This is a genomic window from Ideonella paludis (assembly GCF_018069865.1).
Lineage (GTDB): Bacteria > Pseudomonadota > Gammaproteobacteria > Burkholderiales > Burkholderiaceae_C > Ideonella > Ideonella paludis.
On sequence record NZ_JAGQDG010000004.1, the window covers coordinates 57,672 to 172,270 of the forward strand.

97 protein-coding genes, 6 tRNA genes and 1 pseudogene (2 of these 104 cut by a window edge) are annotated in these 114,599 nt (G+C 64.0%); 46 read left to right on the top strand and 58 right to left on the bottom strand.

Annotated features, from left to right (window positions below):
* Positions 1–922, bottom strand: partial view of a helix-turn-helix transcriptional regulator gene (locus KAK11_RS10665; protein WP_210809088.1) — the 5' portion only. Its footprint begins 68 nt before the window's first position; the window shows 922 of its 990 coding nt (coding positions 1–922); the start codon lies at positions 920–922; the stop codon falls past the left edge of the window.
* Between the two features lie 172 nt (positions 923–1,094).
* On the opposite strand from KAK11_RS10665, the gene KAK11_RS10670 reads away from it, so the two are divergent.
* Positions 1,095–2,303: a hypothetical protein gene (locus KAK11_RS10670; RefSeq protein WP_210809090.1), complete on the top strand. Its 1,209-nt coding sequence runs from the start codon at positions 1,095–1,097 to the stop codon at positions 2,301–2,303.
* On the opposite strand, the gene KAK11_RS10675 is transcribed toward KAK11_RS10670, so the two are convergent.
* From KAK11_RS10675 to dacB, 4 genes are all read right to left on the bottom strand, one after another.
* Positions 2,294–2,965, bottom strand: coding sequence for a histidine phosphatase family protein (locus KAK11_RS10675; RefSeq protein ID WP_210809092.1), 672 nt, complete (start codon positions 2,963–2,965; stop codon positions 2,294–2,296). The genes KAK11_RS10670 and KAK11_RS10675 overlap by 10 nt on opposite strands.
* A gap of 267 nt (positions 2,966–3,232) precedes the next feature.
* A tRNA-Gly gene (locus KAK11_RS10680) sits at positions 3,233–3,306 on the bottom strand.
* Positions 3,307–3,363: 57 nt separating this feature from the next.
* Entirely contained in the window at positions 3,364–5,373 is a 2,010-nt protein-coding gene (locus KAK11_RS10685) for a putative bifunctional diguanylate cyclase/phosphodiesterase (protein WP_210809093.1), read from the bottom strand.
* Positions 5,366–6,823: a D-alanyl-D-alanine carboxypeptidase/D-alanyl-D-alanine endopeptidase gene (gene dacB, locus KAK11_RS10690; protein WP_210809094.1), complete on the bottom strand. Its 1,458-nt coding sequence runs from the start codon at positions 6,821–6,823 to the stop codon at positions 5,366–5,368. Before dacB ends, KAK11_RS10685 begins: the two co-directional genes overlap by 8 nt.
* A 198-nt stretch (positions 6,824–7,021) precedes the next feature.
* Between dacB and trmB the strand changes: the two genes are divergently transcribed.
* Positions 7,022–7,645, top strand: coding sequence for a tRNA (guanosine(46)-N7)-methyltransferase TrmB (gene trmB, locus KAK11_RS10695; protein ID WP_246498876.1), 624 nt, complete (start codon positions 7,022–7,024; stop codon positions 7,643–7,645).
* Positions 7,646–7,660: 15 nt separating this feature from the next.
* Here trmB and KAK11_RS10700 read toward each other — a convergent pair whose 3' ends face one another.
* Positions 7,661–8,518 carry an undecaprenyl-diphosphate phosphatase gene (locus tag KAK11_RS10700; RefSeq protein WP_210809097.1) on the bottom strand — a complete coding sequence of 286 codons (858 nt, stop codon included), beginning with the start codon at positions 8,516–8,518 and terminating at the stop codon, positions 7,661–7,663.
* Positions 8,519–8,572: 54 nt separating this feature from the next.
* Complete coding sequence (locus tag KAK11_RS10705; RefSeq protein WP_210809099.1) at positions 8,573–9,148, bottom strand: YceB family lipoprotein; 576 nt, start codon at positions 9,146–9,148, stop codon at positions 8,573–8,575.
* Between the two features lie 129 nt (positions 9,149–9,277).
* Between KAK11_RS10705 and KAK11_RS10710 the strand changes: the two genes are divergently transcribed.
* Genes KAK11_RS10710 through KAK11_RS10735 form a run of 6 tightly spaced genes read left to right on the top strand, consistent with a single transcriptional unit; the run spans position 9,278 to position 16,801 of the window.
* The gene (locus KAK11_RS10710) at positions 9,278–9,955 is read left to right on the top strand and encodes a TetR/AcrR family transcriptional regulator (RefSeq protein ID WP_210809100.1); all 678 of its coding nucleotides are present in this window, start codon (positions 9,278–9,280) and stop codon (positions 9,953–9,955) included.
* A 2-nt stretch (positions 9,956–9,957) separates the two neighbouring features.
* Positions 9,958–11,109, top strand: a complete 1,152-nt coding sequence (locus KAK11_RS10715) for an efflux RND transporter periplasmic adaptor subunit (RefSeq protein ID WP_246498816.1) — start codon at positions 9,958–9,960, stop codon at positions 11,107–11,109.
* Between the two features lie 12 nt (positions 11,110–11,121).
* Entirely contained in the window at positions 11,122–14,274 is a 3,153-nt protein-coding gene (locus tag KAK11_RS10720) for an efflux RND transporter permease subunit (RefSeq protein ID WP_210809102.1), read from the top strand.
* A gap of 50 nt (positions 14,275–14,324) precedes the next feature.
* Positions 14,325–14,978, top strand: a complete 654-nt coding sequence (locus KAK11_RS10725; protein WP_210809103.1) for a protein-L-isoaspartate O-methyltransferase family protein — start codon at positions 14,325–14,327, stop codon at positions 14,976–14,978.
* The gene (locus KAK11_RS10730) at positions 14,978–15,313 is read left to right on the top strand and encodes a rhodanese-like domain-containing protein (RefSeq protein ID WP_210809104.1); all 336 of its coding nucleotides are present in this window, start codon (positions 14,978–14,980) and stop codon (positions 15,311–15,313) included. The genes KAK11_RS10725 and KAK11_RS10730 overlap by 1 nt, the downstream gene beginning before the upstream one ends.
* A gap of 48 nt (positions 15,314–15,361) precedes the next feature.
* On the top strand, positions 15,362–16,801 hold the full coding sequence (locus tag KAK11_RS10735) for a TolC family outer membrane protein (protein WP_246498818.1): 1,440 nt from the start codon (positions 15,362–15,364) through the stop codon (positions 16,799–16,801).
* On the opposite strand, the gene KAK11_RS10740 is transcribed toward KAK11_RS10735, so the two are convergent.
* Complete coding sequence (locus KAK11_RS10740) at positions 16,779–18,110, bottom strand: 3-deoxy-D-manno-octulosonic acid transferase (protein WP_210809106.1); 1,332 nt, start codon at positions 18,108–18,110, stop codon at positions 16,779–16,781. The two genes, KAK11_RS10735 and KAK11_RS10740, sit on opposite strands and share 23 nt — an antisense overlap.
* A gap of 24 nt (positions 18,111–18,134) precedes the next feature.
* Positions 18,135–19,523, bottom strand: coding sequence for a phosphomannomutase/phosphoglucomutase (locus KAK11_RS10745; RefSeq protein WP_210809108.1), 1,389 nt, complete (start codon positions 19,521–19,523; stop codon positions 18,135–18,137).
* Positions 19,524–19,735: 212 nt separating this feature from the next.
* Between KAK11_RS10745 and KAK11_RS10750 the strand changes: the two genes are divergently transcribed.
* The 5 genes from KAK11_RS10750 (at position 19,736) to KAK11_RS10770 (ending at position 24,701) form a co-directional block, all read left to right on the top strand.
* Positions 19,736–20,842 (top strand): sensor histidine kinase, encoded by a 1,107-nt coding sequence (locus tag KAK11_RS10750; protein ID WP_210809110.1) that lies wholly within the window; start codon positions 19,736–19,738, stop codon positions 20,840–20,842.
* Positions 20,842–21,603 carry a LytR/AlgR family response regulator transcription factor gene (locus tag KAK11_RS10755; RefSeq protein WP_210809112.1) on the top strand — a complete coding sequence of 254 codons (762 nt, stop codon included), beginning with the start codon at positions 20,842–20,844 and terminating at the stop codon, positions 21,601–21,603. Before KAK11_RS10750 ends, KAK11_RS10755 begins: the two co-directional genes overlap by 1 nt.
* 154 nt (positions 21,604–21,757) lie before the next feature.
* Entirely contained in the window at positions 21,758–23,278 is a 1,521-nt protein-coding gene (locus KAK11_RS10760; protein ID WP_210809114.1) for an Ada metal-binding domain-containing protein, read from the top strand.
* The gene (locus KAK11_RS10765; RefSeq protein WP_210809116.1) at positions 23,275–23,814 is read left to right on the top strand and encodes a methylated-DNA--[protein]-cysteine S-methyltransferase; all 540 of its coding nucleotides are present in this window, start codon (positions 23,275–23,277) and stop codon (positions 23,812–23,814) included. Before KAK11_RS10760 ends, KAK11_RS10765 begins: the two co-directional genes overlap by 4 nt.
* The gene (locus KAK11_RS10770; RefSeq protein WP_210809117.1) at positions 23,811–24,701 is read left to right on the top strand and encodes a DMT family transporter; all 891 of its coding nucleotides are present in this window, start codon (positions 23,811–23,813) and stop codon (positions 24,699–24,701) included. The genes KAK11_RS10765 and KAK11_RS10770 overlap by 4 nt, the downstream gene beginning before the upstream one ends.
* Here KAK11_RS10770 and KAK11_RS10775 read toward each other — a convergent pair whose 3' ends face one another.
* The 32 genes from KAK11_RS10775 to scpA form a co-directional block, all read right to left on the bottom strand.
* Positions 24,702–25,517 (bottom strand): HDOD domain-containing protein, encoded by an 816-nt coding sequence (locus KAK11_RS10775; RefSeq protein ID WP_210809119.1) that lies wholly within the window; start codon positions 25,515–25,517, stop codon positions 24,702–24,704.
* A gap of 158 nt (positions 25,518–25,675) precedes the next feature.
* Positions 25,676–25,752: transfer RNA gene (locus tag KAK11_RS10780), tRNA-Asp, on the bottom strand.
* A 4-nt stretch (positions 25,753–25,756) separates the two neighbouring features.
* Positions 25,757–25,832: transfer RNA gene (locus KAK11_RS10785), tRNA-Glu, on the bottom strand.
* 91 nt (positions 25,833–25,923) lie between these two features.
* Positions 25,924–26,000 (bottom strand) — tRNA-Asp (locus KAK11_RS10790).
* Between the two features lie 88 nt (positions 26,001–26,088).
* Positions 26,089–26,164 (bottom strand) — tRNA-Glu (locus KAK11_RS10795).
* A gap of 37 nt (positions 26,165–26,201) precedes the next feature.
* Positions 26,202–26,277 (bottom strand) — tRNA-Ala (locus KAK11_RS10800).
* Between the two features lie 89 nt (positions 26,278–26,366).
* Positions 26,367–27,767 (bottom strand): glutamate--tRNA ligase, encoded by a 1,401-nt coding sequence (gene gltX, locus KAK11_RS10805; protein WP_210809120.1) that lies wholly within the window; start codon positions 27,765–27,767, stop codon positions 26,367–26,369.
* The gene (locus KAK11_RS10810) at positions 27,764–29,008 is read right to left on the bottom strand and encodes an O-succinylhomoserine sulfhydrylase (protein ID WP_210809122.1); all 1,245 of its coding nucleotides are present in this window, start codon (positions 29,006–29,008) and stop codon (positions 27,764–27,766) included. Before KAK11_RS10810 ends, gltX begins: the two co-directional genes overlap by 4 nt.
* Before the next feature lies 1 nt (position 29,009).
* The gene (gene purF, locus KAK11_RS10815) at positions 29,010–30,527 is read right to left on the bottom strand and encodes an amidophosphoribosyltransferase (RefSeq protein WP_210809123.1); all 1,518 of its coding nucleotides are present in this window, start codon (positions 30,525–30,527) and stop codon (positions 29,010–29,012) included.
* Between the two features lie 34 nt (positions 30,528–30,561).
* Positions 30,562–31,089 carry a CvpA family protein gene (locus tag KAK11_RS10820; RefSeq protein WP_246498820.1) on the bottom strand — a complete coding sequence of 176 codons (528 nt, stop codon included), beginning with the start codon at positions 31,087–31,089 and terminating at the stop codon, positions 30,562–30,564.
* 32 nt (positions 31,090–31,121) lie between these two features.
* Positions 31,122–31,955: an SPOR domain-containing protein gene (locus tag KAK11_RS10825; protein WP_210809126.1), complete on the bottom strand. Its 834-nt coding sequence runs from the start codon at positions 31,953–31,955 to the stop codon at positions 31,122–31,124.
* A gap of 154 nt (positions 31,956–32,109) precedes the next feature.
* Positions 32,110–33,417: a bifunctional tetrahydrofolate synthase/dihydrofolate synthase gene (folC, locus tag KAK11_RS10830; RefSeq protein WP_210809128.1), complete on the bottom strand. Its 1,308-nt coding sequence runs from the start codon at positions 33,415–33,417 to the stop codon at positions 32,110–32,112.
* Positions 33,418–33,509: 92 nt separating this feature from the next.
* Entirely contained in the window at positions 33,510–34,382 is an 873-nt protein-coding gene (gene accD / locus KAK11_RS10835) for an acetyl-CoA carboxylase, carboxyltransferase subunit beta (protein ID WP_210809129.1), read from the bottom strand.
* Positions 34,383–34,424: 42 nt separating this feature from the next.
* Positions 34,425–35,237, bottom strand: a complete 813-nt coding sequence (gene trpA / locus KAK11_RS10840; RefSeq protein ID WP_210809131.1) for a tryptophan synthase subunit alpha — start codon at positions 35,235–35,237, stop codon at positions 34,425–34,427.
* The gene (trpB, locus tag KAK11_RS10845) at positions 35,234–36,520 is read right to left on the bottom strand and encodes a tryptophan synthase subunit beta (RefSeq protein WP_210809132.1); all 1,287 of its coding nucleotides are present in this window, start codon (positions 36,518–36,520) and stop codon (positions 35,234–35,236) included. The genes trpA and trpB overlap by 4 nt, the downstream gene beginning before the upstream one ends.
* Before the next feature lie 12 nt (positions 36,521–36,532).
* On the bottom strand, positions 36,533–37,177 hold the full coding sequence (locus KAK11_RS10850; RefSeq protein ID WP_210809134.1) for a phosphoribosylanthranilate isomerase: 645 nt from the start codon (positions 37,175–37,177) through the stop codon (positions 36,533–36,535).
* Positions 37,174–37,950, bottom strand: coding sequence for a tRNA pseudouridine(38-40) synthase TruA (truA, locus tag KAK11_RS10855; protein ID WP_310737802.1), 777 nt, complete (start codon positions 37,948–37,950; stop codon positions 37,174–37,176). Before truA ends, KAK11_RS10850 begins: the two co-directional genes overlap by 4 nt.
* 112 nt (positions 37,951–38,062) lie before the next feature.
* A complete protein-coding gene (locus KAK11_RS10860) occupies positions 38,063–40,759 on the bottom strand; it encodes a motility hub landmark protein FimV (RefSeq protein WP_246498822.1) in 2,697 nt (898 codons plus the stop codon).
* Positions 40,760–41,071: 312 nt separating this feature from the next.
* Positions 41,072–42,199, bottom strand: coding sequence for an aspartate-semialdehyde dehydrogenase (asd, locus tag KAK11_RS10865; protein ID WP_210809136.1), 1,128 nt, complete (start codon positions 42,197–42,199; stop codon positions 41,072–41,074).
* 87 nt (positions 42,200–42,286) lie between these two features.
* Positions 42,287–43,390 carry a 3-isopropylmalate dehydrogenase gene (leuB, locus tag KAK11_RS10870; protein WP_210809610.1) on the bottom strand — a complete coding sequence of 368 codons (1,104 nt, stop codon included), beginning with the start codon at positions 43,388–43,390 and terminating at the stop codon, positions 42,287–42,289.
* 29 nt (positions 43,391–43,419) lie between these two features.
* A complete protein-coding gene (gene leuD / locus KAK11_RS10875; RefSeq protein ID WP_210809138.1) occupies positions 43,420–44,070 on the bottom strand; it encodes a 3-isopropylmalate dehydratase small subunit in 651 nt (216 codons plus the stop codon).
* Between the two features lie 4 nt (positions 44,071–44,074).
* A complete protein-coding gene (locus tag KAK11_RS10880) occupies positions 44,075–44,206 on the bottom strand; it encodes an entericidin A/B family lipoprotein (protein WP_210809139.1) in 132 nt (43 codons plus the stop codon).
* A 35-nt stretch (positions 44,207–44,241) separates the two neighbouring features.
* Positions 44,242–45,654 (bottom strand): 3-isopropylmalate dehydratase large subunit, encoded by a 1,413-nt coding sequence (leuC, locus tag KAK11_RS10885; protein ID WP_210809141.1) that lies wholly within the window; start codon positions 45,652–45,654, stop codon positions 44,242–44,244.
* Positions 45,655–45,975: 321 nt separating this feature from the next.
* A complete protein-coding gene (locus KAK11_RS10890; RefSeq protein WP_210809142.1) occupies positions 45,976–46,944 on the bottom strand; it encodes a LysR family transcriptional regulator in 969 nt (322 codons plus the stop codon).
* A 52-nt stretch (positions 46,945–46,996) separates the two neighbouring features.
* A complete protein-coding gene (locus tag KAK11_RS10895; protein WP_210809144.1) occupies positions 46,997–49,231 on the bottom strand; it encodes an NADP-dependent isocitrate dehydrogenase in 2,235 nt (744 codons plus the stop codon).
* Between the two features lie 214 nt (positions 49,232–49,445).
* Complete coding sequence (locus tag KAK11_RS10900; protein ID WP_210809145.1) at positions 49,446–51,341, bottom strand: propionate--CoA ligase; 1,896 nt, start codon at positions 51,339–51,341, stop codon at positions 49,446–49,448.
* A 111-nt stretch (positions 51,342–51,452) separates the two neighbouring features.
* Positions 51,453–51,914: a VOC family protein gene (locus tag KAK11_RS10905; protein ID WP_210809147.1), complete on the bottom strand. Its 462-nt coding sequence runs from the start codon at positions 51,912–51,914 to the stop codon at positions 51,453–51,455.
* Positions 51,915–52,038: 124 nt separating this feature from the next.
* Positions 52,039–54,114: an acetyl-CoA carboxylase biotin carboxylase subunit gene (locus KAK11_RS10910; protein ID WP_210809149.1), complete on the bottom strand. Its 2,076-nt coding sequence runs from the start codon at positions 54,112–54,114 to the stop codon at positions 52,039–52,041.
* Between the two features lie 520 nt (positions 54,115–54,634).
* Entirely contained in the window at positions 54,635–56,167 is a 1,533-nt protein-coding gene (locus KAK11_RS10915) for an acyl-CoA carboxylase subunit beta (RefSeq protein WP_210809151.1), read from the bottom strand.
* Between the two features lie 45 nt (positions 56,168–56,212).
* Entirely contained in the window at positions 56,213–57,208 is a 996-nt protein-coding gene (gene meaB, locus KAK11_RS10920) for a methylmalonyl Co-A mutase-associated GTPase MeaB (RefSeq protein WP_210809611.1), read from the bottom strand.
* A gap of 92 nt (positions 57,209–57,300) precedes the next feature.
* Positions 57,301–57,786, bottom strand: coding sequence for a GNAT family N-acetyltransferase (locus KAK11_RS10925; RefSeq protein WP_210809152.1), 486 nt, complete (start codon positions 57,784–57,786; stop codon positions 57,301–57,303).
* Between the two features lie 15 nt (positions 57,787–57,801).
* Positions 57,802–59,961, bottom strand: a complete 2,160-nt coding sequence (scpA, locus tag KAK11_RS10930; protein WP_210809154.1) for a methylmalonyl-CoA mutase — start codon at positions 59,959–59,961, stop codon at positions 57,802–57,804.
* Positions 59,962–60,095: 134 nt separating this feature from the next.
* Between scpA and KAK11_RS10935 the strand changes: the two genes are divergently transcribed.
* From KAK11_RS10935 to KAK11_RS11055, 24 genes and pseudogenes are all read left to right on the top strand, one after another.
* On the top strand, positions 60,096–60,740 hold the full coding sequence (locus tag KAK11_RS10935; RefSeq protein ID WP_210809156.1) for a GntR family transcriptional regulator: 645 nt from the start codon (positions 60,096–60,098) through the stop codon (positions 60,738–60,740).
* Between the two features lie 237 nt (positions 60,741–60,977).
* Entirely contained in the window at positions 60,978–61,538 is a 561-nt protein-coding gene (locus tag KAK11_RS10940) for a GspH/FimT family pseudopilin (protein WP_310737787.1), read from the top strand.
* A complete protein-coding gene (pilV, locus tag KAK11_RS10945; protein ID WP_210809158.1) occupies positions 61,535–62,113 on the top strand; it encodes a type IV pilus modification protein PilV in 579 nt (192 codons plus the stop codon). Before KAK11_RS10940 ends, pilV begins: the two co-directional genes overlap by 4 nt.
* Positions 62,110–63,114, top strand: a complete 1,005-nt coding sequence (locus tag KAK11_RS10950; RefSeq protein ID WP_210809159.1) for a PilW family protein — start codon at positions 62,110–62,112, stop codon at positions 63,112–63,114. Before pilV ends, KAK11_RS10950 begins: the two co-directional genes overlap by 4 nt.
* A gap of 80 nt (positions 63,115–63,194) precedes the next feature.
* Positions 63,195–63,749: a pilus assembly protein gene (locus KAK11_RS10955; protein WP_210809161.1), complete on the top strand. Its 555-nt coding sequence runs from the start codon at positions 63,195–63,197 to the stop codon at positions 63,747–63,749.
* Positions 63,750–63,760: 11 nt separating this feature from the next.
* On the top strand, positions 63,761–68,035 hold the full coding sequence (locus KAK11_RS10960) for a pilus assembly protein (RefSeq protein WP_210809163.1): 4,275 nt from the start codon (positions 63,761–63,763) through the stop codon (positions 68,033–68,035).
* 1 nt (position 68,036) lies between these two features.
* The gene (locus tag KAK11_RS10965) at positions 68,037–68,528 is read left to right on the top strand and encodes a type IV pilin protein (RefSeq protein WP_210809165.1); all 492 of its coding nucleotides are present in this window, start codon (positions 68,037–68,039) and stop codon (positions 68,526–68,528) included.
* A gap of 119 nt (positions 68,529–68,647) precedes the next feature.
* Complete coding sequence (locus KAK11_RS10970; RefSeq protein ID WP_210809167.1) at positions 68,648–69,847, top strand: acyl-CoA dehydrogenase family protein; 1,200 nt, start codon at positions 68,648–68,650, stop codon at positions 69,845–69,847.
* 18 nt (positions 69,848–69,865) lie between these two features.
* Complete coding sequence (locus tag KAK11_RS10975) at positions 69,866–70,999, top strand: acyl-CoA dehydrogenase family protein (protein WP_210809168.1); 1,134 nt, start codon at positions 69,866–69,868, stop codon at positions 70,997–70,999.
* Positions 70,999–71,955 carry a P1 family peptidase gene (locus KAK11_RS10980; RefSeq protein WP_210809170.1) on the top strand — a complete coding sequence of 319 codons (957 nt, stop codon included), beginning with the start codon at positions 70,999–71,001 and terminating at the stop codon, positions 71,953–71,955. Before KAK11_RS10975 ends, KAK11_RS10980 begins: the two co-directional genes overlap by 1 nt.
* A gap of 18 nt (positions 71,956–71,973) precedes the next feature.
* Positions 71,974–72,660, top strand: a complete 687-nt coding sequence (locus KAK11_RS10985) for a pseudouridine synthase (protein WP_210809172.1) — start codon at positions 71,974–71,976, stop codon at positions 72,658–72,660.
* A gap of 465 nt (positions 72,661–73,125) precedes the next feature.
* Positions 73,126–74,547: pseudogene (locus KAK11_RS10990) on the top strand (response regulator).
* 9 nt (positions 74,548–74,556) lie between these two features.
* Positions 74,557–75,519, top strand: a complete 963-nt coding sequence (locus tag KAK11_RS11000) for a bifunctional riboflavin kinase/FAD synthetase (RefSeq protein WP_210809178.1) — start codon at positions 74,557–74,559, stop codon at positions 75,517–75,519.
* A 238-nt stretch (positions 75,520–75,757) separates the two neighbouring features.
* Positions 75,758–78,652 carry an isoleucine--tRNA ligase gene (gene ileS / locus KAK11_RS11005; protein WP_210809179.1) on the top strand — a complete coding sequence of 965 codons (2,895 nt, stop codon included), beginning with the start codon at positions 75,758–75,760 and terminating at the stop codon, positions 78,650–78,652.
* An 8-nt stretch (positions 78,653–78,660) separates the two neighbouring features.
* Positions 78,661–79,188 (top strand): signal peptidase II, encoded by a 528-nt coding sequence (gene lspA / locus KAK11_RS11010; RefSeq protein WP_210809180.1) that lies wholly within the window; start codon positions 78,661–78,663, stop codon positions 79,186–79,188.
* 157 nt (positions 79,189–79,345) lie between these two features.
* Positions 79,346–80,740, top strand: a complete 1,395-nt coding sequence (locus KAK11_RS11015) for a hypothetical protein (protein WP_210809181.1) — start codon at positions 79,346–79,348, stop codon at positions 80,738–80,740.
* A gap of 82 nt (positions 80,741–80,822) precedes the next feature.
* Entirely contained in the window at positions 80,823–81,656 is an 834-nt protein-coding gene (locus KAK11_RS11020; protein WP_210809182.1) for a DUF2189 domain-containing protein, read from the top strand.
* A 150-nt stretch (positions 81,657–81,806) separates the two neighbouring features.
* Positions 81,807–82,109 carry a hypothetical protein gene (locus tag KAK11_RS11025; RefSeq protein WP_210809183.1) on the top strand — a complete coding sequence of 101 codons (303 nt, stop codon included), beginning with the start codon at positions 81,807–81,809 and terminating at the stop codon, positions 82,107–82,109.
* A gap of 51 nt (positions 82,110–82,160) precedes the next feature.
* A complete protein-coding gene (locus KAK11_RS11030; protein ID WP_210809184.1) occupies positions 82,161–82,379 on the top strand; it encodes a TOBE domain-containing protein in 219 nt (72 codons plus the stop codon).
* Between the two features lie 27 nt (positions 82,380–82,406).
* Complete coding sequence (locus tag KAK11_RS11035; RefSeq protein ID WP_210809185.1) at positions 82,407–83,081, top strand: RBBP9/YdeN family alpha/beta hydrolase; 675 nt, start codon at positions 82,407–82,409, stop codon at positions 83,079–83,081.
* Between the two features lie 124 nt (positions 83,082–83,205).
* Entirely contained in the window at positions 83,206–84,225 is a 1,020-nt protein-coding gene (locus tag KAK11_RS11040; RefSeq protein WP_210809186.1) for a sulfate ABC transporter substrate-binding protein, read from the top strand.
* 134 nt (positions 84,226–84,359) lie between these two features.
* Positions 84,360–85,193, top strand: a complete 834-nt coding sequence (gene cysT / locus KAK11_RS11045; protein WP_210809187.1) for a sulfate ABC transporter permease subunit CysT — start codon at positions 84,360–84,362, stop codon at positions 85,191–85,193.
* A 1-nt stretch (position 85,194) separates the two neighbouring features.
* Positions 85,195–86,139, top strand: a complete 945-nt coding sequence (gene cysW, locus KAK11_RS11050) for a sulfate ABC transporter permease subunit CysW (RefSeq protein ID WP_210809188.1) — start codon at positions 85,195–85,197, stop codon at positions 86,137–86,139.
* A gap of 7 nt (positions 86,140–86,146) precedes the next feature.
* A complete protein-coding gene (locus tag KAK11_RS11055) occupies positions 86,147–87,154 on the top strand; it encodes a sulfate/molybdate ABC transporter ATP-binding protein (RefSeq protein ID WP_210809189.1) in 1,008 nt (335 codons plus the stop codon).
* A 107-nt stretch (positions 87,155–87,261) separates the two neighbouring features.
* On the opposite strand, the gene KAK11_RS11060 is transcribed toward KAK11_RS11055, so the two are convergent.
* Together KAK11_RS11060 and KAK11_RS11065 are read right to left on the bottom strand one after the other, a co-directional pair.
* Positions 87,262–88,206: a CysB family HTH-type transcriptional regulator gene (locus KAK11_RS11060; protein WP_210809613.1), complete on the bottom strand. Its 945-nt coding sequence runs from the start codon at positions 88,204–88,206 to the stop codon at positions 87,262–87,264.
* Positions 88,207–88,331: 125 nt separating this feature from the next.
* On the bottom strand, positions 88,332–88,721 hold the full coding sequence (locus KAK11_RS11065) for an ArsR/SmtB family transcription factor (protein WP_210809190.1): 390 nt from the start codon (positions 88,719–88,721) through the stop codon (positions 88,332–88,334).
* 182 nt (positions 88,722–88,903) lie between these two features.
* Here KAK11_RS11065 and KAK11_RS11070 point away from each other — a divergent pair, with 182 nt between their 5' ends.
* Positions 88,904–90,010 carry a YeeE/YedE family protein gene (locus KAK11_RS11070; protein WP_210809191.1) on the top strand — a complete coding sequence of 369 codons (1,107 nt, stop codon included), beginning with the start codon at positions 88,904–88,906 and terminating at the stop codon, positions 90,008–90,010.
* 22 nt (positions 90,011–90,032) lie between these two features.
* On the opposite strand, the gene KAK11_RS11075 is transcribed toward KAK11_RS11070, so the two are convergent.
* Positions 90,033–90,374, bottom strand: a complete 342-nt coding sequence (locus KAK11_RS11075) for an ArsR/SmtB family transcription factor (RefSeq protein WP_210809192.1) — start codon at positions 90,372–90,374, stop codon at positions 90,033–90,035.
* Positions 90,375–90,512: 138 nt separating this feature from the next.
* Between KAK11_RS11075 and KAK11_RS11080 the strand changes: the two genes are divergently transcribed.
* The 4 genes from KAK11_RS11080 to trxC are packed head-to-tail and all read left to right on the top strand — an operon-like array spanning position 90,513 to position 95,543.
* A complete protein-coding gene (locus KAK11_RS11080; protein ID WP_210809193.1) occupies positions 90,513–91,580 on the top strand; it encodes an efflux RND transporter periplasmic adaptor subunit in 1,068 nt (355 codons plus the stop codon).
* A 16-nt stretch (positions 91,581–91,596) separates the two neighbouring features.
* Positions 91,597–94,869 (top strand): efflux RND transporter permease subunit, encoded by a 3,273-nt coding sequence (locus KAK11_RS11085; RefSeq protein WP_210809194.1) that lies wholly within the window; start codon positions 91,597–91,599, stop codon positions 94,867–94,869.
* A 21-nt stretch (positions 94,870–94,890) separates the two neighbouring features.
* Entirely contained in the window at positions 94,891–95,100 is a 210-nt protein-coding gene (locus KAK11_RS11090) for a YgaP family membrane protein (protein ID WP_210809195.1), read from the top strand.
* Between the two features lie 23 nt (positions 95,101–95,123).
* Positions 95,124–95,543, top strand: a complete 420-nt coding sequence (trxC, locus tag KAK11_RS11095) for a thioredoxin TrxC (protein WP_445666944.1) — start codon at positions 95,124–95,126, stop codon at positions 95,541–95,543.
* A 40-nt stretch (positions 95,544–95,583) separates the two neighbouring features.
* On the opposite strand, the gene KAK11_RS11100 is transcribed toward trxC, so the two are convergent.
* Positions 95,584–96,264, bottom strand: a complete 681-nt coding sequence (locus KAK11_RS11100) for a class I SAM-dependent methyltransferase (protein WP_210809197.1) — start codon at positions 96,262–96,264, stop codon at positions 95,584–95,586.
* A 67-nt stretch (positions 96,265–96,331) separates the two neighbouring features.
* On the opposite strand from KAK11_RS11100, the gene KAK11_RS11105 reads away from it, so the two are divergent.
* Positions 96,332–96,775, top strand: coding sequence for a rhodanese-like domain-containing protein (locus KAK11_RS11105; protein ID WP_246498824.1), 444 nt, complete (start codon positions 96,332–96,334; stop codon positions 96,773–96,775).
* Positions 96,772–97,950: an MFS transporter gene (locus KAK11_RS11110; protein ID WP_210809198.1), complete on the top strand. Its 1,179-nt coding sequence runs from the start codon at positions 96,772–96,774 to the stop codon at positions 97,948–97,950. The genes KAK11_RS11105 and KAK11_RS11110 overlap by 4 nt, the downstream gene beginning before the upstream one ends.
* On the opposite strand, the gene KAK11_RS11115 is transcribed toward KAK11_RS11110, so the two are convergent.
* The 5 genes from KAK11_RS11115 to flhB form a co-directional block, all read right to left on the bottom strand.
* Complete coding sequence (locus KAK11_RS11115) at positions 97,931–98,644, bottom strand: RNA polymerase sigma factor FliA (protein ID WP_210809199.1); 714 nt, start codon at positions 98,642–98,644, stop codon at positions 97,931–97,933. The two genes, KAK11_RS11110 and KAK11_RS11115, sit on opposite strands and share 20 nt — an antisense overlap.
* A gap of 18 nt (positions 98,645–98,662) precedes the next feature.
* Entirely contained in the window at positions 98,663–99,448 is a 786-nt protein-coding gene (locus KAK11_RS11120) for a MinD/ParA family ATP-binding protein (protein WP_210809200.1), read from the bottom strand.
* A gap of 10 nt (positions 99,449–99,458) precedes the next feature.
* The gene (gene flhF, locus KAK11_RS11125; protein WP_210809201.1) at positions 99,459–101,024 is read right to left on the bottom strand and encodes a flagellar biosynthesis GTPase FlhF; all 1,566 of its coding nucleotides are present in this window, start codon (positions 101,022–101,024) and stop codon (positions 99,459–99,461) included.
* A gap of 100 nt (positions 101,025–101,124) precedes the next feature.
* Positions 101,125–103,164 (bottom strand): flagellar biosynthesis protein FlhA, encoded by a 2,040-nt coding sequence (flhA, locus tag KAK11_RS11130; RefSeq protein ID WP_375140683.1) that lies wholly within the window; start codon positions 103,162–103,164, stop codon positions 101,125–101,127.
* Positions 103,165–103,222: 58 nt separating this feature from the next.
* Positions 103,223–104,353 carry a flagellar biosynthesis protein FlhB gene (gene flhB, locus KAK11_RS11135; protein ID WP_210809203.1) on the bottom strand — a complete coding sequence of 377 codons (1,131 nt, stop codon included), beginning with the start codon at positions 104,351–104,353 and terminating at the stop codon, positions 103,223–103,225.
* A gap of 226 nt (positions 104,354–104,579) precedes the next feature.
* Here flhB and KAK11_RS11140 point away from each other — a divergent pair, with 226 nt between their 5' ends.
* Together KAK11_RS11140 and KAK11_RS11145 are read left to right on the top strand one after the other, a co-directional pair.
* Complete coding sequence (locus tag KAK11_RS11140) at positions 104,580–105,749, top strand: GGDEF domain-containing protein (protein ID WP_210809204.1); 1,170 nt, start codon at positions 104,580–104,582, stop codon at positions 105,747–105,749.
* Between the two features lie 323 nt (positions 105,750–106,072).
* On the top strand, positions 106,073–110,305 hold the full coding sequence (locus KAK11_RS11145) for a putative bifunctional diguanylate cyclase/phosphodiesterase (protein ID WP_210809205.1): 4,233 nt from the start codon (positions 106,073–106,075) through the stop codon (positions 110,303–110,305).
* A 14-nt stretch (positions 110,306–110,319) separates the two neighbouring features.
* Here KAK11_RS11145 and KAK11_RS11150 read toward each other — a convergent pair whose 3' ends face one another.
* The 8 genes in view from KAK11_RS11150 to KAK11_RS11185 are tightly spaced (at most 40 nt apart) and all read right to left on the bottom strand, a layout consistent with a single transcriptional unit that may run on beyond the window.
* Positions 110,320–110,808, bottom strand: a complete 489-nt coding sequence (locus tag KAK11_RS11150; protein WP_210809206.1) for a prepilin-type N-terminal cleavage/methylation domain-containing protein — start codon at positions 110,806–110,808, stop codon at positions 110,320–110,322.
* Between the two features lie 9 nt (positions 110,809–110,817).
* Complete coding sequence (gene fliR / locus KAK11_RS11155) at positions 110,818–111,579, bottom strand: flagellar biosynthetic protein FliR (RefSeq protein WP_210809207.1); 762 nt, start codon at positions 111,577–111,579, stop codon at positions 110,818–110,820.
* 21 nt (positions 111,580–111,600) lie between these two features.
* Positions 111,601–111,873: a flagellar biosynthesis protein FliQ gene (fliQ, locus tag KAK11_RS11160; RefSeq protein ID WP_210809208.1), complete on the bottom strand. Its 273-nt coding sequence runs from the start codon at positions 111,871–111,873 to the stop codon at positions 111,601–111,603.
* An 11-nt stretch (positions 111,874–111,884) separates the two neighbouring features.
* A complete protein-coding gene (fliP, locus tag KAK11_RS11165; protein WP_246498826.1) occupies positions 111,885–112,664 on the bottom strand; it encodes a flagellar type III secretion system pore protein FliP in 780 nt (259 codons plus the stop codon).
* Positions 112,654–113,013, bottom strand: coding sequence for a FliO/MopB family protein (locus KAK11_RS11170; protein ID WP_210809209.1), 360 nt, complete (start codon positions 113,011–113,013; stop codon positions 112,654–112,656). The genes fliP and KAK11_RS11170 overlap by 11 nt, the downstream gene beginning before the upstream one ends.
* 3 nt (positions 113,014–113,016) lie before the next feature.
* Entirely contained in the window at positions 113,017–113,481 is a 465-nt protein-coding gene (fliN, locus tag KAK11_RS11175; protein WP_210809210.1) for a flagellar motor switch protein FliN, read from the bottom strand.
* The gene (fliM, locus tag KAK11_RS11180; RefSeq protein WP_210809211.1) at positions 113,471–114,475 is read right to left on the bottom strand and encodes a flagellar motor switch protein FliM; all 1,005 of its coding nucleotides are present in this window, start codon (positions 114,473–114,475) and stop codon (positions 113,471–113,473) included. Before fliM ends, fliN begins: the two co-directional genes overlap by 11 nt.
* A gap of 40 nt (positions 114,476–114,515) precedes the next feature.
* Positions 114,516–114,599, bottom strand: partial view of a flagellar basal body-associated FliL family protein gene (locus tag KAK11_RS11185; RefSeq protein WP_210809212.1) — the 3' portion only. 552 nt of this gene lie beyond the right edge of the window; only the last 84 of its 636 coding nucleotides appear in the window; its start codon lies beyond the right edge, outside the window; its stop codon occupies positions 114,516–114,518.

Sequence of the window (114,599 nt, forward strand, 5' to 3'; positions counted from 1 at the left end):
ACACCTGCACCTGTGGGCCGTGGCGCAGCAGGTCCATGGCCAGCTCGGTGGGGTCTGTGAACGGCAGCTTCATCTCCAAATGGCCGTCATCCAGCCAGCGCAGGCTTTGCTGGGGGTGCCATTCTTCGGCCGCCACCCACTGCGCGGCCTCGGGCGTGAAGCGCAGCGTCGCGGTCTGCAGCGCCTTGCCCGAGAAAATGCCGTAGCCGCCATCGAGCTCGGCCTGCACGGTTTTGAGGGCCACATCCTTGGCACGAGCCGGTAGCACGCGAACACTGCGCACGGCGTCCAGCGCAAACCGGCGCAGGCCCTCGCTGCGGTGGCACCAGGCATCCAGGTACCAGGTGTTGCGGTAATAGGTGAGCCGCTGCGGTGAGACCTCGCGCTGCGACTCACTGCGGCGCGCCCGGGTGAAGTAAAGCATTTCCAAGCGCTCGCGCTTGAGCAAGGCTGAGCCTACCCGCTCGAACCACTGGCTGGGCACAGGGCGGCGCGCCGGGCTGATGACGCGCACGCGGCGCAGCAACTCGCGGGACTCGCCCTCGCTGGTGCCCAGCATGCCGTGCAGCTTGTCGAGCAAGGGCTGCAAGTGCCGCCCGAGCACGCCCCCAGCGTCCAGCCCCGCAATGAGCTGGTGCATGGTCAAGAGCGCATGGATCTCGGCCTCGTTGAACCACACGCCGGGCAGCTCATGGGTGGTGGCGGTGGCGCTGCTTCCGGCCCCCGCACCGTCGCCAAAGCGGTAGACATTGTCATAACGGTCGTAGACGATGGGGGCATCCATGCGGTCGCGCAGGTATTGCAGGTCGCGCTTGAGCGTGGCGCGCGAGACCTCCAACTCCGCCTGCAAGGCCTCAAACGACACGCCGCCGCGTGACTTGATGAGCAGCTCGATCCGGTAAAAGCGTTCAGTGCGGTCCATGGCCTAGCTTATCGCAGGCTCACGAGATGAGCCTCAACGGAAAACCCTAGTTTCAGCAGCACAGTTTGGCAGGCTCATCCCATGAGCCTATGGCCTTGCACACTGGCTTCCACGCTGCCCCAGACCGGCAGCCACCGCTGCCTTACGGGCCCCTTCTTCGTTGGAGACAAGCATGACCCAAGCCACGCTGCCCTTTGCTGATGACACCCCCACCACCGTTGCACCTTACGCCGCGGACCGCTGCGGCTTTGGCTTGGGCTGGGACCATGCCCGCCACGGCCTGCTGCCGCCGGCCCAGCATTTGCTGCCGCAAAACCCGCTGCGTCAGGGCTGGGAAGCCGGTCGCGCCGCCTTTGGCACGCGCACCCTGGCCGCCACGCCGGCGGTGCAGGCTTGGCTGGACCTGCGCCTGGAGGCTTGGCAGCACGGCCGCCACTTTGAAGAGATCCAGGTCACGCCGCACTACCTGGCCCAACTTTGGGTAGAGCGCTGCCCGATCAGCCGCCGCCCGCTCCAGGCCTTGCAAGGCCTGGGCACGGCCGAATCTGAACACCTTGAGCCCGCCCGCATGGCCCGTCTGCAAGGCGAAGCCGGCTATGCCGCCGGGCATTTGGCCGTGATCAGCCTGCGGGCCGCCCAAGCCATGCAGGGCCGGCGCTGGGACGATGCGCGGCTGATGGCCGTGCTGGCCGCAGCGCGCGAATCCGCGGCAGGCGGTGCCGCGCCAGGCCCTGCAGGCAACAGCGACGACAGCGACGCCCTCAGCAGCTCCGAGTGGGCCCGCCTGGCCACGCTGATGTCTTTCGTCACCCCGCTGCCGCACGAGGTGGCCGCTGCCGTGCCGCTGCGCGTGCTGCCGCCCAACCGCCTGCGCCTGCTCAACCCCATCCAAGGCCTGCAGGTCATCATCACGCGCCAGATTGCGCGGCCCGGCTTTGCGGCCCGCCTGGGCCAATTGGCTGCGCTGCTGCCCAGCCCCAGCTTGCAGCGAGACTTTCACAAGGTGGTGCACGGGCTGCTGCCCCGTGCCTGGGACGGCGGCCGCCCGCTGACCGAAGGCCAATGGCGCGAGCGCCTGGAAGACGCTTGGGCGGACCCACGCCTGATGCGCTGCTGGCAGCGCTTCGCCCTGCAACTCACGGCCGAGCAGGCCGAAGACTTGGTGACCCAAGCCGCGCGCAAAGGCTTGGTGGGCCACACCCAGCAGGTGCAAATCCATGCGCCAGAGCAGGCGACCGAAGGCTGGGCCTTGGAGTCCGGTGGCTATGTGAGCCGTGCTCATCGCAGCAGCCAGCAGGCACCCGCTCGCAGCGGCTTCAAACGGCTGGGCGCGAAGCTGCCCTACAGCGCCACGACTGCAGCCGCCGCCTCTCAGGCATAGGTTTGCAGGTGGCTGCGGCCCGGCTGGTCCAAGTGGGGCAGGCTGTTGAAGCTGATCACCGCATGGCGGCGCGGGGTGCTGTGCAACTCGGTCACCGCACTGTTGCGCAAGCGCAGGTTCAACTCCACCACGCCCTCGGGCGCGGCCTGCAGCACATGCCCCACCGCGTTGGAGATCGGCCCGCCACTGGAGACCACCAGAATGTGCTCGGCGCAAGGTTGCTGGCGCGCCTCGTCCAAGGCCGCCATCACCCCGTCCAAAAAGTCGGCATGTGAAGGCAGGCCGGCCGGCGCCATTTCCCCCTTGATCCAGCCCAGCAAGCCCTGTCGCAGGTGCAAGAAATGTTGGCGCTGTACCTCGGGGCTGTCGCCCGTCGGCAAGGGGCCCGCATGGGCCGCCCGCACGAGGGCCTCTGGGTCGTACTCATTGAGCCCGCTGCGCACCGTGGCTTCAGGTAAGCCACCCAGGCCGGCCGCGATGGCTTCCATGCTCTGGCGATGGCGCTTCAAGCTGCCCATCCACACCGCGTCAAAGCGCAGGCCCATGGCCCGCCAGTGCTGGCCCAGCAGCTCACACTGCTGCGTGCCCAAGGGGCTCAATTGGTCGTAGTCTGCGGCGCCAAATGAGGCTTGGCCGTGTCGCACAAGGTAGATCTTTGCCATGGGGGGATTCTGCGGCTCGGCCGAGGCTTTGGCTGTCACTGCGGAGACGAGCATGCCAACATGAAGCGAAGTGAGGGGGCGCCGCAAAGTGCACCGAAGGTGATGGGAATGCTCGCAACAGGCTCGGGCCTGTTGCTCGGCCCGCTGCTGCGCAGCGTCCAAGACAGTCCACCGGACTGTCTTGAGCGAACCCAGGTGGGTCTCATCCCAAACGCCCACGCCAAACGGCGACGCCCCCAGACCTTGCGGTCTGGGGGCGTCTTCGTTTGGAGCGGGTGATGGGAATCGAACCCACGTATCGAGCTTGGGAAGCTAGCGTTCTACCATTGAACTACACCCGCTGAGATGCAGGCGCGGATTCTAACCGCAAGCACTGGCCCAAAGTGAGTGGCGCTGCATCAGGCGTCGACCAAGGTGTTTGACACTCGGCGCGCGAAGGCCTCAAAGCCTTTCGCGTCTTGCGGGCGGCTGATGAGATAGCCTTGCAGGATCTCGCAGCCTATGTCGCGCAAAAAGGCTTGTTGAGCCTCTGTCTCCACGCCTTCGGCCACCACTTTGATGCCCAAGGAGTGCGCGAGTTGGACGATGGCGCGGACCAGCACTTGGTCGCCCTCTTCACCGGGCAGGTCTTTGACGAAGCTACGGTCGATCTTGAGCTTGGCGGGGCGCAAGTGTTTCAGGTAGGACAGCGAGGAGTAGCCGGTGCCAAAGTCGTCCACCGACAAGGGCAGGCCCAGGGCATGCAGGCGCTCGATGATCAGTTGCGTGGTCTGAATGTCCGTCATCAGCACGCTCTCAGTCAGCTCGATCTCCAGCTCGCCGGGGCGCACGCCCGAGGCCGCAATGGCGGTGGTCAAGGTGTCCAGCAAGCGGTGGTGGCGGAACTCCAGGGCGGACACGTTGACGGCGACGGTGCCCACCTGCAAGCCAGCCTCCTTCCAGCGCGCAATTTGCTGGCAAGCAGACCGAATGGTCCAGGCGCCCAGCTCACTGATCAGGCCGCATTGCTCGGCCGCCGGGATGAAGTGGAAGGGCGACAACAGGCCACGGATCGGATGCTGCCAACGGATCAAGGCCTCGCAACCCAACAAGGCGCCACTGCGCGCATCCACCAGGGGTTGGTAGTGCAGCACAAACTCATTGCGCTCCAGCGCCTGGCGCATCTCGGCCTCTAGCTGCAGGGCGGCTTGGAGCTGATGGTTGAATTCTTCGCGGAAGAAGCTGGTGCGTGAGCCGCCTAAGTTCTTGGCTGCATACATGGCCGTGTCGGCGTAGCTGACCAAGGTTTCATGGTCGCTCGCATCGGCCGGATAGAAGGCCACGCCAATGCTGGCCGAGACGCTGATATCACCCACCGGCAGATGCACCGGCATCTCCAGCTCTTTGAGCACGCGGTCGGCGGTGGCACTGACCTGGTCCCACTGGCTGGCGTCATGCAGCAGCACGGTGAACTCGTCGCCACTGAGGCGCGCCACCACGTCGGATGAACGCACGACGGCGCGCAGGCGCTTGGCCAAAGTCATCAACAGCGCATCTCCCGCCGCATGGCCGTAGGTGTCGTTGACAGGCTTGAAGCGATCCAGGTCGATGAACAGCAAGGCCAGGCACTTACCGTCGCGGTGGGCGGCGGCCACCGAGGCACGCGCCAGCTCGGTGAACAAGGCCCGGTTAGGCAGGTCGGTGAGCGTGTCTTGCAAGGCCATGCGTTGCAGCTCGGCCTTCTGGCCTTCCAACTGGTCGAACAGCTCGGCCACTTGCGTGTGAACGTCGTTGAGGTGGCTGCCCAGCTCGCCAAGTTCATCGCGGCGGTTCCACTCGGTCGGCACCACGGTGCCGCGGGACGCCATCTGGCTGGCTTGCTGCTTCAAGCGCTGAATCGGGCCCAAGAGGCGGCGGGTCAGAATCACCACCAACACCAGCCCGCTCAGCAAGACCTGTAGGGCGGCAAGCTGGATGGTGCCGGTGCGGCGCTCTGCTAGGGCATGTTCAATCTGCTGCGGGTCGAACCAAATCTCCAGCTCGCCCAGGCGCTCGCCTTCGTGCAGGACCTCGGCCCTGTACAGCACCCCTTGGCCCACCACGGCGCCGGTCTTGCTCAGTTCCACCGGCTTGCTCAAAGGGCGGTTCTCGGTCAGGCGCAGGCTGTTGACCGAGGGCTCCATCAGTCCGCGCTGAAGGCGGTAGAGCATGGCTGATTCGTCCATGGTCCACAGGGGCGTGACCAAATCAGCCGTCATCAAGCCCAACACCGCTTGGCGGTTCTGGGCGACCAGCGGCTCCTGGGCTTGCCGTGTCCAGCGCTCTTCCATCTTCCACAAGGCGACGGTGGGGATGATCACAGCCAGGGCGATACCGATGATCACCGACGCGCGGATGGAGAGCGTGGGCCAGCGGCGAGCTTCAGGCATGGCGCGCCAGCCATTCAATGCAGCCGTCCATCTGCGGGGTGGCACGGTCGGCTTGAGGATGGTTGATCAGGGCCGTCACCACCACCACATGGCCTGAGCGAGTCTTGATGTAGCCGGCCAAGGCACGGGTATCCAGCAGCGTGCCGGTCTTGAGATAGGCCTGGCCCTGGGCCGCCCCGCCGCGCAGGCGATGCTGCATCGTACCGTCCACCCCGGCCAAGGGCAAAGAGCTGAGCAAGGCCATGCCCTGCGGGTGATAGGCAAAGCGCTCCAGCAGGCTGGCCAAGGCACGCGGCTTGGCACGCTCCTGGCGTGAGAGGCCTGAGCCCGAATCGACCTCAATGTCGCCCCGCGCCAAGCCCTGTTGCGCCAGCCATTGCTGCAGGCGGCGCTGGGCACCGGCCAAGGTCGCCGCCTGGCTGGGAAAGCCCGGCGACATGGCCAGCATGAGGTGGCGGGCGGCCAAGTTGTCGCTGGTTTTGTTGATGTCGCGCAGCAGCGCCGGCAGGCGCTCAGACTGGTGCACCGAGAAGAGCTTGGGGGCGCGGGGCGCAGCGGGCTGGTCCAGCACCGAGCCGGTCAGGCGCCCACCGGCCCGGGCCCAGGCGTGTGCGACGGCCATGCGCGCCACTTGGCCGGGCGGCAGCACCGCCTCCACCGTCATGGGCCCACAGGCAGCCGCCCATTCGCCGTGCAGTTGTAGTCGGGGGGCGGCTTCAGGGCGGCTCTCATCGCGCGCCCACTGTGGCACCGGTTGGCAGGCACGCTGGCCCGCGAACGCGGTAGCCACTTTGGACCCCGCCAGGGTGGCCTGCGGGCGTCCATCGGCGTCGGCTTTGAGGCTGACGCGCACCCGGCCTTGGTCGATCATCAGCGCATCGGGCCACAAATGGTGCGGTCGGCTGGCAGAGGGCGTGGGCGTGAAGGCATGGTCCTTGGCCGTCAGCGCAAAAGCACGGCGGTCCAGCACCAGATGGCCTTGGATGCGGTGCAGGCCTTGGGCGCGCCATTGCGCCATCCAGGCTTGGAGGCTGTCGTGGTCCAGCGTGGCATCGCCGCCCCCCACCAGCCACAGGTCGCCCCACAAGGTGCCGTCGCGCAGCTCACCGTCCAAATAGGCGGCGGTGCGCCAGCGGAACTCTGGCCCCAAGACATCGAGGGCCGCCATCGAGGTCACCAGCTTGGCGGTGGAGGCCATCTGAAAGGGCTGCTCGGCGTTGATGGCCACCAAGGGCTGGGCCTGCCCCACCACACGCGCATACAGGCCCACGCTGCTGGCCGGCAAGCCACAGCGCTCGGGCAGGGTTTGCAGCGTGTCGCCCACTGCAGCCACGCTGCTGCCCACAGGCCAGCACAGACTTGCAGCCAAGGCCGACAAGCACTGGCGTCGGCTGACCTGCCCCAAGGCATCAGGATGGGCTGGGGCACAATCCGGAACACTTTTCCACATCCCTGCAGCATGGGGCCAAGCGCTGCGGCGCAAGCGCCGAAGGTAAGCCTGCTTCCCCTGCCAGATATGCGTTTGCACGCCAGCATGACCACCCCCACCTCCGCCGACTCAGCCGCTTCCACCTCTGATTCAAGCAGCGAGGCGCCCACCAGCAAGCCGCAACGCAGCATCCGCAGCTATGTGGTGCGCGCGGGCCGCATGGGCACCGGCCAGCAAAAAGCCCTGGCCGAGTTGAGCCCGCGATTTGTGCTGCCCTATCAGGCCCAAGCGCAGGACTGGGCCGCCAGCTTTGGCCGGCAGGCCCCTCTGGTCTTGGAGATTGGCTTTGGCATGGGGGCCGCCACGGCCCAAATTGCCGCACTGCGCCCCGACACCGACTTTGTGGGCGTGGAGGTGCACACACCGGGCGTGGGCGCCTTGCTCAAGCGCATCGGCGAAGAAGGCTTGAGCAATCTGCGCATCATTCAGCATGACGCCGTGCAGGTGCTGGAGCACATGGTGCAGCCGGGTTCCCTGGCCGGTGTGCATGTGTTCTTTCCCGACCCTTGGCACAAGAAAAAGCACAACAAGCGCCGCTTGATTCAACCACCGCTGGTGGCCCTGTTGGCCTCGCGTCTGGCACCGGGTGGCGTGTTGCACTGCGCCACCGACTGGCAGCCCTATGCCGAGCAAATGCTGGAGGTGCTGTCCGCTGAGGGCCAGCTACAGAATACCGCCGAGGGTTATGCGCCGCGCCCCGACTATCGCCCTCTGACCAAGTTCGAGGCCCGTGGCCTCAAGCTGGGCCACGGGGTCTGGGACTTGGTGTTCAAAAAGGTCTGAGGCCGAGCCTCCCGCTCAGGCCTTCCACTCCACCCAGCCGGTGAAGGCGGTCAGCAACACCAGACCGCCAAAAACGATGCGGTACCAGGCGAAGATGGTGAAGTCATGCGTGGCGACGTAACGGATCAGCCAGCGGATGCACACCAAGGCGCTGAGAAAGGCAAACACGGTGCCCACCGCGAACAGTGGCCAGTCGCTGAATTGCAAATCCTGGCGCTGCTTGATCAGTGAATAGGCGCCCGCCCCGATCAGAGTGGGGATGCCCAAGAAGAAGCTGAACTCGGTGGCCGCTTTGCGCGAGAAGCCAAACAACATGGCGCCAATGATGGTGGCGCCCGAGCGGCTGGTGCCCGGGATCAGGGCCGCACATTGCACCAAGCCCACTTTGAGGGCATCCATCACGGTCATGTCGTCCACGGTTTCGACGCGCGCGCGGCGGCTGCCTTCCAGGTCCATCACACCGAATTTGTCGCGGTGGCGGCGTTCAACCCAGAGGATGATCAGACCGCCGACCACAAAGGACAGCGCCACGGGCACCGGATGAAACAGTTTGGCCTTGATGGCTGAGCCCAGCGCCAAGCCGAGCACCACCGCAGGGATGAAGGCCACCAGCACATTGAGTGCAAAACGCTGCGCCTGCACCTCGGAGCGCAAGCCCTTGATCGTGCCGAACACCCGCTCACGGTATTCCCAAATCACGGCGATCATGGCGCCGGTTTGAATGGCAATCTCGAACACCTTGGCGGTGGGGCCGGTGAAGTCCAGCAGGGAGCCGGCCAAGATCAAGTGACCGGTCGAAGAGATGGGCAAGAACTCGGTCAAGCCTTCCACCACCCCGAGGATGGCGGCCTTGAGCAAAAGAATCAGATCCACAGTGGTGTCCGCAGGGCAGCAAAGCCGCCCATGATAGCGGGCGCTGCTGGCGGCTTAAGCTCTGGGCACGGCCAGCAACTCCAGCCCTTGCGGCTGAATGCGCACCTGGGGCGGGGCATAGCCGGCATCGGTCAAGCGCTGCCAGTCGCTGTCTTTGAAGGTGTAGATGCTCAAGTCTTCCAGCACGCGCTCCACCAGCAGGCCGCCCAGGCGCTGACCCTGCAAGCGGCTGGGCCAGCGCCCGGCGTCCTCCAGGCCGTCCACTGCCCAGTCATGAACTTTCACTTGGCGCATCCTCAGGCTGCGGTCTTCTGGCCGAACCGCCAAGGCGGTGCTCAGGCGAAGACGACCTTGCAAGCGCGTGGTGAACAAGCGGTCCCGCAGCGCCACACCCAAGCCCAGCTCGAGCCGGTTGTCTTCAGGCAGCAGGCGAACTTTCGGGTGGCTCACCTCCACATCCAGCCACTCCATCAGGCGCTTGTCCACCGGAAAGCGCCGGGCCAGCAGTGCTGCGAGTTCGTCCTCGCTGTAGACCACCCGACGCGGCCCCAACACGCTGGCACAAGCGCCCAACAGACTGCCAGAGACCAGCGCCACCCCTCCCAGCACCCTACGACGAGTTATAGCCATGTCATTCGCAACTGCATTGAACAGCAGGTGCAACGCGGGCGGGGGCCTTGCGGCTGACAGGGCCTTGCGCCATATCACTTTGCGAGCCTGAGGGCCGGTGTTAGCATTACTGACCGATCAGTCATTAAGATGTCCGCAGCCACCACCGCCCGTCAACGCCGCAAAGACGCTCGCCCGCAAGAACTGCTGGACGCGGCGCTGGAGTTGTTCGTCGAAAAAGGCTTTGCCGCGACGCGCTCTGAAGAAGTGGCCGTGCGCGCTGGCGTCTCCAAGGGCACGCTCTACCTGTATTACCCCAGCAAAGAAGAGTTGCTGAAGGCCGTGATCCAGCAGGCTTTGGCAGCCAAGATTGCCGAAGGGCGGGCGATGGCCCAAGGCCTGCAAGGCTCGCCCGGTGACAAGCTTTTGACCGTGCTGCCGCACTGGTGGGGCGAGGTCTATCGCAGCCCGGCTTCCGGCGTGTTCAAGCTGGTGATCACCGAGATGTGCAACTTTCCGGAGCTCGCACAGTTCTATGCCCGGGAAGTGATTGAGCCCGGCAGCGCCTTGGTGGCTGAGCAATTGGAAGCCGGCATGGCCTGCGGTGAATTCAGACGCCATGACGTGAGGTCCACCGTCTACTCCATCGTGATGCCGCTGATCATGCTGTGCCTGCACAAGCACTCGCTGGGCGCTTGCGGCATGGTCGAGCCCATGCTGGCAGACCCTGACCCCTTCATACGCCACCACGTCGCTTTGGTGCTGGACGGCTTGCGCCACCGGCCCGACGCGACGGGCGCACCCCACACTTCTCCTACACCCATCTGAGCATGGCCATTTCACGTCGCACTGTTGTCGTCTCAGTCCTTGCGCTGGCCGTGGCCGGCGGGCTGGTGTGGATGAAGCGAGCCCGCACGGCCCCAGAGGCTGCTGCCGCCCCCGGGCCCCAAGCCGCCGCCTCGGCCCCGGCTGCCCTGCTGCTGACCCCGCAAGATGTGTGGGCGGTGCGCAGCACCGAGCTCCAGCGCCATATTGAGATCTCAGGGCCACTGAGGGCGGTGACCACTGCCATGGTCAAGGCCAAGGTGGCGGGCGAGCTCAAAAGCCTGACCGTGCGCGAAGGCGACACGGTGCGGGCCGGGCAGGTGCTGGGCCAGATCGACACCACCGAGCTGGAGTGGCGTCTTCGCCAAGCCGAGCAACAGGCCGAAGCGGCCAAAGCCCAGGCCGACGTGGCCGAGCGCACCCTGGCCAATAACCGCGCCTTGGTCAGCCAGGGCTTTATCTCGCCCACGGCGCTGGATACCTCTCAAGCCAATGCCAACGGCGCACGCGCCACGCTTCAAGCCGCCCAAGCCGCGTCGGCCCTGGCCCGCAAATCGCTGGGCGACGCGACCTTGGTGTCGCCCATCAACGGCTTGGTCTCGCAACGCTTGGCCCAGCCGGGCGAGCGCGTGGCCTTGGATGCCCGGGTGCTGGAAGTGGTGGACCTGACCCGTTTGGAGCTGGAAGCCGCGCTGCCTCCCCAAGCCGTGGCTCAAGTTCGGGTGGGTGCCAGCGCGATGCTGCAGTTCGAAGGATTGGCCGAGCCGGTGAGCGCCCAGGTGGTGCGCATCAACCCCAGCGCCAGCAGCGGCACCCGCACGGTCGCGGCCTATCTCAGCGTCGCCCCTCACCCCAGCTTGCGCCAGGGCCTGTTTGCCACCGGCCGCATCACCCTGCCCGGCGCCACCAGCGTGGTGGTGCCCAGCAGTGCGGTACGGCTGGATCTGCCCGAGCCCAGCGTGTTGGTGCTGGAGGGCGATCGCGCCGTACAACGCAAAGTCACATTGGGCGCCACCGGTGAAGCCCAGGGCTTGGCGGTGACGGAGGTGCTCAGCGGCGTGAAGACCGGTGACTGGGTGCTGACCGCGCAAGCCGGTGCCGTGCGCAGCGGCACCTTGGTGCAGCGGCCAGCCGCCAGCGCGTCCTCTTCCCGCTGAGCGCGCAAGACCATGTGGTTCACCCGCGTCTCGATTGCCAACCCCGTCATGGCCGTGATGGTCATGCTGGCCTTTGTGGTCCTGGGCGGCTTTTCGCTGCAAAAGCTCAAGGTCGACCAGTTCCCCAATATCGACTTTCCCACCGTGGTGGTGTCGGTGGCCTACCCTGGCGCCTCGGCCGAGGTGGTGGAAAACGAAATCACCATCAAGGTCGAAGAGGCCGTCAACACCATTGCCGGCATCAGCCAGCTTTACTCGCGCAGCTATGAAGGCACCGCCGTCATCATTGTTCAGTTCAATCTGGACATGGACGGGCGCAAAGCCGCCGACGATGTGCGCGAGAAAGTGGCCCAGATCCGCGCCGCCCTGCCCGAGGACGTCGACGAGCCCAAGATTTCGCGCTTTGACCCCGCCTCGCGACCCATCTGGACCCTGGCCCTGACCAGCCCTGACAACAGCCGCAGCCCCGCAGAGCTGACCGCCTTTGGCGACCAAGTCATCAAGAAGCGATTGGAGAACGTGCGCGGCGTGGGCTCTGTCACCTTGGTGGGCGGTGCCAAGCGCGAGATCAACATCTATCTCAAGCCCCAAGCCTTGGAGGCCTGGGGCCTCTCCGCCGACTTGGTGATGACCGCCGTGCGCAATGAAACGCGCAATCTGCCGGCGGGCACGCTGCGCAATGCCGCCAATGAGCGCATTGTTCAGATCGACGGCCGCTTCACCACCCCGCAAGCCATGAAGCAGCTCATCGTCGCGCGGCGCGGCGGACAGCCAGTGCGGCTGGGCCAAGTGGCGGACGTGGTGGACGGCCCGCAAGAAACCGACAGCCTAGCGCTCTACAACGGCCAGCGCATGTTGGCGATGGAGGTGCTCAAGGCCCAGGGCGAGAACACCATCGATGTGGTCGATGGATTGATGCGTGCGGCTGAAGAGCTCAAGCCCCGCTTGCCGCCGGGCATGAGTGTGGAGGTGGTGCGCGACAACTCACGGCCCATCCGGGTCTCGGTCAATAACGTGCGCCGCACCCTGATCGAAGGCGCCCTGCTGACCGTGGGCATCGTCTTTTTGTTCCTCAACTCCTGGCGCTCCACGCTGATCACCGGGTTGACGCTGCCCATTGCGTTGGTGGGCACCTTTTTGTTCATGCAGATCTTCGGCTTCTCCATCAATATGGTGACGCTGATGGCCCTGTCGCTGTGCGTGGGCTTGCTGATCGACGACGCCATCGTGGTGCGAGAAAACATCGTGCGCCATGTGCAGATGGGCAAGTCGCCGCGCGATGCGGCGCTGGAAGGCACCTCGGAAATTGGCTTGGCAGTGCTGGCCACCACGCTGTCCATCGTCGCTGTGTTCCTGCCCATTGGCTTCATGGGCGGCATCATCGGCAAGTTCTTCCACGAGTTCGGCATCACCATCGTGGCGGCCGTGCTGATCTCGATGTTTGTGAGCTTCACGCTGGACCCCATGCTGTCCTCCGTCTGGCACGACCCCGCCATCGACCGCGAAGGCCAACCCTTCGAGCCCAAGGGCTGGTATGACCACACTTTGGGCCGCCTGACGCACGGCGTGGACCAATGGTCGCGCCGCTTGGCGTCGGGTTATGAAGCGCTGCTGGATTGGTCACTGCAGCACAAACTGGTCACCATGCTGGTGGCCATCAGCACGCTGGTGGCCTCGGTGGTGATGGTGCGGTTCTTGGGCACCGAGTTCGTGCCCAAGGCGGATTTCTCCGAAACCTCCGTCACCTTCTACACCCCTGTCGGCAGCAGCCTGGAAGTGACGCAACAACGCACCGCCCAGGTGGACCAGATCCTGCGCGCCATGCCCGAGGTGCGCTACACCTTGGCCACCATCAACACCGGCTCTGCTCAAGGTCATAACCAGGTCAGCATCTACGTGCGCTTGGTCGACAGGCACTCGCGCAGCCGCTCGGCCGACGCGATGTCGGCGCCGCTGCGCGCACAGCTCGCCCAAGTGCCCGGCATCACCGTCACCCATGTGGGCCTGCTGGACGCCGTGGGCGGCAACAAGCCCATCTCGGTGTCGCTGCAAGGGCCTGATTTGAATGAGTTGAAGCGCTTGTCGCAACTTGCCTCCGAACAGCTGCGCGCCATCCCCGGGCTCTCGGACCTGGACACCAGCATGAAGCCCGAGAAGCCCACCGTGGCGGTCGAGGTCAAACGCGATGCCGCTTCGGATGTGGGCTTGTCGGTGGGCGCCATCACCAACCATCTGCGGGCCCTGATCGCGGGCAACACCGTCAGCACCTGGCGGGCGCCCGATGGCCAGAACTACGATGTCAAGGTGCGGCTCAGCCCCGGGTCCCGTCAAGACAGCCCGGATTTGCAGCGCATTGCCTTGCTGGCCGGCACCAACGCCGATGGCTCGCCCAAGCTCGTGGCGCTCAGCCAGGTCGCCGAGCTGCGCGACGCCACTCTGCCTAACCAGATCAACCGCCGCGATCTGAATCGCGAAGTGGAGTTCACCGCCAACACCACCGGCCGCGCCTTGGGGGAGGTGACGGCAGACATGAAGAAGGCACTGCAGGCCATGCCGCTTCCGCCGGGCTATCAGTTTCGCTTTGGGGGGGCGAGCAAGGACATGCAGGAGTCCTTCATCTACGCCGTCTCGGCACTGGCCATGGGTGTGATTTTCATCTACATGATTTTGGCCAGCCAGTTCAAGAGCTTCTTGCAGCCCATCGCGCTGATGAGCTCCCTGCCTCTGACCCTGATTGGCGTGGTGGGCGCACTGCTCTTGTGGCGCTCGACCCTCAATATGTTCTCCATCATCGGCGTGGTGATGCTGATGGGCCTGGTGACCAAGAACGCCATCTTGCTGCTGGACTTCGCCATTCGCCTGCGCGAGCAAGGCGTCGAGCGCACCTCCGCCCTGCTGCAGGCAGCCCATGTGCGGCTGCGGCCTATCTTGATGACCACCCTGGCCATGGTCTTTGGCATGGTGCCACTGGCTTTTGCCCTGACCGAGGGCTCTGAGCAGCGCGCTCCCATGGGCCAAGCCGTGATTGGCGGCGTCATCACCTCCTCTATCCTGACCCTGGTGGTGGTGCCGGTGATTTACTGCGCCCTGGATGACCTTAAGCAGTGGGTGTCGCGCAAGTGGGGTGGTGGCGCTGTCAGCACAAATGGGGGCGAAGCCGCCTAAAATCGCGGGTTTTCCTGAACCCGTCCGCAGACAGCCCCCGAGGATTCGCCATGAACATCGAACAAGCCCGCTTCAACATGATTGAGCAGCAAATCCGCCCCTGGGATGTGCTGGATGGCGCCGTGCTGAGCCTGCTGGCCGCCGTGCGCCGCGAGGACTTCGTGCCCACCGCCATGAAGGCCCTGGCCTTTGTGGACACCGAAGTGCCGCTGGGCGAGGGCCAAGTGATGCTGGCGCCCCGCGTCGAAGCCCGCATGCTGCAAGAGCTGAAGGTGCAGCGCCATGAAACCGTGCTGGAAGTCGGCACGGGCTCCGGCTTTGTGGCCGCCCTCTTGGGCCACCGCGCCCAGCGCGTCATCAGCCTGGAGTGCCGCCCAACGCTGGCCGCCCAAGCCCGCGCCAACCTGCAGCGCGCTGGCCTGTCTAACGTCGAAGTGCGCGAGCAATGCGGCAGCACCGGATTGGCCGAGGAAGGCCCGTTTGACGCCGTCATGCTGTCGGGCTCGGTGCCTTCGGTGCCCAAGGCGCTGCTGGACCAGCTCAAGGTGGGTGGCCGCCTGATCGCCATTGAGGGCCATGAACCTGTGATGTGCGCGGTGCTCTATACCCGCCAATCCGAGCAAGCCGTCTCCCGCGAGGAGTTGTTTGACACCGTGGCCCAGCGCCTCGACGGCTTCCCAGAGCCGACCCGCTTTACCTTCTGATGAATGCCCTGCACGTCCAAGAACTGATTCCTTTTCTGGAAGCGCAAGCAGCCCGAACACCGGTGCTGTTGGACGTGCGTGAAGCCTGGGAAGTGGCCCTCGCCCCCTTGGCGGTGCCGGGGGTGAGCACGCTGCACGTTCCCATGGGCGAGATCCCCGCGCGTTTGGCTCAGGTGCCTGCCACGCAGCCCATCATCGCTTTCTGTCATCACGGCATGCGCAGCGCGCAGGTCGTCGCATTCCTGTCGCAGCACGGCTACCCTGAGGTGTACAACCTCGCCGGTGGCACGCACGCTTGGTCTACCCTGGTGGACCCGAGCGTGCCGTGCTATTGATTTCATGCACAAAAGCCACAAGCTTTATTGCCCAGAGACGACGCCATCATGCACACCGAGGACCTCTCCATGACGCCATCGCGCCACTTCCCCCACCCTGCCCCCCGTCGCGCCTTGAGCGTGGCCATTGCCATGGGCCTGCTCGGCCTGAGTGCCGGAGCTTCGGCTCAAAGCCTCTCAGAGCTCTATGAGGCTGCCCGCAATTACGACGCCACTTACCTGGGTGCTCGGGCGCAAGCGGAGTCTGCCGTTTATCGGGCTGAGCAAGCCAAGGCCCTGAACCGGCCCGCGGCCAGCCTGACAGCCACCGCCAATGTGGTGAAGGCGGATGCACAGTCCACCACAACCACCACCAACCCACAGGGCACCACGGTCTCGTCCACAGACACCGATGTCGGCACGCGCGAAACCAAAGTGGCGCTACAGGCTCAACAGTCGCTGTACAACCCTGCCAACGCGGCCACGATTGCCCAGGCCGAACGAGCCCTGGCTGTCTCCCAGGCCCAGTTGAAGGCGGCTGAGCAAGACCTGATCGTGCGACTGTCACAAGCCTACTTTGATGTCTTGGCCGCCAAAGATGTGCTGAGCACGGTGCAGGCCAGCAAGAAGGCCATCTCAGAGCAGTTGGCCTCGGCCAAGCGCAATTTTGAGGTGGGCACCGCCACCATCACCGACACCCGTGAAGCCCAAGCCAAATTCGACTTGGCCACTGCCCAAGAGCTGGCGGCGGACAACGACCTGCGGGTCAAGCTGCTGGCCTTGGAGCAACAGGTCGGCAAGACCGGCGTGAACCCCCGCCCGCTGGCCGCACCAGTGGTGCTGCCCCCGCTGCAACCGAGCTTGGTGGATGAATGGCTGAGCCGCGCTGAAGACAACAGCACCGCCGTCGCCCAAAGCCGCCTGAGCCTGGATGTGGCCAAGCTGGAGACCGAGAAGGCCCGTGCTGGCCACTTGCCCACCTTGAGCCTGGGTGCCAGCTACAGCCGCACCTACCCGGGCGGCTCAACCGACTCCACCACCAACGGCACGGTGTTCAGCAACAGCCGTGCTGGCAACAGCGGCTCAGCGGCCATCGGCCTGACCCTCAATGTGCCGCTCTTCTCGGGCCACTCCGTGCAGAACCGCATCAAGGAGACCTTGTCGCTGGAGGACAAAGCTCGCAATGACCTGGAAGGCGCCCGCCGCGCGATAGCCCAAGGCACGCGCAGCGCGTTTTACGGTGTGCAGTCCGGCCAAGCCCAGGTCAAGGCCTTGGAGGCTGCCGAGAGCTCCAGCAAGCTGGCCCTGGAGGCCACGCAACTCGGCTACAAGGTGGGCGTGCGAGTGAACTTGGACGTCCTCAACGCTCAAACCCAGCTCTATCAAACCCAGCGCGACCTGGCGCGTGCCCGCTATGACGTGGTGATGGGCAGCTTGAAGCTGCGCCAAGTGACCGGCACGCTGACGGCGGGTGACGTCGAGGCGATCAACGCCCTGCTGGCGCGCTGATCAAGGGCCCCAACTGCTGCGCCATGCGCGCAGCAGCGCCCGTGTGCTGGGCCGTGAACGCCAAAGCAGCCGCCTGTGCCTGCTGCCTTAAAGCGGGGTCGGCCAGCACGCGGCCCACTTGCTGCATGGCGCTGGGCGCATCGGCCACCTGCCAGGCCGCACCGGCAGCCAGTGCCAGCGTGGTGGCCTCGGCAAAGTTGAAGGTGGAGGGCCCCAGCACCATGGGGCACCCACAAGCCAGAGACTCAATCAGGTTGTGGCCACCCAAGGGCGCAAAGCTGCCACCCAAGAGAGACACCTGCGCCATGCCGTAGTAACGGGCCATCTCGCCCAAGGAGTCTCCCACCACCACCTGAGCCTGCAAGGCTTGCTCGGGCAAAGCCCCGCCCTGCCAGTCTGAGCGCCGCCACAGGCTGCGACCTTGGGCCTGCACCAGCGCCGCCACCTCGTCAAAGCGCTGCGGGTGCCGCGGCACCAGCGCCAGCATCATGCCTGCAGCATGGTGCTCGGGCAGGCTGGCCAGCCAGGCTTGCCACGCGGCCAGCAGCAGGGCTTCCTCGCCATCGCGCGTGTTGGCGGCCACGACGACCCGACGGCCGGCTGTGGCCCACTGGGCTTGCCATTGCCCGCCCAAAGCCAGCTCAGCCGGATCCGGCTGCAGCTCATATTTCAGGTTACCCGCCACGACGACGCGGTCGACACCTGCTGCGCGCAGGCGCTGGGCATCGTCTTCGCTTTGAGCCAGCGCGAGGTGGAGAGCCCGCGCAGCAGGCCGCAGCAGCAACGCCAAGCGCTGGCCTTTGCGGGCACTGCGCTCGGACAAGCGTGCATTGGCCAAGACCATGGGCGCCTGCGCCTGGGCCGCGGCATGCAACAGCGAGGGCCAGATTTCGGTTTCCATCAGCACACCGACTTGCGGCCGCCAATGCGCCATGAAGCGGCGCGTGGCCCCCGGCGTGTCCCAAGGCAGCCACGTCTGGGCATCGCCCGGCTGGAGCAAGGCCAGGCCGGCTTCGCGACCGGTGGCCGTGCCATGGGTCAGCAGCAGCGGCACGCCAGGGTGCTGCTGGCGCAGCGCAGCGATCAGGGCCGCAGCCGCCTTGGTCTCGCCCAAGGAGACGGCATGCACCCATATCGGCCGCTGCGGCTGCGCCGGGCCATAGACCCAGCCCAGGCGTTGAAGCAGGGCTTGTCGGTAGCCGGGCTCGGCACGCCCCCGCCACCAAAGCTTGAGCAGATAGACCGGTGTGAGCAGCCCCAGCACCGCCGCCCACGTCCCGCGGGCGAGCACCTCACGCCAGCTCGTCATGCTGGGCTACTCAGGCGCGGGGGCTCAGTGTGCCGCTGCAGCGAACTGCGCATCCGGCTTGACCTGACGCAGCGCCGACATCATGTCGTGCTCAATGCGCTCCAGGGCCTCTTGGGTTTGGCCTTCAAAGCGAATGACCAGCACCGGCGTGGTGTTCGAGGCGCGCACCAGGCCAAAGCCGTCGGCCCAATCCGCGCGCAAGCCGTCCGTCGTGCAAATTTCAGCCCCAGGGAATTGCGCCACTTCCAGCAGCTTGGCAATGACTTGGTGCGGCTCGCCCTCGGCGCAGGGCACGTTCAGCTCCGGTGTGCTGAAGCTGGTAGGCAAGGCATTGAGCACCGCACTCGGGTCGGCCGAGCGGGAGAGGATCTCCAACAAGCGCGCAGCCGTATACATGGCATCGTCAAAGCCATACCAGCGCTCAGAGAAGAAGATGTGGCCGCTCATCTCGCCAGCAATCGGGGCGCCGGTCTCTTTGAGCTTGGCCTTGACCAGCGAGTGGCCAGTCTTCCACATCAGGGGCACGCCGCCGGCGGCACGGATGTCCGGCGCCAAGCGCTGGCTGCACTTCACGTCATAAATGATGGTGCCGCCCTTGACCCGAGTCAGGATGTCGCGGGCAAACAGCATCAGTTGGCGGTCTGGGTAGATGATCTGGCCGTCTTTGGTGACCACGCCCAGGCGGTCGCCATCACCGTCAAAGGCCAGGCCCAGCTCGGCGCCAGTGGCATGCACCACCTTGATGAGGTCGGCCAGGTTCTCGGGCTTGGACGGGTCGGGGTGGTGGTTGGGAAAGTCGCCGTCCACCGTGGAGTAAAGGTCGATGACCTCGCAGCCCAAGGCCTTGAGGATGGCCGGGCCGGTGGCGCCGGGAATGCCATTGCCCGAATCGACCACGATCTTCATGGGCCGCTTGAGCTTGCAGTCTTTGACGATGCGGTGGGTGTACTCAGGCACGATGTCCATGGCAGCGATGCGGCCCTGCCCTTGGGCATAGTCCTCCGCTTCAATGCGACGGCGCAGGCCCTGGATCTCTTCGCCATAAATCGCGCGGCCCGCCAGCACCATCTTGAAGCCGTTGTAATCCTTGGGGTTGTGGCTGCCTGTCACCTGGATGCCACTCTGGCAGCGGTGCTTTTTGCGGGTGGCCGCCACGTAATAGACCATGGGGGTGGTGACTGCACCCAAGTCCACCACATCCAGGCCGCAATCCGCCAAGCCGCGCATCAGCGCCGCAGCCAAGCCGGGGCCCGACAAGCGCCCATCACGGCCCACCACCACCGCCTTTTCGCCTGCCGCGCGGGCCTCGGTGCCAAAGGCACGGCCCAGGTGATAAGCCAAGTCCTCGTCGAGCGTCTTGCCGACGATGCCGCGAATGTCATAGGCCTTGAAGATGGAGGAGCTGACTTGCATGGTCTGTAGAAGGGCCGTGCGGCCACAGTGCGAGGAGGATGCCGGCATTGTAGAGAGGTACCTTGCCGTAACCTTGACCTGTGCATCCCCACGGTTGGGGTCTTGCCATTCGTCGCTTGCGCTGTCGATTGGTCGCAGCACAGCCGTTTGGCCCGTGGCCTCTTCCTACACTGTGTCCATTCACCAGCCCCACCAACCGGACGGCTCACACCATGACCCTCTCTGCCGATGTCCTCAAGCGCTCGTGGCGCGCCACTTACAACCTCAGCTTAGAGCCTGCGGGGCCTGCTTGGCTGCCCTGGCTCTGGTCCACCTTGCTGGCAGTGCCCTGGGCCTTGGCCTTCACGGTGGCCGGCTTTGCGCTCTATGCCAAGCCTGAACACTGGGGCAGCCCGGCGTTTTGGTGGTTCGCCTTCAGCCGCAACTTTGTGATCGCTTTGTCCGTGACGACAGTGATCCACGGCCTATTTGCGCTCGGCATCGCTTACTTTGGCCGCCCCGCCATCCGCAAATGGACCTTGGGGCGTCAGCGGCTGTTCTTCATCACCATCCCCATCTTGGGCGTGATGATCGGCTGGGTCATCGGCTTTTGGCTGATCCAGGGCCAGCTGCTCAAGCTCAGTCCCAATGCCTGGGCGGGCTTTGGCCTGCTGACAGTGCTGGGCATGTTGGCCTCGAACGCCTATTACAGCAGCCAGGCCCGCGCCGAGATCGCAGAGCGCCGCGCCGCCGAAGCGCAGTTGCGGCTCTTGCAAGGCCAGATCGAGCCCCACTTCTTGTTCAACACCCTGGCCCATGTGCAAACCTTGATCGAGGTGGAGCCCGCGCGCGCCCAACACATGCTGGAGGCTTTTGTGGCCTATTTGCGCAGCAGCTTTGGCAGCCTGCGCTCGCCCCAGCAAACCCTGGGGCAGGAAGTCGCCTTGATCCAAGCCTATCTGCAGGTCTTGGCCCTGCGCATGGAAGACCGGCTGCAATGGCAGATCGATGTGCCACCCGATCTGGCGACATGGCCCCTGCCGCCCCTGCTGCTGCAACCCCTGGTGGAGAACGCCATCACCCATGGCCTGGAGCCCAAGATCGACGGCGGGCGCATCACCTTGCAAGCGCGTCGTGACAGTACCCAGCTCATCCTGACCGTCACCGACACTGGCTTGGGCCTGAGCCACGCCAAGCCCAGCACCCAAGGCCAAGGCTCGGCACTGGCCAATATCCGCGCCCGGCTGAGGGAGCAATGGGGCGCCAAGGCTAAACTGAGCCTGTCAGACGCCACGGGTGGTGGTACCGTCGCCCGCCTTGTGCTGCCACTGGAGGCCTGATGACTTTTCCGACTGCCCTGATCGCCGACGACGAGCCTGCGCTGGCGCGTCACCTTCAAGCCCAACTGACCAAGCTGTGGCCCGAGCTGCAGATCGTTTGCGTCGCCCGCCATGGCCTGGAGGCCGCGGAGCAAATCGCAGCCCTGCAGCCTGACCTGGCCTTCCTCGATATCCGCATGCCCGGCTTGACGGGCCTGGAGGTGGCTCAAGGCATTGAAGGCCTGACGCGCGTGGTCTTTGTGACCGCCTACGACGAGTTCGCCGTGCAGGCATTTGAGGCCGCGGCGCTGGACTACCTGCTCAAACCGGTCACCACAGAGCGGCTCACCCGCACCATCGATCGCCTCAGAGCCGCCTTGGCCACGCCCTCAGAGCCGCAGGCCGACTTGGCCCAAGCGCTGCACCAGTTACAGCGGCCCGCCACGCCTGCAGCCCCCAAACTGCGATGGGTGCGCGCCAGCCAGGGCGAGCTGACGCACCAAATCCCCGTCGAAGAGGTGCTGTTCTTTCAGGCAGACGACAAATACACCTGCGTGCAGACCGCGCACAAGGAATACCTGATCCGCACCCCCATTGCCGAGCTGGTGGCTCAACTCGACGGCGAACTGTTCTGGCAGGTCCATCGCAGCACGGTGATCAACCTCGCCCACCTAGAGGGCACCCGCCGCGACGAAGCCAGCCGCCTGTGGCTGCGCCTGCGCGGCCATGCCAGCGAGTTGCCCGTCAGCCGGGCTTATGTTCATTTGTTCAAGGCCATGTGAGCACCCCCAAGGGCCGGGCCTTGCCCGTCCCGCCCCCCGAGGGGGGCGCAAGAAAACTTGGGGCGGCCCGGCGTTTCTTGTGAGTCTGCTGGCGCTTCAGCGCATGTCCGAAAACGGCCAATTCCGCTGAAGGCTGCGGCCTATCATGGCACCCATGCCGTCCACTTCAGCCTCTGCACCGCCAGCGCCATTTCTCAGCGACGACCACGCCTATGAGGCGCTGAAGTCGCATGACCTGCGCTTTGATGGCAAGTTGTTTGTCGGTGTCACCAGCACAGGCATCTACTGCCGCCCCATCTGCCGGGTCAAGCTGCCCCAACAGCGCAATTGCCGCTTCTTTGGCAATGCGGCCCTGGCCGAGCAGGCGGGCTTTCGCCCCTGTTTGCGCTGCCGGCCTGAGCTGGCCCCCGGCCTGGCGCTCAGCGACAGCGTGCGCTCCCTCGCCCACGCGGGGGCGCACTGGATGGCCCAGCAGATTGCCCATGGCCAGCCCACCAGCGTGCCGGCGTTGGCGGCTCATTTAGGGGTGAGCGAGCGGCATGTGCGGCGCATCTTTGACGAGGTGCATGGTGTGAGCCCCCTGGCCTGGGCCACCACCCAGCGCTTGCTGTGGGCCAAACGCCTGTTGACCGACACCCGCCTGAGCATGGCGGAGGTGGCACGGTCCAGCGGCTTTGGCAGCGTGAGGCGCTTCAATGCGGCCCTAGCAGAACACTACCACCTGACGCCCAGTGCGATACGGAGGCGCGAGCGCCCTGCCCCGGATGCGGGAGGCGCCAGCCTCTCCGGCGCGGCGCTGCTGCGCCTGCCCTGGCGAGCGCCCTATGACGCGGACGCCATGCAATCCTTCTTGGCCGCCCGGCCCTTGGCCGGTGTGGAGGCCTGGGCCGAGGGGCGCTGGTGGCGCACCTTGCGCCTGCAGGCGGCGGGCAAAACCCATGTTGGTTGGTTGGCCCTGAGTTTTGATGTCGCGCGGGGTGAATGCAGCGCCGAGGTCTCGGCCTCCTTGGCACCAGCGCTGGGTCAGGTGGCACAAATGCTGCGGCACTTGCTGGACTTGGACACTGACACGCATGCCATAGACGCTGCGCTGAACCAAGCGCCCCTGCGGCCCCTGCCCGGGCTGCGCATCCCCGGCTGTGTGGACGGCTTTGAGACGACCGTGCGCATCATCTTGGGCCAACAGATCACCGTGGCCGCAGCCTGCACCTTGACGGCGCGGCTGGTGGCGCGCTGGGGCGACACGGTGGAGACGCCGCTCGCAGGCCTCAACAAGCTCTTTCCCAGCCCCGCCGCGCTGCTGGCGGCCTCGTCAGAGGAGATGGGCGCACTGGGAGTGATCCGCACCCGCACCACCGCCATCAAGGCCTTGGCAGAGGCCGTGTTGAGCCAGCAGTTGGTCTTGGCGCCCGGCCAGCCTTTGGCCCCCACCCTGACGGCCCTCAAAACTTTGCCGGGCATTGGTGAGTGGACAGCGCAGTTGGTGGCGCTGAGGGTGCTGGCCTGGCCCGATGCTTTTCCGGCCAGTGATGCGGGCGTCCTGAAAGCCCTGGGCAGCATCAAGCCCCCCGAGGCCCTGGCGCAAGCCAAGGCCTGGCAGCCTTGGCGCGGCTATGCCACGCTGCGCCTCTGGCATGGCCTGACGATGCCCCCTTTAGAAAGTGAATCGCCATGACACACCCTCGTGCCTGGATCGCCCAGAGCGAAGCTCAGACGCCCCTCGGTCGCTTGAATCTGGTGGCCACAGCCCAGGGCTTGGCCGGTGCTTGGTTTGAAGGCCAAGCGCGTCACCCTGGCGCGTTGGACCTGCCTCAGCAGCCGGACTGGCCTGTCTTTCAAGCCGCCCGTCAAGCCCTTAACGATTATTTTGAGGCACCGAAGACGAGCACATTCACGGTTGCGATGGACCCGCAAGGGTCGCCCTTCCAACACCGGGTCTGGCAGCAGTTGTTGCGCCTCTCTCCCGGGCAGACCACCCACTACGGCGCCATTGCGCAGGCGCTGGGCAAGCCGCAAGCCTCGCGCGCGGTGGGCGCAGCCGTGGGCCGCAACCCCTTAAGCATCTTCATCCCCTGCCACCGCGTGGTGGGCCGAGACGGCAGCTTGACGGGCTATGCCGGCGGCTTGGACCGTAAGCGGGCCTTGTTGAGCGCCGAAGGCGCGCAAGCGGTCGAGCAGGGGCAGCAATCTCTGTTAGCGTGGGGCTCATGAAGACACGTGACCTCTTAGAGCTGATTGTTCTGGCCGCCATTTGGGGCGGCTCGTTTTTGTTCATGCGCCTGGGCGCTGCAGAGTTTGGCGCGGTGGCCTTGGCCGGCTTGCGGGTCATCGGCGCCTCACTGTGTTTGCTGCCGCTGCTGTGGTGGCAGGGGCACGGGGGAGCGCTGCGCGAGCATTGGCGGCCGATTGCCTTGGTGGGCCTGACCAACTCTGCCCTGCCCTTTGTGGGCTTCGCAGTCGCCGCGACGCTGATCCCGGGCGGCATGTCCGGCATCTTGAATGCGACCGCGCCGCTGTGGGGCGCTTTGATTGGCTATGTCTGGCTGAAGGACCGCCTCGACCGCTGGCGTGTGTTGGGTTTGGCGCTTGGTTTTGCGGGTGTGTTGTGGCTGGCGGGCCGCAAGGTGAACCTGCCGGGCGGGATGGATATGGGCACGCTCTGGGCCATCCTGGCCTGCTTGGGCGCCACCTTGCTCTATGGCTTCTCTGCCAACTTCACCAAGCGCTATTTGGTGGGTGTGCCGCCGATGGCTTTGGCAGCGGGCAGCCAGTTGAGCGCCTCATTGGCCCTGGGCCTGCCCATGCTGTGGGCGTGGCCGGCCACGCCCCCCAGCCCCTCAGCCTGGTGGTCGGTGCTGGCTTTGGCCGTGGTGTGCACGGGCTTGGCCTATTTGTTGTTCTTCCGCTTGATCAGCCACGTGGGAGCCACCAAGGCCATCAGTGTGACCTTCTTAATCCCAGCTTTCGCGATGCTGTGGGGCGCGCTCTGGATGAACGAGCCCGTCACCGGCACCATGCTCAGCGCCTGTGCACTGATTTTGCTCGGCACCAGCCTGGTGACAGGCTTGTGGCAGCCGGGCCGGCGTGAAGCCGCCTGATCAGGCTTCGGCGGTTTCGCTCAAGCGCAGCCACTGCGACTGCATTTCCTCGCAGACCTGGGCTGCGTCCAGGCTGGCGGGGCCGGCATAGAGTGCGGCCACGGGCTCTGGGTCTTGGGCCGTCATGCAGGCATCGGCCACAGCGCCCAGGCACAGCAGGGCCTTGATGGGCAAGGGGCGTGTTTGCCAACGCTCCTTGGGCAAGGGGCGGTCGCGCACAAAGTCCGCCACATCGGCAGCCAAGCCCCAAGCCCGGCACAGCGCGGAGCCGAGCACGGCATGGTCTAAGCCGAATGCTGACATTTCGGCGGTGGCGCGTTGCGCTGGCGTGACCTGCGGCCCCATGGTCTGGCTCAAGGACGCGTAGGCCTCTGGCTTGTGGGCCATCAAGACGGCTTGGCCCACCTGTGCAAAGAGACCCGCGGATTGAGCACGCCAGGCATGGACATTCAAGGACTTGGCCACCCGGCCCATCAGCAGACCGCGCAGGCGCGCCGCCTCCCAGAGTTGGGTGATGGCGGGCGTGGCTGGGAATTTGTCGCGCAGGCCCGCTTCCAAGGTGATGGCGGCGACATCGCGCAATCCTAAGAGCATCACCGCTTCTGCCACGGTCTCCACCCGGCGCAAAACCCCGAACATCGCGGAGTTCACGGTGCGCACCACCGCCGCGGCCAAGGCCATGTCGGTTTCTATGACGGTGGCCAAGGATTGAACGCTGACGTCGTCCAAGGCCATCAAGGACGCAACCTCCATCAAGGCCCGCGGGCTGGCTGGGAGTTGAACATCTAAGGTTCGCAAAGAGGGGTCGACCGACATGACGCGCCTTGGGGAACTGCGGTGGAAGTGGCCCCATTCTGCGCCCAGCCTTGGCGCCTGAGGCGCAGAATCAAGGGGCGGGCCCCGGCTAGTTTCGGTGATGCGTTGCACCAAGCAAAAACGCCTGCCGGGCGAAGCCAAGCAGGCGTTTGAATGTGTGGCGGAGTGGACGGGACTCGAACCCGCGACCCCCGGCGTGACAGGCCGGTATTCTAACCAACTGAACTACCACTCCGCAGTGGCGTCCCCTAGGGGATTCGAACCCCTGTTACAACCGTGAAAGGGTCGTGTCCTAGGCCTCTAGACGAAGGGGACAAAACAGGCGCACAGCCGCCTGCCTATATTCGAGCAAGCTCGAATTAAAAACGCCTGCAGGATATTCACCGAGCAGGCGTTTGCTGTTCTTTGGCGGAGTGGACGGGACTCGAACCCGCGACCCCCGGCGTGACAGGCCGGTATTCTAACCAACTGAACTACCACTCCGCAGTGGTGCTGAATTTCGGATTATCACTCAACAATCCCAGGCTTCAACCGCCTGTGCCATTTAATCTCGACTTGCACCGAGAATATTTGGCGTCCCCTAGGGGATTCGAACCCCTGTTACAACCGTGAAAGGGTCGTGTCCTAGGCCTCTAGACGAAGGGGACTTTATCCTTCACTACCCGAACGGCGCCACCGTTTGATTGGTGGAGGTAAGCGGGATCGAACCGCTGACCTCTTGCATGCCATGCAAGCGCTCTCCCAGCTGAGCTATACCCCCATATCACTTTTCAACTTGGCTGCAGCATTTGCTGCCTCCTTGCTGATTCGCGATGCCGTTCAAGCAAGACCAAGAGTATAGACCGCTTTTTATGAGTTTTGCAAGAGGGCCACAATTTTTTCTTGAGAAAAGAGGGCCAGCACCGCGTCGACCGAGGGCGTCTGTGCCCGGCCGCAGACCGCCACCCGCACAGGAATGGCCAACTGCGGCATCTTCAAGCCCAGCTCTGTGCAGGTTTGCTTGATCGTGGCATTGATGGCTGGCGCCTCCCAGGCCACGGTGGCCAGCTTCTGGCCCAACACGGCCAAGGCTGCGCGGGCGGCGTCAGTGAGGTGCTGAGCACGATCTGCGTCGCTGGGCACGGCGGGCACAAAGAACATGGCCAGCCAGTCGGCCAACTCCACCGTCGTGCTGCAGCGGTCTTTGAACAAGGCGCAGGCGCGGGCCAGGTGCGCGTCCGCTGCCTCGCCGTCAGGCACCGCAATGCCTTTGCGTTGCAGTTGCTGGCGCACCAAGGCAGCCAGACGGGCGTCGTCGGCTTGCTTCAGGTACTGGGCATTCACCCAAGCCAGTTTGGCCGGGTCCCACTGGGCCGGGCTTTTATTCAGGTGAGTGCCGTCGAACCAGTTCACCAATTGCTCGCGGCTGAACAGCTCATCATCGCCATGGCTCCAGCCCAGACGGGCCAGGTAGTTGTTCATGGCTTCGGGCAGGTAGCCCGCTTCGTCGTAGTTGGACACCGCCACCGCACCGCGTCGCTTGGAGAGCTTTTGGCCGTCGTCGCCCAAGATCACCGGCAAGTGACCAAACTGGGGCAGCGCAGCACCCAGCGCACGGTAGATATTGATCTGCCAAGGCGTGTTGTTGATGTGCTCATCGCCGCGGAACACATGGCTGATCGCCATGTCCCAATCGTCCACCACCACCGCAAAGTTGTAGGTGGGCACACCGTCGGCACGCTGGATGATCAAGTCATCGATTTCGGTGTTACTGATGCTGATGGGGCCTTTGACCAGGTCGTCCCAGGTCACCACGCCGTCCACGGGGTTGGCAAAGCGGATCACCGGCTGAACGCCCTCGGGCACTGCAGGCAGCACCTTGCCTGCGGCCGGGCGCCACGTGCCGTCGTAACGCCGTTTCTCGCCCCGCGCTTCTTGGGCAGCCTTCATGGCTTCCAGGTCCTGCGGGCTGCAGTAGCACCGATAGGCGGTGCCTGCGGCCAGCATCTGGTCGATCACGGCCTGATAGCGGTCCAGGCGCTGCATCTGGTAGATCGGGCCTTCGTCATAGTCCAGGCCCAGCCACTTCATGGATTCCAGAATCTGATCGACGGAATCTTGGGTGGAACGAGCCACATCGGTGTCTTCGATGCGCAGCACGAACTGGCCGCCGTGGTGGCGCGCATAAGCCCAGCTATAGAGTGCTGTGCGGGCCGTGCCCAGGTGCAAAAAGCCCGTCGGAGACGGGGCAATACGAGTGCGAATGGTCATTGGGATCTCAAAGTGCTCAGACCGCGTTGCAGGTCGTCGGTGATGTCATCCACGTGCTCCAGGCCTACGGCCAAGCGGATCAGGCCTTCGCCAATGCCAGCGGCTTGGCGCTGGGCCGGGGTCAAGCGGCCGTGGGAGGTGGTGGCGGGATGGGTGATGATGGACTTGGTGTCGCCCAAATTGGTGGCCACGCTCAGCACCTGGGTGCTGTTGATGACATGGAAGGCTGCCGCCTTGGCGGCCTCGGGCGCGTCGCCTCGCAGGTCAAAGGACACCACAGCGCCGCCGACGCCCGACTGCTGGCGCATGGCCAACTCATGTTGCGGGTGAGACGCCAAACCGGGGTAGTAGACGCGGGCCACATCGGGCTGCGCCTCCAGCCAGCGCGCCACGGCCAAGGCATTGGCACTCTGGGCGGCCATGCGCAGGTTCAAGGTCTCCAGGCCCTTGATCAGCACCCACGCGTTAAAGGGTGACAGCGTCATGCCCGCCGAGCGCACCACCGGGCCAAAAACGTCTTGGATCAGGCGCTTGGAGCCGCACACGGCCCCGGCCATGACCCGGCCTTGGCCGTCCAGGAACTTGGTGCCCGAGTACAGGCTGAGATCAGCGCCCAGGCTCAAGGGCCGCTGCAGCACCGAGGTGCAGAAGGTGTTGTCCACCACCAGCACGGCGCCTGCGCCACGGGCCACCTCGGCCAGAGCAGCAATGTCGCAGACATCAGTCAGGGGGTTGGTGGGTGTCTCCGCAAACAAGAGCTTGGTGCTGGGCTTGACTGCCTCGCGCCAGGCCTGCACATCCGTCTGCGCCACAAAGGTGGTCTCGACGCCAAACTTGCCGAACTCCTTGGCGAACAAGCTGATGGTCGAGCCAAACACCGAACGCGAGCAGATCACATGGTCACCGGCCTTGAGCAAGCCCATGATGATCATCAGGATGGCGCTCATGCCGGTGGCGGTGGCCACTGCGGCTTCGGCCCCTTCCATGGCGGCCAAGCGAGCCTCCAGCGTGCGCACCGTCGGGTTGCTGGTGCGGCTGTAGGTGAAGTCCTCCATGTCGGCGAAGCGCCGCGCCGAGGTCTCCGCGTCAGGCTGCACATAGGCACTGGTCAAGAACAGCGCTTCGGAATTCTCCCCATGCTGGCTGGACGCCAGGGCCGTGCGCACGGCCAGGGTTTCGGGCCTCAGGCCCGCCGGCAATTGCGCCCGCGCGATACGGCGCGCTTCATCGTCCTGGCTCATCTCAGGCGCCCTCTTGGCCGGATTGCAAGGCCAGGCGGGTGCGATCTGCGCCCTCCTCGTCTTGCGGCTGGCTGGCACGCTGCGCCTTGATGGCTGCAAAGTCCGCCAAGCTCACATCGCCCGTGATGTAGCTGCCGTCGAAGCACGAGGCCTCAAAGCCCTGCAAGGCCGGGTTGAGGGCTTTGACCACCCGCTTCATCGCGTCCACATCTTGGTAGATCAGTGCGTCGGCGCCGATGTAGGCACGGATCTCTTCCAGGCTGCGGTCATGGGCAATCAGCTCTTCTTGCGTGGGCATGTCGATGCCATAAACGTTCGGGTACTTCACCGGTGGCGCGGCCGAGGCCATATAGACCTTGCGAGCGCCCGCCTCGCGGGCCATCTGAACGATTTCTTTGGAGGTGGTGCCGCGCACGATGGAGTCATCCACCAGCAGCACATTGCGGCCCTTGAACTCCACGCCAATGGCATTGAGCTTCTGGCGCACGCTCTTCTTGCGCACGCTCTGACCCGGCATGATGAAGGTGCGGCCGACATAGCGGTTCTTCACAAAGCCTTCGCGGTAAGGCTTGCCGATCTTGTGGGCCAGTTGCATGGCGCTGGGGCGGCTGGACTCCGGGATGGGGATGACCACGTCGATGTCGCTGGGCGGCATGGTGGAGATCAGGCGCTGGGCCAAGGTCTCACCCATGTTCAAGCGTGCTTGGTAGACAGAAATGCCGTCAATCACCGAATCGGGGCGGGCCAGGTAGACGAACTCAAACATGCAGGGTGCCAACATGGGCGACTCGGCACACTGCTGGGCATGGAACTGACCTTGCATGTCAATGAAAATGGCCTCGCCAGGCGCGACATCGCGCACAAACTTGTGCCCTGTGCCTTCCAGGGCCACGGACTCGCTGGCCACCATGACCTCACCGCTGGTGTTGGCCACGCCGAAGCACAGCGGACGGATGCCATAGGGGTCACGGAAGGCCAACAAGCCATAGCCCGCAATCAGGGCCACCACCGCATAAGAGCCCTTGATGCGCTTGTGCACCGCTGCCACAGCCTTGAAGATGCCCTCCGGGCTGAGCGGCAGGTCACGAGCGACTTGCTCAATCTCGTGCGCCAAGATGTTGATCAAGACCTCGGTGTCGCTCTCGGTGTTGATGTGGCGTCGATCGATGTCAAACAACTCAGCCTTCAGCGCATGCGCGTTGGTGAGGTTGCCGTTGTGCACCAGCACGATGCCAAAGGGCGCGTTCACATAAAAAGGCTGCGCCTCTTCTTCGCTGTAGGCATTGCCAGCGGTCGGGTAGCGCACTTGGCCCAGGCCCACGGTGCCAGGCAAGGCCCGCATATTGCGGGTGCGGAAAACATCGCGCACCATGCCGCGAGCCTTGTGCATAAAGCACTTGGTGCCTTGCATGGTGACGATGCCTGCTGCATCTTGGCCGCGGTGCTGCAAGAGCAAGAGCGCGTCATAAATGAGCTGGTTGACGGGCTGCGGAGAGATCACGCCGACGATGCCGCACATGGGGAAATTCCGTTTCTAAAGGGAGAACACACAATCAGAACAAAGAAGGTGCACCCGGCACCTCCAACTTTTCAGGCAACCATGCCTTGAGGCCGGGCCACTGAGGAAAAAGCGGTTGAAGCTGGCGGACCCATTCCGTCAGGGTGTTGGCCACCCACGAGGCCTTCCAGACGTCCGTCTTGGCCAGAGGTGTCCACAGCACCAAGGTGGTGAGCACCAGGGCGATGAGTACGCCGCGCAGCAAACCAAAGACCGCCCCGAAGAAACGATCCGGCAGCGACAGCGGTGTGGCAGCCACCAAGAGGCGCGCCAGCCGAGCCAGCAAGCCGCAGGCCAAGAGCGTGGCGGTGAAGACGAGGCCATACGCGCCCATGGCACGCCAAATCGAGTCCGCCGCGCCCCAGGGCAGTTGAGCCGCCGCCCAGCCGCTGAAAGACTGCGCCGCCCACCAAGCGGCCAGCCAGCCCAGCAAGGACAGCACCTCAAACACCAAACCGCGCCACAAGCCCATCAGCACGGACAGCAGCAAGCCCGCGAGCACCGCCCAGTCCAAGCTCGTCAACGGGGGCAGTGCCTCCTGCATCTCTGAGGCCTTCAGAGGAGCAGCACAGCCGCTTGCATGCCACTGGACTTGATGCGCGTGGCGATCTTGTCCGCCTCAGCCTTGGTCGGATAGGGGCCCACACGGACACGAATGCGGCGGCCTGTGTCCGACTCAATCACCTGCGTGTAGGTTTTATAGCCCATGCTTTCGAGCTTCTGGCGAGCATCTCGCGCGGCCTGCACTTCCAGATAAGCGCCCACCTGGACCACAAAACGGCCATTGTCGGCCGCCGCCTCTGTCGGCTTGGGTGCTGGCTTGGTCTCGGTCGGCTTTGGCACGGGCTTGGGCTCTGGCTTGGTCTCCGCTGGTTTGGGTGCGGGTTTGGGCTCAGGCTTGGCCTCGGGCTTGACTTCTGGCTTGGGGGCGGGCTTGGGCTCAGGCTTGGTTTCCGGCTTCGGCACCGGCTTTGGTTCCGGCTTGGCCTCACTGGCGCGGTTGGCCACGGCGGGTGCAGAGGCCACAGGCTGGACACGCGGCGTGGCCGGCGCGGAGGCCGCTCTAGTGGCCGGGCCGGCGGCGGGCTCCAGCACCGGGGCACGCACCACATCGGAGCGGGCAGACGCCGTGCGACTGGCCGGCGTCACCAGGGGCGCAGCCGATTCTCGCGAGGGAATATCAATGGGAATATCGACTGGAATGGGCCGGGGCTGGGTTTCGAACAGCAGCGGGAAGCCCACAATGCCCACGCCCAAGAGCAGCGCCGCACCGATGAGTCGGCGGCGGGCACTGACGCGCGCCACACGAACGACTTCCGCAGGGTCAGCCCCCTGCGAGGACGCGGGGCTAGAGGAAGTGTTGAAGCCGAATTTGGAGAGGAATCCCATGCGTGGCAGCGTGCGTTTGGGGCTTACACCGCAAGTGTCCAGGCCGAGCAATCAGCCTTGCCACCCACACGGACCAGCGAGCCTTTCAACAAGACCCGCTGAAGGCCGCCAAACCGCCTGCAAAGCTGACATGTGCTTGCAACGCGACTGCAGCTCAGGCCTGATGTGGGGCACTGAGCCGTGGCAGGCCCTTCTCCAGCACGCCGCCCACGGTATAGAACGAGCCGAAGACCACGATTCTATCAGCCGGGTCTGAGGCCAAGAGCGCGGCATAGAGGGCATCGGAGGGGTTTGGGTGGGTGCTCACCCACTGTGGCGCGGGGGTTAGGCCACGCACCAAGGCTGCCAAGTCATCGGCCTGGGCAGCGCGCGCCAGCGGCAGGTCGCTCAGGTACCAGCCGTCCACCAAGGGCGCGATGCGGGCGAGCACGCCCGCCAAGTCTTTGTCGTGCATGGCCCCGAACACGGCCCGGGTGCGCGGGAAGAAGCCCATTTGATCCAAATTCAGCGCCAAGGCCGAGACGCTTTGCGGGTTGTGGGCCACGTCCAAGACCATGGCCGGCTGACCGGGCACGATCTGGAAACGCCCGGGCAGATCCACGGTGGCCAGGCCCAAGCGCACCGCCTGAGCTGTCAGCGGCAGGCGATCCCGCAGCGCCTCCAAGGCCGCAATGGCGCCGGCTGCGTTGAGCAACTGGTTAGCCCCCCGCAAGGCTGGGTAGGCCAGGCTGTGATAGCGGCGGCCACGGCCACTCCAGGCCCATTGCTGGCGGTCGCCGGCTTGGTTGAAGTCGCGCCCGACCAGCCACAGATCAGCGCCCAGGCCTTCAGCCGCCGCCACCACGCTGGCAGGCGGCACGGGGTCGGCCACGATGGCCGGACGGCCGGCTCGCAGAATGCCCGCCTTCTCGCGCCCAATGCTCTCTCGGTCGGGGCCCAAGTACTCCACATGGTCCAGGTCGATGGTGGTGATCACCGCCACGTCCGCGTCAAAAATGTTGACGGCATCCAAGCGCCCGCCCAAGCCCACCTCCAAGATCACCAAGTCCGGTGCTTCGGCAATGAGGCGGCTGACGATGGCCAAAAAGGTGAACTCGAAGTAGGACAGCACCGTGTCGCCTCGGGCCGCTTCGACCCGCGCGAAGTGCTCAGCCAAGCTGTCGCCCGACACCATCTCGCCATTGACCCGGCAGCGCTCTTCAAAGTGCACCAAATGCGGCTTTGAGAACAGGCCGACCTTGTAGCCCGCTGCGCGAGCCATGCTGTCGAGCATGGCGCAGGTCGAGCCCTTGCCATTGGTGCCCGCCACACTGATGACGGGGCAGTCAAAGCGCAAGCCCATGCGGTCCTTGACAGCCCGCACCCGCTCCAGCGTGAAATTGACTTTGTCGCGGGTCAGCTCCATCGACACCGCGTGCGCCTTTTCGGCATGGGCCAGCCAGTCGGCCAAGGTGGTCGGCATGTTGTGCTTCTCAAGTAAAAACGCCCCAACTCATGGCTGGGGCGTGGGCTCGCCAAAGGGCGCGGTTCAGCGAGGATTCAGTGGGCTCAGTCTCAGGCGACCGCGTCGGCCGACTGGCGCTGCAGCATCGCCAATTGACGGGCAATGCTCTCGCGCAGTTGGCGGCGGTCGAGAATCATGTCGACCGCGCCCTTGGTGATCAAGAACTCGGCGCGCTGGAAGCCTTCGGGCAGCTTTTCGCGCACGGTGTTTTCGATCACGCGCGGCCCCGCAAATCCGACCAGCGCCTTGGGCTCGGCAATCACCACATCGCCCACAAAAGCAAAGCTGGCCGACACGCCGCCCATGGTGGGGTCGGTCAGCACACTGATGTAGGGCAGCTTGGCTTTGGCCAAGCGGGTCAATGCGGCATTGGTCTTGGCCATCTGCAGCAGGCTGAACAAGCCCTCTTGCATGCGGGCGCCGCCCGAGGCGGTGAAGCAAATAAAGGGCACCTTTTGCTCGACCGCAGTCTCGACGCCACGCACAAAGCGCTCGCCGACCACCGAGCCCATGGAGCCGCCCATAAAGTCGAACTCAAAGCAAGCGGCCACCACCGGCACGCTCATCACGGCACCACCCATGACCACCATGGCGTCGGTTTCGCCGGTGGATTCGAGCGCGCCCTTGAGGCGCTCGGGGTACTTCTTGCTGTCCTTGAACTTCAGCGCATCGACCGGCAAGACCTCTTGGCCAATTTCGTAGCGCCCTTCGGCGTCCAAGAAGGCATTCAGACGCGCCCGCGCACCGATGCGGTGGTGGTGGTCGCACTTGGGGCAGACGTTGAGGTTTTCTTCGAGGTCGGTCTTGTAGAGCACCGACTCACAGGAGGGGCATTTGATCCACAAGCCCTCGGGCACCGAGCGGCGGTCAGCCGGGTCGGTGTGCTGAATCTTCGGGGGCAGTAGTTTTTCCAGCCAACTCATGGATCAAGCTCCTTCTCTGTGCGTCAGTCACAGCGCTGTCATTCACAGCGCGTCTAATGCGGTGCGGATCTCCGCCATGAATTGACGGGCCGCTGGGGCCGCATTGTCGCGCGTTTGGGTCTCCAGAATCTGGATCAGGCGCGAGCCTATCACCACCCCGTCGGACACCCGGCCCACGGCCGAGGCCGATGCGGCGTCGCGAATGCCAAAGCCTACACCCACTGGCACCTTGACGTGCTGGCGGATTTTGGGGATGGCTTGGGCCACCGCATCAGTATCCAAGGCACCCGAGCCCGTCACGCCCTTGAGCGAGACGTAGTAGACATAGCCCGTCGCAATCTCGCCGACTTGACGCATGCGAGCCTCGGTGGAGGTAGGCGCCAAGAGGAAGATCAGGTCCATGTGCTGGGCCTGCAGTTGGGCCGCAAACTCCACACACTCCTCAGGGGGATAGTCAACAATGAGCACACCGTCGACACCGGCCGCAGCGGCGTCGCGCACAAAGGCGCCGGCGCCGTGTTGGCCGTCGTAGCGCTCCACCGGGTTGGCATAGCCCATCAGCACCACCGGCGTGCTGGCATTGGTCTGGCGGAACTCACGCACCATGCCCAGCACCTGGGCCATGCCGACGCCACGTGCGAGTGCGCGTTCAGCGGATTTTTGGATCACTGGACCGTCGGCCATAGGGTCTGAGAAGGGCACGCCCAGCTCGATCACGTCGGCCCCGCCAGCCGCCAGCGCGTGCATGATCTCAACGGTCGCATCGCCAAAAGGGTCGCCCGCGCAGACGTAAGGGATCAAGGCTTTGCGCTGCTGCGCCGCCAATGCGGCGAAAGTGGCTTGAATCCGGCTCATGCTGACGCTCCCTTCAGGGCTTGAAGGCTCACGGCATGCTCGGCACCGCCCTTGACCGACTGGCCTTTGCACGAGGGGCGGCAGAAGAACTCTGCCTGAGACAGGTCGGCCACCGTGCCGATGTCCTTGTCGCCACGGCCCGACAAATTGACCAACAACTGCTGATCGGGGCGCATGGTGGCGGCGAGCTTCATCGCATAAGCCACGGCATGGCTGGACTCCAGCGCGGGGATGATGCCCTCGGTGCGGCACAGCCGGTGGAAGGCGGCCAGGGCTTCGTCGTCGGTGATGCCCACGTATTCAGCCCGGCCGATGTCGTTCAAATAGGCATGTTCTGGGCCGACGCCGGGGTAGTCCAGGCCCGCTGACACCGAATGGGTCTCGATGATTTGGCCGTTGGCGTCTTGCAGCAAATAGGTGCGGTTGCCATGCAGCACGCCAGGCGAGCCGGCAGAGATGCTGGCGGCATGCTTGCCACTGTCCAGCCCCAAGCCTGCGGCTTCCACGCCGATCAGCCGAACGCCTTCGTGCGGGATGTAGGGGTAGAAAATGCCCATGGCATTGCTGCCGCCGCCCACGCAGGCAATGACGGCGTCGGGCTGGCGCCCGGTCATCTCGGGCATTTGCACCAGGCACTCATCACCGATCACGCGCTGGAAGTCACGCACCATGGCCGGATAAGGGGCGGGCCCGGCCACCGTGCCGATGATGTAGAAGGTGTTCTCGACGTTGGTGACCCAGTCACGCAAGGCCTCGTTGAGCGCGTCTTTGAGGGTCTTGCTGCCGCTCTCTACCGGCACCACGGTGGCGCCCAGCAGGTGCATGCGGTAGACATTGGGGCTTTGGCGCTTCACGTCCTCCGCCCCCATGTAGACGATGCATTCCAAGCCATAACGGGCGCAGATGGTGGCGGTGGCCACGCCATGCTGGCCGGCGCCGGTCTCGGCAATGACGCGCGGCTTGCCCATGCGCTTGGCCAGCAAAGCTTGGCCAATGGTGTTGTTGACCTTGTGCGCGCCGGTGTGGTTCAGGTCTTCGCGCTTCAGGAAGATTTGCGCGCCGCCGATCTCGCGGCTCAGGCGCTCGGCGTGATAGATGGGGCTGGGCCGCCCCACAAAGTGCGCCAATTCCTTCTTGAACTCGGCCACAAAGGCCGGGTCGTTGCGGTAGTGCGCGTAGGCGGCTTTCAGCTCGTCGAGCGCATGCACCAAGGTTTCAGAGACAAAGCTTCCGCCATAGCGGCCAAAGTGGCCCGAAGCATCGGGCTGGTCATAAGCAAACATCGTTCAATCCTGTCAGGGGGATGGGGGCGTGCAGGCGAGTCGTTCATCGGCCTCGCGCACAGCCTCACAAAACTCGCGCATCAGGCCGGCATCCTTGATGCCTTTGGCCTGCTCTACGCCAGTGCTCACGTCAACGGCCCAGGGCCGGACGCGCGTGATCCCATCGATCACGTTTGCAGGATTCAACCCACCAGATAAAACGAGGGGACAACCCACGTTTGCGGGAATGAGCGACCAATCGAACACCTTTCCAGCGCCACCATAGCCCTCGACATGGGCATCTAGGAGCAGGCCTTGGGCCTGGGGGTAGCGAGAGGCGAAGTCTAGCAAATCAAACCCAGGCCCCATGCGGGCGGCCCGCAGGTATGGGCGCGCTGCTGCTGCGCAGTCTTCTGGCGACTCGTCGCCATGAAACTGCAGCAGCGCGTGGGGGACCGCGTGCACACCTTGCGCCACCTCGCTCGCCGTGGCGTTGACGAAGAGCAGCACCGGCGTCACAAAAGGTGGCAGGCGCTGGGCCAAGGCGGCGGCACGGTCTGGCGTGACGGCCCGCGCGCTCTTGGCGTACAGCACAAAGCCAAGGGCGTCTGCCCCCGCTGCGACGGCGGCATCGACATCGACCTCGCGGGTCAGGCCGCAAATCTTGATTCGGGTCATGGCAACCAGTCCATGGCCGGGGTGTGTTCCGGCAGTTGAAGGTGAGCGTCGTAGCTCGGGCCCATGAAGTAGAGGCCATCGGCTGCAAACGTGGGCGCCGCCGCATCACGCGAGCGCGCCGCCAGCACCTCGGCCATCCACTCAGGGGGGCGGCTGCCGGTGCCCACAGCCACCAAGCAGCCCATGATGTTGCGCACCATGTGATGGAGGAAGGCAACGCCCGCCACATCAAAGCGCCAGTAGGCACCCCGGTGGGTGATGCTGATGGCATCCAGGCGCTTCACGGGGGACAAGGCCTGACAGTCGATGGAGCGGAACGATGAAAAGTCGTGCTCGCCGATCAGATGGGCGGCGGCGGCGCGCATGGCCTCGCCGTCCAAGGGCTTGAACACCCAGCCGCAGGCATGGCGCTCCAGCGCGGGGCGCACCGGTGATTCCAGCAGCAGATAGGCATAGCGGCGCCGGCGCGCCCAGTTGCGGGCATGGAAGTCTGGCGGCACGACCCGAGCCCATTGCACCGCAATGTCGGGGGGCAAATAGCGGTTAGTCCCCCGCACCCAAGAAAACAGCTCGCGCTGCAAGGGCGTGTCCAGATGCACCACTTGGTTCAAGCCGTGCACGCCGGTGTCAGTGCGGCCTGCGCACAGCGTGCTGACGGGCATGGCCGCAAAGGCGCTCAAGGCCTTTTCCAAATGGTCTTGCACCGTGCGGCCACTGGGCTGGCTTTGCCAGCCGTGATAGGCCTCGCCGCGATAGGCGACGCCCAAGGCCAGTCGCGTGGTGGCGGTGGCGGCAGATGCAGAAAAGACAGCAGCCGGGGCGGGGCCCGGCTGCGAGGGGAGAGAGGGCGCCGCCGGTTCAGTGTCCGGCGGCCTCACAGAGGCGTCAGCCAAGCTCGCCCAACATGGTTTGTGCCCGAGCCTTCATCGGGCCGCTGGCCTGGGCAATGACCTCGTCCAGCAAGTCCTTGGCGCCTTCGATGTCGCCAATGCGGCGGAACTCATCCGCCAGCTCGAGCTTGCGGGCCAGAGGATCGTCGGCGTCGTCGCTTTCACTGACCTCAGGCGCCTGGGGCGCATCAGGCAGCTGCGACGGCGTCGCTCCAGCGTCTTCCTTGACCGGGTCGAGATCCAGGGAGATGTCGCCAAAGTCGAAACCACTGTCCGGCGCAGGCGACACCGAAGCGGGGGCGTCCGGCAACTCCAGCGACAGGTCCAGATCGGGCAAATCACTTGGCTTGGTGTCGGCCACGGGTGCGGGTGCCGGCTTGCTGGCCGCCGTGTCCAAACCCAACATCATGTCCGGGTCGGCAGGGCGAGTGGCCTCCAAGCCAGTGTTCTCGGGTGGCGTATCCAGATCGATGTCCAGATCGATGTCCATGTCATCGGACAAACGCGCCGCAGGCTCTTCGGCGGCGGGCATGAAGTCCGTCGCGGGCTGCGTCGGCGGCGAATCTCTCAAGTCGCCCAGAGGCTCCATGGAGGTGTCGAGGTCGACCGAGCCGCCGCCGTCGTGTCCATACAAGGGGTTGCCAGGATCGATACCGCGGCCCATCTCTTGCGCCTTGGGCCAATCGTCGCCCGACTCACCGATCGCATCACGCAACAAGAGCGCTTGCGACTCAAAGCCCGCCACGTCAGCGCGCTTGGCATAGACCTCCAAGAGCTTGAGGCGAATCGCCGAGCGGTTCGGGTCGGTGCGCAGCGCTTCCTTGAGGATTTCCTCGGCTTGGAGGTCGCGGCCATAGGCCAGATACACATCGGCTTCAGCCACCGGATCCACATCACCAATGGCATCCAACTGGCTGAGCGAATAGCTCAGCGAGGAAGACGCCGCACTGTTGGCGCCGTCGCGCGTGTCGACGCGCTGCCCGCCAGAGACACCGAAGAAGGAGTCGGGCTGGAGTTTGCTCTCCAAGAAGGAGGTTTCACTGCCCTCTTGCGAGCGGCGACGCAGACGCATCAAGCCCAAGCCCGCCAACAAGGCGACCACGCCCACCGCGCCAGGCAGTACGTAGTCATTGTTGGTGAGGGACTCCAAGAAGGTGGGTTCAGACACGCCAGACGGCGCGGCGGGCGCGGCAGCCACTGCAGTCGATGAAGCCGCAGAAGCCGGTGCGACGGGTGCTGAGGCCACCACCGGCGCTGGCGGCACCGACACACTGGGCACCGAGGCCGCTGAGGCCGGCGACGCCACCACCGCAGGCGCAGACGCGACGGGCTCAGGCTTGGGCGCCACAGGCGCAGACGCTGGAGCGGACGCCGCCACCGTCGGCTTCGTCGGCGCTGGTGCGGGTGCAGAAGCCACAGGCGTGACCGGCGGCATGACCGGCGCGTTGGGCTTGGCATTAGGCACCGGAATGCCCGGCGGAACCGACGTCACGGGGGGCTGCGACGGTGCGGCCACCGGTGCAGCCGGCGACGTGGGCTTGGTCGTGTTCGAGGCCACCGGCGTGGCGGGCTTTTCAGAGAGCTTCTTGAGCTCATCCACGTTGCGAGCCAATTCGGCCATGCGGGCTGCAGCAGCCTTGCGCTCGGCTTCTTTCGAGATCTTGGCCTCAGCCGCCGAGGCAGCCACATTGCCCCGTGACAGGGTCAGCTTGTCGGGCGTGGCAGGCGCGGAGGCGACCTTGCGGTCCTCGACGGCCGCTTCGACCTTGCCCTTGGCTTGACGCGGGGACTCCTTGACCGGCACCGACGGCACCGACTGCGCCAGCTGTTGGCGGAAGGCAGCGAAATCAGCGCTGTGCGCTTGGATCACTTTGCGCGCTTCGGGCGCGCTGACCTCATTGGCCGCCGCCGCGTCCGGCACGTTCAACACCACGCCAGACTTCAGCCGGTTCATGTTGTTGCCCATGAAGGCCTGCGGGTTGCCTCGGTAGAGCGACACCAACATTTGATCCAGAGACACGCCCGATTGGGCATGACGGGCGGCAATCGACGACAGGGTGTCGCCCTGCTTGACCTTGTAGTTGTCGGCCGAGGCGGAGGGCGGCGCCACCGCATCTGTCTCTTTGGCGACGGGCTGTGGCTTGGGTTCAGGCTTGGCCTTGGCCTTGCCGACTGCCTTGGGGGCGGGCGCCTCTGCCGGCTCGGCCGCCACGACCGCAGCTGGTGCTGGGGCACGACTGGGCGAGGAGGCGACAGGCGGCAGCGGCGTAGCGACCACAGGCGCTGCAGACAGCGCAGGGGACGTCAGCACTGGCGCAGGCGTTTCGCTGACGCGGGTGGGGGGATCGATCAGCAAGGTGTAGGAGCGCTGCAGCTTGCCGCCGTTCCAGGCGAAGTCCAACACCATGTCCACAAAGGGCTCGGACATGGACCGATCGCCGCTGATGCGGATCACCGAGCGACCGTCTGCCTTTTTACCCAAAGAGACTTTGGCCCCGGCCAAGGCCGCGTTGAAATCAACACCGGCGGCACGGAATGCGTCTGGGGAGGCCAAACTGGCGCGCAGGGAGGCGGCTTCGTCCGGCGTGATGCTGGTGATGTCCACTTCGGCGCGCAAGGGTTCACCCAGCGACGATTGGACCGAAAGCCTGCCGAGGCTCAGCGCCGAGGCCCCCGAATGAACGAGCAGCATGGCCACAGCAGCCACTGCCGAAAGCGTAGGCCTATTGGCCAGGAACAAGGGGTGTTTCAAGGCGTCTCCCAAACGCGACCGGCGAGGCTGATCATCCGACATGGAGATTCAGACTCGCCAACAACGGTCTTCCACGCAAACTGGCCCTTACCCTCGGGCCAGCATGCAAAGAAAACACCATAGCATCAAGCATATAGCCTGCCAAGCTCATGCTTCACATGATCTGGCGAGGAGCGGTCACTGTGCGCAGTGCTCACCAGCGCCCTGTTGTCCTTGGACAACGGGGCGCTAAGGCTTGCCAGGATTGGAATTTCAAGCGTCGAGCAGGATGCGCAACATGCGGCGCAGCGGCTCGGCGGCCCCCCAAAGCAATTGGTCACCAATCGTAAATGCGCCCACATACTCCGGGCCCATGGCCAGTTTGCGGATGCGGCCGACCGGAATGGTCATGGTGCCGGTCACGGCCACGGGGGTCAGATCTTTGATCGTCGCCTCGCGGGTATTGGGGACGACCTTGGCCCAGGGGTTGTCGGCCGCGATCATGGCTTCAATGTCTGCCACCGGCACGTCCTTCTTGAGCTTGAAGGTCAGGGCCTGGCTGTGGCAGCGCATGGCCCCCACGCGCACGCAGAAGCCATCGACCGGGATGGGCGCGGAGCCGAAGCCCTCGCCCAGCCCTAAGATCTTGTTGGTTTCGGCCATGCCCTTCCACTCTTCCTTGGACTGACCATTGCCCAGGTCTTTGTCGATCCAAGGAATCAGCGAGCCACCCAGCGGCACGCCAAAGTTGGCGGTTTCTTCGGCAGACAGGCTGCGCTGCTTGGCGATGACTTGGCGGTCGATCTCCAAAATGGCGCTCTTGGGGTCGTCCAGCAAGGCCCGCACCGACGCATTCAGGGTGCCGTACTGTGTCAGCAGCTCGCGCATGTGCTGAGCACCGCCGCCCGACGCCGCTTGGTAGGTTTGGGTGGACATCCACTCCACGAGGCCAGCCTTGTACAAGGCGCCCACGCCCATCAGCATGCAGCTGACAGTGCAGTTGCCGCCCACCCAGTTCTTGCCGCCGGCGGTCAGTGCATTCTTGATGACCGGCATATTGACCGGGTCGAGAATGATGACGGCGTCCTTCTCCATGCGCAGGGTCGACGCGGCGTCGATCCAGTGGCCATTCCAGCCTTCGGCGCGCAGCTTGGGGAAGACGGCGGTGGTGTAGTCGCCACCTTGCGCGGTGATGATGATGTCGCAGCGCTTCAGCGCGCTGATGTCATACGCGTCTTGCAGCGTGGTTTCGTTCTTCGCCATGGCCGGAGCCTTGCCGCCCGAGTTGGACGTGGAGAAGAACAGGGGTTCGATGAGATCGAAGTCGCCTTCAGCGACCATGCGATCCATCAAGACAGAGCCGACCATGCCGCGCCAGCCGACCAAACCTACGAGAGCCATTTTCAGATTCCTTGAAAATTCCCAGACCCTCTCTTCCCCGGCTCGTATCGCCGGGTCCAGGGGTTGGGGCGAGACGACACCGAGCGATCAGCTCTTGGTGGTTTTGGTAATGATGGTTTTACCGGTGATGGCCGCAACCACGGCATCACCCATCTCGCGCGTGCTCACCTTCTGGGTGCCGTCGCTCCAAATGTCGGCGGTGCGCAAGCCCGCAGACAGCACAGCACGAACCGCCGACTCGATACGGTCGGCAGCTTCAGGCTGTTGGAGTGAGAAACGGAGCATCATGGCAGCAGACAGTATTGTAGCCAGTGGGTTTGCAATACCCTTACCAGCGATGTCGGGCGCGCTGCCGTGGCTGGGCTCATACAAACCCTGGTTCTGGGCGTTCAGCGAGGCCGAGGGCAGCATGCCGATGGAGCCGGTCAACATGGCGGCTTCGTCCGAGAGGATGTCGCCGAACATATTGCCGGTGAACACCACATCGAACTTCTTGGGCGCGCGCACCAGTTGCATGGCCGCGTTGTCCACGTACATGTGCTCCAGCTCGACATCGGGGTACTCTTTGTGGACCTCGGTGACCACGTCCTTCCAGAACTGGAAAGTCTCCAGCACATTGGCCTTGTCGACGCTGGTGACCTTCTTGCTGCGCTTGCGCGCCGCTTGGAAGGCCACATGGGCAATGCGCTCGATCTCCGGGCGGCTGTAGCGCATGGTGTCAAACGCTTCTTCAGCACCAGGGAAGTGGCCGTCGGTGGCAATACGGCGCCCGCGCGGCTGCCCAAAGTAGATGTCACCCGTCAGCTCGCGGATGATGAGAATGTCCAAGCCTGCCACCAGCTCCGGCTTGAGGCTGGACGCATGGGTCAATTGCTCGTAGCACAGGGCTGGGCGGAAGTTGGCAAACAAGCCCAATTCCTTGCGCAAGCCCAAAATCGCCTGCTCGGGGCGCAGGCGGCGCTCCAGCGTGTCGTACTTCCAGTCGCCCACCGCACCGAAGAGGATGGCGTCGGCCGCCTTGGCCAGCGCCAGCGTGCTCTCAGGCAGCGGGTGGCCGTGAGCCTCGTAGGCGGCACCACCCACCTTGGCCTCTTCCATCTCAAACGGCAGGTCCAGCACGTTCAGCACGCGCACGGCCTCGGCCACGATCTCGGTTCCGATGCCGTCACCCGGCAGCACTGCAATCTTCATCGCCATGACTTAAATCTCTTGAAAAGTGTTTATCCGACCAGACGCGTCGCGAGCCAAGGCATCTTGGCCAAGCGCTCGGCCTCAAAGGCCTTGATCTTGTCGGCATGGCGCAGCGTCAGGCCGATGTCGTCAAAACCGTTGACAAGGCAGTACTTGCGGAAAGCCTGCACCTCGAAGGGCAGCTCCGTGCCATCGGCTTTGATCACCACCTGCCGCGGCAGATCGATCGTCAACTGATAGCCCGGAAAGGCATGCACCTCGTCGAACAAGGCCGCGACTTGCGACTCAGACAGCGCAATCGGCAGCACGCCGTTCTTGAAGCAGTTGTTGAAAAAGATGTCGGCGAAGCTGGGCGCAATGATGGCGCGAAAGCCATATTGCTCCAGCGCCCAAGGCGCATGCTCGCGGCTGGAGCCGCAGCCAAAGTTGTTGCGTGCCAAGAGCACGCTGGCCCCTTGGTAGCGCGGCTGGTTCAACACGAAGTCGGGGTTGGGCTTGCGGCTTGCCGGGTCTTGCCCGGGCTCACCCGCATCCAGATAACGCCATTCGTCGAACAGATTGGGGCCAAAGCCCGTCCGCTTGATCGACTTCAGGAATTGCTTGGGAATGATGGCGTCGGTGTCGACGTTCTCACGGTCCATCGGGGCCACCAGGCCCTTGTGCAGGGTGAATGCTTGCATGGTCTTACTTCTTCTTGGCGGCGCCTTCCAGCGACTCACCAGCTTTTTGAATGTCTTTGCCCAGGCCTTCCATGGTGTTGCAGCCGGCCAGCGCCGTCAGCACCAAGATCAAGATCAATGCAGTGAAGGTGCGCATGAAAAGACTCCTTGATCAACGGAAAGAGGCCCTGTTCAGGCCACGCGACGAACGTCTACAAAGTGACCGGCCATGGCCGCTGCAGCCGCCATCGCCGGGCTCACCAGATGGGTGCGCCCCCCCGCGCCCTGGCGGCCTTCAAAGTTGCGGTTGCTGGTGGAGGCACAGCGCTCGCCCGGCTCCAGTCGGTCCGCGTTCATGGCCAAGCACATGCTGCAGCCCGGCTCGCGCCACTCGAACCCCGCGGCCTTGAAGACCTTGTCCAGGCCTTCGGCCTCGGCCTGCGCCTTGACCAGACCCGAGCCGGGCACCACCAGCGCCAGCTTGACGTTGGCGGCAATGCGGCCGCCCACGCGCTTGACCACCTCGGCGGCCTCGCGCATGTCTTCAATGCGGCTGTTGGTGCAAGAGCCGATAAAGACCTTATCGATGCGCACATCGGCCAAGGCCTTGTTGGGCTCCAGCGCCATGTACTGCAGCGCGCGCTCGATGGCACCGCGCTTGACCGCATCCTTTTCTTTGTCGGGGTCCGGCACCCGGTCTTCGATGGACAGCACCATCTCCGGGCTGGTGCCCCAGGTGACTTGCGGCTTGATCTGAGCGGCATCCAACTCCACCACCTTGTCGAAGAACGCGCCTTCGTCCGAGTGCAGGGTGCGCCAGTAGGCCAAGGCCTGCTCCAGCTCTACGCCGGTGGGGCTGAAAGGGCGGCCTTGCACATAGCGCAGTGTGGTTTCGTCCACTGCCACCAAGCCCGCGCGGGCACCGGCCTCGATGGCCATATTGCAGACCGTCATGCGGCCTTCCATGCTCAGCGCGCGAATGGCGGCGCCAGCGAATTCAATGGTGTAGCCCGTGCCGCCGGCGGTGCCGATCTTGCCAATGATGGCCAGCACGATGTCCTTGGCGCCCACGCCCTTGGCGACCTGGCCCTCGACCTTGACGAGCATGTTCTTGGCCTTCTTGGCCAGCAGGGTCTGGGTCGCGAGCACATGCTCGACCTCAGAAGTGCCGATGCCGTGGGCCAGCGCACCAAAAGCACCGTGGGTGGAGGTATGGCTGTCGCCGCAAACCACCGTCATGCCCGGCAGCGTGGCGCCTTGTTCGGGGCCGATGACGTGAACAATGCCTTGGCGCACATCGTTCATCTTGAACTGGGTCACGCCATGGCGGTCGCAGTTTGCATCCAGCGTGTCCACTTGCAGCTTGGAGATGGGGTCTGCAATGCCTTGGCTGCGGTCGGTGGTGGGCACGTTGTGGTCGCTGACGGCCAAGTTGGCCGACAGGCGCCAGATCTTGCGCCCCGCCATCTCCAGCCCTTCAAACGCCTGCGGGCTGGTGACTTCGTGCACCAGGTGGCGGTCGATGTAGAGCGTGGCAGTGCCGTCTTCTTCAGTGTGGACGACGTGCTCGTCCCACAGCTTGTCGTAAAGGGTGCGTGCGGTCATGGCGGAATTGGTCTTGCGGTGATCGGGGTGGGCAGCCCAGGCACAAGGCTGGTGCCGCCCGACCCCGGATTGTCGGCCTTTTCAACGAACGCGCGGCCGCCTCCTGTGAAGGAGGCAGCCGAGGTGATGGCATGGCCGATGGATGCGATGCGCCTGCAGTCCTGACCTTCCGCACGCCACTCAAGGCCGCTGTGGTCAAGCGCTCAAGGGTGGTGGGTATTGGGGGCCGGTAAGCCCGGAACCACATGCCCATCGCAGAACGAATGATGCGCGAAGGCTACCCACAGCGCACACGGGGATTGTGAAGCAAGGCTTCGCCAATCACGAAGCCTGAGTGCTCCCGGCCGACAGCAAGGCCTCTACAAAGCGCTGCACCACGGCGGGCAGCGACAGTTGCTGCAGTGCGCGCTCGGCTTCGGCGCGCGCCGCAGCACCCTCCCCTTGCGCCACATCGCGTGCCGCAATCAGGTAGCGCCGGCTGGCCCAAGGCTCGTCCAGGGGCAACACGTCAATGGCAAACAGGCTGGCAAAGCGGCGCGCCACGGCTTCCGGCAGCACGGCCACGCCCAAGCCTGCACCGACCAGCTGGGCGATGGCATCGAAACCGCGCACCTGCAGACGCGCATTCAGCGTGCGCCCGCGCTCCAAAGCGCGCTGCAACATCAACTCATGCACCGAGGCTCCGATGTGCAGACCCACCATGTCAAAGTCCAGCAAGGCCTCAAAGCTGACACCTGCCGTGCCCTGAAAGCTGCGCGCCAACACATGGCCCTTGGGCACCAAGGCGACCAGGCGACCGGCGCGATAGGGCCAAGTCAGCAAGTGCTTGTCGTGCAGCGGCGGAGCAAACACACCCACGTCCGCCCGGCCCTCGGCGACCGCGGTTTGCACTTCGGCGCTGGTCAGGTCTTCCAGGCTGATGCGGATCTGCGGATGGGCCCGGGCAAAGGCCGCCAGATCGCCCGGCAAGCATTCGGCAATCGCGCCCGCATTGGCCGCAATGCGCAAATGCCCCTTGATGCCGCGGCTGAACTCCATCACCTCGCTCTCCAGCGCGTGCAGTGAGGCATGGAGGCTGCGGATGTGACGCACCAAGGCGCGGCCGGCCTCGGTGGGCTCCACACCGCGGGCGCGGCGCTCAAACAGCTTCACCCCCAGTCGCGTCTCCAAGTCGCTCAAGCGCTTGGAGGCGGCCGCCAGGGCCAGATGCTCGCGCTCGGCCGCACGCGTGATGCTGCGCGACTCGGCAATGGCCAGCACAAGGTTGAGGGTCGTGAGGTCGTGGCGCATCTGGAAAAAAGGCCACCCGAGGGTGGCCTTTGTTAGCGGGTTGCTGAGCTTATCAAGCCAAGGAGGCCAAGGCTTTGTTCAGCGTTTCGCTGGGGCGCATCACGGCCGTCACCTTGGCCAAATCGGCCAGGTAGTAGCCGCCAATGTCCGCCGGCTTGCCTTGCACAGCCGCCAGCTCGGCAATGATGGTGGCCTCGTTGTCTGCCAAGCTCTTGGCCAGGCCCGCAAACTGCTGCGCCAAGGCCGCGTCTTCGGTTTGCGCCGCCAACTCTTGGGCCCAGTACATGGCCAAGTAGAACTGGCTGCCACGGTTGTCCAACTGGCCGGTCTTGGGGCTGGGGCCCTTGTTGTTATCCAAGAGCTTGCCGGTGGCTGCATCCAGCGTCTTGGCCAGCAGCTTGGCGCGGGCGTTGCCAGTCTTGATGCCCAGATCCTCCAAGCTCACGGCCAGCGCCAAGAACTCACCGAGAGAATCCCAGCGCAGGTGGTTCTCCTCCACCAACTGCTGCACATGCTTGGGTGCAGAGCCGCCAGCGCCGGTTTCATACATGCCACCACCGGCCATCAGCGGCACGATGGACAACATCTTGGCCGAGGTGCCCAGCTCCATGATGGGGAACAGGTCGGTCAGATAGTCGCGCAAGATGTTGCCGGTGGCGCTGATGGTGTCCAGGCCGCGGATCACGCGCTCCAGGGTGTAACGCATCGCACGCACCTGGCTCATGATCTGGATGTCCAGACCGGCCGTGTTGTGCTCGTGCAGGTACATCTTGACCTTGGTGATCAGCTGCGCCTCGTGCGGGCGGTACTGGTCGAGCCAGAACACCACCGGCATGCCGGAATTGCGTGCACGCGTCACAGCCAGCTTGACCCAGTCGCGGATGGCGGCGTCCTTGCACTGGCACATGCGCCAGATGTCGCCCTCTTCCACGTTTTGGCTCATCAGCACTTCACCGGTGTTGATGTCGGTGATGTTGGCCACACCGTCTTCAGGGATCTCAAACGTCTTGTCGTGAGAGCCGTACTCTTCAGCCTGCTGAGCCATCAGGCCCACGTTGGGCACGGTGCCCATGGTGCGGGGGTCGAACGCGCCATGCCACTTGCAGAAGTTGATCATCTCCTGGTAGATGCGAGCAAAGGTCGACTCGGGCATCACGGCCTTGACATCCTTGAGTCGGCCGTTAGCGTCCCACATCTTGCCGCCGTTGCGGATCATCGCGGGCATGGAAGCGTCCACGATCACGTCGTTAGGCGAGTGGAAGTTGGTGATGCCCTTGGCCGAGTCCACCATGGCCAGCTCAGGCCGGTGCTCATGGCAGGCGTGCAGGTCGCGCTTGATCTCTTCTTGCTTGGACTGCGGCAGGGTGGCGATCTTGTTGTAGAGATCGACCATGCCGTTGTTGACGTTGATGCCCAGCTCCTTGAAGGTCGCTGCGTGCTTCTCAAACGCGTCCTTGTAGAAAATCTTGACGCAATGGCCGAACACGATGGGGTGCGAGACCTTCATCATCGTTGCCTTGACGTGCAGCGAGAACATCACGCCAGTCTTGCGTGCGTCCTCGATCTCCTTCTCGTAGAAGTCCAGCAAGGCCTTTTTGCTCATGAACATCGAGTCGATGACTTCGCGATCCAGCAGCGAGACCTTGGGCTTCAGCACAATGGTCTTGCCGCTCTTGGTGATCAGCTCCATCTTCACATCGCGCGCGCGGTCCAGCGTCATGGACTTTTCGCCGTGATAGAAGTCGCCATGGTGCATGTGCGAGACGTGCGAGCGAGACGCTTGGCTCCACTCCGCCATGCTGTGCGGGTTCTTGCGAGCGTATTCCTTGACGGCCTTGGGCGCGCGGCGGTCCGAGTTGCCTTCACGCAGCACAGGGTTCACGGCGCTGCCAATGCACTTGTTGTAGCGCGCGCGGATGTCTTTTTCCTTGTCGTCCTTGGGATTCTCAGGAAAGTCGGGAATCGCATAACCCTTGGCCTGCAATTCCTTGATGGCGGCCATCAGCTGCGACACCGACGCACTGATGTTGGGCAGCTTGATGATGTTGGCCTCGGCCTTGAGGGTCAGCTTGCCGAGCTCAGCCAGGTTGTCTGGCACACGTTGCTCTTCGGTCAAGTAATCAGGGAACTGGCCCAAGATGCGTGCGGCCACCGAGATGTCGCTCGTCTCCACGTTCACCCCTGCGGCACCTGCAAACGTCCGCACGATGGGCAAGAAGGCGTGGGTCGCCAGCAGCGGCGCCTCATCGGTCAGGGTGTAGATGATGGTGGGCTGCTTGTCGCTCATGACGATGCTCCGGCTTGTAGAAGTGAAGTGAAACAGGCCACGTGTCTCGGCGCGGCCAACTCAAGACGATGCCTGATTTTGCTTTCTTGCACCTGTCCGAATTTCATTTTTTGCCCCTCACATCTCACAATGCGAAAAGATCGGGGATTTGATGAAGAAAAAAGCCGCCAACCCGGTGGGGATGGCGGCTGATCTGGCGGAAGCTGAAGGCCGCTCAGCGGGCCACAGAATCCTTGACCTGCTGCAGCGCTGCGGGGTCTTCCATGGTGGTCAAGTCGCCGGGGTCGCGGCCTTCGCACACGGCCTGAATGGCACGGCGCAGCAGCTTGCCCGAGCGGGTCTTGGGCAGCACGGACACAAAGCGCACGCGAGCTGGGCGAGCCACCGCACCGAGTTGGTCGTCCACCACCCTCATGATGGCGCCTTCCAACTTCAGCGCAGCTTCCGGCGTGTCGGCTTGCGAAGGATCTTTCAGCACCGCAAAGGCCACGGCGACTTGGCCCTTGAGTTGGTCTGCCACGCCCACCACCGCCACTTCGGCGACATTCGGGTGACTGGAGATGCTTTCTTCAATCTCACGCGTGCCCAAGCGGTGACCCGCCACATTGATCACGTCGTCGGTCCGGCCCAGGATGTAGAAATAGCCGTCAGCGTCTTTCACCCCCCAGTCGAAGGTGCTGTACATCACTTTGCCCGGAATGCTGGACCAATAGGTCTTCACATAACGCGCATCATCACCCCACACCGTTTGCAAGCAGCCTGGGGGCAGCGGGCCTTCAACGGCAATCACGCCCTTCTGGTTCGGTTCGGTGATCTCGGCGCCGGTGTTCTCGTCAATGAGCTTGACGTCATAGCCATACACCGCCTTGCCGGGCGAACCGAACTTGGTCGGGGCCTTCTCGACGCCATTGCAAATGGCCATGATGGGCCAGCCGGTTTCGGTCTGCCAGTAGTTGTCGATGATGGGCTTGTTCAGCGCGCCGCCAATCCACGAGGCCGTCGGCTCATCCAGCGGCTCGCCCGCCAAGAAGAGCGCCTTCAAGGACGACAGGTCGTACTTGGTCAGATAAGCGGGGTCTTGCTTCTTGAGCACCCGGGCCGCCGTGGGCGCCGAGAACATCACCGAGACCTTGTACTTCTCAACGAGGCTCCACCAGATGCCCGCATCGGGGCGGATGGGCAGGCCTTCGTACATGATGGTGGCCATGCCGTTGATCAGCGGGCCGTAGATGATGTAGCTGTGGCCCACCACCCAGCCGATGTCGCTGGTGGAGAAGTAGGCCTCCCCCGGGTTGCCCATGTAGATGTGCTTCATGGACGCGGCCAATGCCACGGTGTAGCCCGCCGTGTCGCGCTGCACGCCCTTGGGCTTGCCGGTGGTGCCACTGGTGTAGAGGATGTAGCTGGGGTGGTCGCTGGCAACCCATTCGCACGGCACCACGGTGTCCATGACCTGCGCGCGCTCAGCGGCGTAGTCCACATCACGGCCCGCCACCGGGGCCAGGTCAGCCAGGCCGCGGTTGACCATCAAGACCTTGGCAGGCTTGTGGCTGGAGAGGCTGATGGCCTCGTCCAGCAGATGCTTGTAGGGCACCACTTTGCCACCGCGCATGCCGGCGTCGGCACTGATGATGACCTTGGGCTGCGCATCTTCAATGCGGCTGGCCAGCGAGTGGCTGGCAAAGCCGCCAAACACCACAGAGTGAATGGCCCCAATGCGCACACAGGCCAGCATTGCGAATGCGGCTTCGGCAATCATGGGCATGTAGATCAACACGCGGTCGCCTTTGGCCACGCCTTGCGCCTTCAAGATGGCGGCCATGCGCTGCACTTCAGCGTGCAGCTCACGGAAGGAATAGGCCTTTTCGGTGTTGGTCTCGGTCGAGACAAAGATCAGCGCGTTTTGGTCCGCACGGTCCTTCAGGTGCCGATCCACCGCGTTGTGGCACAGGTTGGTTTCGCCGCCCTTGAACCAAGTGGCAAACGGCGGCTTGCTGTAGTCGCACACTTGCTCATAAGGCTTGTGCCAATCGATGAGCGCAGCCTGCTCGGTCCAAAAGCCATCGCGGTCCTGAATGGAGCGGCGATGGAAGTCAGCGTAATTCGTCATGTTTTGTCTCCTGGAGCAGTGCGAAGGATGCGAGGGCCGCAACGACAGCCCTCATTGCACTGCGAATGCCTGACGCTGCACTGTCAAGGCAGCGCTCAAGCGTGCGCGGGATCAGCCCAACGCAGTGATCACCTCAGGCGGCGCCTGCACCAATTCGATCAGCACGCCCTCGCCCCCCACCGGGAACTCGTCGTTCCCCTTAGGGTGAATGAAGCAAATGTCAAAGCCTGCCGCACCTTTGCGGATACCGCCGGGCGCAAAGCGCACCCCATTGGCGCTCATCCACTCCACGGCCTTGGGCAGATCATCCACCCACAGGCCCACATGGTTCAGCGGCGTGGTGTGCACGGCCGGCTTCTTGTCCGGATCCAGCGGCTGCATCAAGTCCACCTCCACCGCGGTGGGGCCGCTGCCCAGTGCGCAGATGTCCTCGTCGACGTTTTCACGCTCAGAGACAAACGTGCTCTTGACGCTCAGGCCCAGCATGTCCACCCACAAACTCTTGAGCTTGTCTTTGCTGGGGCCACCAATGGCAATCTGTTGGATGCCAAGAATCTTAAAAGGTTTATTCATAGCGTAAAGGTTTCATCACTTCGGCACGGCCACCACCCCACCCGGTCGCTGGCGTGGAGCCGGCTTCGCCGGGCCACTGCCAGAGCCCCCTTGGGGGGTGGCGAACGCCAGTGAGCCTGGGGGCCTATTCAAAAGACAAGATGGCTTGATCGACGCTCAGGCTCTCGCCCTTGCTGGCCCGCACTTCTTTGACCACGCAGTCTTGCGTGGCCACCAAGATGTTCTCCATCTTCATGGCCTCGATGACTGCCAGTTTTTCCCCGGCCAAGACCTTTTGGCCCACGCTCACCGCCACGTCCACCAACAGGCCCGGCATGGGCGAGAGCAAGAACTTGGAGAGATCGGGCGGTGCTTTGTAAGGCATGAGCTTGAACAGCTCAGCCGCTCGCGGCAGCAGCACCAAGGCATCCAACTGTGTGCCGTTGTGCACCACGCGCAAGGCCAGCGGGTTCTTGCCGGCCACGCGCTCAACCTGCGCGCTGAAGGCCTTGCCATTGACCGTGCCGGTCATCAGCAACTCGCCCAGCTTGGTCTGGCTTTGAATGGCATAGGTCTTGCCGCCCACCTGCACGTCAGCCGCGCCACGGACGTTGTCGAACACCGGCACCTTGACCTCATGGTGCGTGTGCTGGCCTTCGGCGCCGAGTTGCACCACCACCAAGTCCGGGCCATCTTGCACCCCGTGGCCAGGCAACTGACCGCTGATGCGCGCTGCGCGCTCGCGCGCCTTGCGGCGCACAAAGGCGGCCAAGGCGACCAAGAACAGCGGGTCATCATGAGGCACGTCTTCGGCCTTGAAGCCCTGGGCATAGTGCTCGGCGATGAAGCCGGTGTTGAAGGCCCCCGTCACGAACTTGGGGTGAGCCAGCAGTGCGGCTTGGAAGGGGATGTTGCTGCTGATGCCGCGGATCACAAAGCCATTGAGGGCCTCTCGCATCTTGGCAATCGCATCGTTGCGGTCCTTGCCATGCACGATGAGCTTGGCAATCATCGAGTCATAGAACATCGGGATCTCGCCGCCTTCATAGACGCCGGTGTCCACGCGCACACCACCAAACTTGCCATCGGCATAGGCCGCGCCTTGCAGGGTCTGGACCGACTGCTCCAACTGCTGTGCAGGCGGCTGGTAGCGCACCAAGCGCCCCGTCGAGGGCAGGAAGTTGCGGAAGGGATCTTCCGCGTTGATGCGGCACTCGATGGCCCAGCCTTCACGCTTCAGGTCCGCCTGGGTGAAGCCCAGCTTCTCACCGGCAGCAACGCGGATCATTTGCTCCACCAGGTCCAGCCCGGTGATGCACTCCGTGACCGGGTGCTCCACCTGCAGGCGGGTGTTCATCTCCAAGAAGTAGAAGTCTTGGTCTTTGCCGACCACAAACTCCACCGTCCCGGCAGACTGATACTTCACGGCCTTGGCCAAGGCCACGGCCTGCTCGCCCATAGCCTTGCGGGTCGCCTCGGAGATGAAGGGCGACGGTGCCTCTTCGATCACCTTTTGGTGGCGGCGCTGAATAGAGCACTCGCGCTCATGCAGATAGACCACATTGCCGTGGCTGTCGCCCAGCACCTGGATCTCAATGTGACGCGGCTCCAGCACGTACTTTTCAATGAAGACGCGGTCGTCGCCAAAGCTGTTGCGGGCTTCGTTGCGGCAAGATGAGAAGCCTTCAAAGGCTTCTTTGTCGTTAAAGGCCACGCGCAGGCCCTTGCCACCACCACCAGCCGAGGCCTTGATCATCACCGGGTAGCCAATGCCCTTGGCAATCTCGACCGCCTGTTCGGGGGTGTCGATGGCATCGTTGTAGCCCGGAATGGTGTTGACCTTGGCCTCATTGGCCAGCTTCTTGGACGCAATCTTGTCGCCCATGGCCGCAATGCTGTAGTGCTTGGGGCCAATGAAGGCAATGCCTTCTTCTTCACAGCGCTTGGCAAAGCCTTCGTTCTCCGACAAAAAGCCGTAGCCCGGATGCACCGCTTCAGCGCCGGTCGCCTTGCAGGCGGCAATGATTTTGTCGGCCACTAGGTACGACTCGCGTGAGGGCGCCGGGCCCAACAACACAGCCTCATCGGCCAGGGCCACATGGCGCGCGTCCTTGTCTGCCTCGGAATACACCGCCACCGTGGCAATGCCCATCTTCTTGGCGGTCTTGATGACGCGGCAGGCGATTTCTCCGCGATTGGCAATCAGAATTTTCTTGAACATCTCGGTCTCCTAAATGGGAGTGACTTTCAGTGTGATTCGGTCGTGGTGCTTGCTGCTTGTTTGCGCAAAGCCACTGGATAGCTTGCTGGCGTTCACATGGGCTTGCGCACGCCGTGGCTGCGGCGCGCCTGCCTCCGCTCATGTCCCCCGCCGACCTGCGGTCGGCTCCTCCTTAACTTCGCTGCGCCAGGCTCACCACATCCACGGCTGAACCTGAGTGTGGTCTCGGCCCCGGTCACAAAGGGCCGTACCCTTGGTGTTTCCTGGCCAGCGCACCCACGCACCGAACCGGCATCGGGCCGGGTGGGTGCTTTGCGGAGGTAAAGGAGGAGCGCGAAGCGCGGGGGACACGAAGCAAAGTGCCCACCCGGCCCGATGCCGCGCACGCTCCCCGCGACCATTCCCGTACGGTCCGATCCAGCGAATGCGGCAAACCTTCCACGGCCCGCGCCCAGGCCCGAGGTAGTACCCCACAGGCCCGATCCAGCGAACGTGAAAGACATGGCACGCATGACGAAAATTACAGAGGGATGTTCCCGTGCTTGCGCCACGGGTTGTCCAGCTTCTTGTCCTTGAGCATCAGCAGCGAGCGGCAGATGCGCTTGCGGGTTTCATGGGGCTGGATCACATCGTCAATGAAGCCGCGTGCGCCCGCCACAAAGGGGTTGGCAAACCGTGCCTTGTATTCGGCTTCCTTGGCGGCGAGCTTCTCCGGGTCGCCCTTGTCTTCGCGGAAGATGATCTCCACCGCGCCCTTGGCGCCCATCACCGCAATTTCCGCGTTAGGCCAGGCGAAGTTGACGTCGCCGCGCAAGTGCTTGGAGGCCATCACGTCATAAGCGCCGCCATAAGCCTTGCGGGTGATCACCGTGACCTTGGGCACCGTGCACTCGGCATAGGCGTAAAGCAACTTGGCGCCGTGCTTGATGATGCCGCCGTATTCTTGGCTGGTGCCGGGCATGAAGCCGGGCACATCGACGAAGGTGATGACGGGGATGTTGAAGGCATCGCAGAAACGCACAAAGCGAGCCGCCTTGATGCTGCTCTTGATGTCCAAGCAGCCGGCCAGCACCAGCGGGTTGTTGGCCACGATGCCCACGGTTTGGCCTTCCATGCGGGCCATGCCGATCACGATGTTGGCGGCGTAGTCCGGCTGCAACTCGAAGAAGTCGCCGTCGTCCACCACCTTCAAGATCAACTCTTTGATGTCGTAAGGCTTGTTCGCGTTGTCGGGCACCAGGGTGTCCAGCGAATAGTCCAGGCGCGAGGCCGCGTCGCCGCTGGGGCGCACCGGCGGCTTCTCGCGGTTGTTCAAGGGCAAGTAATTGAAGAAGCGGCGCAGCATCAGCAGCGCCTCGACATCGTTCTCAAACGCCAGGTCGGCCACACCGCTCTTGCTGGTGTGAGTGGACGCACCACCCAGCTCTTCGGCCGTCACGTCCTCATGCGTCACCGTCTTGACCACTTCTGGCCCGGTCACGAACATGTACGAGCTGTCCTTGACCATGAAGATGAAGTCGGTCATGGACGGGCTGTAGACCGCACCACCGGCGCAGGGGCCCATGATCATGCTGATCTGCGGGATCACGCCCGAGGCCATCACATTGCGCTGGAAGACCTCGGCATAGCCGCCCAGAGACGCCACACCTTCTTGAATGCGGGCTCCACCCGAGTCATTCAGGCCGATCACCGGCGCACCGACCTTCATGGCCTGGTCCATCACCTTGCAAATCTTCTCGGCGTGCGACTCGGACAGCGCGCCGCCGAACACCGTGAAGTCTTGGCTGAAGGCAAAAGCCAAGCGGCCATTGATCATGCCGTAGCCGGTCACCACGCCGTCGCCAGGGATCTTGGTGTCGGCCATGCCGAAGTCCACGCAGCGGTGCTCGACGAACATGTCCCACTCTTCGAAAGTGCCCTCGTCAAAAAGCAACTCCAGGCGTTCACGTGCCGTGAGCTTGCCCTTTTTGTGTTGCGCGGCGATGCGCTTCTCGCCACCACCCAAGCGGGCTTTGGCGCGCTTTTCTTCGAGCATCTGCTGGATATCGTGCATAAGGGCTCCTCAAGAGTCGTCGATTTAACGAATTAACCATCAACATCAATGAAACAGGTCCAGCAGCCGTCTGGCGGCCACGGACGCGGCCACCACGCCGTTGCGCACATCGTCGGCCACAGGGCCTATCTGTTCGCGCACGGCGGGGTGGGCTTTGAATCGAGCTTTGAGACCGGCATCAATACGCTCCCACATCCAGGCTTCATCCTGGCTGCGGCGGCGTGCGGCCATACGGCCGCTGCTGGACTGCAGGTCACGGAACTGAGACACCGTGGCCCAGAAGGCATCAACGCCTTGGTTCTTCAGGGCACTCATCTGGATCACCGTCGGGTGCCACACACTTTGGTCGTGGTGAAGATGATCTGGATGACCATGCATCCCAAACAGTCGCAGCGCCGAGCTGATTTGCGCCCGCGCCCGGGTGGCCGCGTTCTCGTCCAGATCGGCCTTGTTGATCACCACCAGGTCGGCCAGTTCCATCACGCCTTTCTTGATGGCCTGCAGGTCGTCGCCGGCATTGGGCAGTTGCAGCAAGCAGAACATATCGGTCATGCCTTGCACCGCTGTTTCGCTCTGGCCCACGCCCACCGTCTCGACGATCACCACGTCGTAGCCTGCGGCCTCGCAGACCAGCATGGCCTCGCGGGTGCGCTCGGCCACTCCGCCCAAGGTGCCGCTGCTGGGGCTGGGGCGGATGTAGGCCTGCGGGTGCACGGAGAGCTGCTCCATGCGGGTCTTGTCGCCCAAGATGGAGCCGCCCGACACGCTGGAGGACGGGTCCACCGCCAGCACAGCCACGCGGTGACCCAGACTGATCAGGTGCAGGCCCAAGGCCTCAATAAAGGTGCTCTTGCCCACGCCAGGCACGCCGCTGATGCCCAGGCGAAAGCTGTCGCCCGTGGCGGGCAGCAGCGCATTGAGCAAGGCGTCCGCGTGCAGACGATGGTCGGCGCGCGTGGATTCCAGCAAGGTGATGGTCTTGGCCATCGCACGCCGCTGACGGGCGGGCTCGCCGCCGATGATGTCTTGCAGCAGCGCCATCTCTGACTCACGCAACTCGCGGCCGTCTTGCCGAGCCTGAGCCTCCGCCTGCCTCAGCAATGCCTCATGAACCTGCGCGGGGCTGAGGTGCTTCACAGGCCTGCCCCGTCAGCGCGACCGCGCGCCGAGCGCAGGTAATACAAGTCCCACTCGCCTTCGGCCTGCAGCACAAAGCCATGGCGCAGGTAGAAGCGGTTGGCGTCTGAGTGCTTGAGCGCCGTCACGCTGACTGCTTTGCGCTGGGCATCCGCTTCGCGCAGCACCTGGGCCAACACGCCCGAGCCAATGCCTTGGCCTTGCGCACTGGGGTGGATGTAGAGGTGGTCCAGCAGCCAGTCGTTCTCGCGGGGCACCACCACCACAAAGCCGACCAACTCTCCTTTGAGCAAGATGTGGCGGGTGTAGGCCGGCAAGTAGCCGCGCGACAAGCGCTCGCGCGCCCGTTGCGGGTCGAAGCGGCCCACGCGCTCCAGGCTTTCGCGCATGGCCGCCATGCGCAGCGCCAGCAGGGCTTCAAAGTCGCCCTCACCGGCCGGCGCCAGGCTCAAGCCTTCAATGCTGCGCTCGTGGTAGACCATGGCGGCGGCCCGCAATCAGGCGGCGGATTGCGCCAAGCGGATTTGCTCCAGCACATCCTTGGCGCTGGCCGGGATGGGCGTGCCCGGGCCGTAAATGCCCTTGACGCCCGCCTCGTAGAGTTGCTCGTAGTCTTGGCGCGGAATCACGCCGCCCACAAACACGATGATGTCGTCGGCGCCCTGCTTTTTCAGCTCGGCAATGATGGCGGGCACCAGGGTTTTGTGGCCTGCGGCCAGGGTCGAGATGCCCACCGCATGGACGTCGTTCTCGATCGCTTGGCGGGCGCATTCCTCGGGGGTCTGGAACAAGGGGCCCATGTCCACATCAAAGCCCAGGTCGGCAAAGGCGGTGGCCACCACTTTGGCGCCCCGGTCATGACCGTCTTGGCCCAGCTTGGCAATCATCACCCGTGGGCGGCGGCCTGCTTGTTCAGCAAAGGCGCTGATTTCTTCCTTCAGCTTGTCCCAGCCTTCGGCAGAGTCATAGGCAGCAGCGTACACACCGGTCACCTTCTGAATGTCGGCACGGTGGCGACCATACACCTTCTCCAGCGCATCGCTGACCTCCCCCACCGTGGCGCGCAAGCGGATGGCCTTGATGGACAGGTCGAGCAGATTGCCTTGGCCACTTTGCGCGGCAGCCGTCAGCGCGTCGAGCGCGGCCTGCACAGCAGCACTGTCGCGGCTGGCCTTGATGGCTTTGAGGCGCAGGATCTGGCCATCGCGCACGGCCACGTTGTCGATGTCGCGGGCTTCGATCAAGTCCTCGCTCTTGAGCTTGTACTTGTTGACGCCGACGATCACGTCTTTGCCAGAGTCGATGCGGGCTTGCTTCTCGGCCGCGCTGGCCTCGATCTTGAGCTTGGCCCAGCCGCTGTCCACCGCCTTGGTCATGCCGCCCATGGCTTCGACTTCTTCGATGATGGCCCAGGCCTTGTCGGCCATTTCTTGGGTCAGCGACTCCATCATGTAGGAGCCGGCCCACGGGTCCACCACATTGGTGATGTGAGTCTCTTCTTGGATGATGAGCTGGGTGTTGCGGGCGATGCGTGCCGAGAACTCTGTGGGCAGCGCGATGGCTTCGTCAAAGGAGTTGGTGTGCAGGGACTGGGTGCCACCAAACACCGCGGCCATAGCCTCCACGGTGGTGCGCACCACGTTGTTGTACGGGTCTTGCTCGGTCAGGCTCCAGCCCGAGGTCTGGCAGTGCGTGCGCAGCATCAGGCTCTTGGGGTTCTTGGCGCCCACGCCCTTCATGATCCGGCACCACAAGAGGCGCGCGGCGCGCATCTTGGCGATCTCCAGATAGAAGTTCATGCCGATGGCCCAGAAGAAGGAGAGCCGCCCGGCGAAGTCGTCCACATCCATGCCTTTGGCCATGGCGGTCTTCACATACTCTTTGCCGTCGGCCAGGGTAAAGGCCAACTCCAGCGCCTGGTTGGCACCGGCTTCTTGCATGTGATAGCCCGAGATCGAGATCGAGTTGAACTTGGGCATGTTCTGGCTCGTGTACTCGATGATGTCGCCGATGATCTTCATCGACGGCTCTGGCGGGTAGATGTAGGTGTTGCGCACCATGAACTCTTTCAGAATGTCGTTCTGAATCGTTCCGGAGAGCTTGTCCTGCGACACGCCCTGCTCTTCGGCGGCCACCACATAGCCGGCAAGCACCGGCAAGACCGCGCCGTTCATGGTCATCGAGACCGAGACCTTGTCCAGCGGGATCTCGTTGAACAAGACCTTCATGTCCTCGACCGAGTCAATCGCCACACCGGCTTTGCCCACGTCGCCCGTCACCCGCGGGTGGTCCGAGTCGTAGCCGCGGTGGGTGGCCAAGTCGAAGGCCACCGACACGCCTTGGCCGCCGGCCGCCAAGGCCTTGCGATAGAAAGCGTTGGACTCTTCGGCGGTGGAGAAGCCCGCGTATTGGCGAATGGTCCAGGGCCGCACCGCATACATGGTGGCTTGCGGGCCGCGGATGAAGGGCTCCAGACCGGGCAGCGTGTTGGTGTAGGGCAGGTCGGCCGTGTCTGCGGCGGTGTAGAGCGGCTTGACGCTGATGCCCTCGGGCGTTTGCCAGTTCAGGGCGGAGATGTCGCCGCCGGGCGCCGACTTGGCGGCGGCCTTGGCCCATTGTTCAAGGCTGGCGGGATTGAATTCGCTGGAGGTGGACATGAGGACTCCTGGTCGCCCGCTGCAGGGGCTCTGGATGGGCGATCTTGGGGGCAGGCTTTCTAGCGCTTGCCGTCAATGATACATGATGCATAATTATGAATTCAAACTTGACAGCGATCTGACACCCCTACGCCGTGCCTGCCGACGCCGACACCACCCTCGCCCCCCGCGCCCTCTACCAACAGGTGGCGGAGCGGCTGCGCGAGCAAATCTTTGCCCGCACGCTGGAGCCCGGCAGTTGGATCGACGAGCAAAAGCTCTGCGGGGAATATGGCATCAGCCGCACCCCGCTGCGCGAGGCCTTGAAAGTGCTGGCGGTCGAGGGCTTGGTCACCATGAAGGTGCGGCGCGGCGCCTATGTGACGGAGATGTCCAGCGTGGATGTCCAACAGGTCTACCGCCTGCTGGGGCTCTTGGAAAGCGACGCCGCCGCCGAGGTGGCCAGCACCGCCAGCCCCGAGGGCTTGGCCGAGCTGCAGGGCCTGCATGCCCAACTGGAGGCCAGCGCCACCCAACGGGATGAGTTTTTCCGCGTCAACGAGCAATTCCACCGCCGCCTGCTGGACCTGGCTGGCAACCGCTGGCGCCAGCAGATCGTGGACGATCTGCGCAAGGTCATGAAGCTCAACCGGCATCACTCGCTCTTCAAGCAAGGCCGACTGGCCGAAAGCCTGGCCGAGCACCGCGCGCTGATGGCCGCCTTGGCCGCTCGCGACGCCGAAGCGGCCGGCCGCCTGATGCAAGCCCATTTTCAAAACGGCCTGGCCGCTGCGGCCTGAAGCCACAAGGCCGAAACCCATCTTCCGCCCATCGACCCGATGGTGCCGCTCATCGCCAGCGCCGTAGCGAAGGGCATCAAACCCTAGAAAATGGCGCACTTAAAGGGTGTTTTTGCGCCCATACCGCGATGAGAAAGGGTTTCAGCCAGAAAATCCGGCCGTGAACGCTGCATTGACCTGCACCAGGAATGCGCCGATCTGCTTTCACCTCCTTCATCAACCCAGCGAGATCTGCCTGTGGCACAGCCCTCCCCTTCCAAGGGTTTCACCCTGATCGAATTGATGACCACCATTGCGGTGATGGCCATCTTGACGACGATCGCGCTCGCAGACTTTGTTAACCCATTGGTGGACATGCGGCAGAACTCTCTGGCGGCTGAGTTTTCAGACACCGTGTCTCTGGCCCGTAGTGAGGCCCAGCGCCGCCGGCAGGTGGTGGTGTTGTGCCCGCGCAGCGTGTCGGGCGGCTGCCAGGCCGGTGCCGCCAACTGGAACGCCGGCTGGGTGATGTTCCAAGACACCGACAACGACCGCACGGTCGACGGCGACGAAGCGGTGATCCAAGTCCGCTCCAACCTCGACAACCGCACCACCCTCGTTGCCACGGTAGACCTCCCAGGCACGCCCATCGCCATGGACCCGCAGGGCGCCACCATCGGCCTGAAGGACGATGCGCTGACCTTTAGATTCAGTGATGAAAAAGTGAGCAACAAGCGCTACGTCGTGCTGGGGCGCGCCGGGCGCGCACGCACCTTGGCCCAGGCCGACTGCACCAGCGCCAAAGGATGTACACCATGAAACCCCCGCTGCACCCCAAAAGGCGCCAGGCCGGCTTGGCTTTGTTTGAAGTGTTGGCCGCCATGATGGTGCTGTCCATGAGCTTTCTGGGCACAGCCCTGTTGTTGGCCAAGACTGCCAAGGAAGAGCGCTCCGCCTTATTCATGGGACGAGCTGCCAGCCTAGCCTCTGACATGGCAGAGCGCATCCGCTCCAGCCCAGCCGCCATGGACAGCTATGTGCTGGCGCAAACCTATGCAGCCGGCTCAGCAGAAGTCGCAACACCCGCTTGTGGTGGCCTCTTTACAGCTCCGGGCCGTGCGCCCACGCCCTTGAATGCCTGCACCACCGCGGCCGGTGCAGCGAGCTACGACTTGGCGAGTTGGCAAGTGCAAGTTCAGACCAACCTTCCCGGCGGTGTCGGCAGCATCACGCGTGGAGATAACGGCAATGTGCGCTTAATCGTGGTGGGATGGAACGAACCTGTGCTTGACCGCGACAAAGAAGGCAAAGTGATCGACACCCGAGCGGACTGCCCCGTTGCTTTTGCCGCACCCCCGCAAGTACGCTGCTACGTGATGGAGGTTCGCCCTTGAAGTCCTTCTTCACTCTCTCAGTGCCGCGGAATGCTCGACCACAGCGCGGCCTGACGCTGATTGAGCTGATGGTGGCCATGCTCTTGGGCTTGCTGCTCGCAGGTGCTGCCCTTTCAACCTTCTTGGCCTCGACCCAATTGGCGCGCTCCATGCGCGGCGCCGCCACCGTCAGCGACGGCGGGCAGAGCTTCACCAGCTATATCGCCCAGCAGATTCGCGCCGCGGGCCATGTGGACCTGATGGAAAAAGATGGCCAGTGGAGCGTGTTGGCGTCCTCAGACGGCCAGTTGGGCGCGCCCAGCGCCGGTGACGGAAGCCTTCTTTCTCTGGACTCCTCAGCGACCTACCCCGGTCTCTTTTCCATCAAAGGCTGCAGCGGCACCTTTAAGAACGAAGCCAAGCTGCTGGACTTCACCTGCGACGCCGACAACACCAAGTCCTCTTTAAGCGTCGCCTACCAAGTCCTCTCCAGCCCCGAGGGTTGGGTGGCCCCCAGCCTGACAGACACTTTCAGTGACAGTCGCGGCTTCCAAACCGACTGCGGTGGCAACCCCACGCGCAAAGACAACGCCGCCGCCAGCCCTGCAGGCGACGTGGTGATCAACCGCTATTACTTGGACGCCGACAATCGGCGCTTGATGTGCCGCGGCAACGGAGACCCCACCAAGCCAGTTCAGGTGGCCGCCGACATTGAGCAATTTCAAGTCTTGTATGCCGCTTCTCAGGCCACCGACAACGCTTCCAGTGCGGTGTCGCAGTTCGTGCCAGCCAGCACCATCGAGGCGATGATCAACGGCTGGGCCTCTGTGGTCGCTGTTCAGGTTTGCGTGCTGTCCGTCGGCGAGCCCGGCAGCTTGGCCGCAGGCAGCACCAGCGCCAACGTCTTCAATGTGGACTGCGCAGGCAATCCCGCCAGTGTGAGCGACGGCCGCATTCGCCGTGCGCACCGCACCACCATCAATTTGCGCAGTAGCACTCGCAGTGCCACCGTCATGCCATGAGCTTCAGGCCCGCCCCCTCTCATCCGGCCCTCCGTTTCAAGCGTCGAGGCCAACAAGGCGTTGCCCTTTGGACCGTGGTGGTGCTTGCACTGCTCTTGGGCTTGCTGGCACTCTCCCAAACCAATAGCGTGGTCGGCCAGTTCCGGACCTCCAGAAACGAGCGTGATTTGGCCCTGGCGCGCCAAGCCGCTGAGGCCGCATTGCGAGACGCCGAAGCGGACGTCACCTGCCAAGTTTGGGATAAGGGCCAATTGAAGCAAACCACAGACGCAGAAGAGCCGCTGGTCAACGCCTATTGCTTGTCGCTGGCCCCCACCTGCTCGGCCATGATGCCCACCCAAGACGAACCAGGTATGCGCCTGCTGGGCAGAACTCCTACTGAGAAGCCGGCCGACATCAAATGGGATGAAGCCACTTGCACCACAGGCGCTTGTGCCGTGCCCTTGGGCACCAAAACTCGGGCTACCCCCGTCCCTGGCGTGGAAGCCCAGCCGCGCTATCACATTGACGTGCTGGACGCGCAGTTAGCGGCCACCAACGAACCCTCTCCCCTGTTTCGTATCACCGCACGTGGCTATGGGGCAACCCGCGCCACGGTTGTGGATCTTCAAGAGGTATACCGACCATGCAAGTAAGCCGTCGCCTCATGGCTTTGCCACTGACCCAACTCGTCCGCAAAGCGGCCGTGGCTGCCATCGCCTTGATGGGCGTCAGCACGATCATGTGGAGCTTTGCGCAGAGCCAAGCGTTACCGGCGCAGACAGCCAGCACGGTGGACATGCGGGGCCAGGTGATCGGCCCAGCCACCTCACCCACGCTGAACAGCACCTACAGCATCACCCGTCTGGATGATGTGAAGTGGATTACCTACCTTCAATCTCGCATCGGGTCTCCCTTTGAAGCAACGGGTGAAACGAGCTTTGAGAATCCCTTGGGTACTGGAGACTTCAAGTGGATTCAGGGCAAGTTGGTGGTACCTCCCAACATGAGCTTTGAGTGGTTTGTGAAGGGAAGCGGCTGGACCACCACAGAGCCGACGACAGGTACGCCGGTGACCCGTGTGAAATGGAAGATGGGGCCGATGGTCAGAGTGGACTTTGGCGTCGTCAATACCACCGTGGACTTCACTGGAACCGGCGATGGTTTTCGCATCATTCCGTTCGGCAAGAACCTCTATGTACTGAACCACCACACCAACAGTCAGTATTTCAACTGCCGCGTGGCCGCCACCGGAGCAGCTTGCCCCAACTTCCCGTCCAATGGCACTGGTCTTGGCTTGGCACGTTTTGCGGGGCAGGCCGCCAGCACGGCCGACAGAACCTACTACATGGTTCACAACCCGATGGAGGCCATCAATTACGAAACAGGGGAACTGTTTGTCGCCGGGCAGCGTGGCAACGCGTTGGATGTCGTGTGCGTCAACTTGAACAGTTTGGTCTCCTGCGGTTCCCTGAATTTGGGCACCTACACCACAGGCAATTGGGGTGGCAACCACGCCCCTCTGGAGCAAATTGGCGACAAGTATTTTGTGCTGGCGGCCAATGGTGACTTGCATTGCGTGAACATCAAGACCAAGGTGAGCTGCGGCAAAACCAAATACGACATCAGCGGGACCACCTACCCCAACATTGGCGCCTTCACCGTCTCCTCCAAATTTGGCAATAAAGGCGATGATCTGAAGAAGGTGTTCTTCGCCATTGCAGGCAAGGTGTTCTGCCATGATGCAGAACGTGGCGGCACCTGTGCGGGCTGGAGCGCGGCGGGCAACCCCAGCCAATTTGGTGGCGTGATGCCGATTCTGAACAACGACGCAGACGGCACACCCAAGGGTGTCTGTGACGGCTTCGGCACCAATTGCTACACCATTGCCGGTGCGAGCTTTCAGACCAGTGCCGAAGCCCAAACCTACTTCATGAACAACTCCTTTGCCCCCAGAACCTACTGGAACGGTGGCAGCTATGGGGTTCGCAATTCCTACCATTACTCGTGGAATGCCGGTGCGGTCATTGGGACTCGCCTCATCACCGGCCAAAGCAACGGCTATGGCGTGAGCTGTTTTGATTTCGCCAAGAATGCCGTTTGCCCGGGTTACCCAAAGCGCACAGACGTACAAGCCAAGGGTTACACCACCAATATGGACCCCACGCGCGCCAACTGCGTGCTTCACCTGGGCGATGCTGCGCGGGCTTTGCTGTTTGACGTTGATACCGGCGGGGCTTGCAAAGACGGCAGCGAAGCTGAAAAACCCAAGACCATGGATGTCGACCCATCCAAGTACTACCGCTGTGATGCCACTCAGGCGACAGTAGTGGCCTGGGATAAGGTGCGCATCTCGCCTTCGCTGAAGTGGAACGTGCCCGGCGGCCTGAAGTCCGTCAAGGTCACACTGCAAGATGCCAATGGGGCGCAACTGCCTCCGCTCTACAACCCCGTGCGCTATATGGAGCCGGGCACCTACGATCTGAGAATTGGCCTCTCCGAAAAGGGCGAGGTCGATGCCAACACCGTCCCGTATGCGCAGTACCCGCGCTTGAGGGTCATCGTGCAGATGACCGGCAACGGTGGCCTGAGCACGACCCAAGAGATGGGCATGGACGTCACGTGGAAGGGCGATCCGATTCAGCTTTGCTACGAAACCAAAACGCCCGAAAACCCAAGCTGCCCCATCAGTGGCGAGACCAAGGTGGACCTGGCTAGGTTCGAACTCCCCGACAACATCTACGACGACACCATCTACGCATCCATGGCCTTCATGCCTGGCTTGCCCAATTCAGGTTACGCGGCCGTCAGCGCGGTGACGTCTCCGCGGTCCATCTTGAGCGACACGATTGCAGGCCCGGATGGACGCACGCGCATTCTCCAAGGTCGCTTTGACATGTCGAGTTTCACGGGTGACCTCTGGTCCTACAACTTGGACGGATCAGGCAATGTTGATGCCAGCACCAAGCAGACGGCATTGAGTAAGCTCACCACCAGTTTGAGCCGCCCGGTCTTCTCAGCCAAACCGACAATCAGCGGGCTCGAAGGCACCATGACACCCTACAAGTTGAGCCTCGCCGCAGCCAGTCCCGCACAACAAACGGCGCTCAATACCGACCGCACGGGTGTGCTGGACAACCGAGGCAATGACCGCGTCAACTACCACTTTGGCACTGACGGGCCTTTCCGCGCCCGGGTGAAGCAGCTAGGTCCTGTCGTCAACTCTGGCCCTGTTGTGCTGAACCGCAACACCATGCCGTCTTTGCCTGAGAACCTTTTCAAGGACTACACCAAGTACCGCGCGAGCACCATCGGCAAGAATCTGCCGCCCGTGGCTCTCTGGGGCGGCAATGACGGAGCGTTGCATGCGTTCAGCTTTGACAAGAGCGGCACACTTGCAGAGTCTTGGACTTTTGTCCCTGATGTGATGCTGAAGCTGACCAACCGGATGACAGACAGCACTTTGGCGGAGATGAACCTCAGCCCTTACTCTGTCGATGCCATACCCATGATTGGTCACGCAGACCTCAATGGAAAGGGAACCGACGGATGGGCAGCCGTCGGCGTCATCACCTACGGGCAAGGCGCGCGTGCCATCACTGCGCTGGACATTTCCGGTACTGATCCCACCAAGGGCAAAGGCGTCATCTTCGAATACACCAATGCGACATTGGGTGACCCGACGCGTTCTGAAGGTGTCAATGACCTGGCAGACTTGGGCCGCATCGTCAGCCAGCCTGCGTTTGACGAGACCTTGGGGTCACATCAGATCGTCCGAGTCAAGGACGGTAGTGAACAGCGCTGGGCCGTACTGGTGGGCAATGGTGTAGATAGCGCGGACGGCATTGCTGGATCACCCAGTGGCACGGGGCGCCCTGTTCTTTACGCCTTCTACCTCGACACACCGGCCAGTGGCACTGCGACACGCTGGCGTCGTATCGATGTCCCGGCCGTCTTCAAGGACGGGGCCAAGGAACCAGGCTTGGCGTTCAACAACGGTCTCTCAACACCGCGCCCAGTCGACACCGACGGCGACGGCAATGTGGATGTGGCTTACGCGGGAGACATTCAAGGCAATTTGTGGAGATTTGATCTCTCTAACCTCGCTGAAGCCGGTACGCCAGAGAGTGGCAAGGTGACGCGTTTGTTCCGAACAATTGGCAACCAACCGATCTACACGGTGCCAACTGCAGTTCGCAATACCGTGCAAGGTGCCTGTGCGGCGGACAAGGCCCGTCAGTGCTGGCAAGTCACTTTCGGTACAGGTCACTATTTCAGCCCCATCCAAGCCCTCGCAGATGGCAAGCCCACCCAGTACCTATATGGTCTGGTGGACAAGGGGGACCTGAAGCAGGTTTTGGAGGGAGAACTTCTGCTGAGTACCTTCGAAACCACCAAAGCCGAGGAAGGAAAGATTCAATTCCGTACCGTCAGCGCTCAAAAAATTGACTACGCTTCAGGCACGTATAAGGGCTGGTACCTGGCGCTTGGCGAGACTGAGCAGTTGGTAGGGGCCACCAAACTGCAACCGACCGGCTTAGTGATGTACCCCGTGGTTCAGCCGGGCAAAACGGACACCTCGGCAGCGGCCTGTAAAAGGGCTCAGTCTTGGTTGTTTGAGCTCAACCCCACCACGGGTGCGCCGGCAGGCTACACCTTTGACGTCAATGGCGACGGAAAGATCGATTCGAATGACCTGGTAGATGGCAGCAAGACCCCTGCGGCCATGGCCATCAGCGGCAACCAGTTTGGCCCACCGGCCATCTTGTTGGACAGTTCTACGGGCAAGAACAGCATGTCCTTAGTCTTCCCCAGTGCCGGACAAGACGTCAGTGCGCCAAACTCGTTCGGGTCGGAGGGCCCCAAAAAGGGTCAACCGAACAATGCCACGCACGCCAACCCCAAACAGCTAGGCCGTATGTCCTGGCGGGAAGTCTATTGATATGCACAGCCGCACCCTTTCTCCAGGTGCCCAGAGGCCACGAGGCTTCACGCTCATCGAGCTGATGATCGTTGTTGCCATTGTGGGCATCTTGGCCACCTTTGCCTTCCCGTCCTTCAACAACTACTTGGTGAAGAGCCGGCGGGCGGAAGCGAAGGCCATGATGCAGCAGGTGGCACTCTGGATGGAACGCAATCAGGTCGCGACCTACCGGTACGACAAAGACTTGGCCGGTGCCGCCATTGATAACGCCAAGCTGGTCAGCATGGGCTTCAGCAAAACCCCCACCAGTGGCAGCACGACACACTACGAAATCCAGTTTGCAGCCATCAGCCAGAGTGCCTATGTGTTATCAGCGACACCCAAAGGCAGCCAAGCCACCGACGATGCGGCTTGTGGCACCTTGGCGCTGAACAGCGCGGGTTTGCGCGGCCAACTCGAAGGCACCAGCGTCAAGGCCACCGACGCCACAGAAGAGTGCTGGCGGCGCTGAGGCCTTAGCTCAGCGAGGGGCCAGCGCCCCGTGCTTTCCCTTAAGGCGCCTGGTAGGCGCCTTTTTTGTCGCTGCGGCGACAAGCCTGTCGAGCGCCGGCATGCTAAAACCGCAGCCCTATGGACCTTCAATTCACCCCCGAAGAGCTCGCCTTCCGCCAAGAAGTTCGCGAGTGGGTCGCGGCCCACCTGCCGCCCGACATCAGCCGCAAAGTCCACAGTGGCTTGCGCCTCAGCCGCGACGACATGCAATCCTGGGCCCGCATCTTGGGGCGCAAGGGCTGGCTGGGCTATGCGTGGCCCAAGGCCTTTGGTGGACCTGGCTGGAATGCCGTTCAAAAGCACCTCTTTGAAGAAGAATGTGCATTAGCAGGCGCACCGCGCATAGTGCCCTTTGGGCCGGTGATGGTGGCCCCCGTGATCATGAGCTTTGGCAGCCCCGAGCAGCAGGCCCGCTTTCTGCCCGGCATTGCGTCGGGTGATGTGTGGTGGAGCCAGGGCTATAGCGAGCCGGGCTCAGGCTCTGACCTGGCGTCCGTCAAGACCCGCGCCGAGCGGGTGGGTGACCACTACATCGTCAACGGCCAAAAGACCTGGACCACGCTGGGCCAGTATGGTGACTGGATTTTTTGCCTGGTGCGCACCAGCAATGAAGGCAAGCCGCAAACCGGCATTTCCTTTTTGCTGATCGACATGAAGAGCCCCGGCGTCACGGTGCGCCCCATCATCATGCTCGACGGTGAGCATGAGGTGAATGAAGTCTTTTTCGACAATGTGCGCGTGCCCGCCGATAACCTCATTGGTGAGGAAAACAAAGGCTGGACCTATGCCAAGCACCTGCTGGCCCACGAGCGCACCAATATCGCCGATGTGAACCGCGCCAAGCGAGAGCTGGAGCGGCTCAAGCGCATTGCCCGAGCCGAAGGGGTTTGGGACGATGTGCGCTTCCGCGACCAGATCGCGCTGCTGGAGGTCGACATCGTGGCCCTGGAGATGATGGTGCTGCGCGTGCTGAGTGCCGAGCGCAGCGGCAAGCAAAGCCTGGATGTGGCCGGTTTGCTCAAGATCCGCGGCAGCGAGATCCAACAGCGCTATGCCGAGCTGATGATGCAAGCCGCCGGGCCGTATGCCCTGCCCTTCATCCAAGAAGCCATGGACGCCGGCTGGCAGGGCGATGCCGCGCTGGGCGGCCTGTGGCCCGGTGCAGCCCACCACTGCGCGCCCTTGGCCAGCACTTATTTCAACCTGCGCAAGACCACCATTTACGGCGGTAGCAACGAAGTCCAACGCAACATCGTCTCGCAGACGGTGCTGGGTTAAGAGGCTGCGGAGAGAGTCATGGACTTTGATTTCACCGACGATCAACTGGCCTTGCGCGACGCCGTGGCGCGCTGGGTCGACAAGGGTTTTGGCTTTGAGCGCCGTCACCATCTGGCCAAGGCCGGTGGCGCCACTCGTGCCGTGTGGCAAGAGCTGGCCGACTTGGGGCTCACCGGCTTGGCTGTGCCCAGCGAGCACGGCGGCATGGGCTTTGGCGCCGTGGAGGCCATGGTGGTGATGGAAGAGCTGGGCACCGGCCTGGTCAACGCCCCCTTTGCCGCCGGCGCGCTGGTGGCACCGGCCTTGCTGCAAGCGGCCCCGGCCGAGGTGCAGGCCGAGTGGTTGCCCCGCATCGCCGAGCGCTCAGCCCTGGTGGTGCTGGCGCATCAAGAGCGCGCTGCGCGCTATCGCCTCCACCATGTCAGCACGCAGGCGCAACGCTCGGGCGATCAATGGCTGCTGACGGGCAGCAAGAGTGTGGTGCCAGCCGGTGACGAGGCCGACGCCTTCATCGTGCCTGCGCGCCTCTCGGGCGCCGTAGACGCCACTGACGGCATCGGCCTGTTCTTGGTGCGGCCCGGCACCGCCGGCTGCAGCGTGCGCGGCCATGCCACCCAAGACGGCGCGCGTGCTGCGGAGCTGCTACTTCAAGCCTGCGCCGCCACCCTGGTGTGCGAGCAAGGCTTTGAAGTGCTGGAGGAAGCGGTGGACATCGGCATTGCCGCTTTGTGCGCCGAAGGCGTGGGCCTGATGGGCAAGCTCACCGCCATCACGGTCGATTACATGAACACGCGCAAGCAGTTCGGCACCACGCTGGCCAGCTTCCAAGCCCTGCGCCACCGCATTGCCGACGTGAAGATGCAACTCGAGTTGGCCCGCTCCATGAGCTATTACGCCAGCTTGAAGCTGGGTGAGCCCGCACCCGCACGGCGCCGCGCCTTGAGCCAAGCCAAGGTGCAGTTGGGGCAGTCCGCCCGCTTTGTCGGCCAGCAATGCATCCAGTTGCATGGCGGCATTGGCGTGACCGATGAGTACATCGCCAGCCATTACTTCAAGCGCCTGACCATGCTGGAGATGCAGTTTGGCGACACCTTGCACCACCTGGGCGAGGTTTCCACCCGCATGCAAGACACGGCCGGGGTGTTTGGCTAGTGAGCATCACCCGCGTCGCTGGCCTCAAGCTGGGGCATTTCACCCATGCTGAGCGGCCGACGGGCTGCACCGTGGTCTTGTGTGAAGCCGGTGCGGTGGCCGGGGTTGATGTGCGCGGCGCAGCCCCCGGCACACGCGAGTGTGACCTGCTCGCGCCCAGCAACAGCGTGCAGCAGGTGCACGCCATCCTTTTGAGTGGCGGCAGCGCCTTCGGCTTGGATGCTGCCAGCGGCGTAATGCGCTGGCTGGACGAGCGTGGACATGGCCTGGCCGTGGGTGCAGCCCGCGTGCCCATCGTGCCGGCTGCCGTGCTGTTTGACCTCTGGGTGGGCGACGGCCGCATCCGCCCCGATGCTGCGGCGGGCTATGCCGCCTGCGAGGCCGCCAGCAGCGCTGAGCCCCAGCAAGGCAGTGTCGGCGCAGGCTGCGGCGCCACCGTCGGCAAGCTCTTTGGCCCCGAGTGGGCCATGAAGGGCGGCATCGGCACCGCCTCACTCACGGTGCAAGGTGTCACCGTGGGGGCGGTGGTGGCGGTCAATGCCGTGGGCGATGTCCGCGACCCGGCCACGGGGCGCTTGTTGGCCGGCGCGCGCTCGCCCCAATGCGGGCTGCGCGACACCCTGGCTGCACTGCAGGCCGGCGCGCTGCCCAAGGCGCTGCTGGCCGGGGCCAACACCACCATCGGTGTGGTGGCCACCGACGCGGTGATGAGCAAGGTCCAGATGCAACGCATCGCCACCATGGCCCACGATGGATTGGCGCGCACGCTGCAACCGGTTCACACGGGCTTCGATGGCGACGTGCTGTTCTCGCTGGCCACGGGCGCTGCGGGCAAAACGCTGGAGCCGACCGTGCTGGGCAGCTTGGCTGCCGAGGTCACCGCACAGGCTGTACTCAACGCCATTCGGGCCGCCACCGGTTTGCCGGGCCTTCCCGCGCATCAAGATTTCCCCTGAGCAGCTACAGTCTGGCTCATGAAACTCAGCCAGATTCTGTTTAGCCAAGGTTTTGGAACGCGCCGAGTCTGCTTCGGCATGATTGATGCAGGCTTGGTGCGCCATGACGGCCGCGTCTTGGACGACCCGCATGAGGACCTGGACACCAACGGCCTGGTGTTGACGGTGGAGGGCAAGCCCTGGCCCTTCCATGCCAAGGCCTTGATCCTGCTGCACAAGCCGGCGGGCTTTGAATGCTCGCAAAAGCCCAAGCATCACCCCAGCGTGATGACTTTGCTGCCTCCGCCCTTGCGCAACCGCGGCGTGCAGCCCATTGGCCGCCTGGATGAAGACACCACCGGCCTGCTGCTGCTGACTGAAGACGGCACCTTGATCCACAAGCTCACCTCGCCCAAGCACCATGTGCCCAAAGTCTATGAAGTGGGCTGCAAGCACCCGATCAGCGACGAGCAAGTCGAGCGCCTGCTGGCCGGTGTGGTGCTGGATGACGACCCGCAGCCCGTCAAAGCCGCCGCCTGCGAGCGGGTCAGCGAGCTGCATCTGAGCCTGACCCTGACGGAGGGCAAGTACCATCAAGTCAAGCGTATGGTGGCCGCTGTCAGCAACCGGGTGGAGACACTCCACCGCAGCAGTTTTGGGCACTTGGTGCTGCCACCCGACTTGCCCGCCGGGCAATGGCGCTGGGTGGACGGCTGGCCCAAGTAAGCCACGAGGCTGCGGTCAAAGCCGGCATCACGCCTCCCTCTGGAGCCCTCGGTGAACGCCCCCTCCTCCGCACCCGACAAGGCCCCGCCTGGCGCCTGGCGGGCCCCCACGGACTCGGGCATTGCCGAGGACATCGCCTTTGAGCGACTGCAAGCCTTGCATACAGGGGCCGTCGCGCCGGTGATCGCCGGCTTGTTCTTCGCGGTGGTGGTGGCCCATGTGGTGGAGCCTTACTTTGGCGCGCAGCTCGCCTGGGGCTGGTGCCTGAGCAAGATGGCGATTGGCTTGGTGCGTTTGCTGGTGTCGCTGCGCTTCGCCAGGGCCCCGCAGCGCCGCCTTCACATGCGGCGCTGGCTCTTCATCTTCACCGCCGTGCTGCTGGTAGACGCCATCAGTTGGGGCCTGATGGGTGCGCTGTTTTCCCAGTCAGGCCATATGTTGGTCGATGGCCTGATCTTGGCAGGCATGGTGGGTGTGGCGGCCGTCAGCCTCTTCCCCTTGCTGCACTATCGGCTCCTGGCCATTCCTTTTTTGGCCATTGGCCTGCTGCCCATTGCGGTGGCGTATGGGCGCAGTGGGCAGTACGGCGCCTGGCATGTGATTGCAGGGTTGGCGCTGTACTTCGCCGTCTTGAGTGTGGAGGCCATTCGTGCCGAGCGGCGTGCCTTGGAGTTGCTGCGCCTGCGCTTCGAGAACAGCGCCATTGCGGCCAGCCAGCGCGACGCCCTGGCCTTGGCCCGCCACGCCAGTGCCGCCAAGAGCCGTTTTCTGGCCACCGTCAGCCACGAGCTGCGAACCCCGCTCAACGGCATTTTGGGCACCGTGGCCCTGATGCGGCTGGACCCGCTGGACGCCAAGCAAGGCGAGCGGCTCGGCGTGGTCAAACAATCCGCCGACCATCTGCTGACCGTGCTGGGCGACCTGCTGGACTTCTCCCGCATCGAACATGGGCGCATAGACCTCCAAACCCAGGCCACCGCCCTGATCACCATGGTGCATGAGGTCACCGACTTGCTGACCGCCCTGGCCGCCGACCGCGGCTTGCGCCTGCAACTGACCCTGGCCCCCGACTTGCCCACGCATGTGTTGTGCGACGCCGCCAGGGTCAAGCAGGTGTTGCACAACCTCTTGGGCAATGCGCTGAAGTTCACACCGACTGGGGGCCGAGTCAGCCTGAGTGTGTCGCTCTTGCCCAGCGCTGAAGAGGCCGCGCCCCCGCAGTTGCACTTTGAGGTGACAGACTCCGGGCCAGGCGTCCCCCAGGCCGACCATGAGCGGATTTTTCAGGCCTTTGAACAGAGTGCCAACACCAGCACCCAGGGCCATATTGGCACGGGCTTGGGCCTGACCATCTCGCGCGAGCTGGCACGGGCCATGGGCGGCGATGTGCGCTGCCGCAATGCCCCAGGTGGCGGGGCCTGCTTTGACTTCACGCTGCGCTGCGTGCCTATGCCCGCCCCCGAGGTGCCCAGCCACCCCAGCGGCGCCCCCTTGGCTCCGCTGAGCGGCCATGTGCTGCTGGTCGAAGACCAGCCTGTCAACGCCATGGTGGCGCAAGCCTTGTTGGAGCATTTCGGGCTGAAGGTCAGCACCGTGGCCCATGGCGCCCAGGCCTTGGCCAGCCTGGAACAACAACGGCCGGACTTGGTCTTGATGGACTGCCAGATGCCCGAGATGGACGGCTGGGAAGCCACCCGCCGCTGACGGGTCTTGGAAGCCGCTGACCCGGCCCAAGCCCGCTTGCCCATCATCGCGCTGACGGCCAACGCGGTGCAGGGCGACCGCGAACGCTGCCTGCAAGCCGGCATGGACGGCTACCTGGCCAAACCGTTCGAGGCCGAGACCCTGCACGCCCTGCTGAGCCAGTGGCTGCCGCAGGCGAGATAATCCAACGCCATGCGAATCTACCGGGCCCAGCGCCCCCGCTCTGCAGCCGATAAAGGCTGCGCCCTGACCATCGGCAACTTCGACGGCGTCCACCGTGGCCACCAAGCCATGTTGGCGCTGTTGACCAACGAGGCCCGCCATCGGGGCTTGCGCAGTTGCGTGATGACGTTTGAGCCCCATCCGCGTGACTGGTTCGCCCAGAAGGCCGGCAAGCCCGAGCTGGCTCCGCTGCGCATTGCGCCGCTGCGCGACAAGCTGGCTGAGCTGCAACGCTGCGGCGTGGACGATGTGGTGCTGATGCGCTTTGACGACCGTCTGGCCAGCCTCAGCCCCACCGACTTCATCGACAGGGTCTTGTGCCAAGGCCTGAACGCACGCTATGTGCTGGTCGGCGATGACTTTCGCTTCGGCGCCAAGCGCGCGGGCGATTACGCCCTGCTCGATGAGCAAGGCTCGGCCAAAGGCTTTGATGTGGCGCGCATGATGAGCTATGAGGTCCACGGCCTGCGGGTCAGCTCCTCGGCCGTGCGCGAGGCCTTGGCGGCGGGCGATATGGCGCAAGCCGCGCGGCTGATCGGCCGCCCCTACAGCATCAGCGGCCATGTGGTGCACGGCCGCAAGCTGGGGCGTGACCTGGGCTTTCGCACCCTGAACCTGCGCTTTCCCTCGCATCGGCCGGCGGCCCGAGGCATTTTTGTGGTCCAGGTGCATGGCCTCACCGACCAGCCCTTGGCCGGCGTGGCCTCGCTCGGTGTGCGCCCGACCATTGAAGACGCCGGGCGCGTGCTGCTGGAGGTGCATTGCCTGGACTGGCCCGCAGGCCTGGCCCTGGACGCCGGCTATGCGCGCATCCTGCAGGTCGATCTCCTGCATAAGCTGCACGACGAGCGCAAGTACGACGGCCTGGACGCCTTGGTGGCCGGCATCGCCCAAGATGTGGTCGATGCCCGGGCTTGGTGGGCCGCCCGGTAGAATGCGCCCCATGTTCACCCGCGCTGCTGCCCCATTGCTCGGACCCTGGGCCTCCTCACCGGCCGCCCATGGCCACGCCTGCACTCGTCGGCAGACCACCCGCGATCGAATTCGGCGCGGCACTTGACGTGCCGCCAGGGGCCCCGCCCTGGCCTCTCGCTGACCCCCTGGTCAGCCCTCTGTGGCTCAGCCCGCCACTGCGCACCACGTGCGCCCACCTTGATCGAGACCCCGCGCCATGACCGACGCCAAAAAGACCCCTGCCGCTGCGGCTGACAAACCCGCCAGCACCCTGAACCTGCCCGACACCGCCTTCCCCATGCGCGGCGACCTGCCCAAGCGTGAGCCAGGCTGGGTGCAGCAGTGGAACGCCCATGAAGGCGAAGCCGGCCTCTACAAGCGCCTGCGCGATGCCCGTGCCGGCGCGCCGCTCTTTGTGCTGCACGACGGCCCGCCCTATGCCAATGGCAAGCTGCACATCGGCCATGCCTTGAACAAGGTGCTCAAGGACATGATCGTCAAGAGCCGCCAGTTGGCCGGCTTTGATGCCCAGTACATCCCCGGCTGGGACTGCCACGGCCTGCCCATCGAGAACGCCATCGAAAAACTGCACGGCCGCAACCTCTCTCGGGATGACATGCAGGCCAAGAGCCGCGCCTATGCCACCGAGCAAATCAGCCAACAGCGCGAGGACTTCAAGCGCCTGGGCGTGCTGGGCGATTGGGAGCGCCCCTACCGCACCATGGACCCGGCCAACGAGGCCGGCCAGATCCGTGCGTTCAAGCGCGTGATCGAGCGCGGCTTTGTCTACCGTGGCCTGAAGCCGGTGTACTGGTGCTTTGACTGCGGCTCGTCCTTGGCCGAGTTCGAGATCGAGTACCAAGACAAGAAGAGCGAAACCCTGGACGTCGCCTTCGAAACCGACGACGCCACCCAGCTCGCCGCTGCTTTCGGCCTGTCCGCTTTGCCTGCAGGCCATAGCGCCTTCGCGGTGATCTGGACGACCACCGCCTGGACCATCCCCGCCAACCAAGCCCTGAATGCCCACCCCGAGCTGCGCTACGCCCTGGTGCAGACCGACAAGGGCTGCTTGGTGCTGGCCGAGAGCTTGGTGGAGAAGTGCCTGGAGCGCTTTGGCCTGACAGGCCAAGTCATCGCCACCACCGTGGGTGCCAAGCTGGGTGGGCTGAACTTCCGCCACCCGCTGTATGACGTGGATGCCGGCTACCGCCGCCTCTCGCCCGTCTTCATCGCCGAGTATGTGAGCGACAGCGACGGCACCGGCATCGTCCACTCCTCGCCGGCTTACGGCGTGGACGACTTCAACTCCTGCGTCGCCAACGGCATCAGCTACGACCAGATCCTGAACCCGGTGCAAGGCAACGGCACCTATGCGGCCGACTTCCCGCTGTTCGGCGGCCTGCACATCTGGAAGGCCGTGCCCGTCATCCTGGAGGCCTTGAAGAACGCGGGCCGCTTGATGGCCACGGTCACCATCACCCACAGCTACCCGCACTGCTGGCGCCACAAGACGCCGGTGATCTACCGTGCCGCCGCGCAGTGGTTCATCCGCATGGACGAGGGCGAGGGTGTGTTCACCCAAGACAAGGCGCCCAAGACACTGCGCCAATTGGCGCTAGACGCCATCGACCACACCGCCTTCTACCCCGAGAACGGCCGGGCCCGCCTGCGCGACATGATCGCCAACCGGCCCGACTGGTGCATCTCGCGCCAGCGCTCCTGGGGCGTGCCCGTGCCCTTCTTCCTGCACAAGGACTCGGGCGAGCTGCATCCCAACACCATGGCCATCTTGGACCAGGCGGCCGACATCGTGGAGAAAGGCGGCATCGAGGCCTGGAGCCGTGTCACGGCCGAAGAGATCCTCGGCGCGGCGGACGCCCCGCACTACACCAAGAGCACCGACATCTTGGAGGTGTGGTTCGACTCGGGCTCGACCTTCCAGCATGTGCTGCGCGGCAGCCACGCCCAGGCCTATGCGGTCAAGCCTTATCACGAGAGCGGCCCTGAGGCTGACCTGTATTTGGAAGGCCACGACCAGCACCGTGGCTGGTTCCACAGCTCGCTGCTGCTGGGCTGCGCGCTCTATGACCGCGCGCCCTACAGAGGCCTGCTGACCCACGGTTTTGCCACCGACGGCCAGGGCCGCAAGATGAGCAAGAGCCTGGGCAACACGGTGGAGCCGCAAAGCGTGACCACCAAGCTCGGCGCCGAGATCGTGCGCCTGTGGGTGGCCGCCACCGATTACTCGGGTGACCTGAACATCGACGACAAGATCCTGGCCCGCGTGGTCGATGCCTACCGCCGCATCCGCAACACCCTGCGCTTCTTATTGGCCAATGTGAGCGACTTCGATGCCGCCACGGATGCCGTGCCTGCCGATCAGCTGTTGGAGATCGACCGCTGGGCCCTGGCCCGCACGGCCGAGCTGCAGGCCGACATCCTGGCCCACTTCGAGCGCTATGAGTTCCACCCGGTGGTCAGCAAGCTGCAGGTCTTCTGCTCCGAAGACCTGGGCGCGTTCTACCTGGATGTGCTCAAGGACCGTCTCTACACCACCGCCCCCAAGAGCTTGGCGCGCCGCAGTGCGCAGACCGCCCTGCACCAGATCACCCACGCCATGCTGCGCTGGATGGCGCCCTTCCTCAGCTTTACCGCTGAAGAGGCGTGGCCCATTTTTGCGGGCAGCGCCAGCCAAGGCTCCATCTTCTTTGAGACCTTCAGCCGCTTTGACGCCCCCGATGAAGCGCTGCTGGCCCGCTGGGCCCGCATCCGCGCCATCCGCGATGTGGCCAACAAGGAGATCGAAGCCCTGCGTGCGGCGGGGCAAGTGGGCGCCTCGCTGCAAGCCACGCTGCGCATCACCGCAAACACCGAAGACGCGGCCCTGCTGCGCAGCTTGGGCGCAGATCTGAAGTTCGTCACCATCACCTCGGCCGTCAGCGTGGAAGACGGTGCCGAGCTGGCCGTACAGGTCAGCCCCAGCACCGCACCCAAGTGCGAGCGCTGCTGGCACTATGTGGATGATGTGGGCAGCCACGCTGAGCACCCCGGCCTGTGTGGCCGCTGCGTCAGCAACCTGCATGGCGCGGGTGAAACCCGCCATATCGCCTGAGGACCCCCATGGCCCGCAAGCTCTCGCTCTCCAGCCGCTCGTCCGGCCCCAGCCTGGGTCTGTGGCTGGGCTTGGCGGCCATCATCATCTTATTGGACCAGTTCACCAAGGTGCTGATCGTCGGCAACTTCCAGTTGGGAGACAGCGTCACCGTCACCTCCTACTTCAATGTGGTGAGGGTGCACAACACGGGCGCTGCCTTCAGTTTCTTGGCCAACGCCTCGGGCTGGCAGCGCTGGTTTTTTGTGGGCTTGGGCGCCGTGGCCTCTTGCGTGATCGTGTGGATGCTGCGCAGCCACCCCACGCAAAAGCTGTTCTGTCTGGCCGTCACGCTCATCTTGGGCGGCGCCATTGGCAACGTCATCGACCGCATTTGGCACGGCTATGTGGTCGACTTCTTGCAGTTCCACTGGGACTTCCTCGCGCCCGTCTTCCATGGCGGTTACTTCCCCAGCTTCAACGTGGCCGACATGGCCATTACGGGTGGGGCTATCGGCTTGATCCTGGACGAGCTGTTGCGCGTACGCCGGAGTTAAGCCGGCGCTGCCGCGCACGATTGCCGGGTTTTTTGCCTGCTGTACCGGGTTTTGGCCGCAGTAGGTGCGCGCTAACGTGGTGACTCTGAGCACTGCCCATGCCTGTGAACGCATCTCCGATGCATACAGGACAGGGTTTCGTTCACACGGAGTACCCATGAAAAACCGCCTGCTTGACTCTCAACGCTCCTCTGCTGACCGCGCCGCCGCGTCAGCCTGGGGCTTGTTGGACGACACCCGCTCTCGCCCACCGAGCAGCTCGGGCTTCACGCCTTTTGACCCCTTGGCCTTCAGCCTGGCCGACTCGTCTCTGGCTGATCTTGGCGTCGACACCGAGGGCCTGGACTGCTGCACCATGAGCGCCAGCCCGGTCTATGCGCGCAGCCTGGAGCCGCTCTCCATTCGCTTGAACGTGCAGCGCCGCGAGCATGCGACGGACGCCGACGCCATGCTGGTCTGGAAGAGCCTGTGCACGCACCTGGCGGACATCAAATGCCCGGTCTGGGTTCGCGTCAACAACGACCGCTGGCTCCAACGCCTCTTGACCCTGGACAGCCCGCCCAATTTGCTGCTGGAAGTCCCGGTCTTCCTGGCCTCCGACGACGTGTGGTGTTCTGACCTGCCGCCCAACAAATCGCGCGGCCCCGACCTCATCATCAACGGCCGCCCCAGCCGCAAAGTGCCGACCCAGCTCTTGCAGCGCGTCAGCTGCGTGCTCTTTGACCGCAACGATGAGCGGCGACACATGGACCCCTTGGGTGCAGCCTACCAAGCCCTTCGCCTGACCCCCTTTGTGCACGAGCGCTGCACTTCTCCCGAAGAGGTGGATGCCTCCTTCGAGTTGGGCGCCTTTGGTGTCGTGGGCCACGAGTGGGCCACCCAGTCCCCCAACGAGACCAGCACGGCCTTGGCCGACCATCGCTCCTTGGGCGCCATTGAGTTCTTCAGCCTCTTGATGCACGGCTCCTCGGCCACGGTGTTGCACGAGGCCTTGCGCCGCCACCCAGGCCTGGGCGAGCAGCTGATGCGCATTGCCAGCTTCTTGGCGAGCCTGAGCGGCCAGCAACCGGTGGCATCGCTGCACGAAGCGCTCAGCCTGTCGCGCCGCACCCACTTGGCACGGGCTGCTGCGCTGATGCTGCCGCTGGTCATCGGCCGCCACCTCGGCCGCACGCTGGGCTTCCCTGCCACCTACCGAGCGCTGTTTCTTGCTCATCTGATGGCTGACCAGGCCGACCAAGAGCTGCGCGAGCTGGCCTTCATGGCGGCAGCCGTCTCCACCTTGCCCGCCGTGCTGCAACTCAGCAGCGATGAGGTGGCTCGCTTGCTGCACCTGCCGCTGCGGGTCAAGGAGTCCCTCAATCGGCAAGGCGACCTGAGCGCCTGGATCAAGCTGGCCGAAGCCTCAGACACCCTGCCCCCGCTGGAAGTCCGCAACGCCGCTTTGGCGCTGAACATCGGCCAGCCCGACGTCAACCAGACCCTGATCTTCAGCCTGCGCCATACCTGCCGGCTGTGGCAAGCCCACTGGACGGAAGCCCTCAGCCTGTAAGCCCTCCACCCTGGGGCGGGTTTGCCCCAGGTCGGGTGTGCCCGCTGGACGACGAGCCTGCGCTTGCGTAAGCTCAAGTTCCATGCAGGCTGATACCCCTTCCTCTCCAGACGACCTCTCTGCGCTCCCTTCGCCGCAGACAAAGCCCGAAACCGACGCCACCGTCGCGCGGCAAGCCCTGCAGTTGCGCCCCTTGAGCTGGGGCGCTCCCTTGCGATGGATCAAGCTTGGCTGGAAGGATTTCATCCGTGCGCCCGGCATCGGCCTGTTTTACGGCGCCTGCTTCATGGCCATGGGCTGGGCCTTGCTCAAAGTGTTTGAGCATGCACCGGCCTACACCTTGGCTCTATCAGCTGGCTTTTTGCTCATGGGGCCCTTTCTCTGCCTGGGCCTCTACCACGCCAGCAAACAGTTAGAGCAAGGCCTCAAGCCCGACTTTGGGCAAAGCTTGCTGGCCTGGGACACCCGCACCGGCACCCTGGCGATCTTTGGTTTTGTTTTGCTGGTGCTGGAGATGATCTGGGGGCGCGCCTCCTTGATCGTCTTCGCGGTCAGCTTTGACGGCATGCCCGACTTCAAAGGCTCTTTGCTGGCGCTGCTGAACCCCGAGAACATCGACTTCATCATCGCCTATGTCTTGGTGGGGGCCTTTTTTGCGGGCCTGATCTTTGCGGTCACCGTGATTTCCATCCCCATGATCCTGGACCGCCAGACCGACGCCATCACCGCCGGCCTGACCAGCTTCCGCCTCGTCCTCACCCAGCCCGGCGTGATGCTGTGGTGGGGAATGCTGCTGACGATACTGGTCGTCTTAGCCTTGCTGCCCTGGTTTGCGGGCTTGCTGATCGTCGGCCCTGTGACCGGCCATGCCACCTGGCATGCCTATCGCGAGGCGGTGGCTGTCAACGAGGAGTGAATAGGCCCGAAGGTGCGCTGGAGAAGTCCAGGCACTTTGCAAGGCACTGTAGGCGCGACAGCCGCCACTCAAGCCTATATACGGCCATCGCATGACGATGGCCGTTTTCATTCGTTCCCTGAAAAGTCCGTCGCTCGCACCATGTGAGCCATGGACACCGCCACACCCACTGCAGCCCGCCCCACCCGGCCCCTGAGCCTGCCCTTCACGGGGCAAGCCTTGCGCCAAGCCGTCGCACAGCGGGACATCCGTTTGTTGATGAACGCCGCACACCAATTGCGCATTGCAGGCTTCACGGTCGACCCACAGCGCCTGACCGAAGACCTGCTGTCCAACGGCTGCACTTGGCTGACCGACCCGTTTGGCCAGCGCGTTCCCCTGCAGGTGCAGGTGCCCGAAGCCAGCCCACGCCAGCAGGTGGACACGCAGGTGCCCTTCCGGATGTCGGCCTGAGCCCGGCCACTTCGCCCCCCTCTTCCTCTCGTTTCCAAATCAGGAGTTCCCATGAGCATCATCGCCGTCAACGCACGCAACCAGTTCCGCGGCAAGGTCCGCGAAATCATTGAAGGCCCTGTCGTCTCAGAAGTCGATGTCGAGACCCCGTCGGGCCTCATCGTCACCTCGGTCATCACCACACGCTCGGTGCATGAGCTCGGGCTCAAGGTGGGCCGTGACGTGGTAGCCCTGGTCAAGTCCACCGAAGTCTCCATCGCCACCCTCTGACGCTCAACCCGCAACAAGGAGGCCTTCATGGCGTGGTCTGAACTCCGCACCCGTTTGCTGATCATGCCCGGCCTGCATGGCAGCGGGCCGGATCATTGGCAAACCTGGCTGGAGCGCCAGCACCCTGGCGCGGTGCGTGTGCGTGTGCCCAACTGGAGCGCACCACACCTGGACGACTGGGCGCTGGCGATTGACCGCACCTTGGCCGAGGCGCAATCCCCGCCGGTGGCACCAGCGCCCGTCTCGACGGTGGCGGAGCCGTCGGCCCGGGTCAGGCTGCTCTACCCGGAGCGGCCCGCTGAAGCCTGGATCGCCGTGGGCCACAGTTTTGGCTGCCTGGCCCTGGCGCGCTATCTGCAACAGCGCGGCCGTGGCCTGCAAGCGGCCTTGCTGGTGGCACCCGCCAACCCTGACCGCTTCAACATCCCGGAAGGCGTGCTGGACCGCAACCTGCCCTGCCGCAGCACCTTGATCTACAGCCGCAGCGACCCTTGGATGAGCGTCTCGGACGCCCGCTACTACGGACAGCGCTGGGGCAGCCAACTGATGGATGCCGGTGAAGCCGGCCACATCAACCCAGAGTCTGGCTACGGCCCTTGGCCACTGGCCCGCCAATGGATCAATCAAATGATTCAAACCTTGGAAGCCGAGCATCAGCGCCTGCACCCACCGCGCGCCAGCACGCTGCGCTTTGCCACCTGAACCACCCAAACACGCAAACCGCATAAGCAGCAACGATTTGATTCGTTCCCTGTTCGGTGGCTAGTTTTTAGCATGACCTCCATGCCGACACCTCGCTCGGCCCGGTTTTTCAAAGGATTCATTCATGTTGTCTCGTCGCCTCTCCCTGGCCGCCCTCAGCACGCTGGCGCTGTCTCTGGCCGCGCCCTTGGCCCACGCCCAAGCCAAGGACATCACGCTGCTCAATGTCTCCTATGACCCCACGCGTGAGCTCTACCAAGATTTCAACAAGTCCTTTGCCGCTCACTGGAAGGCCAAGACCGGTGCCAACGTCAGCGTCAAGCAATCGCATGGTGGCTCGGGCAAGCAAGCCCGCTCGGTGATTGACGGCCTGGAGGCCGATGTCGTCACCTTGGCGCTGGCCTATGACATTGATGAGCTGGAAGCCAAGGCCAAGCTCATCCCGGCCAACTGGCAAAAGCGCCTGCCGCACAACAGCAGCCCCTACACCTCGACCCTGGTCTTCTTGGTGCGCAAGGGCAACCCCAAGGGCATCAAAGACTGGGCCGACCTGGTCAAGCCAGGTGTGCAGGTCATCACCCCCAACCCCAAGACCTCGGGCGGCGCCCGCTGGAACTACCTGGCCGCCTGGGGCTATGCCCTGAAGCAGCCCGGTGGCAATGAGGCCAAGGCCAAAGACTTCGTCACCGCGCTGTTCAAGAACGTGCCGGTGCTCGACTCTGGCGCCCGTGGCTCCACCATCACCTTTGTCGAACGCGGCATTGGCGACGTGTTCATCTCCTGGGAAAACGAAGCCTTCTTGGCCGTCAAAGAGCTGGGTCCGGATAAGTTCGAGATCGTGGTGCCTTCGATCAGCATGCTGGCCGAGCCGCCGGTGACCGTGGTGGACAAAGTGGTGGACAAGCGCGGCACGCGTGAGGTGGCCACCGCCTACCTGAACCACCTCTACAGCCCAGAAGGCCAGAAGATCGCGGCCGAAAACTACTACCGCCCCACCGACCCCAAGGTCGCGGCGCAGTACGAAAAGTTCTTCCCCAAGATCAAGCTCTTCACCATTGACGAAGTGTTTGGCGGCTGGGCCAAGGCGCAGAAAACACACTTTGCCGACGGCGGTGTGTTCGACGCGATCTACACCAAGAAGTAATTCAGCAGTTCGCGCCTGACAAGCCCGCCCATCGCGGGCTTGTTTGCTTTTTGCATAAGCAAGCGCGTTTTGCTTCGTTCCGCGTTTGACGCGTACTGCCTAGCATCGCGCCTTCATTTGAAGTGATTCCTTCCGTGCTGCTGTCCAAAACCCTCCTCAAGCGCCACAGCGTCCTGCCCGGTTTCGACCTGGCCTTGGGCTTTGCGGTGCTCTATCTCAGCATCGTGGTGCTGATCCCGCTCTCAGCGGTGTTCTTCAAGACCTTCACCCTCACGTGGAGCCAATTTGTCGAAGCCGTGGCATCGCCCCGGGTGGTCGCGTCTTACCAACTGACCTTTGGTGCTTCGCTGGCCGCCGCTCTGCTGAACGGCGTGTTTGGTCTGCTCGTGGCTTGGGTGCTGGTGCGCTATGAGTTTCCGGGCCGCCTCATCGTCGACGCGCTGGTGGATCTGCCCTTTGCCTTGCCCACCGCCGTGGCCGGCATTGCGCTGACGGCCCTGTATGCGCAGAACGGCTGGATCGGCGAGCTGCTACCTTTCAAGGTGGCCTTCACGCCGCTGGGCGTGTTTGTGGCGCTGACCTTCATTGGCCTGCCCTTTGTGGTGCGCACCGTGCAGCCCGTGCTAGAAGACCTGCAAAAGGAGCTGGAAGAGGCCGCTGCCACCCTGGGCGCCACCCGCCTGCAAACCTTTTGGAACGTGATTCTGCCCACCGTCATGCCGGCGCTGTTGACGGGCTTTGCCCTGGCCTTCGCGCGCGCCTTGGGTGAGTACGGCTCGGTCATCTTCATTGCCGGCAACATGCCCATGGTCAGCGAGATCACCCCGCTGCTCATCATCACCAAGCTGGAGCAATACGACTATGCCGGTGCCACCGCGATTGCTGTGGTGATGCTGGTCACGGCCTTCGTGCTGCTGCTGGCCATCAATCTCTTGCAGGCGTGGACCCGCAAACGCCAAGGCCGTTGATATGAATACCGCAACACTCGCGCAAGACACCACGCCCACCGGCCTCGACAAGACAGCGCCGGACAACCCCCAGCCTCGTCCACGCACGCGGGCCCGCTCGGCCCTGGCCGCCAACCAAGAGCCCGCCTGGGTGCGCTGGACGCTGATCGGCTTGGCTCTGGCCTTCCTGTCCTTCTTTCTCTTTGTGCCGCTGATCGCGGTCTTCCACGAAGCCTTCAAAAAGGGCTGGGATGTCTACCTGGCGGCCATCACCGAGCCCGACGCGCTCTCGGCCATCAAGCTCACGCTGATTGCAGCCGTCATCTCGGTGCCCTTGAACCTGGTGTTCGGGGTGTCGGCGGCCTGGGCCATCGCCAAGTTCGAATTCCGTGGCAAGAGCGTGCTGCTCACGCTGATCGACCTGCCTTTCAGCGTCAGCCCGGTCATTGCGGGTCTGATCTACATGCTGGTGTTTGGCCTGCAAGGCTGGTTTGGTGAATGGCTGCGCGACAACGACCTGAAGATCGCCTTTGCCGTGCCGGGCATCGTGCTGGCCACCGTGTTCGTGACCTTCCCCTTTGTGGCGCGCGAGCTGATCCCGCTGATGCAGGCCCAAGGCAACGAGCAAGAAGAAGCGGCCCGCGTGCTGGGCGCCAGTGGCTGGCAGATCTTCAGCCGGGTGACCCTGCCCAATGTGAAGTGGGCCCTGCTCTACGGCGTGATCTTGTGCAATGCGCGCGCCATGGGCGAGTTCGGCGCCGTTTCTGTGGTCTCTGGTCACATCCGGGGCTCCACCAACACCATGCCCCTGCACATCGAAATTCTCTACAACGAGTACCAGTTTGCAGCCGCCTTTGCGGTGGCCTCGCTGCTGGCCGCCCTGGCGCTGGTGACCCTGGTGCTGAAGTACATCGTCGAGCAACGTGTGAAGCACGAAAAGCGCTCGGCCCAAGCCGAAACCGTGTGAGCCCCTCATGAGCATCGAAGTCAAAAGCCTCAACAAGCGCTTCGGCACCCTGGCCGTTTGCGACAACCTCAACCTGACCATCCCCTCGGGCGAACTGGTCGCCTTGCTCGGCCCCTCAGGCTCGGGCAAGACCACGCTGCTGCGCATCATCGCGGGCCTGGAGCAACCAGACTCCGGCAGCGTGCACTTCCACGGTGAAGACGCCACCTTCGACGATGTGCGTGACCGCAATGTGGGCTTTGTGTTCCAGCACTATGCCTTGTTCGGCCACATGACCATTTTCGAAAACATTGCCTTTGGCCTGCGCGTGCGGCCCCGCTCCAGCCGCCCCTCAGAGGCCGCCATCCGCACCAAGGTGATGGACTTGCTGAAGCTGGTCCAGCTCGACGCCATCGCCTCGCGCTATCCACACCAGCTCTCGGGCGGCCAGCGCCAGCGCGTGGCCTTGGCCCGTGCGCTTGCGGTGGAGCCCAAAGTGCTGCTGCTCGATGAGCCCTTCGGCGCCTTGGATGCCAAGGTGCGCAAAGAGCTGCGCCGCTGGCTGCGCCGTCTGCATGACGAAATGCATGTCACCAGCGTCTTTGTGACCCACGACCAAGAAGAGGCGATGGAAGTCGCCGACCGCATCGTGGTGATGAACCAAGGCCGCATCGAGCAAGAGGGCAGCCCCGACGAGGTCTACGACCACCCGGCCACCCCCTTTGTGCTGAAGTTCCTGGGCGACGTGAACCTCTTCCACGGCCGGGGCACGCCCAGCCAAGAAGTGAGCTATGTCCGCCCGCATGAGTTGGACATCGTCACCACACCGTCAGACGACACCTGGGCCGTGACCCTGGCCCAAGCGCTGACCGTCGGCCCCAACACCCGCTTGGAGTTCAAGCGCGAAGACGGCAGCTATGTAGATGTGGAGCTGAGCCGCGAAGCCTGGCAAGCGCTGCGCGCCCAGCTCAAGCTGGAGAGCGGCAGCGCGGTGCATTTGCGGCCGAGGCGTGTGACGCGGTTTGCGGCTGCTTGACTAACGGCCCCTGGGTGGGGCCTATCTCAAGCGATTCAGCCCGTCTCCTCGTGTTCAGGCACGTTCGTCCATTCAACCCGAAGGGCAGTTGCCCTCCAGCGTGCCCTTCACAAAGGCGCCTCAGGCACCCCCACAGGTGCGGCCTGCGCCTGCGCCACGATCTCGCGCTGCAGATGTGGCGCGAACAGCGTCACAAACTCATACGCGAATGAACGCAGCAGGCTGCCACGGCGAACGCCCACGCTGGTGGTGTTGATGGCAAACAGATTGCGTGCATCGATGGCACGCAAATGGCTATCGCGCTCCTCGTCAAAGGCAATGGCCGCAATGATGCCTACACCCATGCCCAGTTCTACATAGGTTTTGATCACGTCGGCATCCATCGCCGTCATCACCACACGCGGGTTGAGGCCGGCGCGCTTGAAGGCATCGTCGATGCTGCCGCGCCCGGTAAAGCCGGTGTCATAGGTAATGACCGGGTGCTCGGCCAGACGCTCTAAGGTCACCACCCCATCCAGCAGTGCGTGTCCGGGCGGCACAACGAGTGAGTGACTCCAGCGATAGCAAGGCAGTGCGACCAGCTCGGGCTCTTCGGCCAAAGCATGGGAGGCGATGCCGATGTCAGCGGTGCCATCGAGAAGCCACTGAGCAATCTGTGCTGGCGAACCCTGATGCAGTTGCAACTGGACCTTGGGAAAGCGGGCCCGGAAGTCATGCACGGCCGTCGGCAGCGCATAGCGGGCTTGCGAGTGCGTCGCCGCAATGCTGAGGGTGCCACTCTCGCCCTCCAAAAAATCTTCGCTGGCCCGCTTGAGGTTGTCTGCGTCCAGCAGCAAGCGCTCGACCCACGGCATCACGCGTTGCCCGGCTGGGGTCAGCCCGGTCAGGCGCTTGCCCACCCGAATGAAGATCTCCAGGCCCAACTCGTCTTCCAGCTCGCGAATCTGGCGGCTGACACCTGGCTGTGAGGTGTGCAAAACCGTCGCCACCTCAGTGAGGTTGAAGTTGCGACGCACGGCTTCGCGCAGAGAGCGCAATTGCTGGAAGTTCATGGGCGTGATGCTGATGAGCGGCGACTCCTGGGTGGAGCGGTTACTCATTATCAAGATCGTGGCCAATGCGGCCAACGACGAATCCCGCCTATGCCCATGCGCTCAGCGCATAAGCAAGCAGTGCCTCAACGCAGCTTAGGGATCAAGCGGTCAGACACATCCACTTCGGCCTGACTGTCCAACTCGATCGCCACCTGCGTGCACACGGCGCGGCAGAGCATGGCCACGCGTTCGCTTTGCAAGCGGTAGTAGATCTGGGTGCCTTCTCGCCGCTTGGCCAGCACGCCGCTGCGGTACAGCGTGGAGAGGTGCTGGGACATATTGGGCTGAGTGGTGTCGATCTCGGCCAGCAGCTGCGAGACGTTCTTCTCTTGCTGGCACACGGCCGAGATGATTTTGAGGCGGATGGGCGTGGCCAGCACGCTGAAGAGCTCGGCGGCAGACTCGAACACGCGATCGCCAGTGGCGGCGTCGGCGAGGCCCTCTGGGGGCAGCACGGGCGATGATTCATCCATGCCTTATTTTATTCGCAAGTGTGGAAGCCTCAGCTTGCAAGGACCTTAAGCTTGTCCTCGCCCGGCTCCGGAAATACCCTGGATAGCCCTGGTGTGAGCCCGCTTTAGGCGGCCCAACGGGCAGAGAGCCCACTGCGGTGCGAGACAATTCGGCCTTCCCGCCATCGTCCTGAGCCCGAGCCATGTCCTTGCCCCTGAGCCCCGCCTCCGCCACCGCTGCCGTTTTGTGGGGCGGCTTAGCGCTGGGCGTGCTGCTGGGCGCCGCCGCGCAAGCTTCGCGCTTTTGCACCATGGGCGGCCTCTCGGATTGGTTTGCCTACCGTGGCACGCCCCGCTTGATGATGTGGGTGCTGGCGGTGGCCGTCGCGGCCAGCCTGAGCATGGGCCTGGTGCTGGGCGGGGTGCTGGACGTCAGCCGCTCAGTCCCCTGGGGCGACCGTTTGTTCTGGCTGTCCTACTTGGTGGGCGGCACGGTGTTTGGCGCCGGCATGGTCATCGCCTCGGGCTGCCCCCAGCGCAATCTGGTGCGTTTGGGCAGTGGCAGCCTCAAGGCCTTGGTTACCTTGCTGGTGATCGCCGTCTCGGCCCAGATGACCTTGCGCGGCCTCTTTGCCGAAGGCCGCACCCGCTTTCTGGACAGCACAGCGGTGCAACTGGCCGGCCCCCAAGATCTGGGCTACTTGCTGAGCGTGCTGGGCGGCCTGAGTGCAGCCCAATGGCGCGGCGTGGTCTTGGCGCTGGTGGTCGTGGTGGCCGCCGTGCTGCTGTGGCGCAACCGCGCGCAGATGGATGCTGGGCATTGGATGGGCGGCGTGGCCGTGGGCCTGCTGGTGCCCGCCGCGTGGGTGCTGACAGGGCTGGTGGGCTATCTGCCCGAGCACCCCGACACCCTGGAGCCTGCGTGGCTGGGCACCGCCACCAAGCGGCCCGAGGCGCTGAGCTTCACAGCCCCGGTCGCCCACAGCATCGACCTGCTGACCTTCTGGTCCGACCGCAACACCACCGCCAGCTTTGGCGTGCTGCTGGCCTTGGGCGTGGTGCTGGGCTCAGCCCTTTCTGCCAAGCTGCGCGGTGAGTTCCGCGTGGAAGGGTTTAAAGACACCGCTGACCTGCGCGGCCACTTGCTGGGCGGTGTGATGATGGGCTTTGGCGGCGTCACCGCCATGGGCTGCTCCATCGGCCAAGGCATCAGCGGCTTGTCGCTGCTGTCAGGCGGTGCCGTGCTGGCTGTGGCCGGCATTGTGCTGGGCGTCTGGGCGGCCTTGAAGTGGCAGATGCGCGGGCTGTGAAGCCCTTGCGCCGTTCACGCTGTTAGCGCCGAGTGGCCACAAAGGCCGCTCGCTCTTGCGCTGTGCGCTCGAACTGGCGCGCGATATTGCCGCAAACCAGGTCGCACAGTGCATAGACCGACTCATCGGCAATGCGGTAGAAGGCGCTGTTGCCTCGGCTCTCGCGCACCACAAAGCCGTGCTGGGTCAGCAAGGACAAGTGCCGCGAGACATTGGCCGAACTAAAGCCACACAACTGGGCCAGCTCGCCCACGCTGCGCTCTTGGCTGCGCAGCAGGTTGAGGATGTGCAGACGCGTGGGCTCTGAGAGCACCTGAAAGTACTGCGCCACCTGGGCCAGCGCCTCGCTGGGGAGAGCTTCCATGTTCAAACATGCACGGGCTAATGGGGTGGCCATGATGCCTCCGTTTTTGCGCTGAATCACATCGCGATGGGTTCATTCTACTTGACTATTTAACTACGTGCACAAATAATCAATCAAACAACGAGCAAGGACCCCGTCATGCCTCACGCCTCTTCCCTGCCCCGCCGCGCGCTGCTGGGCCTGGCCTTGAGCCTGCTGAGCCCCCTGGGCTGGGCTGGGCCCGCCCCGTTGGCCACCCACACGGTGCAGGCCCAAGGCAGCCACGCCCCCCAGGCCTTTGACGGCGTGGTCGAGGCCGTGCGCCAAACCACCCTCGCCGCGCAAGTGGCCGGCGCGGTGGTGCAACTGGACGTGAAGGTGGGCGACCGCGTAGCCGCCGGCCAAGTGCTGCTGCGCCTGGACGCCCGTGCCGCCGACCAAGCCACCTTGGCCCAAGAAGCCCAAGGCCTGGCCGCCAAAGCGGCCTTGGATCTGGCGCAGCAAGATCTGGCGCGGCAGCGCCAACTGCTGCAGCAGCAGTTCATCAGCGCAGCCGCCTTTGAGCGCGCCGAGGCCCAGTTCAAGGCCAGCCAGGCCCAGATGCAAGCGCAGATGGCCCAAACTCAGGCCGCGCGGGCTCAGGGCGGCTTCTATGTGCTGCGGGCACCCTTTGCTGGCATGATCTCTGAGCTGCCCGTCAACCTGGGCGACATGGCCACGCCGGGCCGCCCGCTGGTGACCGTGTATGACCCGAGCAGCCTGCGCATCACCGCCGCCATCCCCAAGAGCTTGGCAGCCGCCAGCAGCGTGCGCTTGGAGGTGCCCGGCAGCAGCGAGCCCGCACCGAGCGCCCGCACACTGCAGTGGCTGCCCGCCGTGGACGCACGCAGCAACACGGTGCAATTGCGGGCTGAGTTGCCCGCAGGCCCCAGCAGCCTGGCACCCGGCATGTTTGCCCGTGTGTGGGTGGCGGCGGCCAGCCCCGCTCAGGCGGCTTCGCCGGGCGCAGATGCGTCCAACCGCAGCCGCAGCATCAGCGTGCCGCTGAGTGCAGTGGTCAAGCGCGCCGAGATGACGGGCGTCTATGTGTTGGATGCCCAGCAGCGACCCTTGCTGCGCCAGGTGCGCTTAGGCCCAGTCAGCGGCGGCCAGGTCGAGGTGCTGTCCGGCCTGAGTGTGGGCGACCGCGTCGCCCTGGACCCGCAAGCCGCCGCGCGCAGCCGCTGAGCAAAGGCCTGACACCATGAGCGCACCACACACCTCCACCTCGCCAAGCCGGCTTGGCGCCTCGGGTCGCATGGCGGCCTTCTTTCAATCGGCGCAAATCACGCCGCTGCTGGCTTTGGTAGCCCTGCTGCTGGGCTTGTTTGCGGTGGGTGTGACACCGCGCGAAGAAGAGCCCCAGATCAACGTCACCATGGCCAATGTGTTGCTGCCCTTCCCCGGCGCTGCGGTGGCCGAGGTGGAGCAGATGGTGGCCACACCGGCCGAGCAAGTGCTCTCGCAAATGGCCGGCGTCGAGCATGTGATGTCGGTGTCACGCCCGGGCTTGGCCGTGGTCACCGTGCAGTTCAAGGTGGGCGTGGAGCGCACCGAAGCCTTGGTGCGCCTGCATGACACTTTGCGCAGCAACAGTGACTGGCTGCCCCAAGGCCTGGGCGTGCAAGAGCCCATCATCAAGCCGCAGGGCATTGATGACGTGCCCATTGTTTCACTCACGCTCTTCAGCACCCGCGAAGACAGCAGCGCCTTTGACTTGGAGCGCGTGGCCCACAGCCTAGAGGCCGACCTCAAGCGCGTGGCCGGCACCCGCGAGGTGCGCAGCATCGGCGGCCCCGGCCGCGCGGTCATGATCGAGATCGACCCGCAGCGCCTGGCTGCGGCCCAGCTCACCGCGCCCGAGTTGCAGCAAGCCCTGCAAGCCGCCCACCTGGGCCTGCCGGTGGGTGAGCTGCTGCAAGCCAACCGCGCCGTGCAGTTGGAGGCCGGCCCCTACCTGCAAGATGCGCAGGAGGTGGCCAACCTGATTGTCAGCACCCGCGGCGGCAAGCCTGTCTATGTGCGTGATGTGGCCCAGGTGCGCGACGGCCCACCACCCGCGCAGCGCTATGTCTGGCACGGTGTCAAAGCCGAGGGCCACACGCCCGGCGGCGAGTACCCCGCCATCACCTTGGCCATCACCAAAAAGCCTGGCGAAAACGCGATTGACGTGGCCAATGCGGTGATGGCCCGCGTGGCCGCGCTGCGCAACACGGTGATCCCAGCGGACGTGCAGGTGGCCGAAACCCGCAACTATGGCGCTACCGCCAACGACAAAGCGCAGAAGCTGATCCAAAAGCTGCTGTTCGCCACCGCCTCGGTGGTGGCTCTGGTGTTCTTTGCGCTGGGTCGCCGCGAGGCCGCCATCGTGGGCACGGCCGTGATCTTGACCTTGACGGTCACCCTCTTCGCGTCCTGGGCCTGGGGCTTCACCCTGAATCGGGTCTCGCTGTTTGCACTGATTTTCTCGATTGGCATCTTGGTGGACGACGCCATTGTGGTGGTGGAGAACATCCACCGCCATCAAGCGCTCTACCCCGGCAAGACGCTGGCCCAACTCATCCCTGGCGCGGTCGATGAAGTGGGCGGCCCCACCATCTTGGCCACGCTCACCGTGATTGCTGCGCTGCTGCCCATGGCCTTTGTCTCAGGCCTGATGGGCCCGTACATGAGCCCCATCCCCATCAACGCCAGCATGGGCATGGTGCTCTCACTGGCCATCGCCTTTGCAGTCACGCCTTGGCTGGCCCGGCTGTGGATGAAGCCGATGACCACAAAGGATGGCGCACACGCCCACAGCAGCGAGCCCAGCGGCATGGCGGCCCGCATCACGCCGCTGTTTGAGCGCGTGTTCGGCCCGCTGCTGCACGCCCAAACCGGCCGGCGCAACCGCGGCTTGTTGGGCTTAGGCATCGCGGGGCTGATTGCACTGTCGGTGCTGTTGCCGGTGAGTGGCCTGGTGGTGCTGAAGATGCTGCCCTTTGACAACAAGTCAGAATTCCAAGTCATTGTCGATATGCCTGCGGGCACACCACTGGAGCAAACCAGCGCCGTGCTGCGCGAGCTGGGCGCGCACCTGGCCACCGTGCCTGAAGTGGCCCACTACCAGGCCTATGCAGGCACGGCCGCACCCATCAACTTCAACGGCTTGGTGCGCCAATACGGCCTGCGCGCCGGCGGCGATGTGGGCGACCTGCAAGTCAATCTGGTGGACAAACACCACCGCAGCGCGCAAAGCCACGCCATCGCCACACGCCTGCGGCCTGAGCTGCAAAAAATCGGCGCGCGCTTTGGCGCCAATGTGAAGGTGGTGGAAGTGCCACCAGGCCCACCGGTGCTGTCGCCCATCGTGGCCGAGATCTATGGGCCTGATGCGCAAGGCCGCCAGCAAGTGGCCCAGGCCGTGCGTGCGGTGTTTGCCAAGACGCCGAATGTGGTGGACGTGGACGACAGCAGCATTGCCGCCGCCCCCCGCAGCCTGCTGCTGGTGGACCGCCAAAAGGCCGCGCAGCGCGGCGTGTCCCAGCAAGCCATCGTGGCCACGCTGCGCATGGGGCTCTCGGGCAGCGCCGCCATTTATTTGCATGACGCGAGCAAGTACCCGGTGCCTGCCATCGTGCAGTTGCCGGCCGAGCGCCACGGCGACCTCGCGGCCTTACTCAACCTCCAGGTGCGCGCCCAAGATGGGGCACTGGTGCCCCTCCGCGAGTTGGTGACGGTGAGCGACAGCCAGCGCGAACAGCCCGTCTATCACAAGGACTTGCTGCCGGTGAACATGGTGGTGGCCGATATGGCCGGCGCCATGGACAGCCCGCTCTACGGGGTGGCTGCCATGCGCGAAGAGATCTTGGCCATCAAGCCGCCGGGTGGCGGCACCCTACAGGAGTACTTCATCACCCCGCCGCCGGAAGCCTGGCGCGACTACGCCATCAAGTGGGATGGCGAATCGCAAGTCACCTACGAGACCTTCCGCGACATGGGCGCCGCCTATGCGGTGGGCCTGGTGCTGATCTATCTGCTCGTGGTGGCGCAGTTCGGCTCCTACCTCACGCCCTTGGTCATCATGGCGCCGATTCCGCTGACCATCATCGGCGTGATGCCCGGCCACGCCCTGCTGGGCGCGCAGTTCACGGCCACCAGCATGATCGGCATGATCGCGCTGGCCGGCATCATCGTGCGCAACTCCATCTTGCTGGTGGACTTCATCAACCTGCAGGTGCGCGAAGGCATGGCCTTTGAGACGGCCATCGTGCAGTCGGCCATCACCCGGGCTCAGCCGATTGTGCTGACGGGACTGGCCGCCATGCTCGGGGCCTTCTTCATCTTGGATGACCCCATCTTCAACGGCCTGGCCCTCTCGCTGATCTTTGGCATCTCGGTCTCGACCGTGCTCACCTTGGTGGTCATCCCGACCCTGTACTACATGGCCTACCGCCATCGGCTGCAGCGCTTAAGTTCTGCCGCCGACGCCTCTTGAATTCCCAAACCGGAGACTCACATGACTTCTTGGCAAATTGTTCGCTTGGTGGCTGGCAGCTTCATCCTGCTCTCCTTGGCGCTGGGCGTCCAGGCCAGCCCCTTCTTTCACAGCCCTTGGTGGCTGGCCTTCACGGCCTTCGTGGGTGCCAATCTACTGCAGAGCGCATTGACCCGTTGGTGCTTGATGGAAACCCTTCTGCGCAAGCTGGGTGTGCGCTCCGGCTGCTGAACTTCCCTTGATTGGAGACTGCCATGAACTTGTCCTGCCCGGCCTGCGGCGCCACCAACCGCGTGCCTGAAGCACGCCTCAGCGACCAGCCCGTTTGTGGCAAATGCGGCCACGGCCTGATGGAGGCGAAACCTGTAGCGCTGGACCAAGCGACGTTTCAGCGCTTCATCGCCCACACCGACCTGCCCGTGTTGGTCGACTTTTGGGCTGACTGGTGCGGCCCTTGCAAGATGATGGCGCCGCACTTTGCCCAAGCCGCTGCGGCCATGCCGCAAGTGCGCTTTGCCAAGGTGGACACCGAGGCCGCACCACAGCTCAGCGCGGCCTTCAACATCCGCAGCATCCCCACCTTGGCGCTGTTCAAAGGGGGCCAAGAAGTGGCGCGTGTGAGCGGTGCGATGTCGGCCGCGGACCTGCAACGCTGGGTCAGCAGCCAGCTCTGAGCGCCGCTGAAGCTGGGCTGCGCCGCAGCCCAGCACAGCGTCATTGCCGCCTCAGCAGCCGCACATGCATGGGCCGCATCAGATGCACACCGTCGGGCCCCATGTGCGGTTCAAAGGCCGCCCGCACCCGCTCAATCAATGCCGGTGTCAAGGCATGGTCGGCAAAGCTGGGTCGCATCATGCGTTGCTCAAACTGCGCGAAATCGGGCCAATGCACCGGCATGTCAAAACGCCACTCGGCTTCGGCACGCCAGCCGGCCCCCGCCACGGCGCGGTCCAGCGCTTGCTGGGCGGCGGCACGGACCTCACCTTCATCATTGAACAATCGAACAATCTCGTTGAGCGGGCCGCCGTAGACGGGCTCTGACACATACAGCCAACCGCCGGGCTTGAGCACGCGCGCCACTTCCCGCAGCGCGGCATCCATGTCAGGCATGGGCACATGGTGCAAAGACTTCAGCATCAGTGCGCCATCGAACTGCTCCGACAGCAGCGGAATGGCCTGCGCCCCCGCACTGACAAAGTGCAAGCGCTCTTGCGGCTGCTGGCGGTTCTTGGCCATCTGCACGGCATCGACCTCCAAGGCCACGGCCTCGCAAGTCGCTTCTCGCTGCAAGAGTTGGCGCATCAGGCGTGCCGGGCCGCAGCCCAGCTCAATCAAGCGGCTGCCCGGCAGGGGCAGATGCTGGCCCAAAAAAGCAAGCTCGTCGGTGACCACCATCACATCACCTTCAGCACGACGATCATTGTTGCAAGCACTATTTATTCGCATAGGCTAATATTTGACCATGAACGCCGCTTCTTCCTTGCGTGACCACACGCGCCACACCTCCCTCACACGCCGCTTGGCCGGCGCATTTTTGCTGGGGGTATTGAGCATGACCGCCTGTTCTCAACCCACGGCCCATGCCGATATGGTGACTCTAGACCAAGCCCGCGCCGACCATGAAGCCGGCAAAGTGGTGCTCATCGACATCCGCGAGCCCATGGAGCATGCCACTGGCGTGGCCAAAGGTGCCACACTCCTGCCCATGAGCCAATTGCGTCAACGGGTGGGCGAGATCCCCACCGACTCCAGCAAGCCGGTCTACCTGATCTGCAACACCCAGAATCGCTCGGCCTCCACCTTGGGGGCGCTGCGCCAAACCGGTGGCTTTACGCATGTGCGCTATGTGCATGGTGGCATGAGCGAATGGGCCAAGCGCGGCTGGCCCATGGTGAAGCCGCAGTGAACGCTCAACTCTTGCTGCTGGCCCTGTGCCAGGGCCTTTTCCTCTCCAACAACGTCACCTTTGTCGCCATCAACGGCCTGGTGGGGTTGAGCTTGGCCCCGCTGCCCTGGATGGCCACCTTGCCGATTGCGGGCTATGTGGCTGGTGGTGCGCTGGCCGCACCCCTGGTAGCCCGGCACCAACGCGCCTGGGGGCGTCAGCGCACGTTTCAGGTGGGCTTGCTGGTGGCAATGCTGGCCTCAGGCCTGTGCGCCTGGGCCACGGTTGTTCAAAGCTTTTGGCTCTTGGTGGGGGCCACGCTGCTGGCGGGCTACTACAACGCCAATGCCTCGCTCTACCGCTTTGCCGCCACAGAATTGGTGGCGCCCAGTACCAAAGAAAAGGCCATTTCGTGGGTGCTGGCGGGCGGCCTGATCGGCGCGGTGGTGGGGCCCAACTTGGCCAGCGCCACGCGAGACCTGACCGTCCAGCCCTTCACTGGCGCTTACCTGGCCTTGATCGGTTTGGCGCTGCTGGCCCTGGGCTTGATGTCGCGCATTGAGTTTCCGCCGCTGCCCCAGGCCAGCGACGGCAGCCCGCAAGGCAGGCCCTTGCGTGAGATTGCACGCCAGCCGCTGTTCTTCGTGGCCACGGCCGCTTGTGCCTTGGGCTATGGGGTGATGAGCTTGCTGATGTCCGCCACACCGATTGCCATGGCGCAGTGCGGCCTGCCGTTTTCCAGCGCAGCGCTGGTGCTGGAGTGGCATGTCATCGGGATGTATGCGCCCAGCTTCTTCACGGGGCATTTGATCAAGCGCTTTGGTGCCCTGCCCATCATGCTGCTGGGCTTGCTGCTGAACATCGTGTGCGTGGTGGTGGCCTTGTCCGGCGTGGCGCTGGAGCAGTTCCTGATCGCCTTGATCACGCTAGGCGTGGGCTGGAACTTCCTCTTCATTGGCGGCACCACCTTGGCCACCGAGGCTTATCGCCCCGAAGAAAAAACGACCGCGCAGGCGGCCGTTGATTTTTGTGTCTATGCCACGATGACGCTGACCGCTTTTGGCTCCGGCGCCTTGGTCACCACCGGCGGCTGGCAGGCCATGAACCTGGGCAGCTTGGTACCACTGGCCTTGTTGGGCGCGGCCTTGGGCTGGTTGGCGTGGCAAAGAAGGCGGGCTACCACTCCCGCAGCTTGACGCGCAGCCGGGCAATGGCCTGGCTGTGAAGCTGGCAGACCCGGCTTTCGGTGACCTTGAGCACGGCGGCAATCTCTTTGAGGTTCATGTCGTGCTCGTAGTACATGCTCATCACGAACTGCTCGCGCTCGGGCAGGTTCTTGATGGCACCGACCAAGGCCTCGCGCATGCGGTGGTCTTGCAGTTGGGCCAGCGGGTTGGCTTCGTCCACGGCCACGTGGCGGTCTAGGAAGTCATCTCCCGCCTCGTCGCCGGACATGTCCTCGAGATACACCAACTGGGTGCCACGCACCTTGGTCAGCATGTCTTGGTAGTCGCTCAGGGAGATGCCCATCTCGCCGGCAATCTCGCTTTCTTGGGGCGCGCGGCCCAAGCGCTGCTCGAGCCGGTGCACGGCGGCCTCGATCTCGCGCTGCTGGCGGCGGTTGCCCCGGCTCATCCAATCGCTGCCGCGCAGCTCGTCGAGCATGGCACCACGGATGCGTTGGGTGGCAAAGGTCTCGAACTGCACACCTTGCGCCGCGTCGAAGCGGCCCATGGCGTCGTGCAAGCCAATCATCCCCACCTGCACCAAGTCGTCCAGCTCCACATTGGCGGGCAGCTTGGCAATCATCTGATGTGCCAATCGCCGCACCAGCGGGCTGTACTGCTTGAGCATCGCGTCGGTCTCGAGGCGGCCTGTGGCGGTGTACATGAATGGTCTCCGGACGGGTCAATACAAAGAAGCCATGCGCTGCTGTGGCGCGCGGTGCGCCGGCAACTCATGGGCAGGGAGTGCTACCGGCATCAACTGCGCGGCAGCCAACATCTCCAACTCGGAGGTGTCGAAGTGGGTGTCCACGGTGTCCACCACCGCGGTTTGGCGCAGCAAGGCGCCCAAGAAAGCATCGGAACAACTGGCCAAGCGCTCGACGATGCGCTGGGCGCGCTTGGGGCGGCCCACGTGGCCGACCATCACGTCAAAGCTCATCAGGCCAGCGCGCTGGGCCAGCAGCTTCATCGCGGCATAGGCGGCAGTCAGGCTGTCGGGCTGCAGCGAGGCCAGCAACACCGGGTGCACCTCACGGCCCACCAACATGCGGGCCAGGTCGCGCGCCTCAGCGTGCAACACGATCACATCCACACCGGGCGCCGCCGCTTCGACCTCGGCCAGCCAGTTGGCACTGGAGCCCCGAGTGTTGACATGGCGACGCGGCAAGCCGCGCGCGGCAAAGTAGGCCACCTGACCGCTGAGCTGCTCGATGCAAGACGGCAGGTGAACGTCGGCCAGCTCGGCCGGTGCCGGGGAGGAATCTGCAGCGTCGACCACCAAGGTGCGCGCCCCCAAGGCCGTGAAGGCGCTGTTGATGCGCTCCAGCAGCGCGCCACTGCAGTCGATCTCAGCGCTGGCCACCACCGGCACCACCACGGCGGGGGGCGTGGCAAACAGCTTGCGCAGGCCGGCGGCCTGGTCGCCTTGCCACAGCGGTGTGTTGGAGGAATGGATCGGTTGGGCCATGAACTGCGCCTTAGACGTGCATGCCGTGGGTGACCGGGGCGGCGTGCGAGGCCGCTGCAAAAATCAACTGCACATCGGCCGCTTCCATGCGATATGTAGCGGCGCCACCGCCGCGCATAGCGCGCTGCAGCAGTGCGTTGGAGGACAAACGGTGCCAATCCTCTGGGACACGCTGGCCATTGGCCACGCCCAGCACTTTCAATTTGTGACGAATCAGGGCATCCAGCGCGGGTGCCAGCTTCACGGCTTCGTCGATCTTGGACAGGATCACGCCCTTGCACTGGGCGGCGCGCCAGTTGGTGATCACGTCATCAATGGTTTCGCCTTGGGCCGCCGCATCCAGCACCAAGAGGCGGCTGATGCTGGGGTGCGAGAGCATCTCCAGCAGCTCGCGGGTGCGGCTGTCGCGCTGGGCCATGCCGGCGGTGTCGATCAACACCATGCGCTTGCCCGAGAGCAGGTCCAGCAGGTCTTCCAGCGAGGCGCGGTCATGCGCGGTGTGCACCGGCACGCCCAAGATGCGGCCGTAGGTGCGCAGTTGTTCATGGGCGCCCACGCGATAAGCATCCAGCGTCACCAAGCCAAGATTGGCCGCGCCGTATTGGGTGGCAAAAGCAGCGGCCAGCTTGGCCGTGCTGGTGGTCTTGCCCACGCCGGTGGAGCCGATCAGGGCGAACACGCCGCCCTGCTCTTCCAGGGCCGGCTCGGCCTCGCCGGTCAGCAGGTTGCGCTCCAGCACGGTGGTGGCCCAGGCCAGCTCGTCATGCGCTTGGGCGGGCAAGGCATCCACCATGCGGCGGATCAAGCCCGGCGAGAAGCCGATGTCGAGCAGCTTTTGCGCCAGCAGGGCTTGGCGCGGCTCACGCTGCAGCTTCTCCATGAAGGCCAAGGCGCCAAAGCGCTCTTCGATCAGGCCCTTCATCGAGCGCAGCTCGTTGACCATGTCGATCTCTTCGCGGCGGCTCACGGCCTCGCCCAGAGTCGGGATGGAGATTTCGTCTTGCAGGCGCGGCACGGCCAGGCGCTGTGCCGTGGTGGGTGCGGGGCGCGCTGCCGGCGCAGGCGTTGCCGCAGCACGTGGGGCGGGTGCCGCCATGCGGGCTGCCGGGGGCAAGGCCGGGGCAGCCGCCGCGACACGCGGCTGGGCGGGCGCCGGCGTGGGGGCGGCAGCCTCGGGGTTCATGGCTTGCTGGCGACGCTTGAGCATGCGCTCGCGCACATAGTCTTGGAAGGACAGCGTGCTCATGCTGAGCTGGGCCACGTCCTCCTCGACATTGCCGGCACCGGCCGCGGCTTGCTCTTCACGGCTGGGGCTGAGGCTGCGCTGGGCATTGGCGCGCTCGACGCGAGAGGCCAGGCTGTCGCCGCGGGCACGGGCGCTGGGCGCGGCGCGCTCGGGCTCCGGGTTGGCAGCGACTTTCTCGATCTGGTCCAAGGAGTCGGGGCTCATGGCCGTGACTTCCACCCCCTCGGCGGCCGGGCGGGTGGAGAGCACCACGGCGTCCTCGCCAAAGGCCTGTCGCACCAGGGCGAAGGCCTCACGCGAGGTGCGGGCGGTAAAGCGCTTGACGTTCATGATGTGGCCCCCTGGGTGGCGTCAGAGACGCCAGGTCGCAGTGATCCGGGCTGAGTGCGCGTGCCATCCAGGGCAGGCCGGGCACAAAGAACATGGGCGGTCATACAGCACCTCCGATGATCGAGCCGATACGGATCGAATGAGTTTCAGGAATTTCACTGTGCGCCAGCACCTTCAGGCGCGGTGCGGCACGTTTGAGCAGGCGGGCCATGGGCGCGCGCAGTGCGTCGGGCACCAAGAGGCAGGCCGGATGGCCCAGGTTCTCTTGCTTGTTGGCGGTGTCGGCGGCTTGGCGGGTCAGGCTGTCGGCCACGCCGGGGTCCAGCACCGCGCCGTGGGGCGAGTTCAGGGCCTGCGCCACCATGCGCTCCAGGTCGGGTTCCAGTGCAATCACATCCAGCTCCTTGGCGGGGCCATAGATCTGCTGCACGATGGCCGGAGCCAGGTGGATGCGGATGCGACGGGCCAGCTCGGCCGGGTCGGTGGTCTGCGGGGAATGCTCGGCCAGCGACTCGACGATGGAGCGGAAGTCGCGGATGTGCACGCCCTCTTCCAACAGCAGCTGGAGCACCTTTTGCAATGTTGCGATCCCGACCATCTTTGGCACCACATCTTCAATCAACTTCGGAGCCAATTTGGTGACGTGTTCGACCAGCGATTGGGTCTCTCCACGCCCCAGCAATTTGGCGGCATTCACTTGCATCAAGTGTGAGAGGTGAGTGGCCACCACGGTCGAGCAATCAACCACCGTAAACCCACTCATTTGGGCTTGCTCCTTCAAGCGCTCTTCAATCCACACCGCAGGCAGGCCAAACGCCGGGTCGATGGTCTTGGTGCCGGGCAGTTGCGGCACACCACCACCAGGGTTGATAGCCATGTACATGCCCGGGAAAGCCTCGCCCTCGCCCACCACTGCGCCGCGCAGGGTGACGCGGTAGACGCTGGGCTTCAACTCCAGGTTGTCGCGGATGTGGACGGAGGGCGGCAGGAAGCCCACCTCCTGGGCAAACTTTTTGCGCACGCCCTTGATGCGGGCCAAAAGGTCGCCTTGGCGGGCTTTGTCGACCAGCGCAATCAAGCGATAGCCCACTTCCAGGCCCAGTGTGTCCACAGGCTGCAGGTCGTCCCAAGAGGCTTCAGCGTTGACGGCCGGGGCCGCGTCTTTGGGGTCCACGGCCGGCTTGTTGGCAGCGGCCTTTTCGCGCTGGCGCAGCCACCAGGCGTAGTAGCCAATCAAGCCGCCCATCAGCAAGAAGACCACATGCGGCATGCCGGGGATGATGCCCAGCATCAGGATGATGCCGGCGGTGATGCCCATGACCTTGGGCGACTGGAACATCTGGCCGCGGATCTGGCTGCCGATGTCGGCCTCGGAGCCCACACGCGACACCACCATGGCAGCCGCCACCGAGATCAGCAAGCCGGGGATCTGCGCCACCAGCGCATCACCAACGGCCAACAAAATATAGGTGTTGGCGGCTTGGCTAGCGCTCAGGTCGTGTTGGGCCACCCCGATGATGAAGCCGCCCACGATATTGATCACCAAGATCAGCATGCCGGCGATGGCGTCGCCCCGCACAAACTTGGACGCACCGTCCATGGAGCCAAAGAAGTCAGCTTCTTCGCCCACTTCAGCGCGGCGCTTCTTGGCCTCGTCTTCGTTGATCAGGCCGGCGTTCAAATCGGCGTCAATGGCCATCTGCTTGCCGGGCATCGCATCCAAAGTAAAGCGTGCACCGACTTCAGCGATTCGCTCCGCACCCTTGGTGACCACGATGAAGTTGATCACCACCAAGATGGCAAAGACGATCAAACCGACTGCGAAGTTGCCGCCAATCAAGAAGTGACCAAAGGACTCAATCACCTTGCCTGCGGCACCCGGCCCGTTATGGCCTTCGAGCAGCACCACGCGGGTGGAGGCCACGTTCAGCGACAGGCGCAGCAAGGTGGTCACCAGCAGCACGGTTGGGAAGGCCGCAAAGTCCAGCGGCTTGACCATGTTGGCCGCCACCATCATCACCATCAGCGACATGGCGATGTTGAAGGTGAAGAGCAAATCCAGCGCAAAGGGCGGCAGCGGCAAGACCATCATGGACAAGACCATGATGATGAAGATCGGCGCCATCAGCGCCTTGACCATGGCTGCGTTTTCGCCGAACAGGGCCTTGAATTGGTACTGCAAGTTGTTCATTCAGTGCCTACTTGGAAGAAGGGCGAGGAGTGTGCGGATCCAGCTCAGGCGGCACCACCACATCGGGGGCAGCCAAATAAGGGGTGCGGCGCAGTTGGTACACCCAGGCCAGCACCTGCGCCACGGCGGCAAACAGGGCGGCAGGGACTTCACCTTCCAACTCCACATGGGTGTAGAGCGCACGGGCCAGCGGCGGGGCTTGCAACACCGGCACGCCCGAGTCGCGTGCCAGGTCGCGGATCTTCAGCGCCAGCAGGTCCGCACCCTTGGCGACCACGCGCGGCGCGCCCATGCTGGCTTCGTCGTACTTCAGGGCCACGGCGTAGTGGGTCGGGTTCATCACCACCAGGTCGGCGGTGGGCACGGCCAGCAACATGCGCTTGCGTCCAATCTCGCGCATGCGCTGCTTGATCTTGCCCTTGACCTCTTGGTTACCTTCCGCCTCTTTGAACTCTTGCTTGACTTCTTGATGGCTCATCTTCAGCCGGTTGGCATACAAGTGACGCTGCAGCGGCACATCAATGGCTGCCCACAGCCCCAACAGCAGCAGTAAGAAGCCAAATCCTGTGGCCACCGTCCCCGTCAGCGCGGCCACGGCCTGCGGCAGCGGCACCATCAACAACTGCGCCATGCCCTGCCACTGGCTGCGCAGATAAAGCACGCCCACCGTGCCCAAAGCCGTGGCCAGCACGATGACTTTGAGCACATCAATCAAATGGTCTTTGCCAAACATGCGGCCCAAGCCCGCCAGAGGGTTGAAGCGGCCAAAGTTGGGCGCCAAGGCCTTGAAGGACACATTCCAGCCGCCCGCCACCACCGCGCTGAGCACGCCCAAGAGCATCATCAGCAGGCCCAGCGGTGCGATCACCCACAGGCCCTTGACGCTCAGGGTCAACAACTGCTCGGTCATGGCCGTGGGCTGCATCACCTCGCGGGTGCCAAAGCGCAGGCTGCTGACCATGATCTCGCGCAGCCAAGCGCCCAGCGGTGCCGCCACCACCAAGAGCACAAAGCCGCCCACGCCCAGCGCGGCGAAGTGGCCCAGGTCGCGCGAGCGCGCCACCTGGCCTTCGGCCCGTGCCTTGGCCAGCTTTTTAGGGCTGGCGGGTAAGTTGCGGTCTTGTGCGGAGTCAGCCATGGTGTTGGTCATGTTGCCTCGGGGCCCCTCAGGACTTGAGCCAAAAAAGCAAGGCTTAGCCCCGCCTTCTTCCCGCAGGCCCCCCAGCGTCAGGCCGAGTCAGCGCCCGGCAATGTGGGCTCAGGGGAACATCAATAGTGAAAAATTCACGTCCTGAGGCAGCCTGTAGGCAGTCACAATGCGCAGCACTGATTTTTTGACCCTCGGTGGAGAGGCCGAGTCCCCCATGAGCCATCGCTTGCTGCCGGACGGCGTCAGCGCCCAAGATGTCCAGGCTGAGTGCCTGAACCGCATGGCCCGGCGTGAGTCCACCGGCCTTCGCAGCAATGTGCTGGGCATGCTCTTGGTGGTGGTGGTGCTGGGGCCCAGCTTGCCGACCTGGCTGGTGGGCGGATTTGTGCTGCTTCGCTTGGCCGTGCTGGGCTTTTTGCAGGGGCTGACCCGTCGCATCCAGCGCATCGGCGCCGCAGAGGCCATGGCGCAAGGCCTGGACCGCAAGATGGTGCTGGGTTTGTCCGCCAGCGGGCTGACCTGGGGTTTGCTGGCCTGGATGCTGGCCGACATTCCGCGCTGGGGCTTGCCCGACCAGTTGATGATGATGCTGCTGACCGTGACCTCGGCCATGGCCTTGATCGTCACGGCCCACCTCGGGCGCGGCATGGTGGCTTTCAATGGCGGGCTGTGGTCGGTCGCCCTGACGCGCTTCCTGAGCGAACCCCTCGCCACGAGTTGGCCCCTGCTGGTGTCTTTGGCGGTCTATATGGTGGTGTTGTGGCTGTTTGGCCGCCAGCTCCATGCCCAAGCGCGCGAAGCCGTCATTGCGGACCTGCGCAACCGCCACCTGGCAGCCGCGCTGGAAGACAGCAATGCCCAGTTGCAACAGGCCTTGGACCAGGCCATGGCGCTGGCCACCAAAGACCCCCTGACGCAGGTCTTGAACCGCCGCGCCTTCTTGGAACGCGCCCACCTGGAAGCCGCTGCCATGCAGCGTGAGAACACCACGGCCAGCCTGCTCCTGCTAGACCTGGACCACTTCAAGGCGGTGAACGATAGACACGGCCACGCCACGGGCGATCTGGTGCTGCAACAGGCCTGCGCCAGCGTCAAGGCCTGCCTGCGGGAGGTCGATGTGCTGGCTCGCTGGGGCGGCGAAGAGTTCTTGTTGCTGCTGCCCCGCACCGAGTTGGCCGGCGCACTGCAAGTGGCCGAACGCATCCGAACCAGCCTGGAGCGCGCCCAGCATCCAGACTGGCCCGCTGGCTTGGCCTTGACCGCCTCGATTGGCATTGCACCTTGGCCGGCCGCCTTGCCGGTGGAGCAAGCCATCAGCTTGGCCGACAAAGCGCTCTACCGCGCCAAAGGGATGGGGCGCAATCGCATCGACATCTGGCCCTGAGGCAGCCCCTCTACGGCGCCAGGCGCCGCAGCCTGACAAATGTCGCCTTTGCGCCATCTCGCCGTGAGGCGATGATCCTCGCCACGTGCTGCTGATCTCCCACGCGACGCCACCACCCGGGGCGCCTGTGTCCTTTGCGGCCCGAAATCGCCCCAAAAGGCGCGAGCACGAGCGAGCTTTCCCAGGCCTTGACACCCCATCACGCAGGACGTGACAGAGATGCTCGACGGATAACTGGCTCATCCCTACAGCGTCTCGCGCGGCTGAACGCCGCACTGGTCCATCGCGCGCAAGCGCTGCTCCGCAGTGTCCAGGGAATTACTTTGGCCTCTCATCACTTCCGCCACTGCCGCATCGCCAGCCCCTCCGCTTGGGGCACCGCGCTGAAAGCAGCCTGCATCAGCCTTTGGCTGGCAGGGGGCCTGTGCGCTCTGCCCGCCCGTGCCACCTCGGCAACGGCCAGCGATGCAGCCGCCGTGGTCATTGAGCGCATCAACCCGACACGGGTATTCAGCGGCGAAGGCACGCCCAAGGGGCTTGATATCCGCGCCATCGCGACCGATGCGTGGTCCCGCACCTGGGTCGGCACGGCGTATGGCATTTGGATCTTCGATGGCTCGGATTTCTATTTCCACAAGCCGCCTCTGCCTGCGGACAAGCTGCTCAGGGCCCCCGACGTCGATTGGATGCGAGCAGATGAGCGCTACATCTACCACCCTTGGGGCGCTGGCCGCGTCATCCGCACCCACCAGCACACCGGCGTGAGTGAAGTCGCGACGCCCGAAGGCTGGCGCCCGGCAGCCGACGTCGAGCCCTCAGAGGACTTGGCTCACCGCACGATCTGGTGCGAGCAAGCCGAGGGCGTTTGGAGTGTCCCGCAATACTCGAACAAGACGGTTCGCTGGACCGAGCTCAAGAACGGGCGGCAGACCGACTACGCCTTTCCCACCGAAGTGTCCTTTCGGCTCGCCGTCGGGTGCGCCGACAACACACTGGCGCTGCTGGTCAACGGCGGCAGGGTCACCGTCGCCCGCAAGAATGCCTCCGACCAACTGGACTTGGTGACGACCCTCAGCCTGCCCGGCCTCGGCATTGACGATGCGGGGCGATTTCATTTTCTGAAGAACTTTGCTTTGCTCGACGGCGAGACCGCCCTGGCGGTCGGCAGCAATGGCTTGTTCAGGATAGATTTGGTGAACGAAAAGGCCACGGTGATCGAGGCCCACCGATTGAAGGTCAAGCGGATTGCAGGCTTCTCGATACAAAACAAATCGAGCCCCTCGGAGCGCAAGATTTGGGTGTATTCGGACTCGCCCATGGTCTACAAGCTCGACGAGCGTCAATGGCGCTTTGAGACCATCAACCTGGCTACGCCACCGGATCAGCGCAAGGTTGACTTTGCGCACCAGGTGATGCTGGGTAAGGGTGAGTACATTTGGTCCGGTGCCATGGAAGAGCTGGCGTTGACCTCGCTGGGCACCAAACAAATCAAACACTTCAGAGTCGACACCGAAAGCCGGCAAAGTGAGTACGCGTCCCACACCGTCGTGTGCCTGGACCGCAAGAATCAAGGCTGGTACACCAACCTGACGCATCAGGTGTTCGCATTCGACGCCATCAAGGACGACGGCAACAAAGTCAACAAGGTCTCCGATCTCTCGGCAAGAACGCCGTTTTGCGACTGGCAGACGGGCGTGTGGGTAAGTGAATCCGACAAGTACATCACCCACTACTGGAAAGACGAACGCCAACAGCTCCACCGCCGACACTATCCTCTGCCGGAGGCCTTGGCGGGGCGAACTCAGATCGCGCTGGCCGACGAAAAGCTCATCTGGCTGACGGTCTGGAATTCAATCTGGACACTCGACATTCAAAGCGGCGCATTCCGCAAGATCCATGAGTTTGAGGGCGAAATCATCCGGATGGCGGATGGTGATAGCCGCGCTGAGGTCCGCCTCTTGGTGAACACCCGAGAAGGCATCCACAGCGGGCGGGTCGTTGGCATCACGGCCGGGGGTCAGGTGCTGGAGTTGCCCCAGTCTCCGGAGCCCATCCGGCAGTTCCGCTACCGCCCCGGTGGTGACTGGGTCGCTATCACCAGCAAGGGCGCCTTCTACAGCTTGAGCACACAGCCCAGCCTGGCCACGCAATGGCAACAGGAGTATGTGCCCATGGCCCTGACGCCGTCCTTTGATCGCTGCGTCCAGATTGCCGAGGACGGAACGCTGTGGTTCATGTCCAGCCGGGCTCTTTGGTCGTGGCGCAAGGGTCAAGCCGCCCCCCGACGCATTCCCTTTGACGAAGTGGGGGCCATCGGCAGCTCGGGTGAGCCCACCTGCTCGCTGTCGCCCAGGGGCTATATGCTTTTCGCCCACTCCAAAGGTTGGGTCGAACTGGACCCGGCGCTCCATGGCCTGCCCTCTGCAGTGCAAACGCCCAGGGTCTCCGCCTGGTCTTCCAGCCAGACGCCTTGGACCTTTGTCTTCAACGCGCCACCACTGTTGGAGCTGCCCGAGAACAATTCCCTGCTGCGCCTGCGCATGCACGTGCCCGGAGAGGTGGACGGTGCCAGCCTGCAATGGCGGTTTCGGGTGGTGGGACTGGACAAAGACTGGCGCCCCCCGCAACGCACCGGAGAGATCGAGCTCTCAGGCCTGGCGGCGCACAGCTATCGCCTAGAAGCCCAGGCCAGCCGCGATGCGCGCACCTGGTCCGCCTCGGGAGAGATTGGGTTTCAAATCATTCCGCCTTGGTATCGCACCACCTGGGCCCTGAGTACCGCCCTGCTGCTGTTGGCCCTCTATGCGGCCTGGCGCTTCCAAGAGTTTCGGCAGTTGCAGCGTCGCCGTGCGGTTGAAATGCGCCAACTGGCCGAGGCCGACCGCCGCGTCAATCTGGCGCTCTGGGCCTCCGGGGACGTCATCTGGGGTATTGACCTCCGCACGGGGCAAGGCCACTTGACGCCAGTCTCCTGGCTCGTCGATGACGTGAACCACTGCCTGCAACAAGGGCAGTTGGTGGGCCGCTGGGTGCATCCTCAAGATCTTCCCCGGCTTCGCTCGACGTGGCGGGCCCTCCGACGCGCCCGCTCCACCGAATGTTTGCTGCAATTCCGCATGCAGGGGCGGAGCCAGGAATGGGTGTGGGTGGAAGCGCGCGGTCGGGTGGCCGAGCAAGACGGTGGCAGCGCGGGGCAGCGGCATGTCAGCGGCAGCCTGCGCAACATCAGCGCCCTCAGAGCGGCGCAAGACAGCCTGCACCACCAAGCCATGCACGATCCGCTGACCGGCTTGCCCAATCTCCGGCAGTGGAAGATGCTGGTGTCACAGGCCGTCGTGGCTGACAAACCCTTCGCGGTCATGATGCTGGACGTCGACCGCTTCAAGTACATCAATGACTCGCTCGGGCACAGCTTCGGAGACCGGGTCTTGACCGACATCGCAGCGCGCATCGGTCACTTCATCCGCAGCCAGGTGCCGGGGGCGGTCCTGGCCAGAATTGCCGGGGACGAGTATGCGACCCTGTTGCCGGGGCTGACGGCGGCAGAGGCGGAGCAGGCGGCCGCGGGCATCGTGAATGAAGCCTCACGGCCCCTGAGTGTTGACGGTGTCGAGATTGTGGTGACGCTGTCGATTGGCATTGCCTGCTATCCCAACCACGGCTCTGACCACACGAATCTCCATGCCGCAATGGACGTGGCCTTGCACCAAGCCAAGATTCAAGGGCGCAATGGCACCGCGACCTTCAACGCCGAATGGCGCGGTGGCATCGTGCAGCGCATGCACATGGAAACGGCTCTGCAGTTTGCGCTGGCCCGCAAGGAGTTCGGGCTGGTCTATCAGCCCAAGCTCGACATCGCGAGCGGCCAGTGCCACTCGGCTGAAGCGCTGTTGCGCTGGCGCTCAGATCAATGGCCCAGCAACAATGTAGAGACTGTCATCCAGATTCTGGAAGGCAGCCACCTGATCCACGACGTCGGTCTGTGGGTGGTGCAGGAGGCGGCCAAGCAACTGGCAGCCTGGCGCCGCCAAGGGCTGATGCTCAGCAGCATTGCGGTGAATGTGTCGTCCAAACAACTGGCCCGCAATGGCTTTGCGCAGGCCGTCTCCAAGATCATTGCAGACGCAGGCCTTGCACCCAGCGACCTGGAGGTGGAGATCACTGAGTCTGTGCTGATCCCTGACTCTGCAGCCTCCCATGCGCAGCTCAAAGCCTTGCATGACTTGGGCGTTCGCCTCGCCATTGACGACTTCGGCAAGGGCTATTCATCGCTGGAGCGTCTGCGCTCCTTGCCCTTTGATGTCCTGAAAATCGACAAGCGTTTCATCGACGGCATCGACACCGACGACGAGCACCAAAAATTCTGCAGCCACCTGATCACGATGATGCAAGAGATGGGACTGAAGGTCGTGGCCGAAGGCGTAGAGCGGCAGACCCAGTTGGACATCTTGACGGACATCGGCGCCGACGCCGCACAAGGCTATCTGATCAGCCGCCCCATCAACGCCGCCCAGTTCATGCGAGAGGTGGGGCCACACGAAGCGCTGCTCAACTGAGCTGCGCTCTCCACTCAGCAGCCCGAGGTGACCACGGTGACGGTGGGATCGCCCCCCACGGTCGAAGGCTCGCGGTAATCCACATAGCAATTGGCAGGGACTCTGGCTGCCGTCGGCGTCCAGCGATGGGTGTGGCCCAAGACCAAAGACACTGTGAATCCCGAGGACTGGATGAAGCGATCTAGCTCGCTGCCATTCAGGTTGTCTCCAGCATCGGGCCAGCCGCGGTAGAAGGCGTAAGTCACCCCATCATGGGTCACCGTGGTCGCACCTGAGCGGAGATTGCATGTCGCCTGCAAAGCACACTGAGCTCGCAGCAAATTCTTGGCACTGTGAACCGCGGCTTCCATGCCCTTGACTGACGCGGTTACCGCGTCGGAGCGCATGTCAATGAACTTTGGCAAGGCCGTCGCCGCCAAGACGCCCAGAATCACAATGACCACGATCAGCTCGATCAAGGTAAAGCCGCTTGTAGAGCGAAAATGCGTTGAAGACGAGCGCATAGACTGACCTCACCGAAACTGATTCAACATCCGATCCAGTGCCGCCACAAACGGCGTCTGCAGCAGCGGCAGCATCATCATCATGCTGATCAGGCCCAGGCCCATGGTGATCGGAAAGCCGATGGAGAAGATGTTGACCTGCGGTGCCACGCGGGAAATGACCCCCAGCACCACGTTGACAAACAGCAGCACCGCAATGATGGGCATCGCAATCCACAGGCCCATGCTGAAGATCTCCGCGCCCCAGGTGTGAGGCAGTGTGGCGCGCAAAAAGGCAAAGGGCTCAGGCCCCACCGGAAACACCGTCAGGCTTTGCACCACCGCATGGATGACGGTGAGATGGCCGTTGAGCACGATGAACAAAAAGCCCACCAAGGTGGCATAGAAACGGCCGATGGCCGTGCCCTGGCTCGCCAGCACCGGGTCAAAGAAGCCGGCAAAGTTCATGCCCATCTGCAGGCCCGACACTTCACCCGCAAACTCCAGCGCCGCAAAGATGATGCGCACCGAAAAGCCCAAGGACAGGCCGATCAACAACTGCTGCACCACCAAGAGCACCGCCAAGGAGGAGTCCAGCGGCACCGGCTCGATGGGCGGCGCCACGCCTTGGGCGCAAAAAGCCACCATGAAGGCCAGCGCAATGCGCACCCGCGCCGGCACCACCCGCTGCCCCAACACGGGCAAGACCTGGAGCAGCGCCAGCACACGGATGAACGGCCAGATCACCGGCGTGACCCAGCCCAGGATTTGCGCCTCGGTGATGGTGAACATGGGCGACCCTGCGCGGAAGAATCAGCCGCCCGCCGCCATCGGAATGGACAGCAGCATGCTGCGCAGATAGTCCACCAGCGTGGTCAGCATCCACGGCCCCATCACGGCCATCACAGCCACGGCGGCCAGCAGCTTGGGCACAAAGGACAGCGTGGCTTCGTTGATCTGCGTGGCCGCTTGGAACACGCTGACCAGCACGCCCACCACCAGCACCACGATCAGCATGGGGGCAGCCACCGTCAGCAGCATCATCAGGCCTTGCTGGCCGATGGTGAAAACTTGTTGGGATTCCATCAAAGCGCCTTTCAGGTGGCAAAGCTGGCGGCCAAAGAGCCCAGCAACAGGTTCCAGCCATCAGCCAGCACAAACAGCATCAGCTTGAAGGGCAGCGCCACGAGCACCGGTGAGAGCATCATCATGCCCAGCGACATCAGCACGCTGGCCACGATCATGTCGATGATCAAAAAGGGAATGAAGATCAGAAAGCCAATCTGAAACGCGGTCTTCAGCTCGCTGGTGACGAAGGCCGGCACCAGCACCCGGAAGGGCACGTCTTCGCCCTTGATGGATTCGTCGATCTTGGCCAGCTTGGCAAAGAGCTGCACATCCGCCTGACGCGTCTGCTTGAGCATGAACTCGCGCATCGGCAGCTCGGCCTTGGCCAACGCCTGGTCGAAGCCAATCTGGTTGGCCGAATAGGGCTTCCATGCTTGGTCGTAGACCTTGTCCAGGGTGGGTGACATCACGAAGAATGTGAGGAACAAGCTCAAACCAATGATGACCTGGTTGGGCGGCGCCGCTTGGGTGCCCAAGGCTTGGCGCAGCAGCGACAGCACGATCACGATGCGGGTAAAGCCCGTCATGAGCAACACGACCGCAGGAAGAAACGACAGGGCCGTGAAGAACAGCAGGGTCTGGATGGGCACCGAGTAGCTGCTGCCTCCCGCGCCCTGCCCCACCATCAGGGGCAAGTTGGGGCCGGTGGGCGCCGTGGGCGCGACAGGCTGCGCCCCTGCCAGCGCGGGCAAGAAGACCACGGCCATCACCGCCAAGGTCAGCCACAAGCGGCTGGGCTTATCGTGCATGGGGGCCTCCCGTGGATTGCTCACCGCGCCAGCGCGAGATCATCTGCGCCACCGTGGGCGCTTGAGGGTTTTGCACATCCAGCGGGACGCTGGGTGGCGCGTCCAGGGTGGCCAGGGGCGTGATGCTCTCACCGCCAACGCCCAGCACCAGCCAACGCTGGGCGCCGCCTTGCTGCAGCGACACCACCACCACGCGTTGCGAGGGCGAAACCGCCAGGGAGTCGACCAGGTTGAGGAGGCCGCGCTGACCTGCACGCACGCCACCGGCGCGGCGCACCAGCCACAGCACCACAGGAATCATCGCCACGACGCCAATGAAGGCGAGCAAGGGCGTAAAGGCTTGGTTCATGTCTCAGACTCTGCTCAGGCGGCGCATGCGCTCGCTGGGGGTGACGATGTCGGTCAGGCGGATACCAAACTTGTCGTTGACCACGACCACCTCGCCTTGGGCAATCAGGAAGCCGTTGACCAGCACATCCATGGGCTCACCCGCCAACGCGTCCAGCTCCACCACCGAGCCCTGCGCCAATTGCAGGATGTTCTTGATGGGAATACGCGTGCGGCCCAGCTCCACGGTGAGTTGCACCGGGATGTCCAGGATCATGTTGATGTCATTGCCTGCACCGCCCACGCCACCGGTGGGCGTGAAGTTGGTGAAGGACGCGGGCGAGACTTGCTCTGCCGCTTGGGTCACTTCACTGGCAAAGCCCGATCCGCCGCCCGAGGAGCCCGACGAGCCGCTAGAGCCGGAGGACTCCTCCAGCGCCGCCGCCCAGGCTGCGGCCATATCGTCTTGGCCATTGTCATCAGCTGCCATGGTTGTCTCCCAACCAGCTCAATCCTTGGCCGGTCAACATGCGATCAATCTTGATGGCGTAGCGCCCCTCAGACGTGCCGTAATAGCAGTCAAAGACGGGCACACCATCGACCTTGGCCTGGATCAGCGGGTCCAGGTCCATTTCTACAAAGTCGCCGGCCTTCAGCGCCAGCAGTTGCTCCACCGTCGCGGGCGCGGTGCCCAGCTCGGCCACCAGGTCCACATTGGCGGACTGAATCTGCTCCTTGAGCAGGTTGACCCAGCGTCGATCCGGCTCGGTGGAGTCGCCCTGAATGGACGAATACAGCACATCGCGAATCGGCTCCAGCGTGGAGTAGGGAATGCAGAAGTGCAGCGCCCCCGAGACCTCACCCACTTCAATGGTGAAGGAGGTGGCCACCACGATTTCGCTGGGGGTGGCGATGTTGGCGAACTGCGGCTGCATCTCCGAGCGCTGGTAGTCCAGCTCCAGCGGGTAGATGCCGGCCCAAGCGCGCTTGTACTCGGCAATCACCACGCCAACGAGGCGCTCAATCACCCGCTGCTCGGTGGCCGAGAAGTCGCGGCCCTCAATGCGGGTGTGAAACTTGCCGCTGCCGCCGAACAGGGAGTCGATCACCGCGAACACAATGCTGGGGTCGCAGACGATGAGCCCCGAGCCGCGCAGCGGACGGACCGAGACGATGTTGAAGTTAGTCGGCACCACGATCTCACGCAAGAAGGCGCTGTACTTCTGCACCTTGATGCCACCAATGGAGACCTCGGGGCTGCGACGGATCAGGTTGAACAGGCCCACCCGGATGTTGCGTGCAAAGCGCTCGCCGATGATTTCCATCGTCGGCATGCGCCCGCGCACAATGCGCTCTTGGCTGGCGAGGTCGTAGTTGCGTATGCCGCCGGTGGGCGCTTCTTCCTGCTCCAGCTTCTGGCTTTCGCCCGTGATGCCCTGCAGCAGGGCATCGACTTCGTCTTGGGAGAGGATTTGTTGATTCATGGGCTGACGTCTCTGGAATGCTGAGGCTCAGGGGGGCGAATCACTGGATGATGAAGCTGGAGAACTGCACCGTCTTGATGGGCGAGTCCTCCAAGGTGTCGTACTGCCGGCGCTTTTTCTTCTT

What these genes read in the sequence shown, in the direction of transcription:
- fliM (WP_210809211.1), bottom strand. Translation starts at nt 114,475, where the DNA reads ATGAATCAACAAATCCTCTCCCAAGACGAAGTCGATGCCCTGCTGCAG.
- KAK11_RS11090 (WP_210809195.1), top strand. Translation starts at nt 94,891, where the DNA reads ATGACTTCTTGGCAAATTGTTCGCTTGGTGGCTGGCAGCTTCATCCTG.
- KAK11_RS10720 (WP_210809102.1), top strand. Translation starts at nt 11,122, where the DNA reads ATGTGGTTCACCCGCGTCTCGATTGCCAACCCCGTCATGGCCGTGATG.
- KAK11_RS10755 (WP_210809112.1), top strand. Translation starts at nt 20,842, where the DNA reads ATGACTTTTCCGACTGCCCTGATCGCCGACGACGAGCCTGCGCTGGCG.
- fliR (WP_210809207.1), bottom strand. Translation starts at nt 111,579, where the DNA reads ATGTTCACCATCACCGAGGCGCAAATCCTGGGCTGGGTCACGCCGGTG.
- flhA (WP_375140683.1), bottom strand. Translation starts at nt 103,164, where the DNA reads ATGGTCAAGGCGCTGATGGCGCCGATCTTCATCATCATGGTCTTGTCC.
- KAK11_RS10985 (WP_210809172.1), top strand. Translation starts at nt 71,974, where the DNA reads ATGAAACTCAGCCAGATTCTGTTTAGCCAAGGTTTTGGAACGCGCCGA.
- fliQ (WP_210809208.1), bottom strand. Translation starts at nt 111,873, where the DNA reads ATGGAATCCCAACAAGTTTTCACCATCGGCCAGCAAGGCCTGATGATG.
- KAK11_RS10775 (WP_210809119.1), bottom strand. Translation starts at nt 25,517, where the DNA reads ATGTCGGTCGACCCCTCTTTGCGAACCTTAGATGTTCAACTCCCAGCC.
- accD (WP_210809129.1), bottom strand. Translation starts at nt 34,382, where the DNA reads ATGAGTTGGCTGGAAAAACTACTGCCCCCGAAGATTCAGCACACCGAC.
- KAK11_RS10890 (WP_210809142.1), bottom strand. Translation starts at nt 46,944, where the DNA reads ATGCGCCACGACCTCACGACCCTCAACCTTGTGCTGGCCATTGCCGAG.
- KAK11_RS11120 (WP_210809200.1), bottom strand. Translation starts at nt 99,448, where the DNA reads ATGGCCCAACCGATCCATTCCTCCAACACACCGCTGTGGCAAGGCGAC.
- KAK11_RS10970 (WP_210809167.1), top strand. Translation starts at nt 68,648, where the DNA reads ATGGACCTTCAATTCACCCCCGAAGAGCTCGCCTTCCGCCAAGAAGTT.
- flhB (WP_210809203.1), bottom strand. Translation starts at nt 104,353, where the DNA reads ATGGCTGACTCCGCACAAGACCGCAACTTACCCGCCAGCCCTAAAAAG.
- KAK11_RS10880 (WP_210809139.1), bottom strand. Translation starts at nt 44,206, where the DNA reads ATGCGCACCTTCACTGCATTGATCTTGATCTTGGTGCTGACGGCGCTG.
- KAK11_RS10715 (WP_246498816.1), top strand. Translation starts at nt 9,958, where the DNA reads ATGGCCATTTCACGTCGCACTGTTGTCGTCTCAGTCCTTGCGCTGGCC.
- leuB (WP_210809610.1), bottom strand. Translation starts at nt 43,390, where the DNA reads ATGAAGATTGCAGTGCTGCCGGGTGACGGCATCGGAACCGAGATCGTG.
- KAK11_RS11065 (WP_210809190.1), bottom strand. Translation starts at nt 88,721, where the DNA reads ATGGATGAATCATCGCCCGTGCTGCCCCCAGAGGGCCTCGCCGACGCC.
- folC (WP_210809128.1), bottom strand. Translation starts at nt 33,417, where the DNA reads ATGCCGACCACCTTGGCCGACTGGCTGGCCCATGCCGAAAAGGCGCAC.
- cysW (WP_210809188.1), top strand. Translation starts at nt 85,195, where the DNA reads ATGAATACCGCAACACTCGCGCAAGACACCACGCCCACCGGCCTCGAC.
- lspA (WP_210809180.1), top strand. Translation starts at nt 78,661, where the DNA reads ATGGCCCGCAAGCTCTCGCTCTCCAGCCGCTCGTCCGGCCCCAGCCTG.
- scpA (WP_210809154.1), bottom strand. Translation starts at nt 59,961, where the DNA reads ATGTCCACCTCCAGCGAATTCAATCCCGCCAGCCTTGAACAATGGGCC.
- dacB (WP_210809094.1), bottom strand. Translation starts at nt 6,823, where the DNA reads ATGTGGAAAAGTGTTCCGGATTGTGCCCCAGCCCATCCTGATGCCTTG.
- KAK11_RS10975 (WP_210809168.1), top strand. Translation starts at nt 69,866, where the DNA reads ATGGACTTTGATTTCACCGACGATCAACTGGCCTTGCGCGACGCCGTG.
- meaB (WP_210809611.1), bottom strand. Translation starts at nt 57,208, where the DNA reads ATGGCGCTGCTGCAAGACATCATCGGCGGCGAGCCCGCCCGTCAGCGG.
- leuC (WP_210809141.1), bottom strand. Translation starts at nt 45,654, where the DNA reads ATGACCGCACGCACCCTTTACGACAAGCTGTGGGACGAGCACGTCGTC.
- trxC (WP_445666944.1), top strand. Translation starts at nt 95,124, where the DNA reads ATGAACTTGTCCTGCCCGGCCTGCGGCGCCACCAACCGCGTGCCTGAA.
- leuD (WP_210809138.1), bottom strand. Translation starts at nt 44,070, where the DNA reads ATGCAAGCATTCACCCTGCACAAGGGCCTGGTGGCCCCGATGGACCGT.
- KAK11_RS10750 (WP_210809110.1), top strand. Translation starts at nt 19,736, where the DNA reads ATGACCCTCTCTGCCGATGTCCTCAAGCGCTCGTGGCGCGCCACTTAC.
- KAK11_RS11040 (WP_210809186.1), top strand. Translation starts at nt 83,206, where the DNA reads ATGTTGTCTCGTCGCCTCTCCCTGGCCGCCCTCAGCACGCTGGCGCTG.
- KAK11_RS10915 (WP_210809151.1), bottom strand. Translation starts at nt 56,167, where the DNA reads ATGCACGATATCCAGCAGATGCTCGAAGAAAAGCGCGCCAAAGCCCGC.
- KAK11_RS10900 (WP_210809145.1), bottom strand. Translation starts at nt 51,341, where the DNA reads ATGACGAATTACGCTGACTTCCATCGCCGCTCCATTCAGGACCGCGAT.
- ileS (WP_210809179.1), top strand. Translation starts at nt 75,758, where the DNA reads ATGACCGACGCCAAAAAGACCCCTGCCGCTGCGGCTGACAAACCCGCC.
- KAK11_RS11080 (WP_210809193.1), top strand. Translation starts at nt 90,513, where the DNA reads ATGCCTCACGCCTCTTCCCTGCCCCGCCGCGCGCTGCTGGGCCTGGCC.
- KAK11_RS11170 (WP_210809209.1), bottom strand. Translation starts at nt 113,013, where the DNA reads ATGAACCAAGCCTTTACGCCCTTGCTCGCCTTCATTGGCGTCGTGGCG.
- KAK11_RS11025 (WP_210809183.1), top strand. Translation starts at nt 81,807, where the DNA reads ATGGACACCGCCACACCCACTGCAGCCCGCCCCACCCGGCCCCTGAGC.
- KAK11_RS10910 (WP_210809149.1), bottom strand. Translation starts at nt 54,114, where the DNA reads ATGTTCAAGAAAATTCTGATTGCCAATCGCGGAGAAATCGCCTGCCGC.
- fliN (WP_210809210.1), bottom strand. Translation starts at nt 113,481, where the DNA reads ATGGCAGCTGATGACAATGGCCAAGACGATATGGCCGCAGCCTGGGCG.
- KAK11_RS11000 (WP_210809178.1), top strand. Translation starts at nt 74,557, where the DNA reads ATGCGAATCTACCGGGCCCAGCGCCCCCGCTCTGCAGCCGATAAAGGC.
- KAK11_RS10740 (WP_210809106.1), bottom strand. Translation starts at nt 18,110, where the DNA reads ATGACGAGCTGGCGTGAGGTGCTCGCCCGCGGGACGTGGGCGGCGGTG.
- KAK11_RS10725 (WP_210809103.1), top strand. Translation starts at nt 14,325, where the DNA reads ATGAACATCGAACAAGCCCGCTTCAACATGATTGAGCAGCAAATCCGC.
- KAK11_RS10745 (WP_210809108.1), bottom strand. Translation starts at nt 19,523, where the DNA reads ATGCAAGTCAGCTCCTCCATCTTCAAGGCCTATGACATTCGCGGCATC.
- KAK11_RS11055 (WP_210809189.1), top strand. Translation starts at nt 86,147, where the DNA reads ATGAGCATCGAAGTCAAAAGCCTCAACAAGCGCTTCGGCACCCTGGCC.
- KAK11_RS11115 (WP_210809199.1), bottom strand. Translation starts at nt 98,644, where the DNA reads ATGTACACCGCCACAGGCCGCCTCGAGACCGACGCGATGCTCAAGCAG.
- KAK11_RS10850 (WP_210809134.1), bottom strand. Translation starts at nt 37,177, where the DNA reads ATGACCCGAATCAAGATTTGCGGCCTGACCCGCGAGGTCGATGTCGAT.
- gltX (WP_210809120.1), bottom strand. Translation starts at nt 27,767, where the DNA reads ATGACCATTCGCACTCGTATTGCCCCGTCTCCGACGGGCTTTTTGCAC.
- KAK11_RS10895 (WP_210809144.1), bottom strand. Translation starts at nt 49,231, where the DNA reads ATGAGCGACAAGCAGCCCACCATCATCTACACCCTGACCGATGAGGCG.
- KAK11_RS10760 (WP_210809114.1), top strand. Translation starts at nt 21,758, where the DNA reads ATGCCGTCCACTTCAGCCTCTGCACCGCCAGCGCCATTTCTCAGCGAC.
- trpB (WP_210809132.1), bottom strand. Translation starts at nt 36,520, where the DNA reads ATGTTTGCTTATGACCAGCCCGATGCTTCGGGCCACTTTGGCCGCTAT.
- KAK11_RS11060 (WP_210809613.1), bottom strand. Translation starts at nt 88,206, where the DNA reads ATGAACTTCCAGCAATTGCGCTCTCTGCGCGAAGCCGTGCGTCGCAAC.
- flhF (WP_210809201.1), bottom strand. Translation starts at nt 101,024, where the DNA reads ATGAACGTCAAGCGCTTTACCGCCCGCACCTCGCGTGAGGCCTTCGCC.
- KAK11_RS10925 (WP_210809152.1), bottom strand. Translation starts at nt 57,786, where the DNA reads ATGGTCTACCACGAGCGCAGCATTGAAGGCTTGAGCCTGGCGCCGGCC.
- KAK11_RS10860 (WP_246498822.1), bottom strand. Translation starts at nt 40,759, where the DNA reads ATGCTGCTCGTTCATTCGGGGGCCTCGGCGCTGAGCCTCGGCAGGCTT.
- KAK11_RS10765 (WP_210809116.1), top strand. Translation starts at nt 23,275, where the DNA reads ATGACACACCCTCGTGCCTGGATCGCCCAGAGCGAAGCTCAGACGCCC.
- KAK11_RS11140 (WP_210809204.1), top strand. Translation starts at nt 104,580, where the DNA reads ATGAGCCATCGCTTGCTGCCGGACGGCGTCAGCGCCCAAGATGTCCAG.
- trmB (WP_246498876.1), top strand. Translation starts at nt 7,022, where the DNA reads ATGGGCACCGGCCAGCAAAAAGCCCTGGCCGAGTTGAGCCCGCGATTT.
- KAK11_RS10965 (WP_210809165.1), top strand. Translation starts at nt 68,037, where the DNA reads ATGCACAGCCGCACCCTTTCTCCAGGTGCCCAGAGGCCACGAGGCTTC.
- KAK11_RS10825 (WP_210809126.1), bottom strand. Translation starts at nt 31,955, where the DNA reads ATGGGATTCCTCTCCAAATTCGGCTTCAACACTTCCTCTAGCCCCGCG.
- KAK11_RS11070 (WP_210809191.1), top strand. Translation starts at nt 88,904, where the DNA reads ATGTCCTTGCCCCTGAGCCCCGCCTCCGCCACCGCTGCCGTTTTGTGG.
- KAK11_RS11100 (WP_210809197.1), bottom strand. Translation starts at nt 96,264, where the DNA reads ATGGTGGTCACCGACGAGCTTGCTTTTTTGGGCCAGCATCTGCCCCTG.
- KAK11_RS10770 (WP_210809117.1), top strand. Translation starts at nt 23,811, where the DNA reads ATGAAGACACGTGACCTCTTAGAGCTGATTGTTCTGGCCGCCATTTGG.
- KAK11_RS11015 (WP_210809181.1), top strand. Translation starts at nt 79,346, where the DNA reads ATGAAAAACCGCCTGCTTGACTCTCAACGCTCCTCTGCTGACCGCGCC.
- KAK11_RS10675 (WP_210809092.1), bottom strand. Translation starts at nt 2,965, where the DNA reads ATGGCAAAGATCTACCTTGTGCGACACGGCCAAGCCTCATTTGGCGCC.
- KAK11_RS10730 (WP_210809104.1), top strand. Translation starts at nt 14,978, where the DNA reads ATGAATGCCCTGCACGTCCAAGAACTGATTCCTTTTCTGGAAGCGCAA.
- asd (WP_210809136.1), bottom strand. Translation starts at nt 42,199, where the DNA reads ATGGCTCTCGTAGGTTTGGTCGGCTGGCGCGGCATGGTCGGCTCTGTC.
- KAK11_RS11020 (WP_210809182.1), top strand. Translation starts at nt 80,823, where the DNA reads ATGCAGGCTGATACCCCTTCCTCTCCAGACGACCTCTCTGCGCTCCCT.
- KAK11_RS10685 (WP_210809093.1), bottom strand. Translation starts at nt 5,373, where the DNA reads ATGCCTGAAGCTCGCCGCTGGCCCACGCTCTCCATCCGCGCGTCGGTG.
- KAK11_RS11085 (WP_210809194.1), top strand. Translation starts at nt 91,597, where the DNA reads ATGAGCGCACCACACACCTCCACCTCGCCAAGCCGGCTTGGCGCCTCG.
- fliP (WP_246498826.1), bottom strand. Translation starts at nt 112,664, where the DNA reads ATGCACGATAAGCCCAGCCGCTTGTGGCTGACCTTGGCGGTGATGGCC.
- trpA (WP_210809131.1), bottom strand. Translation starts at nt 35,237, where the DNA reads ATGAGCCGGATTCAAGCCACTTTCGCCGCATTGGCGGCGCAGCAGCGC.
- pilV (WP_210809158.1), top strand. Translation starts at nt 61,535, where the DNA reads ATGAAACCCCCGCTGCACCCCAAAAGGCGCCAGGCCGGCTTGGCTTTG.
- purF (WP_210809123.1), bottom strand. Translation starts at nt 30,527, where the DNA reads ATGTGCGGCATCGTCGGCGTGATCTCTCCGCAGCCCGTCAACCAGCTC.
- KAK11_RS11150 (WP_210809206.1), bottom strand. Translation starts at nt 110,808, where the DNA reads ATGCGCTCGTCTTCAACGCATTTTCGCTCTACAAGCGGCTTTACCTTG.
- KAK11_RS10710 (WP_210809100.1), top strand. Translation starts at nt 9,278, where the DNA reads ATGTCCGCAGCCACCACCGCCCGTCAACGCCGCAAAGACGCTCGCCCG.
- KAK11_RS10960 (WP_210809163.1), top strand. Translation starts at nt 63,761, where the DNA reads ATGGCTTTGCCACTGACCCAACTCGTCCGCAAAGCGGCCGTGGCTGCC.
- KAK11_RS11105 (WP_246498824.1), top strand. Translation starts at nt 96,332, where the DNA reads ATGAACGCCGCTTCTTCCTTGCGTGACCACACGCGCCACACCTCCCTC.
- KAK11_RS10810 (WP_210809122.1), bottom strand. Translation starts at nt 29,008, where the DNA reads ATGAGCCAGGACGATGAAGCGCGCCGTATCGCGCGGGCGCAATTGCCG.
- KAK11_RS11035 (WP_210809185.1), top strand. Translation starts at nt 82,407, where the DNA reads ATGGCGTGGTCTGAACTCCGCACCCGTTTGCTGATCATGCCCGGCCTG.
- KAK11_RS11075 (WP_210809192.1), bottom strand. Translation starts at nt 90,374, where the DNA reads ATGGAAGCTCTCCCCAGCGAGGCGCTGGCCCAGGTGGCGCAGTACTTT.
- KAK11_RS10905 (WP_210809147.1), bottom strand. Translation starts at nt 51,914, where the DNA reads ATGAATAAACCTTTTAAGATTCTTGGCATCCAACAGATTGCCATTGGT.
- KAK11_RS10705 (WP_210809099.1), bottom strand. Translation starts at nt 9,148, where the DNA reads ATGGCTATAACTCGTCGTAGGGTGCTGGGAGGGGTGGCGCTGGTCTCT.
- KAK11_RS10670 (WP_210809090.1), top strand. Translation starts at nt 1,095, where the DNA reads ATGACCCAAGCCACGCTGCCCTTTGCTGATGACACCCCCACCACCGTT.
- KAK11_RS11030 (WP_210809184.1), top strand. Translation starts at nt 82,161, where the DNA reads ATGAGCATCATCGCCGTCAACGCACGCAACCAGTTCCGCGGCAAGGTC.
- KAK11_RS10735 (WP_246498818.1), top strand. Translation starts at nt 15,362, where the DNA reads ATGCACACCGAGGACCTCTCCATGACGCCATCGCGCCACTTCCCCCAC.